Source organism: Geomicrobium halophilum (genome assembly GCF_014207655.1).
In the GTDB taxonomy this organism is placed as follows: domain Bacteria; phylum Bacillota; class Bacilli; order Bacillales; family Marinococcaceae; genus Geomicrobium; species Geomicrobium halophilum.
This window is the reverse complement of the sequence record NZ_JACHHJ010000002.1, coordinates 1-115,343: the sequence shown is the minus strand read 5'-3', so window position 1 is coordinate 115,343 and position 115,343 is coordinate 1. Positions and strand designations below refer to the sequence as shown.

Sequence of the window (115,343 nt, the reverse complement as noted above, 5' to 3'; positions counted from 1 at the left end):
TCAATATTGAATGAGCCATTATAATCCGTTTTGCGAAATCTCGTTATCACTTCACCCCTTTTTACTTTCTCCAATAAAAAAGGCACTGAAAAATACGTTTTCGTATCATCCAGTGCCAAATCTAAGCGTGTAAAAGATCCGTTATGGTTCATGCAGTCTTGAAAAAAATCTTGCCATGTTTTCTTTCTTGTTTTTAAAAACGTTTCAAATTGCCGACATCCTTGGCCAGCCATTTCAACAAGAATGCCACGATCATCGTCCGGTCTCGAATAAAAAACCTTGATATGATCTATCTGAAATGTTCCTACATAGCCGTAAAAGCCGGAATCTTTCTCCTGCATATAATCTTTTTTCAGATGCACAACGTTTTCGAGGATCTTATCAACATCATGTGTTTTAAAACTTACTCGGATATAATCAATCATCGCCGTCAAATCGGTTTCTACAGCATCCGTGTTTTTTTTATTATCGATTACTACCCCCCTGTTAGCTAGGGGGGGTTCGTAACTGGTCATCATCCGCTACGCTCCTTCCTCCCGTGCATCGTCGTCCGTTGCGCTCGCTACGCTGCCGCTAGCGCCTGCCGGCGCTGACGCTCGCTCCACTTCCTCCGATGCACGACCGATTTCCTTCAAAAAATCATATCCCTTTGGCACAATGGGCGTGTAAAATTCAGTAATGACCGATGTTCCCGTATCCGCATAACCACGTCCTTTAATGCCTCGATAACTAAAGGTTTTGTCCACATCGCCAAACATCATACCGTAACCTGATTCACTCATTTTTCCTAAAGCGACACGTAAACTGAATTGGTCACGTATGCCATCGGCAAGATATTTGGCATCGGGTCGTTGTGCCGCAAGGATAAGGAAATAGCCCATTTGTCGTCCAAGCATGACCAACTGTTTCATATACTCCAATGCTTTCATTTTGTCTTGCGGTTCTAACATTTCCATGAACGCCACAAACTCATCAAACACGATAAAAACAGGTTGCAATCCAACATCAGCGTAATTGCTTCCCGTTTGATAGTTCGGCATTTGTTTCATATCTTCCGACCGTTGGTGCATATCTTCGACCGATTTTCGCAACGTCATCATAATGCCATTGCTTTTTGAAAAGACCGTTTTGTCGGGCATAACGGTTTCTAAATCCGCTAAATCAGCTTTTTTCGGGTCTAATATACGTACATCCGCACCATATTCCAATAACGATTGAATCATGGTTAGAATAAAGTACGTTTTACCGCCACCTGTTCCTCCTGCAATTAACATGTGTGGCAGTTTGTCAAACTCCCATTCCACATTATGCATCAGTTTCATAGAGCCGTTTTTAACGTCAACATCGTTAATGGACATACGGTTGGCCTGCATGTCATACAGCAATTTGTATTTCACAAAGTTTTCCTCCACTTCCTGCTCTACAAGATTACAGAACAACCCATTTTCCAATTCTTCACCAAGCTTTAAAAACCGATCTTGATAACGGCTCATATCCAACGCTAGGCGTACATACACATAGCCTTTCTTGCACTTATAATACACACGAGGAAAATAAGTGATCTTCTCTTTATTCACTTTCTTTTCCGTCAACGCCCAGGCAGAATCCACTGTTTTGTTTTCTTTTTCCAAAAAGTTATTCGACACAAGCATTCGGGCTATTTTCTGTATATGCAACTTTTTCTTAAAACGCTCATAAAACAAAAAATAAGCCATAGCAACAGCTATCGCTCCAACAAGCATGCTTATAATCAAACCTAAGACTAGATACGTCCAATTCCATGCCGGAAACTGTATAAACGTATCTACGTTCAACCAAGAACGCCAATTCATCAACCCTTGCCAAAAATAGATCAGCAACGTTAAAAGGAAAAATGGGACAAATATACTTAATCCTGCACGTAAAACGGCATGTTCATCGCTCGGGCGTATTCGATGACCACGATATTTCCATAACCGTTGTTTTACATTAATCGCCAACACCTCACGATCTATCGGTTTGGTAAACAGCCACCATCAGCAAAGTAGCGCCAAGAGGTGCCATTACTAAAATAAACGTTCAATGATTCATTTCTTATACACGGTTCAACTTTCTCAATTTTTGATAACATATACTCACCCCGTCCATTTAAATCCATATGACGACTATGGTGAGCATAAGCATTTAAAAAAAATCGATACTCATAGTCCGTTAAATGTTCAGCAACATGAATTTTTTCGGTTTCCAACGCAAACACTCCCTCTTCAAACTGATTCCCAATTTTTGATAAGAAATTTTTCTAACTGGTCATAGAAGTATTTCTGAACAGCAAAAGGATAAAATCTAGCAATATTTAATTGAACTTCACTATCAATAATATTTTTCCTTTTATTTCCATCAAAATATACCATCAACTGAAGTGGGTCTAACTTTCCATTATAAAAAATATCTACTTGTAAATTTAATGCTGTCTCTATTGCTTCACCTTGTAAGCTTGAATTTTCTTCTTTTCTTTCCATGACCTCAAATGATACATCAAAATCATAATACGTAAAAATATCACCAGGTTGACATCGTAATAAATGACACAACTGTTTTAAGGTTTCATAATGTATTCCCCCTCCGTAATTGTTAACGAGATAGGAAATCGTCGTCCGTGAAAGCGTCGTGTTTTCTTTGATTCTTTGAATATTCAAGCCTCTCTCTGCCATTAATACGTTCAAGTTACAATTAATAAAGCCCATACGCTTCCCTTCCATTTCCATAAACAAAAAGCGTGCCAGCACATAACCAGCACGCCTTTATTATTTCTTTTCTGCACCTGCACCAACAGGCTCATTCATCGGTTCTTTAGATGTTTTCTTGCCCACTTCAACAATATCTTCGGCTTCAACCGTCCAAATAACATTGGCAAATCCATTTCCCGATGCTTGGGCTCTGGCTCGAATAGTCGGATTCTTCAATTCCACCGGAGCATTAAAATCAATCTCCTTTTCATCAACATATTCAGGTACAGTGACCTCAATCTGTTCCCCTTGTGTAGACGACGCTAAATTATAGACTCTCGCTTGTAATGGTCTTTCTTGAAACGATTTGTCAGGGTCATACTCTCGTCTTTCTCTAGCCATACCCATAAAAATCATATCTCCAAAAGTTACTTTCACATCAGGTTTGATTCCACTTCTAAAATTCATTATTCATTCGCTCCTTTATTATTCATAAGTTTTCATGACATATAAAAAATGAATCGGCGTAAACTCACCCGATTCCCACAAATCATCATATTCTTCATCTTCAACAACCTGCAACTTACAATGTATCCTTAAATCATAACTAGAACTTGTTACCTCCAAGCCAATGACATTTACAACTTCTCCTTTTTGCAAATCCAATCCACTTAATTCCTCATTTGCCTTTTCTGCATACTTTAATCCAAATTCAGGCATACCCTCTTGTTCAAAAACATCTTCCATATAATGACGATTCAAAACAACAGCTTTTTTCATACATAAACCCCATTCTTTGAGATTTAAACGTTATTTTTGTACCGCTCATATCATGGCGCTTATCAACTCGCTACATTCCGATCACGGCGAATTTATAGTAGGTAATGTTTATCACCATTAGGATGGGCTACTGCATATTCACCCCCTTCAGCATAGAGAAAAGTGCTTAGCTGTGTCACACTCATACTCACGCCTAGTGACAAATCCACTCAAATACGCTACAATAAAATTGTCTGGTTTTTATGTTTGCGTATCTGATCATTTATCAGGTGCGCTTTCTTGTTCTATATGTACTTTTCAAGGGTCATCTTCCTTTCATCAACGCATTTTTTTCAACATGTAATTATCAAAATAATCTACAAAGTATACCATATCATCCCCTTTCAATATTTAAGATATCGATTGTTTGCTTTTGCAACCGACTCAATAAAAAAAATATCTCCAAAATCAACATCTAAAACATCAGTAATATTTTTGGCTACCTTAGGTCCAGGATTTCGGATACCATTAGCAATTTGAGCTACATATGATTCCGAAATACCAAGCACACGACCAAAACTTCTTTGTGAATAACCTTTTTTAACAATTAATTCTCTAAAACCTTCTACATCCTTCACTTTTATTTTCAAATGTCATCACCTCCTTTGTTTGATTATGTAACCATATTACACTATATTGTTGTCTTTTGCAACCGTTTATTAAAAAATTTTTTTTACTTTTTCAAACGCCTTCACTATAATAATATTAGGTGATCACAAATGAAAGCAGAAGAATTTGGAAAATACCTTCGGGAACTTCGTAAAAAAAATAATATGACACTTCGCCAGCTTTCTTTATACTCAAATGTATCACATCCTTACCTCTCACAATTGGAGAACGGTAAAAAAGCAATCCCGTCAGCTAACGTATTAAAAAAAATCAGCAAAGGTTTAAAGGTATCACATGAATTATTAATGCAAAAAGCAGGATATATTGATACGGATACGGAAACGGAAAAACGTTTTAATGAATTAATAAACGACCCACAAACAGACTTAATGTTTAAAGACTGGGATAAAATGAACGAAGAGCAACGGGAAGAAGCCCTTCAAATGTTAAAATTTATTTTATACAAAGGGGAAAACGATTCATAATCAACTTTCAGGAATGGGAACATTCCTATTTTTTCTACCCCAATACAGAACATATATTCCTAATAGGTGGTGATGGCTTATCTTCTTCAACTATACTGAAGATTATATTTTTCAGTTATTTCATAATATGAACATTACTAGTCCAGGCCAACTAAAAATAAAGCCAATCGCTGACCGACTCGGTATTCGCCTTTATTTTGGAAAAACAAATATGCGGTTTTATAATTATATTGTCATCCAAAAATCCAACGCACAAAAAGAATGGCAAGATTTTGGACATGAAGTCACTCATCACTTAATACATGCTGGCAATCAAATATACATGCACCCTCTTTTTAAACAACTGCAAGAGTATCAAGCCAATTATTTTGCTTATCATTTTTGTGCACCAACTTTCATGATCAATGACTTATCAGAAGTAAGCCCACACATTCTTGCCACTCATTTTTGTTTGGAACATGAATTTGCATGGCAAAGATTTAGAATGTATCAAAATAAACTTTACGACGAAAGGAAGCGATACTATGTTCTGTGAACAAATTAAACTTAAATCAGGTGAAATATATCATTACAACAATGGTTGCAAAATGATTCTTTTTCAATTACTTTATTCAACAAACGCGCTTCGTTTGCTTAAGAATGTTAATGCAAAAAAATTCTACATCCTCCAAATCCTATCAGATGAAAATATATAGTGTTAAGGAATAGCCAAATTAGAATTGGAAGTCACCATCTTTCATTAGCAGGACTTCAGTTCCACCTTCTTTAATACCCACTACTTTCATATCTTCGGTACCAAAGGCCACATTGACTAACAGGAGGGAAGTATTAAGGCCTGCTTCCTTCAACTCTTTCACCGATAGGTTGCTGCCATTTTGAAGGTTGGAAGGGGAGGCGTTCCCGATTCCAATATGGCAGGCCGTATTTTCATCAAACAAGGTGTTGTAAAAGAGAGTATCCGCCTGAGAAAGAGGAGAATTGTTAGAGACCAAGGCAATTTCACCTAGATAATATGAACCTTCGTCTGTTTCGATGAGACTTTGTAACGCTTCTTGCCCAGCGGCGGCATAATGCGCAGTAATCCGTCCATCTTTAAAGGTTAGGTAAAAATCATCGATGACACTTCCCCCATAGATAAGCGGTTTAGTGGCTACTAGTGTGCCATTCACTTCATTTTTATGGGGAGCGGAAAATATTTCTTCCGTGGGAATGTTCGGAAAGAACGGTATTCCCTTTTTATCTATAACACCCCCGCCGATAAAGAAGTGATTTTTAGGCATGCCGACTAATAAATCAGTGCCTCGGCTATTTGTAAAATGCAGGGCTTCAAACTGGCTGTCGTTTAGATACTTTTTCCGGGACTCGAAGGCTCTGTCATGATTTTCCCAGTCTTTTATAGGATTTTTTCCATCTGCCCGAGATCCAAGTAAGATTAATTGCCATAACGATTGCAGGGCTTCTTCTTTACTTAAGTGAGGAAATACCTTAGTTGCCCATGCGAAGTTCGGGACAGCTAGAAGACACCAGCGTATCTCGTGGGATCTAATCTTTGCGTTATGAGCCTTCAACTTGGTGCGAGAGGCCTTTTGAAACCGGCTCATCCGTTCTGTGGAAACACCCTTAAAGGCATCTAAGTTTTCAGAAATAATATGGATGTAAGCAGCACCCGCATCGTCCCACTCCTTAAAGCGAGCGTACTGCCAGTTGGGAAAGTGATCGATGGCATCATCTGCTGCATTTAAATAAAATTCTTTGGTAGACTGTTCATCTGTCCAATCCATAACCACATTTGAAGCTCCCGCCTCATAGGCTGCCGTTTGGATTAGACGTGCAAACGTTACATCTTTTATGTCACTATGAATAATCACTAATTGATTCTTTTGCACATTTACACCAGCTCGTACAGCAAGCTCTGCATACTTTTTCAACTGTTCTTCGCTAACAAGCTCATATATTCCTTTAGTCATCACACACTCAGCTCCTAACTCTCCACCATCGCAAATATACAAGCGCCATACTTATTCCGCAAAAGCGCCTCGATTGTTTTATGCCGAGTGCACTGCCTTTACCATTTTATCCCAAAATTTAAATTAAATTGAGAATATCAAGTATGGTAACTATAGCTGCAATGAAGGCAACAAATTGAATAATGACGATAGGCAATTTCACTAAAATATTCCTTTTAGACAAAAACAAAATCCTCAAAATCTTAATAATCCCTGCTGTTATCGCATAGACACTCAGAAAAAGCAAAAAAATAGTGATTAAATTAATCCACCATACGGGTAAATAATAATAAATAATTGCCCATATTATTCCTATACCTAATCCTATCCCCAATTCATCAAAACCAAGTTTATCTGTTTGTCCTCCTAGTTTATTTAACTCAAGTCCTAAGCCAGTTATCCCAATAAGCAAAAAGAATACAGCTAATGAGTACGAAATAATCATAGAACCAGTATAGGAGGGGGTAAAATATAAGAATCCTCCAATAATCAAAAACGTAATTGAAAGTGCAATTCCTCGTTGCATACGATCAACATTAGATACATCCCTATTTGTTTTTGAAATAAAATAGCCCCCCAATCAGCCCGATTCTGGTACAATTTGTATTCCACAAACGCGCCTCGTTTGCGGAATAACTTTTCTCCCTATTCAATTTTTGCGGGATCTTGCTGTTTTACCATACTTAAAAAGTTTTTATACGCACGATCAACAAACGTATCCTCACGTCTTATAAACACCGTGCTTACATTTGAATACTTCGGCGGTAGAGAATGAAGGTTAAGGTCCCTCTCCACTTGATATTGCTTAACCAGCGATTGTGTTGTTATAGATACACCCAAACCAGCTTTGACACATCCAATGATCGATTCCAGCGTTCCAAACTCCATGATTTTTCTAGGAAATATGCCCTCTTCCTGCAACCACTGTTCGAGTCTTTTCCGGTAAATACAGGAGGGCCGTGTAAGAAGCGTTCGATACTTAAGATCAGTCCAAGATAATAGCGAATGCCGTTGATCAGTAATTAGAACAAGTTCTTCTTCCATCACAGGGGTTTGAATAAGGTCATCATCCTGAACAGGGCCAACAACGAATGCGCCATCCAATTTATAGTTCAGGACATCGTTTATTAGGGGATGCGTTTCCCCAATCTTTAGGGAAAGATCCACTTCAGGATAACGCTGGTTATAGGATGCCAAAAGGGCAGGTAATCGGGCAGATGCTGTTGTTTCATTGGCTCCTAAATAAAGAGGTCCTCGAATAATTTCGGAATCTTGAACAGCTTTTTTGGTTGTATCTATTAAATGTAAAATTTGATCAGTGTAGGATAAGAGTAATGTTCCTTTTGAGGTTAATGATACGCCACGGGCATGTCTATAAAAAAGCTGTGTTTGTAATTCTGATTCTAGCTTTTTAATCCTGCCTGTAATATTGGACTGAACATAATTTAATTTCTCAGCTGTTTTTGTCGTGTTCCCATTCTCCGCTAACTCTTTGAAGATCCACAAATCTCGAATTTCCATCATAACCCCTCCCTCTCCATCTTATCATTTTGAATGATCATTACGCTGTTTTTTAATGATTTTTAATTATGATATGAACGGATTACGATGAGTATAGGGAAATGAATTTTCCGCTACCTGGAGGTATGAGTTATGAATATCAGTGAGCGATTAAAAGAGAAATTATTGGCAGAAGAAAGTGGATCAGTTACATGGAGATATTCAGATGTATGGGATTTGATGATAGAAAACCTCGATAAGTATCAATCCGGAGAGAAAATGGACGCCTTTAGGCAATCACCTTGTGAATCATTACTCTCCTCGTCTATTCTCGATCATTGGGTTCATGTAAAAGAACAAATGGAGAACGCAGAACATGAGTCTTTAAAAATCGATTTCATGTATGAATTTTGGAAGCACATTTCTTATAAATTCAAAAACGCTGGTATCAACGAGAATGAGATTATTTCTTGGATGAACAGAGAGAAAAAACGAAACCGAGTATTAAATCACGCTACTCACGCATTTCTATGGGAAGAAATAGAAACAAGATGCAGAAGCCTTATAAAGCTTCTTTAAGTTGTTTGTCGCAGATGATATTGATATAAGCGTTTATGGTAAAGTAATAATACAGAACCTTACATGAAGTCCAGCGCAAACAGGATCGTTATTCCTGCGCCTCGTTTAATGAGGATCGTGAAAGGTGACCAGTAGTATTAAATTATCAAATACAGCTGATATCCTAGGTAAATTGCTACACCCCAGATAATCACCGCAGAAATTTTATTAATAAGAACAGTGATCTTCCCTTCCTGATCGATCGTACGAATGGTTTTTCCGATCATTACTAACCCAAGAAAAGAGATCCAAGATACAGCAATACAGGCAACCGTAAACCCGATTAACTCAGGTGCTGTCGAATATCTTAAAGAATTGGCTCCAATAACCCCTACCGTATCAAGCACAGCATGAGGGTTCAAAAGTGAAACAGATATAGCGAACATGACTTGCTTTTTTGCACTCATAGCTCCGTGTTTGTTATTCACTTCCACTGGATCACTAGCCCATATTGTCCATCCAATGTAAATAAGGAAAAGGAATCCAGCAGCAAAAAAGATCACTTGAAAAACCGGTACAGTCATGACGATGAGTGACACACCTAAAACCGCAAGAACAATTAAGATAGTGTCGCAAACTGAAGCAGTTACGACCGATGGCATAGTATGCCGTAACCTTTTGTGAGCAGCTCCTTGATTAAAAAGGAATATATTTTGCGCTCCAAAAGCTAAAATTAATCCAAAGGATAATACGAATCCGTGTAAGATAGCACTAATCATGTCTATTCCTCTCATCATTTGTTTCTACAGGTTATTCAATTTTTGCGCTCTTTAATGGAATAGTGACTATTTCTCAATCAAAATCGGCGTCCTCATTAGCATCACGCCATTTTTTGAACGACATTTTAATTTGTGGTTCTGTGTTTCGAGAAATCGAAAGAGGAGGTAAACGGTGCTCATCAAAAAATTCGACCGCACTTGTTTCCATCCCTTTTGTGGGTTCACCACCAACAATCTCACACTGAATAAATATTTTATAAATATGGTGCAATGAAGGAGGATGCGAATGACATTTCATATCTAGGACTGCTAATAACTTTTTAGGAACCACATCAAATCCTGCTTCCTCTTTTACTTCTTGCACAGCCACTTCACTTGCGGTTAATCCGATATCTGCCCACCCTCCTGGCAAAGACCAATAACCATTTTTCTTTTCTTTCACCATTAAAATTTGATTATCATTAAACACAACAGATCGTACATCTACTTTTGGGGTGGCATACCCCGTCTCACTAGCGAATATTTCACTGACTTTCTCTTCACTTATGTCAGATTTCTCGGCAATCATTTCAACGCTTATGTTTCTAATCAACTTAAATCTTTCAATGTCAAACTCATCAGTTGAATAAGCTAAACCAGATTGTGCAATGGATTGAAGTTGCTTCGCCCATTCAAGCCATTTATGCTCCAATATTAAATCACCTCCGAAGGTATCTATTCCCGTACTGCCAAAACAATTTATGCCGTTAAATGGCCCGTTTGTTGAATACTCATTCTTTGTATTTCCATATTAACATCAAAAACCTTTACACAGCTAATTATTTTAATTGTATGTAACTGTTCTCCATTTCAGTGACGAAACAATGACGACTTCATTACTTTATATGCTCTTTATGATCAATACCTTTTCCAAAAGTGTTGATTTTCCTCGGTTTTATTCATAAATATTGCTTATATTTCTCTTATTTTCCCATGGTAAGGATGAGGTCGCCGGTTCGAGTCCGGCAGGAAGCTCCAGTTAAAATACTTACATGATGCGGGTTTTGGCGATTGCCGGAACTCGCATTTCAACTACGGATGGGGTCTTTTGGCACAAATTTGGCACCTTTACTTAACTAAAGTGCTTTTTAAGCATTTTAATCTCCCATAAACTTAAACATGACAGTGGCCTCAATCTTTATTGTTTGTGAATGTTCGAGCGAAATAGATGACCAGAAATCATATTGTTTAATCGCTTCCACATTTTATTTGCCAACGGCCTCCCAATAGAACAACTCCTACCAAGGGATTTGTTCACCTAATGATTAGATGAAGTAGCCACCCATTCGGATTGGACACCAGGGGTGGTTACTTCTTTTTTTGATCGTCATGTTTCATCATCAAGACCACCAACGTGGCTACGGCCACACATAACATGGCCGTTTCATAAGTGATCACCATGACTGTTCACCTCCCTTCCCCCTCAAGAAAAAGGGCGCCAATTGGCACGAAGGTTGACAAGGTGAACGTCCACCCCTGGACAGTTGTTTATTGTTTCTCTAGTATACCATACTTTGAAGGACTCGCCTCCCCCATAGGAGAGAAATCAGGAAGCATTTAATGGTTCCGTATGCCGACAATTCGGAAATGAAGAACATCCAAAAAATCGTCTCGTATTCTCCTGATGACTTCGCACCACTAAAGGTGAGCCACACAAGGGACAATTGCGTCGCGCTGGCTCTACATTTTCATACACCTTTTGAGCCGTCATTTCCGGGTTCACATTCACGATAAATTGCTGCAGGCGCCATCGATCTAACAGATGAACACCACAAGCCTGGGCGAGTTTACAGGCCGAAGCCGTATAAAAGCTGTTTGTGACCACCCAGGCTTCCTGGGCTTGGTAAAAAGGAATTGCCGCAAATACTTGCTGAATAGCCTGGATTCCCACCCTTTGCTTATACCCGTATCGCTTCGCCTGCACAACGATCTTTTTTTCCTTTTCCATCACCAAATCAGCCCCGAAATCATTGGAACGTTTCGTTTCTTTCACGGATCGATATCCCAATTCTTTAAACAGTTGGACTAGAAAAAATTCAAATTGATGGCCATCCATTTGATCGATCGAACGAATGCCACTTTGAATGACTCGTTGGAACGCTTGTTTCTCTCGATGACGCTTCATCCATTTTCTCATCAACCAAACAAAACCAACAATAACCAATGGGAAGGTGAAAAGAAAAAACACTATAAGAAAAATGCTGACGATCGTATCCTCGTCTATCATTCTTCACACTCCTCGTCCAACAAAAATACATGGGCCGAAACCCGTGCGTAAAGGTTTCCATTATCGTTCCGGTTCCGCATCCTTAGCTGGAGAGGGTTGGGATTCTTTCGCTCGCGGCTGTTCGACGGCCACATTCTTTTTTAATTGTTCATTCCAATCCTTTTCCTTTGGCAAATCAACGTTCCCAACCCGTTCCCCGTCTTGATTTACATAGTTTTGCAACACATCTTTTAGGCCATAGGCGAAATCACGACCAGACGGATCATTATCCACGGCAATGACCACTTGTTTTGGCGAGTATCCTTCCCTATTCATCCGGTTCATTTCTGCGCTAACTGTGTGTCGTTTCAAACCAGACATTGAAAGCATACGTGCATTTTGTATATCCCCCTTCTTTTCACTCCAATAAGACAACGCATCGACGGCGCTTTCAAACACATAGAGCGTTTCCGGTTTTCCAATATCAAAAGAGAAACCAGCGTTCCCTGGGCTGTTTTTGTCAATGCCTTTAAACCAATCACCCGTTTTCGCCATCGGTTGTGTCCCCTGCCGATTCGCCCCCACGACCTCGCCCTGCTGTTTCCATTTATAAACGACATTGCCCCGTTTGTCTTGCGCCACATAATCCCTGTGCTCCAACCAATTCACGACTTTAGGGTGAATTTTACGATCCTGGGTTAAATACTGATGCATGCGCGTCGTATCGCTCACCTCATAGTGGCTAGGATATCGGTAGGGTTCGGACGGTATTTTGGCTGATGGCGGCCGTTCCTTTTCCTTAAAGGAGCCATTTGCAATATCTTCCACAGCTTCCGGAAAAGACATCCCATAGTACATTTGCGCAAAGTGAAAAAATGGGACTCGTTGACACTCGAACAATTATTTATGTTTGTCTTCCGCCAAATATCCTAGCGGGGCTTATCAAAAATCAAAAGGAGGTTATTCGATTGTCGCACTATATGTTTCGGGCACAAGTCATTAATAAAAAATCACAATCAGCCGTGGCAAGTGCGGCTTATCGAAGTGGACAACATCTTTATTCTGAACGTGATGGGCTAACAAAAAATTATGCAAGAGATGGAGAAGTGGAATCATTTATCCTCTCACCTGAACATGCACCTGTATGGGCGGAAGACCGAAAGAAACTATGGAATGAAGTTGAAAAGGTAGAAAAACAAGCGAATGCACAGTTGGCAAGAGAAATTGTTTTCGCACTTCCAAAAGAAATATCTAATCAAGAGCAACGTCAATTAACCGAAAATTTCTGTAAAGAAAACTTTTCTAATGAAGGAATGGTTGCTGATATTAATATCCATCGTGATAAAGAACATAATCCTCATGCGCATGTCATGCTTACCGTTCGACCATTCAATGAAGATGGAACATGGGGAGCTAAAAGAATCCGTAATGATAAACAAAAAGAAAGCGAACATACAACGGATTGGCATAAAAAAGAAACCTTAAATAAATGGCGAGAAAATTTAGCCGAACGCATTAATGAAAAGTACCATGATCTTGGCATTAATGAAAAAGTATCTCATGAAAGTTATCGGAAACAAGGGTTAGATAAAGAACCTAACATACGTTTATCACGTTCCGATTATCAATGGGAAAAGAGGACAAAAGAAATTGCCAAACAACATGGAAAAGAGTATGAACCTGTCACATATTATGGGAAATTAAATCAAGAATTACAGTCCATTAATAAAGAATTAGAAAGTCTTCAAGAACAGGAAAACGCCATTTCATTGGAAGAGAAGTCAAAGGAAAAAGGGCAACAAACGTCTTCACTGACAGATACCGAAAAAGCAGCGATGAAAACCATCGCAAAAAGAGCAAAAAGTTATGTTGATTATTCCATAGCTCTCAACATTATGTCCGATTTAGAGAAGGGTAGTTGGAAGAAAAAAATCGATCAAACGAAGGTGCAGATCGAATCCCAAAAAAATGTTATCAGCAAAGCTAAGAAAGTTTATGACAAGCAACCATCAAAGGTTCATTACTACGGGTTTAATAAAGAACGATTTCCTCAAGAAATGCGTCAACGTATCCAAGAGATCAAAGATCTACAATCTCGTCATCAAAAAGATCAATATGCCTATCGCAACATGTATGAAACATCCAAGGTTGCTCTTGATGCACAAGAGCGATTAACAGAACAAGAATTTCAATCATTATACGATACGAATCAAATATTTACCACCATCGAAAAATACCAAGCATTACAGTATTACAAAGAACATGGTGAGTTACTCGCTGAAAAAGATATCAAAACACACGCATCAAACAATCACATGCTAAAACGAGAAAAACCCATTCATGAACAGGTTAATCAAATATCCCAAAGTATTTTGATTCTTGATCGTGGCATAAAAAAAGAAGAGCGGAAAAAAGCTCAGTATGTTTATAATCGTGATCATGAAGGAACGTTTCAGGCAAGCAAAAAAATTGAACAGTATCGCTTACAGAAGCAACAATTTGAAAATGAAATCAATGAACCTAAACGTGCCCTTCAACTTGAGCTTACCAAGCGATATGGGGATCAAGTACAAACCATTGATCGACCTGATGTTTTGGTTCGTTTACACCATCAATCCGACCGGCAAACGTCTTCATTAGAAAACGATCTCCAATCATTAGAGCAAGAATGGAGCGAAAAGGAAAAATCAAGTGGATCGACTAACGCAAAAGCGTATAGCCAAAATCTCCTCGAAGGAATTCAGCAATCGCTTATGGAAATCGAACATGATAATCAACGTATGCCACAAAGAGATTCAACCAAAAAACGTGAAAAGAAAAGGTATCGAGGGCAAGTGTTAGAACATGAACAATGATAAAGCAGGAGGATAATACATGATCAGCAAAATATCATGGAAACCTGTAGGATTCGGAATCTTTCTAGGGATCCTTATCACCTATTTGTTAATGGTAGCGCTCTTCGCCTTTATAGGACCTGCTGAAAGTTTCAATGCTGCGCTCATTGATCCATCGGCAACTTTTACCTATATTTACGGGGATGAAAATTTAAGCACCGCCTTTATAATTTTGCCGTTCATCATTATCGCAGCAACCTTACATGTGTTGCGTTATAGCATTCTGAAACATTCCTATGAGGATGCATCAGATTTAGGTATACATGGAACAGCTAAATGGGGAACACCGGTAGAGTTTACAGATGGAAAGATGTTATCAAAAAATAACAAATATGGAAATATCCCTGAAGATACACTACAAGTGGAACAAGGGATCATTTTAGGAAAGATCCCAAAGAAAAAGAAATTGCTAATCATGGGAGAAAATACAGACATTGATAACCGTAATGTGCTTGTAATTGGTTCCTCTGGTAGTGGTAAAGGGCAAGGATTTGTGATCCCGAATTTGATCAACATGCGAGAACAAACGATTATCGTTACGGATCCCAAAGGCGAGCTTTATGATCAAACAGCAACCATAAAACGAGATCAGGGCTATGATGTATTCCATATCGATTTTGTTACTTTATTAAGTGCCAAATATAATCCATTAGATTATGTAAGAAATGATTTTGATGCCATTAAATTAGCAGGTACGATATCCAGAAACAGTTCAAAAGATACAAAAGAAGATTTTTTCTTCAACACAGCCAAAGATTTACTGACAGGAATTATTATTTATGTGAAAGGTAAAAAATCAAATGCCACGTTTACAGATGTAAAGAATACATTTAATCAGATTAATGAGGATGAAGAATATTTAAAGGAATTATGTGAAGAAATTGGTCACGAACATCCTGCTTATCAGTATTTAAAAGATGCAAGCACTCAATCAGGAAACACACGAGCGAGTATATTATCATCGTTTGCGCAACAAACCGCCATCTTTTCACTACAAGATGTTGCTAATATGACAGCTCAAAGTGATTTTAATATCTATGACTTTCAAAAGAGAAAAAGCATTTTGTATATTCGAATCCCAATGAAAACAAATCCTGTTCAACCCTTAACCGCCACCTTTTTTGATCAGTTAATCGATACTTTTTATGAGATTGCTGGAAATGAAAAGAACCGTATGTTGCCGATCCATACGACATTTCTTTTAGACGAATTTGCAAATATCGGTCGGTTAAACGGCTATGATGAAACATTATCTACTTGTCGAGGTCAAGGAATGTCCATGCAAACCATTATTCAGGATTTTGCTCAGATTGAGAAAAAGGATATGTATGGTCATGAGCAAGCTCGAACAATCATTAATAATCACGATTCAACCTTGTTTTTGCGAACGAAAGATACCAAAACGGCGGAGTATTTTTCTAAACTGGCAGGGGATACAACTGTAAAACACACAACAGGTTCTAAGCAGCACGGAACACTCACCAAAGATGGTTCTTATAGTAGCTCTGAGCAAGTGGTTAAACGACCGTTAATTACACCTGGTGAGCTTTCTAATAATAAAGGCACAGCCGCCTATTTGTTTATTGCCGGTTATGATCCATTAAAAGTGGAAAAAGCTTTTCAGTCAAATATTTACGGCGATTATGTGAATGATTATGACAAGTATCGAAACGAGGATATGAAAGAAAAAGATCGCCAAGAAGAAGCATCCGAAGCCTTTCAGCAAGAAGAAATGGTACAAGAAACACAAGAAGAATCGGGTGTTTCTCAAAGCAACCAATCAGACGGCGATATTGAGTTATCGGATTCGGAACTTACGAAGTTGCTTCAAAACGATACGGGTATTGTCGATGAAGAAGACAATCTCGAAGCTATCCAAGAACAAACAAAAGAAATCGAAACATCCCTAGACCAAGATAAAGAAATCACCAAAGATGATGAAAAGGCGATTAAAGATCTTGTTGTTGAATTGTCAGCGCATGATGAAGAAAAAGACGAGGAAACAATGACTGATGAAGATCATGCTACCAATGAAGATCAAAACGATAACAGGAAAAAGGCTGTCACGTTGTCTACTAATAATACCGAAGATAAAAAGGATTCCAACATCACACCTGATGAAGACATCAATGCGATTGAAGATGAAATGAAAAACATCGAGAATCATTTAATCGAAGATGAACCTTTTCGAAAACGTAAAAAAGGTGATGAAGAAGAGCTTCCAATGTAATAAAGGGGAGGAAATCAAACAAACTAATATTTATTTAATAAATATTAGTTTGTTTGATAAACACTAGTTTCTTTTATAAAGAAAGGAGAATCATCTGATGAGCACCGTGATTTTGGCAGAAAAACCAAGCCAAGCTCAAGCCTATGCAAGTGCTTTTTCGACCAAAAAGAAGGATGGATATATTGAAATCCTCAACGATTCGATATTTCCAAATGGAACAAAAATCACATGGGGTGTTGGGCACTTAGTTGAACTAAAAGAACCTTCTCAATACAAATCAGAATGGAAACAATGGTCGCTGGATCATCTGCCCATTGTGCCTGAATCATTTGAGTTTCAACCAACAACAAAAACCAAAGATCAATACAACATTGTTAAACGTCTATTAGACGAAGCGACTAAGATCATTATTGCGACCGATTGTGACCGAGAAGGGGAAAACATTGCCCGTAGTATCATCGAAGTATCGGGAAACGATCATAAGCCCATGAAACGCCTATGGATTAACAGTTTGGAAAAACATGAAGTCATCAATGGTTTTAAGAACCTTCAAGATGCAGGTTCATATCAACCTTTGTATCAGGAAGCTCAAGCTCGTCAAATCGGTGATTGGATGGTTGGAATGACAGGGACTCGCTTGTACAGCGTTTTATTGCAACAACAGGGGTTAAAGAAAAAAGGGGCATGGAGCGTTGGTCGAGTCCAAACGCCAACCCTTAAACTCATTTATGATCGTCAGAAATCCATCGAAAACTTCAAATCAGAACCATTTTTTGAAATCGAGGGAGCTTTTGATACAGACAAAGGACGATATCAAGGAAAAGTCAAAGGAAGATACAAAAGTAATGTCGATGCTCAATTGCATTTACAGGAAGCCAATGTCAGCGAAAAACAGCAAACAAAAGGTTATATTTCTTCTATTGAAAAGAACGAAAAACGAAATAAGCCGCCAAAGTTACATTCATTGTCGAGTTTACAGACGTTAGCTAATCAAAAATTTAAATATAGCCCAAGCGAAACTCTAAAAATCGTGCAAAGCCTTTACGATAACCCCCTAAAACTCGTCTCTTATCCAAGAACGGATACGCAGCATATCACAGACAATGAATTTACTTACCTAAAGGAAAAGATGAAGAGGTACCAATCCATCGTTGATTTCTCTTTTGAACCTGAAACCACTGATCCGCAAAAGCGTTATGTTGATGCAAGTAAAGTACAAGAACATTATGCTATTATTCCAACAAAGAAAATCCCTGATTACCACACTCTACAAAAACTAGATGAGAAGCAAATAAATATTTATATGGAAATCATCAAAAAAATGCTCGGTATGTTTTGCAGTGATTATATATATGACGAAACATTGATGACCACAAATGTAAACGGCATTGATTTTATCAGTAAAGGAAAAACGGAAGTACACAAAGGTTGGAAACAGATCCATCAAGATAACGGTCAAGAGGACAATGAAAACAATGAACATCAATCCTTGCCGATATTGGAAAAAGGTACAGAAGTTAAGGCTGATGTTACCATCAAGGAAGGGAAAACAAAGCCACCAAAACCGTACACCCAAGGTCAATTGATTACGTTAATGAAAACATGTGGAAAGAACATCGATGATGAGGAAGCACAAGAAACATTGAAAGAAGTCGAAGGATTAGGTACTGAAGCAACCCGTAGCTCCATCATTGAAGCGTTAATGAAGCAAGGATATATCGAAGTGAAGAAGAACAAAGTATCTGTCACGGAGGAAGGAAATGTTTTATGTCAATCCGTCGAAGGAACACTGCTTTCCAAACCTGAAATGACGGCGAAATGGGAGCAATTTTTAAAACGAATTGGTCAAGAAGAAGCAGAGAAGCATGATTTTATCGAAAACACAAAGAAATTCGTCAACAAACTTGTCCATCAAGCACAAGAAGATCTTCAAAACGTCAATACTGAATACGCTAAAAAGGCTATCGAAGACCAAGGAAGTATGGCTGTATGTCCGTCTTGTCAAATAGGGAATATCATGGATCGAAAAAAATTCTATGGTTGTTCCGAATATCGAAATGGATGTAAGCAAACGTTTCCCAAAAAATTTGTAGGAAAAACGATCACAAAAACACAAGTGAAAGCCCTTTGTGAAAAAGGAATAACAAGTGTTATCAAAGGATTTGAAAGCAAAAAGGGAAATACATTTGATGCTCATTTGATACTCACTGATGAAGGACTACAAATGGAATTTCCGAAAAAGAAAATGAAAACCTAATACTGTTTTTGATTGGGGATATGGTAACCAATTCAAGGCTTGAGGTATCACTCACATTGATAAATAATAGTTAATTAAATAAATAATTGTTTTTAAAATAAATGCAAGTTAATTATTATGATGAAAAATTGATTTGTAACGGGGCGGCTCGATAAAGAAATGCTCAGGGCGTCCTGAAGGATCTGCTCAGCGTCCATAAGCAAGAAAAATACGCTTGCTAACGGTTAGCTGACATCTCGCTTCGGTCTAAAAAGTCAAAATCGCCATGAAAGGTAAAAGCAGCCGAGGGCTGCTTTTTTATTGAACAATTTTTTCCTTTGCACTCCGTAAGCATATCGTTCGGGCGACACTAAGGACTAGATTGGTCGGATCCCGGACGCCAACCAACCAAGTCCTAAGTGTCGCAGAGGGAGTGTCAAAGGATTTAAAACTTTTTTGGAAAAAGCGCGGCGCAAATCAAAAAACTTTTAAATACGAGAACCTTTGACACCCCCTCTATCCTCACGATCTGCTACTGCGTGCCAAAGGGAAAAAATTCTCCCCTTTGGGGACCCATTTGCTTACTACGGCAAATGATAAAATAGAAATTTTCAAAACATAAGGAGGAAATGATGACCATGAAATTTTTTCACAGTGTCACATCCGAAGAAGAACTTAAAAAAGAGTACAGGAGATTATGCAAAAAACATCATCCCGATCAAGGCGGTCAAGAAGTTAACTTTATTCAACTCAAAGAAGAATATGAACAGATTGCCAAGAAATTCAATAAGGATCACAACGAGACAGATCAATATATGAAAATCGTAGATGCACTTATCAAATATCATAGCATTGACATTGAAATCATCGGTACTTGGATTTGGGTAACGGGCGAAACATACCCGATTAAAGAAGACTTAAAAGGTTTAGATTTTAAATTTGCTAAACGTAAAAAAGCGTGGTACTGGCATCAAGGCGACTACAAAAAGCACCATCGAAAAAATTATTCGCTCGATGAAATTAGGAACATGCACGAGAGAAAAACGATTAAAAAGAAAAACTATTACGTGGAAGCTAAATGATAGAGGGGATGACTCCCCTCTACTAATACCAAAAAAGGGAGAGGTTATCAATGCAAAAAATGGATGTATGCTTATTGATGTTATAAATCAACGGCTGGATAATGTTAAAGCGTATGGAAGTGTGGATAAAAGTCGTCATCTGGATAAAGAAATCATTCGTGTTGCAGTTATGTTAAACGATCATAACCATCCTTTAGACCGTAAAATCAAAATTTTACTGATTAAATACGTAAGTATTCGTGACTTAATTCCAAATAATCATTATGCTGGCATACCCGTATTCAAGGAAATCCGTAAATGCTTGACTGACTAATATTGTTAAGGCAATCGAGAGCGTTTCTCCCCCCCTTTTTAGAAAGGATTGATCGAAATGAACAAACACGAAAGCAAGACGGTTATGAAATAAAGGACGCAGGCGACGGGGTTATCAATATTAACGGATCGGATCATGTAATCACTTTACACATTTATGTAGGTAGTGAAGACGATGAACCGACCCAAGCGAATGAGAAAACGGTTAAAACATACAAAGGGATAATAGGTTATATTGACCGTTTTTGCAGCTAGGAGGATCCAACCTCCTAGCAGGTAAAAAATGATAAAGATAAACGCAAATGAGGTGCTACAATGATAAGAGCAGATTCGCTTAAAGTACAAGAACGTGTATAATCTCCAACGACTACAAGAATATAACGATGCTTGCAACAGGGAAATTAAGCGAATGAAAGAGGAAACTGAATACAAGCATTTCAGCATAATCCATATTAACAAGCTCAAATTGTTACAAGCACCGATTTTTATATCGTTGTCGTATTTATTCGGAGCAGGATCCTTGCCGATCATAAAATATACTTTTTTGTGCGATTAGAAGAACGTCCGAACATTCATGCTTAAACCATTGATGGTGAATTTTTGCTTGGGGAGACACATGAATCGGCTAATTTCAAAGGAAAAGAACGTGAGGAAGCATTCAAGTATGCGGCTAATTTTGCTCTAAAATATAATTGTCAAATAGAAAAGCATGGATTTAACGCTTGGGTGTGAAGATTACTTTTACACCTATCATTAAACCATGGAGGTGAAATAATGGCTTCAAAACAACGTAAATTTTGGATCAATGATCATGATTGGCAGACGTTTTGCCAATACACAGACCGACCGGCACAAACCGTTCGTCGTCTGGTTTTGAATTATATTCGTGAAAAAGAGAGAAAGACATTGAGACAGCATAATATGAAAGGGGGATCTTAATTGAATAAGTTCCTTTCCTATTTCACCGGTTGTGTTATATTATCTATAATTGGAGTCGTAGGAACGGGCATTTTAATGACGTTATATGCTGCTGTTTCTATGATGATTATGGGGCGTTAAGAAGGTGAAATTTCATGAATGAGATGTGAATATTGATCATAAGTGTAATTATTCGTTCTGCGCTGATTATCGGTGGATTTTCCTGACCTTTTCCCGATGTTAGCCAGCATTTTTGTCATGAAACGTAATCTGCCTAAGATCTGGAAGTTTATTCAGCTAACATGCTCCACATTAGGCGGGAGGCGGCAACGTTTCACGAAATATATACACATTTTGGATGTTTTTTCTAATTCATCTAAAAGGTATATTTCAGAATATTCTATCTCCAATACTTTATCACCAATAAAATGGGCTACTCATCAGCTTAGAGAGTGGCTCATTTCTTTTAAAGCTATTTTCAGTTTTGATGTCGCACCGACATAGGCTGTTTCATTATCCTGGTGGTGAATAATCGTGTACGGAACGCCTGAGGATTGATAACGTCAAAATTCTTGCAAATAGGTTCATGTTCAGCAATATTCTTTTCTTTATAAGGGATGTTATTGTGCTTAAGGCAAATTTTAAAGAGCTTGCAAGGCCCACATCTTGTTGCACATAAACGGTTATAGTTAATCCTCTCCTTGCAAATGATCGGTTCCCTATATAAAGAACAAGTAAAGATAAAAAAACAACCAAAAGTTTGGCCATTTTACAAAGGTGCCCCTCATAAAATATATAGAAAGTTGAAATAAGTCAACCAATTATGTTAGTATTTTACAATATATACAAATGAAAGGAGGGCATATATATTAATTACAAAAATATTAAAACAATTAAAAAGATTAGAAGATTGAGATGATGGTAATCATAGGTTTGTAAAGTAATATAAAAGTAGAGGTTTTAAACTTTAATAAGGAGGTGAAAACCTATGACACAAGTTGAGGAACTAGTGCATTTTGCAAAAGACAACACGCCTGATACTGAAACAGAAGAAATTGTGAGAGCACAATCTTCTTATCCTGATATCAGTATCAGACAACCAATTGAAATTGATGAAGAGGGATTCTAATCCGTTACTTTACCTTGGCAAAAGAGAGAAAGGGGAATATATCCCCTTTTTATTTTAATATTAATTCAAAAAAATGTCAGCATCTCTTGAACCTTCAATAGCGTCGAGATAATTTTTCTACGAAGAGGTTTAGACAGTGAAAGAAATATATCAGGTTCTTAAGCGCGAGAAATCATATAGAAAACTGGTAACTGCTAATTTTATAAGTGGTGTTGGTGATTGGTTTAGCAGTGTAGCTATACTTAGTTTGTTGCTTCAAATTACTGGATCAGGCGTTGCGGTCGGTATCACTTTAGCCGCCCGAACGCTTCCGTTTTTAATTATGGGGCCCATTGCGGGGTATTTATCAGACCGAATAAACAAAAAGATTATTCTAGTCGTATCGGATTTCTCACGAATTTTCCTAGCATTATCCTTGTTATTTATTATTTCTGAGGAAACAGTTTGGATTGCGTACATTGTCACCGTAGCATTGGTTTTTTTCTCAGCATTATCAATGCCTGCAAGACAATCACTCATTCCCCAAATTGTTAATGATAAAAACATACCTGTAGCAAATTCAATCGATCAGTCACTAGGCGGAATTAATATGACGCTTGGCGCTTCGATTGGCGGTGTGGTTAGTGCGCTAATCGGTACGCAATTGGCGTTTATTATAAATGCTTTGACATTCCTTATCTCAGGCCTTTTGGTTTTAAGAATTAAGTTCTCATCAAGTGAAGAGGACGAAGGAGACCAAAAAGAGAAAGCGGTGCAAACAACCTTTTGGAAAGAATTTAAAGATTCATTGCTTATCAAAATTGTTGCTATTCAGGCTTTTCTATGGCCAATCGGCGGTGGTGCCATCAATGTTTTAATAGCTGTCTATGGTTACCAAACATTCGGCGCCGGAGATCAAGGTGTCGGTATCCTGTATGCATCACTAGGCATCGGCTTTCTCATTAGTGGATTGGTGGCGCATTTATTTAAGAAGTTTCTAGTTTTTGCGGTCATTTTCGCCTCAGTCATCGAAGGTGGATCACACATGGCTGTTAGTCAATCATCAAACTTGTGGATGGCAGCGTTTTTTATCTTACTTGCTACGATCGGGGCAGGGATCGGAAATGCTTCATTCACCTCATTAACGATGCTCGTTGTACCTAAATATGTCCACGGTCGAGCATTTGCTTTAAGCGATACGATGTCAAACGTCATAATGGCTGTATCCATGATGACAACAGGATTTCTGCTTGAATTTTTCCCGGCGACGACCATCGGATTTTTCGCGGGTCTAATGATCGTTATTACTTCATCAACTGCTTTACCGCTCCTTACTTTGAGAAATTCAACAAACACAAAGATTGAGGTGGAATCTTAAACTTTAACAAGGAGGTGAATACCCATGACAAAGGTTGAGGAACTAGTGGCGTTTGCAAAAGACAATACGATTGATAATGAAACAGAAGTGGTGAGAGGGCAAGCATCTTATCCTGATATCAGCATTAGACAACCAGGTGAAATTGAAGAAGAGGAATTTTAAATCAGGTTACATTTTAAAGAGAAGGGGTATCCCCCTTCTCTACCCGTTGTAATACATATACTGAAAAATGGAGGGATAACTCTATTGAACACTTTAACAAAAGTTATAGATGAAGTGAGCGAATATAAAAAGTTTTTCCCTTTTCAGCGCGCGATTAAAGAAATGGGAGAACATTTGATTATAAGGGATAGCCTTTATTCCGGTGTATTCCGTGATTATATTGAAGACTTAAACGAAGGAGTAACGTGGGATTTGGAACTTATCGAGCATGGTCTTGAAGTGTTCGATGTTCAGAAAGGCGTAAACTACATCGCTGATCTATGTTGCGGAGATGGAAGAGTGACAAACCATTTAGATAACAAAGGTTATAAGGTTTATGGCGTCGATTACTCTACCGATCAGATCGAGGAAGCTAAGAAGCGCTATTCTAATATTGCCTGGGTTCAAGCTGATATTTTAGATGCTGTAGAGTTTGAAAAAAATATCCCACAAGAAAAAACCCAAGTTGCAGTTATGTCTTCCGCCTCGATTAACTGTTTTGTTAGCGATCAAAAAATTGAGATATTCTTTAATAATTTACGTTCGACGCTTAAAAATCGAGGTTGCCAATACTTATTTTTACCTGTGTTTAACGACAAAGCAACCGATGATTTTAAAGAGAAGTTTACAGGGCCTATATTATGTCATCCCTTTAAGAGTTCGGGAGAGGATATTATGGCTTGGCTTAGTTTGTATTATGACGCTAGTAAAAAACAGTTAATTCAGCCTGTAATCGCAACAAAGACAAATGAATCGGGAGAGCTACAGCATGAATTCTGTCTTTCGATAGATCGTATATGGACAGAGTCGGAAGTCATTTCCGTTGCTGAAAGATCCGGTTATGAAAAACTTTTAGAAGTACCTAGCAATGTCATTGGCGGTGGCGCGGATCAGATGCCTTTCACACTTTTAGTATTTGAAATGTAATTTGTATAGAGGAGGCGGGAGGCGGGAAAATGGAGAAAGCAGTTCAAAATGCCATTAATGCCTTATATGAAATAAGAAATAATGAATTATGGACGGAACAAGGACAAATTCTTACAAGTCCGAAAGATGGCTGGACAAGGGAAATTTTCGGTATGGAGGCAATTAAGCATATGCTCGTTGAACCTCGTATACCGGAAGAGTGTTTTCGTGTGATTAAAGACGGTGTGCCTCAACCGCATAGGTTCTATTCGCGTCCATTGGTGGTCGGTTCGAAAGCGATCGGTCGTGTTATGGATGGAGCTAAAGCATCGGTTGCACTTAGTGAAGGTTCTTCGCTTTTATTGACTGCGGTAGAAGAATTTTATCCGTCAATGGGAAGATTTTGCGCAAAATTAGGTGATTCTATAGGAACAAAGTGTTCAGCATTTGCGGTCGTTACACCACCAAACCAAGGTGGTTTTGTGCCGCATATCGATCGAACAGAGCAATTAGTCATTCAATGTGAAGGATCAAAAAGATGGAAGGTTTATGATATTTACGATCAACAAAACTCAGGCGGTGAGGTTGATGTTGATAAAATCGGTATTCCATCTATTTATGAAGATGTTAATGTAGGTGATATGATCTACTTACCGCAAGGAGCACCGCACTCTGCAGAAGCTACAGATACATTAAGTTGTCATATAACAATTACATTTGAGCCAGTAACAATTGGAAACTGGGTTCAAAAGGCAATGCTTAAATCTATCCAGGATGATGCAGAGTTATCAAAGTCACTACCCCCATTCTATTACACAGATGATGAATGCGAAGAGCATTTGCAGAAGGTAAAAGATAAGGTGCGGGAAATATACAGCAATGTGGAAGAAAAATCAGAAAAATACGCGAAAGAGACAATCAATAAACAAAAAGCAAAGGGTAACCAATAAACATGGAAATTAGGTAATTGAATAGCCATAACACCTCTCACTAACAAGAGATGATAAGGGGTTTAAAGGGTAGGCGATGCCTATCTTTTTATGTTGCCAAGCAATTTCTGAATATTCATTTTGAATGTTCAGGATTGGGTAAAGAGAAGAAGTGTATGGATTATCCGATCATGGATATAAAAATTTTAAATGTAAGATAAATCACTGAATTAATGTAATGTGAATTAATGAATCACTTTCAGCTATTGAAAAACCTTGCTGAAATATGTTCCATGATAGGAAATTTTATTTGTTACTTTAAGCAACATAAGTATTTAATAACGGGAGATATATTTCATAGGGTATATATCACCTTCTAAAAAAAGCTCACCCTCTTTCACTGTCTAATTTCCTCTTGGGGTGAGCTTTTTTATATTAGATGTAGATGTTACACGTATCTCGGAGTCCCCCCCCTATACCCACCATGGTCGCTAATCGTGCGCTCGATTCGGCAAGTAAGCTGGCGATGGAAGACTGGGTCCAGAGGGATGTCGCGTTCATTGTTAAAGTATTTTGGAATATACCTTTTCGGGAATTTAGGAGCCACCCTCAATATTAGCGGTTGGCTCACTCTTAATTTTAGGTGGATTCACGTATGATTAATTTACCTTCGAAAGTTTTGACTTCTCTTTGTAAAGGTTTATTTTCAGACAAGGTTTTTATTAATGTTTTAGCAGTATAAACACCCAACTGATCTATAGGGATATGAATTGTTGATATGGTGGGATGGGTTGCTAAACAGATTTGGTGGTCATCATATCCTATAACACCAAATTCTCTGGGAACGTCTAATCCCCTTTGTTTCAGCTCTTTTATAACCCCTGCGGCAACATAATCGTTTCCCGTAAATAACGCAGTTGGGCGATCATTTTGTGGGTGTTTGACAAGATTTTTCACGACATTCATACCATCTTTGATCGTGAAGCATTCAGGATAAAACCATTTTTTTGTTTCTTGGAAATCGTGATCTCGAAATTGTTCATAACTTTCTTGTCTCATTTTCTGTAACGGACTATCTGAAACATCATAACAGAAACCTATTCTTGTATGCCCCTGATTTAGCAAGTGATTGAGGGCTTCTGCAGTTGCTCCTCGTTCATCGTAACAAATAACAGGAATCGTTGCTTCTTCGTGAAATTCATTACACAGTACAATCGGTCCATAATTGAGATACTCTTCTATAAACTCCCAATCATTTTCTATAGAGCACAGAATAATGCCTTCAATTTCTTTAAATTTAAGCATTTCCAGAATAACTTTCTCATTTTCCGCATTGTAGAAACTTTCGCTAATCACCGTTTTATACCCCTGTGCCCTTAATTCTTTAGAGATACCAGAAGCCAGTAAACTAAAAAATGAATGATAAAGGTTGGGAATAATGACTGCAATAGTCTTGTTTCTCATGAACCTAAAACTTCTGGCAAGGGCATTAGGTGTATAATTTAATTCTTCAATCACTTGCCATACTTTTTGTTTGTTTTTCTCACTGACATAAGGATGGTGATTAAGTACTCGTGAAACAGTAGACTTTGAAACATTTGCTTTGGAGGCAATGTCGTATATGGTCGTCATTTTATCACCTCAAAAAATGTTGACCTGGGATTGTTCCCAGATTATAACATGTAATTAAATAAATGTAGTTTTAACTGGGGGGAACAAATCATTGGTTATTGAAGAGAAATTAACGGAACATAGTTCTTACATTAATGAAGTTACTGACCTACTTATTGAGGGGAGACATGTTTCACTAAAGCTTCAGGAATCTTTGGCGAATGGAAAAATGATACAAAAACTAGAGAACCTTCCTGATTTAGTGTCTAAAGCACATCTTTTTGAAAGTTTATCCATGTCAGAAACTGATGTAGATTCAGATGAAGTGGAGTTTCTTCCTGTTAATCGCTTAATCGGAAAAGAAGAAATCGGTGATGTCCTTAAAATCGTCGAAGAAGTACTGCCTACAGGCCAATATACTAGCGGAGAATATGTGAATAGATTCGAAGAAGCCTTAAAAGAATATACGAGATTTTCTCATTGTGTTACTACTTCTAGCGGAACTACGGGGCTCAGTATTGCTTTATTAGCAGCAGGTGTTTCAGCAGGAGATGAGGTTATTATGCCTTCGAATAGCTTTGCTGCAACTGAAAATGCAGTCATGTCCATGGGGGCTCATCCTGTTTGGGTCGATATAGATCAGGATACGTATTGCTTAGATGCATCTAAAATTCCTGCTCTCATTACAAGAAAAACCAAAGCGATTTTACCAGTAGACCTTTATGGACGGCAACCTGATCAACAGGCAATAAGAAAAGTTGCTGATACCTACAATTTAACAGTCATTGAAGATGGTTGTCAGGCCATTGGCAGTGAAAGCTTAGGTGAATACAGTGATCTCCTGGTTCTAAGTTTCAATCCCTACAAGAATTTAGGCGTATGCGGAAAATCTGGAGCCATATTGACAAACGATAAGGAACTATCATTACAATGTAAGCGATTATCCTATCATGGTTTTTCTGTTGGGGAGAAAAATGTAAAAGAAACCAAATATGGATTTAATGCGAGAATGGACAATTTCCAAGCTGCTATTGGTCTTGAGAGATTTAAATATTTAACTCTTAATAACTTTAAGCGTTCGTTATTAGCAAAACGATATATTGAAAAATTAAATATCTTAGAAAAAGAGGGAAAGATTTCTTTACCAGAGAACACCTATGATCATGTATGGCACCTATTTTCAATAAGAGTTCATCACAATCAAAGAAATTCTATCAAACAAAGAATACAAGATAATTATAAGGTACAAACAGATGTGTATTACCCATATTTGTCCCATCAACAAAATATTTCTTACTTGCAAAACAAACGACAAAGTTTAAGTAATACCGAATTAGTTCATTCAGAGCTACTACACTTACCTTTATTCCCCCAATTCACACTAAAAGAACAAGATCAAGTAGTGGAGGCTTTACGAAATGAATTGGCATAATCCCAAAAAGACTACACTTCGACAGTATGATGATGTTAATAGTATCAAATATATCGTTTACTCTGATTTAGATGAAACGCTTTATTCTCACAAAATAACCGATGAAGAAAAAACCTCAATACAGGCGTTCGAAAATTACATGGAGCACATTGTTAAAAATCATCAAGTTCTTTTCGGGGTGATTACTGGTAGTAGTCTTGATTCAGTTATTCAAAAGTTGGAAACCGGCATTCATCAAATCATGCCCCATTTTGTGGCCTGTGATTTGGGGACAATGCTTTATTGGGTCAAGAATGACGGAAATTTTTATCCGGATCAAGAATGGGTGTATCGACTAAAGAACATGAACTTTAACCAAGAGAATGTTAACGCTATAGTCAAAGACTTGGAAGCTTTACACAAGATTGAGATTACACCTCAGACCCAATTAGGTTCTTCATCATTTAAAAAGAACTATTATTACTACATGATAGACGATCTTACAGATAAACATAATATAGAAATGATCAGAGATTTCGCCTATAAGCAGGAAATGGATTGTAATATTAACATTTGTAATCCGTTAGCTGGTGACCCCGAAAGAGCATATGATATCGATTTTATCCCCAAAAATACAGGGAAAGCAGCAATAGTAGAATTTATCAACCAAAAATTTAAGGTAGGTATGGAATATACATTTGCATTTGGAGATAGTGGTAATGATTTGGAAATGCTATCAAAAGTGGGGCACGGATATTTACTCGATAATGCTACCACTGATGCCAAAAAACAATATGAAAAAGTAACCTCCAATCCATACACGAAAGGAATATTGAACATCTTAAAAGAGAATTTCGGTCATTAATTTCAGATTTTCCCGTTTGAGTGCTAAGCTGTTGTATTTAGTTAGCAGAAGGAGGAAACCTTTTGGGGAATCAGCCAAATCTAAAAAACAAAACAATTTCCAAAGAACCACTCATTGTAGGGATTGATCATTTTAAAGAGACGAATTTTGCCCGTTCTTTTGATTGTTACGATGGGCATTTAAGCAAACGATTAGCCTTTAACAATGATATCGATGGTTTTCATCGACTGGTTGATTGGATCACAGCAACAAATGTTGATAGGAGCCGTCAGGTGATTTTGGGCATGGCAGAAACTAATAACCATTGGATGAACATAGCATATTATGCTAAATCCAAAGGCTTTTTACCCGTTATTGTCAATCCGGCGCACATCAAAGAATCCAAGGAATTTAGTGACCCTTCCCTATTTAATAATGAATTTACGTATGTTATTACGCAGCTTATTAAAAACAGCCATTATACGATACCGAATCTCCCGGAAGGCATTTATGCTGAATTACAGCAAGGAATCAGAGTTCGCAACGATCTTTTATCGAAGTTACAAGATACTCGTAAACAAATTGACGAATGGATTGATTACTATTTCCCGGAATTAACGACATTGTTTAACAATTGGGAATGTAATGATGTGATTCATGCATTAACTTATTTGCCACTTCCGGAAGATATCATGGGGATGAATACAGAAAATATTGCGCTTATATGGAAACTAAGTCTAAAAAAGGCTGACTTATTGAAGCAAACGGCCCAACGTTCGGTTGGAGTAACTCAGGGGACCAAAATGGTTCAAGTTGAAATCAATATGCTCATGAGTCAGTATCGTATTCTTAAGAATCAATGGACTCAGGTGGATCACTACGTTAAGGAGTATATATGTTATTCCTGATGATTCTGAAATAACGGAGAAACGAGGGATTTGTTCCAGTTAAACTTTATGAATATAAATACTGTAGAAGGTAGAATGCTTCAAGCAAAGAGATAACCTCGTTTGTAAAAGACGAAAAATATTAGATGAAAGGTTTTTTCAAAATGAGAATTGGGATAATCGGAGCAGGTAATATAGCAAAGATTCATGCAAAAACTCTCAGTACAATAAAAGAAGTGGAACTTCAAGGAGTATATGACATTAACAAGGATAAAGGCAAATTATTGGTTGAAAAATTTGGAGGGGATTTTTACGAGCAATTAGAAAACCTACTTTTGGATATAGAGGGTGTTATTATTGCTTCACCTAATTATTGCCATAAAGATCATATCCTAGAGGCTGTTCATTCCAATTTACATATTTTATGCGAAAAGCCAATGTCTACCTCAGTAGAAGAAGCTAAAGAAATAATGGATGTAATTAACAAAAGTAATAAACGTATAATAATGGGATTCAATTACCGTTATCTTTACTATGTTTCCAAATTAAAGGATTTAATTGATAAAAAGGAACTTGGTGACATTATTCGTATTACTCTTCATTTCAAAAAAGATAGTGCCTTAAGGAAAAATTCCTTCACTTGGAAGGATGATGTTAACAGTAGACTAACTAGTGGAGCTTTTGGTGATTTAGGAGTTCATTTAGTTGACCTCATTTGGTACCTAACAAATAATGAAATTGACCATGAAAGTATTCGAGTAAAAATGGAAACGAATGTAACAGAAAAGGAGAAACGAAGAGTTTTTGTAGATGATCACACAGAGGTGTATTTTTCCTTAGAAAATGGTGCTTTTGCGAACATCGTAACATCAAAAGTAACATCTAAAGAAAGATGTGGCTTCTTTATCAATATTCTGGGAAGTGAAAAAGAGGTTAGATATCATTCTAATGAAGATAATAATACTCTAATAATTAAAAATGGTATGGAAGAGGAAAGAATCGATTTATCTCCGCCACTTTTAACAGATCCAATAAATGAATTTCATGGTTGGTCAGACTCCTTTAGGAATGAGTTAAGGGATTGGTTATTCCCTTCCTCTTACCCGTATATGGATACCCCTACCTTTGAAGATGGTTTAAGAACACAGATTACACTTGCTAATGTTTTTCAGAAAGCTCAAGCTTCTAAAAGATCTCTAGAAACAATTACTTCACGTTAATAAAATGGTGGGGTTAGAACCTGGTATTTTTATACCTCTTTTTTGGAGGTGATAAGGTGAAAAAATTAATGAGCTATGGATTGATTTGTTATTTTATGGTAGGTTCTATGCACGTTTTATTTGGAAGTTTGTTACCTTTGCTCATTGAAGAAGGAGGAATATCCCCCTCAATGGGAGGGGTTCTTATATTTTTCCAGTTTGCAGGCTTTTTAATCGGGATCGTCATTTCCCCTTTTATCATTCAAAAAAGTAACAGATTGCTGACAATATTTACGTTTCAAGGACTATTGTTTATGTCTATATTCGGAATCACGCTTTCTCTAGATTTATGGTCAATTTTGTGTATGGGTTTTTTAGTTGGAGTTTCATCAGGATCATTAGAGTCGACGACTGGTTCATTAACTTTAGATCAAGATAATGGAGATCGTGCTATTTCCATATTAGAAGTAGCTTTTGGAATAGGGGCCTTAAGTTTTCCATTATTAATTAACTACTCTAATTATTTATCTTTGGACTGGAGATATATTTTGTATGGGCTTTGTGTTCTTGTCCTCTTTAATATGGTATTTTACTTAAAATACCATTCTCAACTTAAATTATTCGATAAAAATGTAGAACGGTATAGCGAGAAGACGAATAAGAAAACTTTAAATTGGCAAGGAAATATTGGTGTAATTGCATTGTTCTCAGTTTTTGCTTTTTTTTACGCAGGGTTGGAAACGAATTTTGCCAACTATCTACCTTTACTCATTCAGGAATTACTACCTGAAACAAGTGTATATCTTTACAGTATATCGGCGTTCTGGTTAGGTATGATTATTGGTAGATTGATTATTGGGTCATTAGTAAATAAAATTCCTAACTATGTATTTATTGTGTTTGCCACGTTTATTTCATTGATTACTTTAGGGACAATAACAGTTATTCAAAATGGGGGATTTCTACTCATAAATGTTTTTCTTATCGGTTTCATACTAGCTGGAATTTTTCCTATTTCATTGTTTAACTTTACCGAACAATTAAAAGGGGAAGGAGCATCATTAACAGCTTCTACTCTTTTTATAGGATCTGCAAGCTTAGGAGGATCTATATTCTCGTTAGTTATTGGACCTACAATCGAATTTGGAGGAGGAACAATAACAATGTATTTATTCATGGGGGTTTGTATTGTTTTAATCATTCTTTCCATATTCATTCTTAAAAGATGGAGAATGAGGTATACCACATCTAATCATTCAAGTATCTCATGATCGATATCTATTGAATATGTTTTCGAGTATTTCTTGGTTAGACGATGGTATAGTTTATAATTATGAAGGCAATTATGATTGGGCCAAAAGAAAACATCTTGTAGACTAATACGATCCTCACCAACATCATTTATCTTCATAGTACAGCTGTATTACTATCCATATAGTATGAGTCAAAGGCTCATACTTTTTTGCACTAATTAATCTGATTATTAAATATTTAAGAAAAACGGGCACGACTCCAAATCCCTAGTGATCCAACTGAAGTAATAAAACATAAGATCAATTATGTTTCGAAATTACTTTTTCCATGCTACAATCAAGGAAGATAATGAAACATAATTAAAAGTGAAAGGATTATTATTGAATGAAACATAATTTATTGAAAGATCCAATACTAGATGAATTTAAAAACCATTTAGAAGCAAAAGGAAAGTCAGTTAATACAATATCTTCTTACATAACGTCTGTCCGAAAATATCTTGAATGGTTTATCGCCCGTTATGGAACCATACCTGGTCAACTTTTTTCGGAGAACATCACTGATTATAAACTATACATGACGCATCAGAATGTGGGTGCGTCCACTTTCAATGCACGGCTGGCTGGCCTTCGTGCTTGGAATCACTATCTTATTGCCCAAGGTGTCCAAACCGAATATGTCATTGCTAAGAATGATAATAAAATTGTGCAAAAGCCTTATGCTTCCCCCGCAACGCATACGGAACAAGATATTCAGCGTTTTCTCCAAACCGTTTTAGAAGGAGGAAGCAAACGAGACTATGCATTGGTGACCCTATTGGCGTATGCAGGCCTACGTATCAGTGAAGCGCTCTATCTAAAGATCAATGATATTCATTTTGAAGCCAGAGAATTAGAAGTCAAAGATAGTAAAGGAAACAAGACACGTACCGTTTTTCTTTCTGATCGAGTGGTTCGAAGCATCAAAAAATATTTGAAAGACGAAAGAGAGCAATATCGGCTCTCAGAGGTGAGTCCTTATCTGTTCTTAAGCAATCGTAGCCAGCAACTTTCCAGGGTCACCGTTTACAAATCCTTTGAAAAATATACGAGTGTCATGGCCATAAACCCTCCCATCACACCCCATGACTTGAGGCATTTCTTTTGTTCCAATGCCCTGGAGAAAGGGTTTGATGTTCATGAAGTGGCTTCTATGGCTGGGCACAGCAATATTCATACGACATTGTTGTACACGAACCCCAGCCGAAAAAAGATCTTAGAGAAAATCAACTCGTTGTAACATTTGAAAGGGATCCCTTATACAGGCTCTGAGCATGATGTTCATGATTTGGAAGCTCAAGTCAGGGCGAATAAGAAACGTCTATGCTATACCTTAACCCGACGTTTCAAAATCCAACATCTAAAACCATGTCATGGACCAATAAGCAAGATGTATTAGCGTTTATAATTAACTCCACCGATAATAATGCTATCGATGGAGTTTTAGACCTCCAATCACAAATGTTTTAAGACCCCTCAGATTTACTTGGTAAAGTGCTGTCATCTATCCATTTATAATTATTAATATTAAAAAGTACTGCTAGCACTGAGGAAAGTAACAAAACTGCGCCACTCAAAAGGAAGACATACTCTGTACCTACATTTTCTGCTAATAATGCAGCAATCAATATGCTTAATGGTGCGAGTATGCTGGATATTAATTGTGAAGCTGCAAATGCCCTGCCCAAAAACTTACTTTCAACGTTATATTGGATGTATAATGAAATGAGCCTTGATACAATAGCTATACTAAACATAATACCTAAATAAATTACACCTATAGAATACCAGGCAGTAGCAAAGGGCAAAAGTATAAACATAATCCCTGCAAAAACAGTGCCCAAAATAATTAGAATACCATTTTTACCCTTAAACACCTTTTGGACTTTCGCAAATACCAAACCTGATAATATGCCGCCAATTGCACCAAATGTCATCACTACGCCAATTCCATCTGAACCAAAACCAATATCAGATTCCAAGTAAAAAATTAACATGAGTATACTTCCGTGTATCCCAAATATAAAAAAAGCTTGCCAAAAAACTAGAACTAATAGTAACCTTTTCTTAAATGTAAGCTTAATCCCTTGAAGGCTCTTCATCAATATTGTTTTGGGGTTGACATTTCCATCTTCTTCCTTATCTGTTTGCTTCATATCTCTTAAATACCTAAATGTGAATAGTAAGACCATGAATAACAATGCATTAATCCATATGCTCCCGAACAAACCTAAAGCAGCAATAATTATCCCCGATACAGCAGGTCCTAAAGCAGAACTAGTAGATACTACAGATTGCATAATCCCGTTCGCTTTTGGTAATTCATCCCTCTCTACAATTTGCGGAATAATAGAAATGTCAGCTATCCCATACAAACAAACACATAGATCAATTACAAAAGCGACTATAAACAGTAAAGTGATACTCAATATACCTATGTGTTCGAATATGGGAATTAGTGATATGAAAATAATTTGTAATATAGCTATTGTAATTAGTAACTTTTTCCTGTTAAATGAATCTGCTATTGCACCTCCAAAAAGAAATACCAAATATTCAGCGACTTCGCCAAGAATATACATAACACCCATTAGAACTGGGGATCCGGTTATATACAGAACTAATAATGGCATAACTAGATCATACAATGATTCAGCAATTTTATGAATGAATTGGCTTGATATAATAAATAAGTATGGCTTATTCTTTGATAGCTTAACTTGCACGATGTGTCCTCCTACAAACATAAAGCCCAAGAGACATTGAACCCCTTGGGCTTTATGCTAACTACTTTGCGTTATTCGATCTCTACATGATATTCATCAGAAAGCTCATCTAGTGCGCCTTCTATGGTAATATCATTAGGTAAGCTGTGCATGTGTGCCTTAATCTTACCTAGGAATGTACCCGTACTTTCAGCAGCGAGCTTAGGGGTCATATTAGTGATAAATGCTTTAAGCCCCTCTTTCTCCATCGGGTCATCCATCTTGTCCACCATAGCCTCCAGGTCATCAATGGAAATATCAATATCTTTTACTTGAGCTGACATACTAATCACCTCCTTATTTTAGTATAAAGGTTTAGGCTGCAAGCTGATTTTGTAGAACTTGTTATTAAGATACAAATTAGATGTACTCTTCACGTTTTTCCCTGATTTAATTACTTCTTGTTCCCTTTTGAGCATGAATTGCAAAGCTTCATTGGGCAAAGGTAATTCACTTGGTGAGATAATTGGAAATTCATTATCTAGTTTATCTAGCGGAATGGCAATAGAGTCGTCTCCCAAATCATGCCCATTTGGTTTATTGGTTGAGAACAGGATTGGCTCTGATCTGACAGAAATATTATCCAAACCTTCGAAATATTCCGCAATTCCTCTCTCGACTACTAAACACTGTGTTGGATCAGGTTTAAAATTAAATTCAATTTTCTTATGAAGATTCTCAGATGAAGAGCGACAATCTACTAATTTAGCTGAAATTACTTGATCCGACTTTCCGAAGAATGTATATCTATTGATTTGTCCAACCGATAACGCGTAAGATTTATAAGAGTTTTCTTTGTAATGAAATAAATCAGTGACTAGAGGGCCTTTATTTGCTACTAAAGTATAGCTATTTTCCCCTGTCTCTGCAAAAAAATTTTTTTCCCAATACACACCCGGAATACCTAAATGACTATTCTTATTCAATTTTCTTTATCCCCCTTTTTAGGTGTAATTGTTACGTAACGTTTTTCGCCATCAATGTTTACTAACACTCTATTAGGATATTCTTGTAATTCTGTCATATTTTTATGCTGTATACCAAGTACAAATTCATATGCTTCTCTTGGGATTGGATATTTATTTATTGTTACTTCGGGAAATTCATTCAACTCCAATTCTCTTGGAACGTTAATCACATCACTCTCCATATTATAATCGGAATTACCAACAGACATGTACCAAATTGGTTCATCACGAGTGAGTACATTTTCTAATCCATCAAATGTATGAGCTATCCCTCGATCTATATTAAGTTTTTTAGTTGGGTCTGGGTAATAATCAATAGATACATATTTATGAAGGGTTGGGGACCCCTCCCTACAATCTACAAAGTGTCCCGTAATAATTTGATTGGGATCACCGAAAAAAGTTAACCGATCAACTTGAGCAATATGTATTCCATATTGAGTGTAGTGAAACGCATCACTATGAGTGACAAAGTCACTAATTCCAGGACCAGAACTTGCAATAACATGCGTGTAAAATTTATTCCCAATACTTAAATTTTTCTCAAAATGAAGACCAATAATATCTGTTTTTTCTATGATTTGATCAAACAATTCAATAACCTCCTGTATTTTTTCTAATTTTCTCACATATAATATATTGTAACAATACTTAATTAAAAAAACTATAGAAAATTTTAGGAGGGACAAAATCGGGTAAGTTTTTTTGTGTTAGTACTTGCTAAGCGTCATCATATTGGTGAACTCCAAAGAAGAGTAGTGCTTGGATGAAATTTCTTTGGAAGTACATGTCTTTGACTATGTTATAAACGTTAATATCATCATACCAAGCATCAAAAGACCCAAGCTAAAAGACATAATTATAGCACTTTTATATTCTCTATCGACTCGAAATAATATTATACCATGTACTATATGACCTACCCCAATAATCAAAAAAACATAATTTGTTTCGAGATATTGAGGACCAATACCTAAGAAGTATAGTATACTATCTGAAATTACTACACCAAAAAATATAAAAAAAACCACCACAAACCATTTCATAAAACCTCTCCCTTTTTTCTGCTTTTAAATGTATAATCTCATAATTAATGGGGTAGCCCATTAGTGGGTCATTTTTTTATGGTGATAAAGCATTGAAAGCATAACATTCTGAAATATACCTTTTCGAGGGGTTGGACAGAAACATCCATTAACGCGTCTCGATAACGTAATAACACTTCTATTGGTAATTGGAATTATATCGCCATTTAAATAACTTTATCCGTCTACTAGAAACGCAATCAGAAGGATTAAGAGAACGATTAACAAGGTTCTCGCACCCAAATCCTCAAACTTTGGTCGAAGCTTGCCTACTTTTTTATATTCTCCTTGCGCTTCTTTTATTTCTTTATCGTTTGGTTCTTTCATTCTCCTACACCTACAATTGCATAAGATTTTATACAAAGGTTATTCTTATGAGCCAACAAGCCAATAACGAAAGGAGCACTTATTCCGTAAATGCGCTTCGATTCAGGAAGATTAATCTACCTCATGATCACACTTTTGCCTTTTTCCAGATCGTACAACCAACCAAATGATGAAACTAACTAAGGATATGAAAGCAGCAAGAGCAATATTTGCAGTACCGATGATGCCCACTTTATCCCTCCCATTTATTTGTTCCAGATTTGCCATACTGAAAAAGAGTGTACAGGATGATAACTACGTTTGACATCTGGGTATGTGCGGAACGACTCTGGAATAGTCCCCATTGCTACGGTTGGTGTTACACTGGGATCAAATGGCGGCAATTCATTCATCACTTCAGTGACCCATTCTTCTGGAATTGCTGGATTACCCCACTCTCTTGGATCCGATACATCAGCACTATGAGCTGGCATGATAATCGTACCTTTTGAAGTGATCACATCTTGTAAAGCTTGAATTATAGCTACTGATCCACCGCAAACCCAACCTAATGATTTCATCGAAGAATGCACAATTACAACCATACCCTCACTCAAACCCAGGTTTCTTAAGTCATTTGCAAGCGAACTACGTGTTTGTGGTGCCTTTGATTGTTGAATCAATTCAGTTTGACTCATGATGAAAAACTCCTCTATATGCATAAAAAATAACGATAATAGATTAGCAGTATTTTTAAATGGTTACAAACTCTCTGATATTAATCATTTGGATACATAAACGTTCCTCCACAATATGGTCCAATTCTTGAATTGAGATCATTGTATAAAAGAAAGGTGATTTTTTATTCGGAAAATTCAGCATTTAGTGATGTTATCCCGAATTTCCTTCATGTCGAAAAATAAAATGGACAGATAAGTCGTTGCATACCCCAATCCCTCGGAACCATCGTTTCTAGTCTTGATAAATGCCTCTCGGGGTCCAGATAAAACATTACCACTACACCACCGTTTTCAAAAGGAGGGAAATTCCGTTCACTGTATTAGCAGGTTTTCCTTCTGCTTTTAAATGATGTTGAATGCATCGATGTTTAGGGGTTGAGCCCTTCTAATAAATTCTTATTTTATCAAGCGTTTTTTCGACTGGTTGTTATTTCATCTCTTAGTTTTCTTTATATAAAGAATGAGCATTTGAAAGGGGATGGTTTCATGACGGTAATCGTCTATACACAAACGGGATGTGACCCTTGTAAACTCTTTAAAATTTGGCTTAAGCACAATAACATTCCTTACCAAGAAAAGAATATTGCTGAACATCAAACGTATTTACAAGAATTTAGAGACGCTAAAGCCTCCGGGGTTCCGTACACGATTATTCAACAAGAGGACGGAACATCCACCTATGTAGGGGCAACATTGAAACTGAAAAAAGCATTAAAACAAATGAGCCAATCTCCTAGCTAAGGAGTGGCTCATTTGTTTATGCAATGATGTCAACATATTCGGGATTTCCAGTGATATATAAACCACTTCGGAGCTCGTACATCAAAGATCCGTTCACGGTTAATGCTTCTTCGATGGTAAAGATTTCGCCTTCATTCACGGTCGTATATCGAGCGTCCCAGTCGGGTTGATCATAAACCCAAAGGGTATCAACGATGACTTGGAGCTGCTCTCCTCCGGGGGCGGGATCACCTCCATCGACCGCAATGTCCTCCTTAAAATTCTCCCAATCATTCAATAAATTCGCGGGGCAATTGGCGCCCGTCCAATACTAATGGGTAACCACATTTTCTAAGGAAACATTCAGGTCACTCATCAGCATTTGAATGAGTTCAACCGCTTGCGCACGCGTTTGTGCAAAGTTTCCGTTTTGATTGACACAAAGCTCAATACCTACAGATTGATCGTTGCCTTCACTTCCCGCATGCCAACCGATTTCATCGTTCGGCAGATGTTGAATGATCGTCTCATCATCAACGGTATAATGCCAGGAGACTTGACGATCTTGAGCATCTTGGCCTTTTACGTAATCAGCGTGCATGGCTGCATCGGCACCCACGTCGGTATTCGCCGTTTCATGAACCGTCACATGTGTGGGGGCGAGCACAGTGCCTGGACGATTGGTATTGGATATGGGGATGAAATCTTCAGTGATAGCGACCATGATATTCTCTCCTTTCAGTCTTCTTGATTTTTGGATTCTTTGAGATCTTGAATGGCCTGGGTTAAGTCATCGATTCGTTTCTCAAATCGCATGAGTAAATAGACAGCAATGAGCGTGGGAAAGCCAAAATTTCCTACAAAAATCATCCAATCGGGTAGTTGCTGCATCGCCACTCCTCCTCTCTTTCTTGATAAAGAAAAAATGGCCGTGATTTAACAACCAATAACCATTGAAACTAGAAAAGAAAGCAAACATATGCTAGAATTTAGAACAAACGTTCCTATGTGGTTGTTTTTATCTTCCTCTTTTTTCTTTATAGGAGAGAACGATCAATCATAAGGGGTGGTCACCATGAAAAAGAGAGAAAGGTGTTTGGAGACTTTCATCCACGAACATGCCCGTTTGTTTCAAGAACCGATCATTCAAGGATTTTTGGCCGAAGATAACCATTGGGATTTGCTGAAGGCAACCATTGAAGAGAATGATCGAGGGGCCTCGGAGCAGTTAGACAAACGGTTTGAGGTTTATTATCTAAGGGTTCGAATGATGCAATATATCAACAAGCTGACCCGTTTTTACGTCAACACTTATGATCAATCGAAGCGACAACAGCAGTCGATGCTCATCGTTGATCAGCCGATAGATACGTTCGGAGAAGAGCGAGCAACACGGGGCGATTTCCTCCTTGCTCGAGAGCCATCAATGGATGACGCCATGGCTCAGGAAATCCGAGAGCTGCTACCAACGGAAGAGATGGGCCAAACCTTCCAATCGTTTCATCCGACGCGGAAAACGGTGTTGCATTACTACACCTTCGATCATTTAAATGATCATGAAATTTCGGAAAAATTAAACTGTACCCCTCAAAATGTATCAAAAACGAGAAGAAAGGCTTTGGCTCAACTTCGAGGAGGCTAACCGTATGGATAAAAACGCTCTCATCATAGAGGTATTGGAGGATATGGAACCTCGCATTCAGCGTGGGTTAAATGCGACGAATCCCCAAGAACGCGAAGATCTAAGGCAAGATATGAATACCCGTTTGATCAAGGCCACCTATGAGATGGAGGTCATATCTTTTTGGACATTTAAGGGATGGCTAGAAGAAAAGCAAAAATATATGTAACTTTTTTTCTGACGTTGGTTGTCAAAATAGCTTTTCATTTTCTTTTAGAGGTAACCCCACAAAAAGGAGAGGATAAACATGAGTATTGACGACAGAACAGTGACAGCAGAATCAAGGAGTCGATTCATTGAGACGGTACAGAAGCAGCTCATTCGTGAGAACCCCAGTGCACTTCCGGAACATGGCATCGATGGCATTTATGGCGAAGAAACAGACCTTGCGGTACAAGATTTTCAAAATCAAGAAGGGCTGACAGTGGATGGCATTGCCGGACCGGAAACCAACAATGCACTGAGAGAAGCCATTTTGTTTGGTGAAGGCTCTGAAGGCGAAGGGGTGGAGATTCTCCAAGAGGACTTAACCTGGTTTTATTTTGAACCCGATGGAGGCATTGATGGCATCTTTGGATCAGGAACGGAGCAAGCCGTTCGCGATTTTCAATCGGATAATGATCTCTCTGTCGATGGATTAGCTGGCCCCAATACCCTTAGAACCATGGATGAGTTAATCGAAACCATTCTTGTCGAGGAAGGCGATGCCAATAGTTTGGTACGCCGTATTCAAGAACAACTGAATGAACAAGATGAAGTGGATCTTTCCATTGATATTGACGGGATCTTCGGACCAGAAACCGAGGGTGCGGTTGAAGATTTTCAAGAGACAATGGAACAAGTCGTTGATGGTATTGCTGGACCGGTTACGATGAATTTACTCGATTTAGAGGCCTATCACCCTTTAAATCACGAAGAAATTGTAAGTATCATGAGTGAAGCTGATGTAGATTATTCTAGCGAAGAAGTGACAGATGATTCTGAGCTATCGGATTTACAGGAGGAACTTGAAAACAATTCCGTTTACCAAGATGTTGCACCTGGGTCCGCAAATATTAATAACCTAGAAGTAGCTCATGTTTCTTATTCAGGAGCATATAACGACAGTTATTATTTAGCTAAGCTGGACGTAGAAGAGGAAACTACTACTACTGTGTTTACGATGTTTTCTGAGGATAAAGATGTTGAATCCCTTGGAGTTATTGAATTTGAGGGAGATCTTTACGAGGATGATGCTACAGTTACACTCTACGACCTTGAAGGTGAAATAATTGAAGAACAAACTGATAGCAACCTTGAACTTTCGAATGCAGATCTAGATGTGCAAAAGGAAATTGCTCAAATTGCTAGTGAAATGGAGGATTTTCAAGCACAATCTGACTTAGATCCTTACCTGTGTTCCTTCCGTCAGTATGCTCTTGGTACTATGCTCTGTAATGGTGTTCCTTGGGCCCTTGGCGTTACGGGAGTAGGTTTTCCACTAGCACTTGGGTGGAACGTTGTCTGTAATACAGTTGTTGGTCCTCACATTGAAGAAGAAGTTTTGGCAGACGATTGCGATTAATTTTTTAAAAGGGGCTTTCATTGGTATAGCCCCTTTTTCTAATCATTTAGTCCAACGACCATTTTTTAACTGATACCCTTTCCTTTTCATACTCAAGATATAAATTATTAGTATGATGATCCCCCAAAACAACACAAGCATCATAGATCGCATCATAGATGAAGCAACATCAGCATTTTCCCGGATCACAAAGAGAACAAAAGCAAAAAGAAAAAAAGTTATACCTATTTTAAAAGGACTAGTCTTTAGATTGAATTCTTGATCCCTTTTGGCCAAATATTTTTCTGTAGACGGTTTAAAATTCAATTTATTAACAGCTGGTTTTAGTACAATTATTGATACAATTACTGCACCAAAAACTCCAAATAAAAGCGCTACACTTGGATTTTCAATCAAAGTAAGCGACAGTATAAAAGGTAGGGTAAATATAACAACGCCGATTATAAGAAACAAAATGGTCATATTTAAAGAAGGACCTCTATTATTTTCCATAACAATAAACCCTTTCTGATTTTTAAGTAATCATTTAATCCCTGCACCATAAGGTAGAGCCAAAAACACTAATACAATTATTTCCTATATTATCATAATTCAACTCATTGGTAATACTCCGAGATACATTAACATCTACATCGAATATGGTGAATAATACCATCTTCGATGATGTCTGGAGGAGAAACTGATTTTGAAGCTCAACAATATGACTTTTGCGAAGGTGCCGTTATGATTGGTACTGGAGTTGTTTTGCGGATCGTGTAGAGATCAAGTAATCCTGTCTCTCACGACTGGAAAATGGGGAAGTGACCATTGACCATTGGAAAATTAGAAAGCCTTGTTTAGAAACTCGGGGGGCACGTGACCATTGGTATTGATGAAGAACAAGAGCTTCAGTCTTTTGGTTTTGGGGTATTTTTGCACAACCCCTCGAAAATGGCTGATTCAGAATTATCCAAATACGACTCCTGTGTTTAATCACCCAATGCAGCAGTAAGGGCGCTTGTTATTAAACAATCGCGCCCTATAATGGAATGTTACATTAGTTTTTATTAGCTGGTTTCGTTTAACAAGAACCATGCATAATTCTGTTTAAGGCTTGTCTATATTTATAAAAAAGACTGCTCCAATTTAGTAGCAGTCTTTTAATTTATTCATTCTGATTTTGTCGCTTGACATGGAGCCTCTGCGGACAGATTTTTTTGAAAAGACCAGAGCAACAAGCTTTTCTGGGCAATTAGCCTAACCCATCCGCCACTCCATGTAAAGCGCAGCGTATTCAAAAAATATACCGCCACGAACAGCATTTTTTAAGTGCCACAAACAGAACAGTGCATCCTTTATACAGTATAGGTTTTCAACACGTTGATCCTCCGTTTGAGTCATGATTTTCCTCATCCTTTCAAGATAAGCTTCAGCATATGTGCCTGATAAAAAGCTTAATGCAGCACTTTTCTAAAGGTGTGCGACGGGTTTCAATAAGGTTTCCAAGTATGTTTTTCACTTATGTGTTAAGTTCGGTGAATAAAAGTGAATGCCCTTTTACTAAATTTGTCTTTTCTTTTTTGGTGTATTTTCTCTTCGCATATCTTGTAGATAAGTACACTTTTACGCAAGATTTGTTATGAGAACCAAACACCTTACTGAAAGATTAATAAAGCTTAGATTTAAGAGAGGTTTTAAAATGATTGAAACGAACAAAAACGGAACTGCCCGGGCAGTTCCGTTTTGATTCCATCAAAAAGTTACTTTTTCACCTTTAAATGCAGCAATATAAAGTTTTTTCATTTCTTCTACAGATACTTCCCGGGGATTGGATGGTGTACACGGATCTTCAATCGCTCCCGCTGCCATTCGATCCAGCTGTTTTTCAAATTCACTCTCATTTACACCGAATTCCTGCAGCGATAACGGAAGGTTTAGCGATTTATTTAAACGGCGAAGCAAATCCGTTAAGGAATCGATTAACTCGTCTTCTGTGTTTCCAGAAAGGTCAAGCATCTTAGCGATATCAGCAAACCGGGAACCGTCCGCCTTTTTATTAAAATCAATCACGTATGGCAAATAAAGAGCATTCGCAAGGCCGTGCGGAATGTTAAAAATCGCGCCACTCTTATGTGATAGGCTGTGTACAATGCCTAAAAACCCGTTCGAGAAAGCCATTCCCGCAATAGCCTGGGCATAATGCATCTCTGCTCTCGCTGCTTTATCTCCAACTACTGATTTTTCAATATTATCCACTGCCATTTTAACCGATTGTATCGCCAACGGATCACTAAATGCGTTATGCATCGTTGATACGTAGGCCTCGATTCCGTGCGTTAATGCGTCCATTCCCGTATAGGCGACAATGTCAGCCGGCATCGAATATGTCAGCTCCGGATCGATAATGGCAATATCCGGCGTGATCTCATAACCAAATACCGGATATTTCGTTCCTGTTTCATGATCCGTGATAACAGAAAAAGGTGATACGTCAGTACCTGTGCCACTCGTTGTAGAAATCGCCGCAAAGCGTGCTTTTTTCCGTAAAGCCGGTAGTGGGTTTGGTGCTTTAACTCTATCAAATGCGAGCTCCGGATTCTCATAAAAAATCCACATTAATTTAGCTGCGTCGATCGGTGAACCGCCGCCTGCGGAAATGATCCAATCCGGCTGGAATTCCTCCATCTTTTTTGCACCCTCTAAAGCGGTTTTTGCAGATGGGTCATTTTCAACACCATCAATGAGCTGTGTTTTAAATCCATATTCACGTAAATAAGCATCTATTTTATCAAGATAGCCTGATTTTTTAATGGACTGGCCTCCGATAACAATAGTTGCCTTTTTCCCTTCAAGGGTTTTCAAAACTTCTAAAGATCCTTCTCCATAATAAACATCCCTCGGAATAGTAAAACGGTTCATGTGTGTAAATTCTCCTTTTCTGCATTAAAGTAGGCAAGCGTTCAAAAAACATTCAGTGTAAATTTCCCTTATCAATTTTTTTAAAACATTAGTGGAACCATGTAACGTTATCAATAGTATTTTATTAAAAAGGTAGTTATTATTAAGAAACCTCAGTTATCCCTCTCTACAACGGCACTTAATATCTCTTCTGTTTTAATCTTAAGTAATTTTTCCAAGAACCTTGTCGTTCCTAAAACTATTTGAATGTCTTCCTCTGTTTGAACGTTTTCCATTTTCTTTTTTTGAATCAGTTCATTTATAACTTCTTTGAAAGCATTTGTTTTTATAAGCCATTCTCCAACTAGTTCCATAGTTGCGTCTCTCTCGTATTCGTTTTTGACAGCAAATAAGCTTTTCGTTTTTGTTTCTCTCAGTGTTATTGAACTAAATTCAGAATTCATACGAATGCGAAAATAATTCTTTTGACTGTCATAGTATTTTTCTTCCCTTAGCAAAAAATACTCTATCCCTAAAATTATTTCGTAATAAGGGTCTATCTCTATTGTTATGATATCGGATACCTTTACCGAATTCACACAAATTAGCCTAGTTGCTTTTTTACACTGCATGTCCACCAAACTCGTTCCGAAGGATAGCTATGACTTTACCGGTAAAGGTATCCCTATCTAAAGACCGGTACCGCATAAAAAGAGACATGGCGATGACTTGAGTAGTACTTTGTTCTTTTTTCAGAACTTGCATGAGTAATGATTTGTGCTACTCTCAGTTTACTGGTGATACGTTAGTATAATTAATTTCTTCAATGGGTATTATAAGAGTTATATGAATTTATAATAGGAGGTTTTACTTGTGAAAGCAGTTACTTTTCAAGGTTCCAAGGATATGCAGGTGAAAGAAGTTCCAGATGCGAAGCTTCAACAAAAAGACGATATTGTTGTGCGCATTACATCAACAGCGATATGTGGGTCTGATTTACATATTTATCAAGGTCTTGCCAGCTGAAAAAGATTATGTAGTTGGCCACGAGCCCATGGGTATTGTAGAAGAGGTCGGACCAGAGGTAACAAAAGTGAAAAAAGGGGATAGAGTGGTCATCCCATTTAACATTTCATGTGGAAGCTGTTACTATTGCCAGCATGATTTGGAGAGCCAATGTGATAATTCTAACCCAAATCCAGAAGTTGATACAGGCGGATATTTTGGATTTACGGAGCGTTACGGGAATCATCCGGGTGGACAGGCTGAATATTTGCGTGTTCCCTATGGAAATTTTATGCCTTTCGTGATTCCTGAATCTGTTGAACTTGAAGATGAAGCATTACTGTTTATGTCTGATGTACTGCCAACTGCTTATTGGAGCATTGAAAGTGCAGGAGTGAAAAAAGGGGATACAGTTGCCGTGCTCGGCTGTGGACCCATTGGTTTGATGGCGCAAAAGTTTGCCTGGATGAAAGGCGCAAAAAGAGTCATTGCCGTCGATAATCTTCCCTATAGGCTTGAACGTGCCAAAAAAATGAACAATGTTGAGATTTTTAATTTTGATGAATTTGATGATATGATTTCTATGGGTTCCCATATTAAAGAAATTACAAGTGGCGGTGTAGATGCCGTCATTGATTGCGTAGGGATGGATGGGAAAAAAACACCAATCGAAGCTGTCGAACAAAAGATGAAGCTTATTGGCGGAACCATCAGCCCGATCGAAATCGGTATGAGTGCTGTGAGAAAATTTGGAACGCTGCAGCTGACGGGGGTCTACGGCTCTAAATATAACCAGTTCCCTTTAGGAAACATATTTGAAAGAAATGTAAAAATAAAAATGGGTCAGGCACCAGTCATCCATTACATGCCAATGCTCTTTAAAATGATTACGGAAGGAGAACTGGATCCAACAGAAATCGTCTCTCATAAAATGCGTCTAGACCAGGCGAGTGAAGCCTATCAAATCTTTAATGATCACGAAGATGGGTGTGTCAAAGTTGTTCTCAAACCCTGACCTTCCCAAAAAGTTATAACCATGTTTTTAACAATGAAGAACATTAAAAGCCCCGTTGGTAAAAGTGTAATTTTACGAACGGGGCTTTTTTATGCAAAAACAGCTATTTTAACTTTCGTTTAAGTCTAAAATCATTTTAGGGTATTTTTGCATATCCCCCCGAAAAGGTTTATTAAGAAAAAAGCAACCCTTATTTTTAATTAAAGTTGCTTCAAGTATTTACGCAGTATAAGTCAAAGATTCGATTCGTATTCTTTTACTCTTCGATAAAATGTATTCCGTTTCATTCCAACACGATTCATAGCTTCTACAGCTGTTATCTTCTGTTGTTTCCATTCTTGATAGACTGATGGAAATGTGTCAGTCATCTCAATTTTCCTTCTACCAAATTTTACTCCTTTGCGAATTGCAACTTCTACCCCTTCTTTTTGCCGTGCCCTTATTCTATTTCGTTCATCTTTTGCCATGTAACTCAATAATTGCAGGATTAAGTCCGAAATTAATGTTTCAATGCCGTTCAAATCTTTATATCTTGTTGTATCAAGAAGGGGCATATCCAACACAATAATTTCAATTTCCTTTATTTGTATCAGCTCTTGCCATTCCTCCAGGATCATTTGTTTATTTCGTCCCAGCCTATCCAAAGATTGAATATATAAAATATCTCCACTCCTGAGCATACGTTTCATTAGTTGATATTCTGGCCGTTTGAAGTCTTTTCCACTTGCCTTTTCTATGAAGACATACTCTTCGGGAATTCCCATTTCTTTTGCAACTGCAACCTGTCTTTCCACAGATTGATCTTTACTGCTAACCCTTACATTAAAAAATTTCCTCATGTATTCTGTCTCCTATTCATTTTCGAACTTACATTAAAATGAATTACATTATTTTACAAATCCACTTTTATAGAATAAATTTATTATATTTTAATTTCAAAATATCTACAATATAATTGGAATATTTCAAAACCAATTATGTTATAATTATGAAATATGAAAATAGTGGGAATCACCCCCTTTCAAAAAGTACACTTTTTGAAAGGGTTCAGGACAAATATAATCGCGCACAGAAAAGAGTACAATATGTCTGCAGAAACGGAAACCCAACAAAGAAGATTGAACATTCTGGGTGATGATGAATTCAAAGCGATTTTTGGTAGACCGAATTTTACATATGAAGATCGTTGTCATTTCTTTTCACTCTCCCAGCCCGAAAAAGAGTTGCTGAAAGGGACCGTGCACTTACGCGCGCGATCCCTCCACTTTTAATATTTAGGCTACATCATATCCCTGATCTTCAATCTCTTCTGTAATTTTTTCCAGATCTACTTTGTTCGGATCAAAGGTGACATCTACTTTTCCTTCACTTAAATGAACCTTCACATTATCTACGCCATTTAGGTTGCCGACATTACCTTCAATGGAGTTTACACAATGACCACAAGACATCCCTTGTACGTTTAATGTCATATCCTTCATGATTTTTTGCTCCTTTCGTATCTCTTGTATAGCTAAATAACTTTCGGCACGTGTTTGCAATGCATGACATCATTTTATTCTAACGTCATTGCCTACACATATATCCCCTCCTTTAATTGGTTTCGAACAGATCGTGGGAGAAAGCGGCGGATCTCCTCCTCATGATAGCCGGCGAGCAACTGCCTATCATCCATAATAATCGGTCGTTTTAAAAGCGATGGATATTTACATATGATGTGGAAGAGTGTATGCAAAGATAAAGCTTCCACGTCGAGCGCCAATTCTGCAAAAGCCTTCGATTGTCTGGAAATGACATCATCGATGCCGTTCTCTGTCAATGAAAAAATGTGTTTGACCTCATCGATGGTCAGTTTCGTTTTCGTTATATCTATTTCACGAAAGGGAAGCCGATGTTCTCGTAACCAATCCTTTGTCTTCCGGCATGACAAACAACTTGACGATGTATACACGGTAATCATGTGCTGATCCACTCCTAGTTTACAGTAAAATCACATCTTTTGAAGCAACGATTTTATCTCAGATGCATTGCGCTCAAATCCAGTAAAGACTAGTGGTCTTTTCATTTTTCCCAGCAGTGACTTTTTGGTGAAAACAAAACCCGGTACAACTTTCGATCCGGTTTGTTTTTTTAAGTCATCTTCTTTCTCGGCTGCTTTGCTTACGTCATACTCCGTGTAAAGCACATTTTGTTCGTCCAAGTACGCTTTACTTTCTTTGCAGTCGGAACAAAGTGGATGCGTATATAGCTCGAGTTCATACATACTGATCCTCCTCTCATTCCTCCACTTGAATGATAAATGAAAACGTGATAACACCGGCATCCTCATATTTGAACTCTGCCCATACCTTATACAGCCCCGGGTGATTAATATGGGTTTCAAAAGTGGTCCCATTTTCTGAAGTCGGGTGAACATGAATAAATGTCTCCGCAGCTTCATCAAGAATGACCACATGTCCTAGGCCCCCCAAATAGGGTTCCGGATCTTCACCATGCAAATAAAAGTCTAGCGTCGTAGGACCGTTGGTGCTCAAACCTTCTGCTTCCAAGGTGACCGTCTTCCCATCGATATCTTGAGTCCGATCTTCACTCGCCGAGAGGGAAGCTGAGGGACTGGGCTGATCCTCTTCGCCTACCTGAAGGTCATTCGGTTGGACAACATAGTTTCGATCCTTCGGAGCAATATCGACAAAGGCTTGGTAACGACCGTCTTCAAGTTCTATAGACGCGGCATAACCCCCATCCTCCACGCGTTCAGGATGAAGGTGGATAAAGTCTTCCAGGTCATTGGAGACGATGATTAAATGCATCGCTTCTTCATGGGTTTCTTCTAGTTCAGGCACCGTTCCGTGTACATCCTCCAGCTGAACACGGGCTTCGCCATTGTGATAGGAAACATCGGTATGAACTTCGGATTCTCCAGCAGTTTGGTGGTTTTGGTGATCATCCATTTCTTCGTCCTCCTCAAGTATACGCTGATGATGCTTCATGGCTCTCATGCACTTCTTCGCTATTTCCGTGATCTTCATGCATGTCATTGCTCTCTAACGGGTTCTCACCCGTGATGGCCGTGTAGCTGCCAATAACAATCGCCACATACAAGACCCCCACGAGTGCCCAATATTTGACTTTCACGTTCTTTCCTCCTTTATCTACTTAACTTCAACCATTGCAAACGTAAAGCATTTAAGACGACGGACACCGAACTGAAGGCCATCGCTGCCCCGGCTACCCATGGGGCAAGTAGACCGGCTGCGGCAATCGGGATCGATGCCGTGTTGTAAAAGAAGGCAAAGAATAGGTTCTGCTTAATGTTACGGATCGTTTTTGTACTGAGCTGAACGCTATCCGCCACGCTGTGCAAGTCGCCGCGCATAAGTGTGATATCGGCAGCTTCAATCGCCACATCCGTTCCTGTTCCCATCGCCATCCCAATATTGGCAACCGCGAGTGCCGGTGCATCGTTAATGCCATCGCCAACCATCGCGACTTTTTTGCCTTGGTCTTGGATTTTTTTTATTTCTTCGGCTTTTTGTTCCGGGACGACTTCCGCAATCACTCGGTCAATCCTGACTTGCTGGCCGATCGCTTCTGCCGTTTGCTGGTTGTCTCCGGTTAGCATCGCCACTTCTAAGCCGAGGTCATGCATCCGTTTGATTGCGTCTTTGGACGTTTCTTTCACCGTATCGGAAACAGCGATCATCCCGGCATACTTACCGCCAATGGAAATGAGCATCGCTGTCTTTCCTTCTTTCTCAAAGGCGGCCATCTCATCGCCGGCAGATCCAACCGTGACCGATGATTGCTGCATCAGTTTACGAGTCCCGATGAGGACTTCGTCTCCACCGACAGCGGCACGAACGCCAAATCCTGGCAACGCCTCGAAATCTTCGGCTTCTCTAAGAGGTCCCTTTTTCCTCAATGCCCTTCACTATCGCTTCTGCGAGGGGGTGTTCTGAGTTTTTCTCCACGGCACCGGCAATCGCGAGCACCGTTTCTTCATTGAAATCAGGCGCAACGACAACATTTGTCAAGGCTGGTTCCCCTTTGGTCACCGTCCCCGTCTTGTCAAGCACGATCGTGTTGATCCCGCGTGTGTTTTCCAGGTGCTCGCCGCCTTTAAAGAGCACACCATTCTCAGCCGAACGACCGGTCCCTGCCATAATGGAGGTTGATGTAGCAAGGCCTAAGGCACAAGGGCAAGCGATAACGAGCACTGTAATGAGAGGGACAAGTGCTGAACGCAAGTCTCCTGGTTCAATCACAAAGTACCAGATGAGAAAAGAAGCGATCGCGATTAATACGACGATCGGGACAAAAATCCCCGAAACTTTATCGGCCATCCGTTGGACGTCCGGCTTGGTTCCTTGTGCTTCTTCCACCACTTTCACAATTTGGGAAAGGGCCGTGTCTTTCCCGACTTTCGTTGCTTCGATTTGAAGAAGGCCATTTTTATTGATCGTTGATCCGATGATTTCGTCTCCTTGTTTTTTATCGATCGGAATGCTTTCACCTGTGATCATCGATTCGTCCACAGCCGATTGGCCGTCATGAATTTTTCCATCGACAGGTACTTTCTCTCCGGGGCGAACCATGACTACGTCACCCACAAGCACTTCTTCAATGGCGACTTCCATTTCTTCTCCGTCGCGAATAATACGCGCCGTTTTCGCTTGCAATCCGAGCAGCTTTTCAATGGCTTGGCTCGTGCGTCCTTTGGCACGTACTTCAAACAGTTTCCCGAGGACCACGAGTGTAATGATCACTGCCGCTGCCTCAAAGTAAAGGTCTGGCATCCCTTGTTGACCGGTAGCGAACCATTCCCAGCCTAAAAAGATACTGTACAAAAAGGCTACTGTGGTACCAAGGGCAATCAGTACATCCATGTTGGTGTAGTTTTAAAATAAAGTTTAAACAAAAAGACCTCACAAACCCTTATATTACCGTAAACAGGAAGAAGCCATTCGGAAAAAAAATTGATTAAAATGGATTCTTTCTTTGCGCTTCGGTGTTCAATTTTTATAAAAAAGTTTGATCATTTTCTGAACAGAAAATTCCTTTCCCACTTGAATACCCTTACGGGCAATGGTATACTGATCATAAATCGAGGTGGTCATATGAATTTATGGGATGAGCGTTTTCAACATAAACGTTATGCATTCGGTAAAGAGCCAAACGTTTTTTTAACAGAAGCCCAAAACAACCATCACATAATCGAACAAAATGACAATGCACTTGCAATTGCCGAAGGGGAAGGACGCAATGCTGTGTATTTAGCAGAGTTAGGAGCTAATGTTGCTGCTTGGGATTTCTCGATTGAAGGGTTAAGAAAAGCTGAGCGTTTAGCTTTTAAATACGATTTACACGTAGAAACAGAACATGTAGATTTAAATGATGCGCAATGGACCTTTGATCATTGGGATCAAATTGTATGCATTTACGGTCATTTTTCTCCACATTTAAAAGCAAGAACAATCGATGGTGTGAAGAAGGCTTTAAAGCCAGGCGGACATTTTATTTCTGAAGCGTATTCCATTTATCAACTACCATATAATAGTGGAGGACCTAAATCCGAGGACATGCTTTATGACCCAATACAATTACTGGAAGCCTTTCAAGATTGGAAAATCAAGCACTTTTATACCGGAGAAACCATTCGTAACGAGGGGGATCATCATCATGGGTTAGCGCATGTCATTCAAATAATTGTATAAAAGCCATTTTAAAAATGAACCTATTGACATTATACCCCAGAGGGTATAAAATGTAATTAAATGAAAGAAGCTGGTGATACTCAGTGGAATACAATGAACAGATGAAGAATCGAGTGAAAAGGATTGAAGGTCAACTTAAAGGCATATTGAAAATGATGGAAGAAAATAAAGACTGCAGAGATGTGGTAACACAATTATCGGCATCTCGGACAGCCATAGACAGAACAATGGGTTTAGTTGTGAGTGCAAATTTGATCGAGTGCGTCGAAAAAGCAAACGAAGAAGGAGAAGACACGCAAGAATTTGTGGATGAAGCCGTAAATTTACTAGTAAAAAGTCGATAATGATAGGTAATAAATTACCTATCAAATATTTTTCCAATTAGCATACCCCTACCGGTAAAGGTATATGAGGAGGATGGAATGACTCAAAAAAGGACCACGATTGTATTATTCAGTGGTGATTACGATAAAGCTATGGCCGCTTATATTATTGCTAACGGTGCAGCAGCATATGACCATGAAGTCACGATTTTCCATACGTTCTGGGGGCTAAATGCACTACGAAAAAACGAAAACATTGAAACCGACAAAGGCTTTTTAGAAAAAATGTTTGCGAAGATGATGCCACGGGGTGCCGAGAACATGGGATTATCAAAAATGCATTTTGCCGGTGTGGGACCAAAGCTGATCAAAAAGGTAATGAAAAAGCATCAAGCCTTGCCTCTTTCAGAACTAGTTGATATGGCGCATGACCAAGACGTGAAATTGGTTGCGTGTACGATGACGATGGATTTGCTCGGTTTACAGGAAAAAGAGTTGCGCGAAGAGATTGATTATGCCGGTGTGGCAGCGTACCTTGCCGTTGCCGAAGACGGCAATGTCAATTTATTCATTTAAAGGAGGCGATTCAATTGTCCGCCGTATTTGCCATTCTGTTTGTGGTTATTATGATTTTTTTCATTATGCAAATGAGCCCGATAGGCGTAAAGCAAATGGACACGGACGAACTGCGAACGAAGCTACAAAATAAGGAAGTACAGTTACTCGATGTACGTACAGAAAACGAATTTGCCAGTCGTAGCATTCGAGGGGCGAAAAACATTCCCTTGCATACGCTCAAAAAACGGATCACTGAATTAAATCCAAGCATCGAAACCGCGGTCATCTGTCAAAGTGGCATGAGAAGTTTAAAAGCATCAAAGCTGTTGCAAAAACACAATTTCATAAATGTGAAGAACGTTAGAGGGGGGATGAACAATTGGAAGTAGATTATTAGGGGAGCCGCAGTGACCTCGCAGCCCAAAAATTATCGGATAAAGGTTTTTACAATGGAAAAAATGTAGTGACGAGCATAGCAGAATGGGATGGCCAGACCGAAGAAACAATTAATCATTTATTCATTTGGAGGAATAAAAAATGGAAAATAACACACGTGTAGCAATAATCGCAGCCAATGGTGGCATGTTTGATGCATACAAAGTGTTCAATATTGCCACGGCAGCGGCAGCATCTGATAAAGAGGTAGGCATCTTCTTTACATTTGAAGGACTTAACCTGATTCATAAGGAAGCGCACAAGAGCCTGTCGCTTCCGGAAGGAAAGGAACATTTTCAGGAAGGTTTTGAAAAGGCTAATGTACCGGCCATTGGCGATTTGTTGGAAATGGCACAGGAGATGGGCGTGAAAATGATTGGCTGTCAGATGACAATGGATGTGATGAATTTGGATAAAGATCATTTTGTTGATGGTGTTGAAGTCGGTGGAGCAGCAACATTTATTGAATTTGCTAAAGACGCTGATGTGTCACTTACATTTTAATCCAAGGAGGTAATGGCGTATGTCCCAAAGCATAGCAACAAAAGAACTTGCACTTCGCATTGTAAATCAGGAAGAAACTTTCATTCTTGACGTTCGGAATACGGATGATTTTGATGATTGGAAGATAGAAGGGGAAAGCGTTGAAATCATCAATGAACCTTACTTCAACTTGATTGATGAGGTCGATGCCCTCGCTGGAAGAATAAACAAAAATCAGGAAGTCATTGTCGTTTGCGCAAGAGGTAATTCTTCCAAAATGGCTGCTGAAACGATGGAAGAAGCAGGCTTTACAAATGTTTATGATCTGGAAGGCGGAATGCAAGCTTGGAGTCAACATTTGGAGCCGGTCAAAATAGCGGACTTGAGTGAAGGTGGCAGCCTTTATCAATTTGTGCGCCTCGGCAAGGGTTGTCTGTCATATATGGCAGTTTCTGAACAAGAAGCAGCGGTGATCGATGCCAACCGGATGACGGATGTTTATGAACGTTTTGCTCAAGAGAAAGGTGTCACCATTAAGCATACGATCGACACGCATCTTCATGCTGACCATATTTCAGGCAGTCGTCAACTGGCCGAAAATACTGGCGGATCGTATCATTTACCGCCGAAAGATGCCGGTGAAGTCACGTTTGACTATAAACCATTGGAAGAAGATCACGATATCACCGTTGGCAATACCACCATTAAGGTACACCCGCTTTACTCCCCTGGGCACACCATTGGAAGCACATCGTTGATCATCGATCAACAATACTTGCTGACAGGAGATATTCTGTTCCTGAAATCCATCGGACGTCCGGACTTGGCCGGAAAGGCTGATGATTGGGTCGGTGACTTGCGTGAGACACTGTACAGTCGTTATAAGAAGCTATCTGATGAGCTGATCGTATTGCCTGCCCATTATTCATCTGTAGAAGAGCTGGGTGAAGACGGCAGTGTCCAGGCAAAGCTTGGTGACTTGTATCAGCGTAACGCAGGATTGCAAGCGGAAGATGAACAATCATTCCGGGATATGGTGACCGAGAATCTGCCACCGCAGCCAAATGAGCACGAGACGATCCGCCAAACCAATATGGGAAAAATAAACCCGGAAGTCGAAGAACAACGTGAAATGGAAACGGGACCAAACCGTTGTGCCGTAAATGCTTAAAATACTGGTGTAAGGCTCATGTCAATTGTAGGAATATAAAAATTGCTATCAAAATGAGGAGGAACTTATGATGGAAGCAGCAAAAGTATTAGATGCAAAAGGATTGGCATGCCCAATGCCGGTTGTGAAAACGAAGAAAACAATCGAAGAGATTGACTCAGGTGACATTCTGGAAGTTCATGCAACGGACAAAGGAGCTAAAAGCGACCTGGCAGCCTGGACAAAATCCGGAGGCCATGAATTGGTTGATGAAGCAGAAGAAGAGGGCGTATTGAAATTTTGGATTAAAAAAGCTTAGACAAAAGGAACCGGGGCAAGGCGAAAGTGTTTAACCCTAAAAACGAACCATGAACGGTGGTAACGGAGGAAAGTGAAGAATATTTCCGTGCGGGTCTACACCCATCATGTTTGGATTTTTATTTGATCAAACACTTTTGTCCCTGCCTCTTTCCTTTAGTTCAATTTCTTTTAAAAAATTAAATAATGATTGATTTTATCTAAATTCAAATGCGAACTCAATACACTATGCCTTAAAGGGAGGGATCCATCATGTTTCATTATACTGTTGAAACGAATAAATCTGTGAACGAAGCAGTGAGCGCGTTGGAAACCGCATTGCAAGAAGAAAAGTTTGGGGTGCTGTGGGATTTCGATATTAAGGAGACGTTGGAGAGTAAAGGATTTGATTATGACCGGGATTACAGAGTACTTGAAGTTTGCAATCCAAAAGCAGCAAAAGACGCTTTAACACAAAATCACATGATCGGGTATTTTCTGCCGTGTAAAATCGTTGTCTACACCGATCAAGGGAAAACAAAAATCGGAATGCCGAAGCTAACAACACTCATTGCTCTGATAGAGGATGATTCCCTCGACACTTTTGCAAAGGATATTGAAGCCAGACTGATATCCTGCATAGACCAATCCGTAAATGAATAAAGACTGTCACACAATATGTGATGTTAAACGATCAGGGATGGAACTTACAGGACCGAGACAGTTCTATCCCTTAAAGTTATTCGCACATAGATTTCATCCTCGGCCTCCCCTCCCAGCTTTCAGCATTGACAGAAATCGATCTACTTTCTAATATACTGATTTCGGTATATTGTGATGAAACCCAAATTCGAATGATATAGAAGGTAAACTAACTGTTGAGAAGGGGAGAAAGTATGTGTTAAAAAAAATGATCCCTGCCCTGGAGTGGATGCACCATTATAAAAAGTCCGATTTAAGCGGGGACTTGTCAGCGGGGTTAATCGTAGCCGTAATGCTTATCCCCCAGGGGATGGCATATGCAATGCTTGCCGGTCTGCCTCCGGTTGTTGGTCTATATGCGTCCACGATCCCATTAATTATCTATGCATTGTTTGGTACGTCCCGACAACTCGCTGTCGGGCCGGTTGCAATGGTCTCTTTACTAGTGCTGACCGGGGTATCGACGGTTGCCGAACCGGGTACAAATGAATATATTTCATTAACGCTATTACTCATGTTAATGGTCGGTGTGATTCAATTTCTGATGGGGATATTGCGACTTGGATTTTTGGTCAATTTTTTATCCCATGCTGTTATTAGCGGTTTTATGACCGCAGCAGCCATTATTATCGGGATCAGTCAGCTAAACGATTTCATCGGCGTTGATTTGGAAGCTGATCATGCACTGATGCAGGTTTGGGAAGCCATGATGCGAATCACGGAAATCAATCCTGTCACGCTTGGTATAGGGATCGGGAGTATTGGTCTTCTTATTCTTTTTAAAAAATATGTTCGTAAAATACCGGGCCCGATCGTGGTAGTCGCCGTAAGTATTTTAATCGTTTCGCAATTAAACCTGGAAAGATTGGGTTTGTCCATCCTCGGAGATATCCCTCAAGGTTTGCCGGAATTTTCAATCCCGGCTTTCAGTATCGATGCAGTCATCGCATTGCTACCGATGGCTTTAACGATATCATTCGTCGGTTTTATGGAATCAATTGCAATGGGAAAATCACTTGCCGCTAAAGAAAAATACAAGATTGATCCAAACAAGGAATTGGTTGGATTAGGACTTGCTAACGTAGGGGGTTCTTTCTTTTCAGCTTATCCGGTGACCGGAGGGTTTTCCCGTTCAGCTGTCAACTTTGAATCCGGGGCAAGAACGCCATTGGCTTCCATCATTACGGCGGTCTTGATTCTCCTAACCCTATTGTTCTTTACCGGTTTTTTCTACTACCTGCCTCATGCGGTATTGGCAGCGATTATTATGGTGGCGGTCTATGGATTAATCGATATAAAAGAAGCTAAGCACTTATTTAAAATACGCAGTGTCGATGGTTGGACATGGGTCGTTACCTTTGCCGCAACCCTTGTCATTGGCATTGAGCAAAGTATTTTAATCGGGGTGGCATTTTCATTAATCATTTTTATTGCAAGAAGTGCGTATCCGCATATAGCTGAATTGGGGTATTTGCCGCAAAAAAATGTTTTTCGTAACATAAAACGTTATCCGGAAGCAGAAGTGGATCCGCAAATAATGATTTTTAGAGTCGATGCTTCTCTCTATTTTGCAAACATGACCTTTTTAGAGAATAAATTACAGGAGCGTATAGCTGAAAAACCTGATATAAAATGGATTATTCTAGACTTCTCCGGGGTGAATGCCATAGACGCGGGAGCGATTCATTCGCTTGAAGAAATCATGGAATCATGGAGGCAAGGAGATATTAAGTTCTTGCTTGCCGGAGTAAAAGGCCCGGTTATGGACCTTTTGAAGAAAGCAGAATGGGATGATAAATATGGAGAGCAATTCCAATATGTATCCGTGGAGGATGCACTGAGAGGAATCGGAAAATAGAGGAATGTAGGGGCAAGTGTCCCCACAGATGTTTTAGTAAATAGGTCAAAAAGGATAGGAAAATATTGAGTAAGACATAAGATAATACCACCTTTGCCATATTTCTGATCCACCTATGACACAAAATTGAGCCATGTCTGCCATAACTGAGCCAGTTTTTTAGTGATTAAATATCGTGAAATCCTTTGGCTTCATGCCCAAGGAGTCAGTCAAAGAGGGATTGCTTGCAGCTGTTCGAGTTCGAGGAATACCATAAGTGATGTTTTAAAAAGAGCGCAGAACCATGGGGTTTCCTGGCCATTTGAAAAGGATTGATCAGACGCAGAGCTTCAGAAATTTTTATATCCAGAGAAAGATGGAGGTTCCAGTTTTCGGAGAAAGCAGGATTGCGAATATATCCATAAGGAATTGGCTAAAAGTGGTGTAACACTTTCTCTTCTATGGGAGGAATACTGCCTAAGCTGCAGATCACCCCGCCGTCACGATAGTCCAGTGTAACACCTTCAGCCATACTCGTTACCCGCTGATCCATCGCTGCACGAATGCCATTTACTTCTTCACAAGTATGTTCTTGCTCAGGGATTGAAGACAAAGAACAGCCTCATGAAGTCCCACATAATCCAACCATCAAAAATAATGTAAACATGAGCAAAAGCCGTTATGGCCACCCAAATCCCTAGCTGTTTCCTCCAGTGCAGCAATAATTTCGTGCTGTTGCTAAACTTTGAAGATGATCCAAGAAGGAGAATCGCTACGATGTAAAGAACAGATATGTCGGCAAAAGCACGGTTCCAGGCATGCATCGGATCCCATTCTCCTCTTAAAAAGAGAAAGAAAGCCATAAGTGCCACGGTTACAAAGAACAAGGAAATATGTTTTTTGATCGCTCGGCTCATTCCTTTTCTTTCATTCCTTTCCTTACGCTTTTTTATCAGTATATAAAAAATGTATGAAAAAACTATGGAGATCTGGAACACCGGGCAGCTTTTTCTTCAAAACGATCCTGGGGCATCTTTCATAAGAATACTTCATTATTTCTTCACTTTTTTCACCTACACTAGAACTATGGGGAAAGATGAGAAATGATAAAAGGAGATAAACACAATGATTCCTCAGTAAGGGCATACATTGAATGTTCAAGGGTCAATAACTTCATCATCTGGATACTTATACAGGGGGGAAGCAATTGCGGGGTAAATATATCATGCCCATTGTTTTGACGGTAATAACTTTAGTGTTTTTTCTAACGTTTAACCCATTTACGGTTGAACCTGAAGCCGAGGAAGCAGGGGAGTGGGTAGAGATTAACCAAAACAAGGTGAGTGCAGAGATTGGTGAGGCAAACGTTGAATTGGTTGACTTGCGTGAAAAAGAGCTTTACGACGAAGGACATATCCCCGGTGCGATTCATATTCCTTACGATGAATTTCAACAACGTTATAACGAATTAAGCGATGACAACCGGATCATCTTAATTTGCCACACAGGGAGCATGGGGATTGATAGTGCGGACTTTCTTGTTAATAACGGATTTGATGATGTCGTCAATTTTGGTGGAGGAATGGCCGTTTGGGAAGGGCCACTGGAAACAAATTAAAGACTAGCATTGCCCATCCTGATTTATTTTGCTAACGTGTAAAATCCCATGGCCACCGTTTGATGACCATTAATATGATGGTATGATTTTGTGATCTTATATTGCGTGTAATATAGGGTCACATTTTTGTGACAAAGGGAGTTCTTCATTATTTCTCCACATTTTTGTCTTAACGTAAGTCGTAGTTTTTTAAAGGGAATTTGTAAATACCTTAATGCTATTACTACGCAGGTAAAACCATCTATTTGGGAAAGAAAATTCTCATAGAACTTATTGTCAAGGTCAGGGAATTTTTGATCAAATGCCAGAAATGAGTGAAAAAATGCTGCTTTCTAATGCACAACCATTAAACCCCGTTGCCTTTGAAATCTTCGGCTAGCCGATATATTGGTATGGCGTTATTATCATTCTGGTGCCTTACTAGGGTACGTATTAGCCAACCGTGAAGCCATACGTCGTGGACTTCCAAAAGACTTTTTCGCGGACTTACTCATCTGGGCAGTTCCAGTTGCACTGGTTTTTGCAAGGATGTATTATGTCATCTTCAACTTGGATTATTATTTGGAAAACCCAGGACAAATAATTGCAATCTGGGAAGGTGGCCTTGCGATCCACGGTGGGCTAGTTGGTGGCGTTCTTACTGGGTATGTATTTGCAAAAATTCGAGGCTTTTCTTTTTGGAAAGTTGCAGATATTGCAGCCCCAAGTATTTTACTTGGGCAAGCCATTGGACGCTGGGGCAATTTTATAAACCAAGAGGCTCATGGCGGAGAGATATCGAGAGAATTTCTTGAAAATCTTATGCTTTCCGATTGGATTATCAATCAAATGTTCATTGATGGCAGCTACTATCATCCAACTTTTCTATATGAATCCATTTGGAGTTTCATCGGGGTTGGAAATTCTTCTTTATTTACGAAGAGTCAACATGAGGCGTGGTGACCTTTTTCTCACGTACGTTATTTGGTACTCATTTGGACGTTTCTTCATTGAAGGATTACGTACGGACAGTTTAATGATCTTTGACTTCCTGCGTACTGCACAAGTCATTTCCATTGTTTTAATTGTCGGTGCTGTCATCACTATCATTTATCGAAGAAAAACAGGCTTATCTAGGATCAGGTATTTATCCGATGATTCACCGAAGAAAAATAACAAGAATAAGAATAAGAATAAGAATAAGAAAAGGGAAAAGAAATAAGAAGAGGTACGAATGAAGACAAATAGCCAAGGATGATGCTCCAAGCGATTTGAAGCAGAAATATTCCTAAGTTTTGCATTTGAAATGAACAAAAACAGCCAAGAAACCGTATCAATGCTGGTTTTTTGGCTGTTTCCTTTTGTCAAAGAGTTGTAGGAGAAATCAGCCCATTTACTTCCCCTGAAATTTTTTCATCTATCCTAATGGCAGGCATTTTTGCTGTAATCAATCTCAGTTCACTTTCTTTAAGCCCACATTTAACGGACACTTCTTATTTTTATTTTCACAAACGAGGACCCGGCGCTCCTTGAATAGACGCCTTCTTCTCAGATGCGCTGGAAAAGGCCAGGAACTTTCCAAATGAAGCATCCTCCAAGCGCTCCCCTACTCATTCAACGCTGTCTCCAACGTCTCAATATTTTTCCCCATTATGCTGAAATAGTCTTCATTATTCTCCATGTCTTCTTCGGAAATGGATTCCAAGTTTCGAAGCACCAGGCTTTCTGCGCCGATTTCCTCCTGAATCACTTCGGTGACGGAACTGCTCACGTTATTTTCAAAAACGACGTAGCCGATATCCTCTTCTTCAGCGATTTCGACGATTTCGGCAAGCTCTGGGGGAGGAAGTTTAAATGAAAATGAGAAAACTATTTTTATCTTCATCACTCGTGACAGTTGTTATGTTTGCTCCAATGTGGAGTGAAAGTGCTTCCGCATATGCTGAGCCAGACGAGGATGATCATAGCGTCCAAGATGATTATACAGAGGATAACATGGGCACTTCCCAAACCTATCTCATAACAGATGACCAGGGTAGTGAAGTGGAGCAATTACAGTCTGAGTTAAGGAATCAAGGGTACACTGTTCAAGTCGATGGGGTGTTTGGTCCTGAAACAGAAGATGCTGTTAAAGAATATCAAAGCGATCAAGGCCTTGTTATAGATGGAATAGCCGGCCCAAATACATATCAGGCATTAGAACCAGACACTTCAAGTAATGGTGATCCGTCAAATGAAGATTCAGAAAACCAAGATCCAGCCTCTTCAGATTCAGATATTGTTGCAACAGCTCAAAGTGTACTGGGAACGCCTTATCATTGGGGCGGCACAACGCCTGATAGATTTGATAGTAGTGGCTTTATCAACTACGTGTTTGATCAAAATGGCATCGATGTCTCTCGAACACATGCAGAGATGTGGGAGAACGATGGGGAACACGTAACGTCTATGAGCATTGGGGATCTTGTGTTTTTCGAAGGAACGTATGATACGACAGGAGCTTCACACAGTGGCATATATATCGGGGATAACCAAATGATTCACGCAGGGAATAAAGGCGTTGTTCAAGCAGACATCACCAGTGATTATTGGCAAGACCACATCATTGGAACCAAAACCATGCAGTAACTTATCATAAAAAAAAGCTGTTGCTATGATTCGCTCATAGCAACAGCTTTTTTAGATCAACGAATTCCGGATATCGTTCAATGAGACGCTAAAAATCCATTCATACTTTATGGATAGTCATAAGAAAGGTTGGAGTCTCTCCTTAAGCATTTCTTCGGTCACTTCTCCCATGATGATATCAACGATAATGCCTTCTTCATTAATCAAATACGTGGTTGGAAGACCAGCGACTTGATACTCATCAGCCATTTCCCCATCCGTGTCGAAGAGGACAGGCATGGTAACTGGTTGTTCATCTAAAAATTCCATTGCTTCATCCATCGTACGCTCAAACGATGACATATTGACTGCTAGCACATTAACCTCTTTGTCACTAAATTCCTGATGGACTTGATCAAGCAGGGGGAATTCTCGAATACAGGGTTCACACCAAGAAGCCCAAAAATTCATAATGACAAACGTGCCACGTACATCGTTTAAACTCATACTCTCTCCTTCGGCTTGCGGCAACTCCATATCCGGGGCTTCTTCTCCCTGATTGACACCCACCGGTGGAGAAGAAACAGAATTATAGATGATTGCTCCCATCACCAACGTTGCAATCAGAAGAGCCCCTATGCTGCTTATTTTTCGAACCATTCGTATTCCCCCACTGACCCGTTTTCTAAGGAGAATAGCACTATTCCACCTTCCGGGTTATCTAACATATCTCTTGAAATCTTAAATGCTCACCATTGTTCATCTAAATCATTTGACTTAATCGTAGTGTGCAATCTGTATCGTCAATGCCCATTGAAATAACAAAAAAGATCTTCGGCTTTTATTTTGTTCGTTATTTGCCTACGCTGTCACGATTAAATTTTTAATCGACTACGACCGTGTTAAGAAGCTGCAGGGTCGACCATTTGCATAAAATCTTGGACGTGTTCTTCGCTCATGCCTCCGACGCGAATGTGAACAACCTCCCCGTTTTCATCAATCATATAGGTTGCCGGGAGTTGCCCAACGCCATAATGATCCATCACATCGCCATTTTCATCCATCAGGATAGGGAAGGTTAACTGAAGACGTTCAGCAAATCGATCAATGGTCAACTCGGATTCCCCCACATTTACGGCAAGAATTTCAACATCATCATCCAAATACGCCTGATGTTGATCTTCCATATAAGGCATTTCTTCCTCACAAGGTGGGCAATAGGTGCCCCAAAAATTAAGAAATACACCTTGCCCTTCATAATCAGCAAGTTCTACCCTTTCACCATCCATATTGATCAAAGTGAAATTGGGGGCTTGGTCTCCTTCAGAAACCACTTCCTCCGTGTGAACAAAATTGGTATAAAACACATAAGAAACAACGACAGCAAGCGTTATTAATACAGCCGTACGCATCCATAGGCGTCGTCGTTTACGTTTAGCCCTCTCCTCTTTATCCATAGTCCACCTCACTATTGATAGATTGCCATTGATGGCGCTTTTAGGCGTTTCCTAAACGTGTTCTCTCTGCATGGATACCTTATCAAAGATGCTTTTGATTCTAAGCATAAGAGTGAAGACCTGCAATAACAAGGTTGACGAATATTAAATTAATCATGATAATCGCGAAACCAACCACAGCCAGCCAAGCAGAAGGCTCCCCTTGCCAACTGCGATTCAACCGTAAGTGCAGGTAAGCTGCATAGAAGAGAAAGGTAATGAGTGCCCACACTTCTTTCGGGTCCCATCCCCAAAACCTTGTCCAAGCAATTTGAGCCCAGATCATGGCAAAAACAAGCCCTCCTAATGCAAAAAGTGGGAACCCAATTGCTATGGCACGATAGCTTATTTCATCCATTAAGTCCGGATTGACCCTTTTCACGAATGGTTGTAAAAGAGTCCCTATACGTCTCCTCGTTATTAAACGAATCGCCCCAAATAAAACGAGACCAGAACCAAAAGCCCATGCTGTTGTGTTCAAAGAATCACTATCAATCCAATCGGGCATTTCGAACCAAGGTTCCATTCGATCTGAAGAGAGCAACTCTCCCTCGTTCGGACCAAATATCGGGGGAAGATCATAAATGATTTCGGCTGGTTCTTCAAATTCATTGACATAAGCAAATTGAGCTTCATAACCGAATGCGTTAAACGCGTTGGTCAAAACGATGAAGGCAAAAAGCGTCATAAAAGTGTACATAATAAACTCGACGCCAAACGTCCTTTTGGTTATTTTTTTCCCTTTTAAATCAATTGTCCGTAAAAGGTAAATGACCCCGGCCCCAAAACTAACGGCAAGAATCCCTTGCGCCAACCCTGTTGTTAACACGTGAACCTCAAGCCAATAGGTCTGTAAAGCTGGTTGTCGTGGTTGATATTCAGTTACAAACACTGTGGCATATCCGATCATGAGCATCACAACAGGCAATGTAACGACGCCTAGGACGTTACTTCTATATATGCCATAGATGATCACAAAAGCGAGACTTAACGTAATACCAAAAAATGTGAGATACTCGAACATATTACTAACCGGGGCAAACCCGACCGTGATCCATCTGGTCACGAAATACCCTAAGGCAAAAACGAGGCCACCAATGGCTGTTATATATCCGAAAAGACCCCAGTTATTTCCCGTTATCCGGCCTTCTTTATTCCTCCATTTTCGCCCTGTCACAGAAACCGCGTATAACACCGTCGCAACCAAATAGAAGAAAAATGCGATCGTGAGTAGGGTCATGCTTAAACTCATCTTTATTTACCTCCTATACTTCCATTAAGAGTGAACCTTAGCTATTGTCCTTGTCCTCTCCCTTCTCGTATTCATCATCGATTTGATCCCGAGGCGCCGTAATGCCTGTCTCTTTCGTGATCGCATCGATGTCTTTTTTCAGGGAGACCCAGTGTTTATTCGTATGAGCAGCAAGCCAGACCTCTCCGTCGTTTCGTTGCAACCAAATGCGACGATGCGGCCAATAGGATCCTTGTATAAGACCGATAAGGAAGACAGCTCCTCCGGCAATAAGATAGGGGAGGGTGTTATCTTTTCGAACGGTAAGACCTGTTACATCATTAGTATCAAGACCATCCAACGCAAACTCGTACCGATTCTCTTCTTGATCAGGGCTCACATTGTAATTCGCTTGAATACCGAGAAAAGTGTGTTCCAATGCTTCTGTATCCGGGTTCACCATTTCAAAAATGAATGCCGGATTGTCCGGGACATCATTTTCCGTTGTTGGCACGCCCTCATCATTCATATAGAAATTCGAGAAGTAGCTATGAATGCGAACATCCTCCCCATTATCAAGGGCATACGTATCATCAGGTTCATTTAAGTCTACGGTAAAGGAACCCACCACCTCATCGGTTTCCGTGTCCTCAACTTCAAAACTCAGTTCTTTTAACTCATCCAATTTATAGTCCACTTGATAAAGGGCATAATCGTCGAAGTGGAAGGCATCATTGACTTCTATCGGGTGCCGATCGACTTCTTCCAACTCTTGATCGACGCCCAGAGGGCCTTCTGGTGTATATAATACTGCGTCTGTCCGAAATGTTTCTTCGAATTGAAGGGCGGCACTTGCTTCCATGCCATCCGCAAAAATTTCGTCATCTTCATCAAACTCTTCGTATGTGAATCCCTGATTCTCAACGTAATAATCACCGGATGTACCAGGAACCACTTCGGTCTCGCCTTCACGAACCCACATATTTTCATCTACATACATGCCCGGGAAAAACCGAAGCGATGCCCCGATTAAAAATATAATCAGCCCGATGTGATTCACATAAGGCCCCCACCGTGCCCAACGGTTTTTCTCCGCCAGTATATGGCCGTTTTCTTCCCGAATGTTGTAACGCTTCTTTTTCAATAGATCTTGGGCTGCTTCAAACGTGTGGTCGACATCCTCCACCCGACTTGTCCCAAAAATACGCTGACGTTTCATAAAACTTTTGTGTCTGGTTACACGCTGCGATTTCAAAGCTTTATATAACGGAAAAAAACGATCGATACTAGCAATGATGATCGATACACCCAGCGCAGCGATCAACAACATATACCACCAAGATCCATACATATTATGCAACCCAAAGGCATAATAAACTTGGCCTAATGCTCCGTACTCCTCTGCATAATGCACTTCCGGCGTTTCGCCGGGCGGGATAAACATCTCTTGCGGGAAAATGGTTCCGAGGGAAGAGGCAATTAGTGTCACAATTATAATGCCTATCCCTACTTTGACAGATGAAAAGAAATTCCAGATTTTATCGATGATGGATGTGCTATATGTTTGGGAACGACGGGCGGCACCCTCGTAACGCATGTTGAGCAATCGGTTCGAATCAGGATCTGCCAGTGGTTTGCCACATGATCCACATACTTCTGTGCCGTAAGGGTTGACTCGTCCACACTCGCATTTTTTATTCATCATGAGCCCCCCATAAATCTAGTTTCATAGATGATCAGTTTTTTGATTTTCTTTGACTCAAATCGCTTTTCGAAAGAAGTTCTCAAAACCACAACCATTTATATCATCCAGGACGGGACATACTGCCCTAAATACATTGCGATCGTCTCGAAATAACCTGTGAAAAGAAGAATGCCCAGGATAATCATAATGACGCCACTCCCTTTTTGAATGGCCGGTAAAAAACGATTGATGGAGTTAAGCTTCTGGAAAGATTTCGCATAAAGGAGCGAAACCCCTATGAATGGTACCCCTAGACCCATGGAATAAACAAAAAGCATGGTTGACCCTGTAAGCATGCTTCCAGATGCTCCCGCAAGCGTGAGAATGGAACCGAGTGTGATGCCAATACAAGGCGTCCATCCAGCTGCAAATACCAAACCAAACAGCACCGAACCGGAAAAGCTCGAAGCCTTTTTTGGGGTTTTGGCTACTTTTTTCTCGGTCAGTAAGGCACGAATGGAAATGATTCCAGTCATTTGTAGCCCAAATAAAATAACGATGATGCCGCCTATTTGCATAATGGCTGTACTGTACTGATTAAACCATGACCCAATAAGGGTTGAGGATAATCCAAGCAGCAAGAAAATAATCGTAAAGCCAAGAATAAATCCGATGCTTCGGGTGAAAATCAGCCGCCGATCCGCATTGATGGCTCCCGATGAGACATCGGTGCCGGTCAGTTGAGCCAAATAAGCTGGAAGCAATGGAAAAATACAAGGGGAAAAGAAAGATATGAGGCCTGCCGCAAAAGCTAGGCCGAGCGACACATCATCCATATAACGAGACCCTCCTCCAACATTGATGTATGATAAACGACTTACGTTTTATATGATTAAGATTCATCTAAGCTAAAGCCCTGTTCCGCTTGTTGTTCCCATGTTTCTCCACCATTTTCGGTATAAAAAATATCACGTTCGATGGTCGTCACCATGAGAGTATTTTCAGACTGTGGGTTCTGGGCAAGATAACTGATGGCGTCTTCTTCGATCAATGGGGCAGGGATCTCTCTAACTACTTCGCCGGAGGCGTCTATGGCTTTTAGGGTTGTTTCTTCTTCTACCCCCTCGGCAACAAGCAATTCACCGGTGTGCGCATAGGTTAAAGCTGGCGCTGGTACACCACTTAGCACCTGTTCAAAGGTATCTCCGGCATCATCAGATTGAAAGACCCCTTCTTCTGTGCTAAGAGCCACCCTATCTTCCTCATCAGGATGGGCTGCAATCGCAATCACGCTTCCATTTACCCCGTCCACATCACGTGGTTCCCATTCCTGCCCCTCGTCGAGGGTTCGATGCAGACCCAGCTCATCCATTTCTGAATTAGGCTCCGGATTCATAACATAGATAGCGTCTGTGTTGTAACTGGCCGACATGACATGAAAATCAACCTCCCCTTCGAGTGCGAGCAAATCAAGCGTTTCGCCCCCATCCGTGCTTTTTACAAGGCCAAACGGATTTTCATAATCCGACTGCATGTTTGGATGTCCACTGCTATAAAATCCTTCGGACGTCATGGTGAAGCCCATAAAGTCATGAAGCTCCCCCTCGTCACTCTCCACATTCTTCCATATCCCATCCTCATAGACACGCAACCCATCATGTGCCGGAATATATGCCTGCTCCCCATCCTCTGTGAAGCCAAGCCCATGGATATGCGTAAATTCAACCTCTTCTTGAGCTTCGGTTTGACACCCACTCATGAGTACTCCGACTGCTGCTAAACTTGCAAGATACAACACTAACGATCTCATGTTTTTCTTCCTTTCCGTTTGCTTATGAATGAAATGATAATGTAAATCATCGCACCTACTAATAATGGGATCCCCATCCAGAGACAGATTTGGAAAAGGAGCCGGAGATAAGAAGGAACATCGGCTGAAGCCGATATAATGCCGGACATCACCAAACAGTGCAAGCCGATGGCGATTAACAACGAAGCAATCCACCAATCCCTTCTAGTCATTCATCGCCCTCCTTTGCTTCTGGAAAACGTAGCGTAAATGTCGTCCCTTTTCCGGGAACACTTTCCACCTGAATGCTTCCATATTGGAGTTCCGTCAATTGTTTCACGATGGCAAGCCCTAAACCGGTCCCCCCAAAATCACGTGATCTGGACTTTTCAGCCCGATAGAAACGCTCAAAAATGTAGGGAAGATCTTCAGTAGCGATACCCCTTCCCGTATCCGAAATTTTTACTTCGATGTTCCCGTCGTTCAAGGATCCCTCGATCCAAACATGCCCGTTTTCCGTATAACTCACCGCATTTTGAAGTAAATTTGTGAAGATCTGTTCCAGCCGGAAGCTATCAGCTACAATCGTTGGAAATTTTCCTTCCATATCAACCTTTATGGTATTGTTCTTTTTCTTAGCTTCGGTGGCCATTTTTGCTGTTGCTCGTTTGATAACGTCTCCGATATGAATGAGCTCAAGGTTCAAGGGAAAACGCTCTTCTTCCATTCGGGATAATTCAAATAAATCATGGATCAGTCGATTCATGCGGTGGGCTTCTTCATGAATAATATCGACAAACTGTTGCCTTTCGGTTTCATCCTGATAAAGCTCCTTTTTTAGTGCGTCACAATACCCCTGGACATAAGACAGTGGCGTCCGTAATTCATGAGACACGTCCGAAAAAAAAGCTTGCCTGTTGCTCCGGTACCTTTTTAGTTCGCGTGCCAACTCATTCATGGAATGGGAGAGCGAACCCAACTCATCTTTCGTTTTCACAGGCACTTCCACATCTAGATCCCCCCTCGCCATTTGGTTTGCGGCTCTTTCCATCTCCTGCAGGGGCGTTGACAATTCTCTGGAAGCAATAAACGTAAAACCAAAGGCAAGAAGAAAGGCTCCAACCCCTGATAGAAGCAGCGCCTGCTGTACTTGAATGGCTGATTGATCCATGAGATCTGAAGGTGAAAAAATAAAGACCTCTCCAATATCGTCATTCTGCACTCGTTCCCCAGCATAAATATATTCTTGACGATCATTTGGGTCGATAAATCTTCCTGCCTCTCCCTGCGATGTTGAATGATCAGAGGGATGAAAACCACGGATCCCGGAATCTTCTACAACGTCTCCATTTGGATCAATAATGACCATCTTTCGTGCTGTCTCCTGATCCATCGATTGGACAAGAAGTTCTATGTCAGGATCATCTACTACAGCAAGGAGGTTGGCATATTGGGAAGCCATTTCATCCGTTTCTTCGTATAAATGTACTTCATTATAATTGGTGAAAATTTGGACCATGACATACCCTAACGGAAGCAGTACGATGAGAAACAAAATCATAATCAATCCACCGAGCTTATAAAAAATCCTGTTCATCGGCTATTTTCCTTCCGTTGTATTAAATTTGTATCCCACTCCCCACACGGTCTTCATTGGATTAAATGGCAGACCAGCCTTTTTCAATTTGGTTCGGATATTTTTGATATGGGTGTCAATCGTTCGAGGATCGTGCCATTCACGATCCATTGACCAAATCTGCTCGATGACATTTTCTCTTGTATACACGCGTTCCGGACGGGAGGCCATTAAATACAAAATCGCAAATTCTTTTGCGGTTAAATCGACGGATTTTCCCGCCACCTTAACCTCGTGTCGATCCGGTTGAATAAATAATGGGCCAGCTGTTATCTCTACTAAATCCTCGTTTAAGGGGTTGGATTTACGCCGGAGCAATGCTTTTACACGTGCGACGAGTTCCTCTGGAGCGAACGGTTTTACGAGATAATCATCCGCCCCCAGGTCAAGTCCTTTGACCCGATCTCCCACTTCTGTTCTCGCTGTTAACATCAAAATACCTATATTGGATCCTTCAGCACGAAGGTGCTCACATACGACCCAACCATCGGTCCGTGGCATCATAACATCTAAAATAATGGCGTCATAAGGTTGATCGTTTGTCTTATGTATCGCTTCCGTCCCAGAACTTGCTTCATCAAGTTCATAGCCTGCATTTGTCAAATAAAGACCAATCAACTGTCGCATTTTTCGCTCGTCATCCACAATAAGTATACGTTCGGCCACTTTTGCTCCTCCCATGAAGTGCTATATGTTAAGTTTAACTAGTAAATATGTAGTTGATGTGAAGAATAGGTATGTAAAATATGATCATTTTTTGACGAAAACACTGATGTGGAGTGTCATATCTCATCATAAAAAGAAACCCTGAAGGCGTCATATCTCATCATAAAAAGAAACCCTGAAGGCGGATAGGAACCGCCTCAGGGTCGAGGAATTATGCAGCCGCCATTTCACGGCATATTTTTGCGCACCGGTGACAAGCTTCCGCACAATCTTGGCAATGCTGGTGGTGGTCGTGCTTTGCACACTCATCGCCACAAGCTTGACAGATGTCCGCGCATAATTCACAGATCTGCTTGGCAAAACGGCTGTTTGTTTGCATAGCTTGTACCGCAAACGCACAGATATCTGCACATTCTCGATCCAGTCTGATACATTCCGCCAGCATTTGTACGTTGTCTTCCTTCAGACACTCATCAAAACATCGATTGCACTGTTCCATGCATTCTAAACATGCTTGAATACACTCTTGATAATTCATTAATCTTGGTACCCCTTTCTTATGACACATAATTTGCATTCACTAGCTAGTGTGCGGTGTCCTTAATGGTTTATCCATTAAATATGTAGTTTTTATGAAGTTGGGAATACATTTTTGTTCTCTCTCATTGAAACGATAGTTACAAAAATGCCCTTATCGGATCATTCAACCTTAATAAAATGATCGGATAAGGGTTAATCAATTTTGTTTTCTATTTTTCGTCCAGCATAAGGGCCTTATCGTCTTTTTTATTCAACCTCTGAGAGCTCATCCTCTGTAACCCATTTATGATTTTCCACTTCTTCACCACCATCTGTAGGTGTGTAATCAATCATATAAACCGTTGTTTCTTCAGCCTCATCAATTGCAGCTGTGGCTCCTTCCATGCCATCCATATGATCGGCTTCTAATGTGACTTCTGTCCCCGGTTCAAATGTTTCTTCCCCGGCTTCTTCAATTTCTTCATGAACCACCCATTCATGATTTTCTACTCTTTCCCCGCCATTGGTTGGGTCGTAAGAAACAATGTAGGCAGTCGTATCATAAGCCCCTACGATGGTGGCTTTGGCACCTTCCATTTCCTCCATATGGCCGCCTTCCACCATTGCTTGGCTTCCCACTTCAAAAGTTGGATTCTCTTCTTCCCCTAAATCATCAGGAACTTCACCGGAACTGGAATGATCCATATCTTCGTGCATGTCATCGTCCATATCCATGCCATCCATATCGTCATGATCGGGCATCTCATCACCCATATCTTCCATATTACTATCCGAACCGGAATCCATATCCATCCCTTCATCTGGCATTTCCTCATCACCATTGCCACATGCAGCTAATGCAAAAGCTGTTACTAGCGAAACGGATCCTATCATGATTTTCTTCTTCATTCTATAATTCCTCCTTTTCATGAATAACGTACTAAAAAAATGTGTAGAAAATATGGAGCGATCGTTCATAGAGCAAAAAAGCACGGATTTTCATTAGATTTAAGTAAAAATCATTATTTATTCATAGATTCTACATTTTTTCCGTTTACAGTGTGACATAACCAATCAAAAGGGGGAAGAAGATTGAAAAAAGTATATATAGGAGTGAGTACCATTTTTTTTGTGCTAGCTGGCTGTTCGGGTGAGGGGTTAGATGAGGGATCTACGGGATCTACCGAGAGTCAACAAGAGGGTAAAGGGAATGAAATGATGACTGAAGATGGTAAAGAAGTGTTTAATCTAGATGTTACCGAGACGCATTGGATGTTTGATGACGAAACCATGACAGATGCCTGGACTTATAATGGATCCGTACCTGGCGAGGAGATTCGTGTCCAAGAAGGGGATGAGGTTATATTAAATGTCCAAAACAATTTGGAAGAACCCACTGCCCTTCATCTACATGGCTTCCCCGTCCCTAACGCGATGGATGGCGTCCCTGGCGTTACTCAAAATGCGATCATGCCTGGGGAAGAGTTTACGTACGAGTACCAAGCAGATGTCCCTGGAACGTACTGGTATCACTCCCATCAAGACGGGTCAACCCAAGTCGATCAAGGTCTCTATGGGGTTTTCATTGTTGAACCTGAGGACCAGGAGTCTTATGATGTAGATGAAGTCATAGCGATTGATGAATTTGCTCCAATGGACATGGATATGGAAGACGACATGCACGAAGACATGGATCATAGTGACATGGAAAACGGAGATATGGAGGAGATGGATCATGCGGATATGATGAATGAGATGTATGATACAATGGTTATTAACGGTCAATCATCTTCGCAATTTGAATCCGTTGATGTTGAAGAGGGGGATAAAGTAAAGCTACGATTTGTGAATGCAGGATTGTTTACACAAATTGTCTCAATTCCCGAACACGCATTTAAAGTGACCCATTATGATGGCCAGCCTGTCAATGAAGCTGAAATGATAAGTGATACGTCCTTCCAAATCGCCCCGGCTGAACGATATGATGTTGAAATTGAAATGGACAATCCAGGGGCGTGGGGTATACAAGTTTTTGCGGAAGAGAATCAGGGAAGATTAAATGCGTCCCTTCCTCTTATATATGACGGTTATGAAGATGAGGACCTACAAACAGGTGATACTCCTTCCTCTTCCTTGGATTTAACCACCTACGGAGAGGCGCAGAACATGAATGAATATGATATTAATAAGGAATACGACATGAACCTTGGAACCGATGATGGGGGGGATACGTTCACAATTAATGGAAAACAATTCCCTGATCATGAGATCTACGAGGTAGAAGAAGGAGATGTCGTAAAGGTAACCATTGAAAATGATACGGAGGACGACCATCCAATGCACTTACATGGGGAGTTCTTTGACGTTATTTCGAAGGATGGAGAACCACTTCAAGGATCTTCGGTCACCAAAGATACGTTAAACGTACGCCCAGGTGAGACTCATGAAATTGTATTTGAAGCTCAAAACCCTGGAAATTGGATGTTCCATTGCCACGAGTTTCACCATGCAAGTGACGGAATGGTCGCTGAAGTGCAGTATGAAGGATTTGAGCCAGCCTTTACGCCTGATCCAAATGTTCCGAATCAACCTGAATAATATTAAAATAGGGGCTTCTTCGAGAAGTCTCTTTTCTTTTGTCATTTGACTAAAGGAATATGGATGTACAAAGATGCCCCGTTTTTGAAGTTTATCTACTTCACTCTTTCTCCATATTTTTTTCTTAAAATCCAACTAGATCTTTCGAAAACGTAGATACTTGGAAAGAAGGTTCTCATTTGGGATCGGTGAAGAATGAAGGTCAGGGTAATAGAATTGAGATTTTAGATCAACTGCGTGGATTAGCTTTATTAGCTATTTTTTTAGTGAATATTTCTGGATTGGCTTCCATAGAGACGGAAAACCAATCTTCTATCAATGAATCACTCGATGCTTTGATGTCAATTTTACTGGAAGATAGCGCCAGGCCATTATTTGCATTTATGTTCGGAATCAGTCTTATTCTTATTTATGAAAGACTAAGCAAAAAAAATTTGAATCCATTCCCAACGTTATTCCGCAGATTGCTACTACTATTTATAATCGGGGCTCTCCATGGGTATTACATTTGGGCGGGCGACATCTTGCTTATGTATGCCATGGCTGGTTATGTACTTCTTTTTTTTATTAAGTTTCCAGCGAAGTGGTTGCTTACAATGGCTTTGTTTTCTTGGGTGGGATATACGATTGGAATGGATTTGCTAAATTATTATTTCCCCCATTCATTTTCTCTAGACGAGTGGCTCAAGGACTTGCTGCTTGGACCGGGAGAATCTCCCACGGGGTCCGAATATCTCATTAATGAATTTTCTTCTATGGTAGAGCATTTGAGCTTTTTCTTATTTGGGATGTACACTTATCGTAAGGATTTACTTTCACAAGCAGTAGCACGGAGAAAGCGAATGTGGCTCCTATCTTTGGTTTTCCTTACTGTTGGTGTTTCCGGCAAGACGGCCCTTTATTATGAGGTTGATGCCCTTGTCATCACGCCTCTGGAAAGTTTTTATCCGTTTGTCGTAACCGTTGGAATCTTAATGGGCATTATTCTTTTAGGAACGAGCAGAACGACGACCCTATCAAATGCCTTGTTGCCATTTTCTATTGTTGGAAAAATGGCTTTCACCAATTACCTTTTGCAGTCGCTGGTATTCGTAAGTCTTTTTATGCACAGCGGGAGAACAATTTTTGAAAGGGTCGGAATTTGGATGGAACCAAGCTATATATTCGCCCTTTTTATAGGTATCATTTTATTTGTCGTACAAATGATTTTCAGCCACCTTTGGCTAAAAACGTTTTACTATGGCCCTTTTGAATGGTTTTGGAGAATGGGGACATATGGAAAGAAGGTTCCCTTAAGGAGGAAAACATAAATTTATATTCAAAACATGGCCTCCTGTCTAGAATCAACCAAAATGGATTACGTTCATTTCAAGTTAATAATTTCTGCTTTCACATGGAAGCATGGTTCTTCAACAATTCTTTCATCTACTGGTGTGGCCAGACGATCAAAATGAAGTAATACTCTTGGGCATCTGCTTTACCTAGTATGATATAGCCCCAAGCATTTAGAAAGCCTCTTGCTATAACAGCGAGAGGGCTTCTAACTGTGGAAGTAGCAGCAAAACGCGGGAATTGTAGGCTGGGGCTAATGAAGAGGAGGAGAGGAACAGCCCCAAGTCTAACGTTCAAGTTCCTCGTAGATATATTCTTGTATAACTTCAGCAACTGCGTCGGCACTGCGATAGACTTCTTCAAACGTGTTGTCCACCCCTCCAAATTCAATGGTCATCGAATTCGGTGATAAATCCTGATTATAAACTCCATCCACGCCGGCTCCTCCGGAGGTCATGACTCCTCTGCTTAATCCCGGCCACCTATCCTCCAGGCGGTGATGGATTTCTGTCGCCATTTTCAAATTATGTTCATAATCCGGATGGTCTTCCCCGATAACAAAAAATGTTCGCGCATAAACTTCACCATTAATTGTAGCTGTAGTATGTTCTCGTTCTACAGAGTCACGGTGAAGATCAAAGAAAAATTTGAGTTCGTCATGTTCTTCCATGTCTTCCACAAGAATCTCGCGAGATATCTCATAAGATTGGTTGTAATCCCATCCTCGCTCATTTAATTTCTGTTGAATGTCATTACCAGACACTTCTACAGGAAGCCCATATTCGCGAAAATTATCGGCTAGATAGTTGCCAACCTGAACAATATTAATTTCCTGATGGTTTGGATCGTCTCCTTCGATTTCAGGCAAAAAAGACTCACGGCTATGTGAATGTAAGAGATGAATGATCGGTTCTTCATCGGAAATCTCAGGGGGATCATCGTCTACTGTCTCTCCCCTTTCACCTCCATCAGTACTGGGTTGTTCATATTGATGTTCCTCGGAAGGGGGAGGAGATTCCATGGGCATATTTGTAAAGTCAGTTCCTTGCCCAGCGATTACAAGCGTATTGTCAAAACCTGAAAAACCGGGAATCTCTCTTCCCAGAAATGTGCGTGGATCATTCAAATTCATATTCGTGGCAAGCTCTATAGCTGTTGTGGTCAAACTGGGGGTAGAAGGATTTTGCGTTGCATCTAGATAAGACCGATTTTCAGCCCCTAATAAATGGATAAACCAATCACTTTGTGCCTCTTTCGTCCAATCATGAAGGACTGATGAAGAAAAGCGATGATGATTACCCGCAGTCGTTAGCATAGCAATAATAAGAAAGGTCCCAACGATCGAAGTGACGGCTACCATAAAGATCGACTGAACATTCGATTTCGATACTGAGAAGGCATGTGAGTAGTGATATGGTCTGCGCAAGGGCCTGTCCCTCCTTTACGCTACCATTCTATTGAGAACATGCTTTTACTAGAACGTGTCTAATGGTTCATTTTGGGGCGGACATCGCCGAAATTATAGAAGTTTTCAGATATTTAATCATTCGTTGACAATATGCCTGCAATTGTTTGGGAAAGATATGGGTGAATAAACCTTGAGGATTTCTCAAGAACGAGTACATTTCAAGTATTCCCCATACCTTTAGCTTCGTTTCTCCAAGGGGTCCAGGGGAATAGCCAGCGTATCCCCCGCGCAAAATGATAGAGGTATTAAGCTATTTGTGCCGATCATTATGATCGGCACAGGAATGGCTATATTCATAGATTATAATACATTTGTTGAAATGATTTTAGCGCATGTATCTGCTCTTGAATCGAGGCATTTGGAGCATAATCCCACCCTTTTGATTCAATAAAATCACTATATCTGCTTTGTAACCCAAATTGTTGTAGAGCCATTTGTAAATGAATATTCCTTACATTCTGTGCGTTCATACTTAAGGAAGAGTTAAAATTATCTTGAGCCATTGTCATTGCTGTATTACGTGCCTCAAAGGCAATATTTTGTTCATTCATATAAGAAAAGCTTTGTTTACATGGAATGTCGGTAGGTTGCAGTTGATGTAACGCTGATACATCGACTTCCTCATTTCGTTCAGGATCCATCAACATTAGCATCACATCTGCGTGGTTACGCATAATTAAAACCTGCTCATAAATAATTTGCTGTAATTGTGGATTTTTCGCTAGGCAATAATAGGACTTTAATTTTCTAATAACATCCTGGTGTATATTCAAATGTTCAGATATTAAACCTAAATCAATCGATGTTAAAATCATTACTTGGGCCTCCTATCAATAAGTGATGACACTATGTCATTTATTTATGCTTGTTAATTAGGGAAAGTGACCATTTCAGAAAAATAGACATCAATTACTATATTCCGTCAAGAAGTAAAAATAATAGGGCATGGATCAGATTAGGGTGGGGTTCAAACATTTAGTTACCTATCACTCGGGTCGCCATATCGTGTTTCAAACATGAAAGGGCTGCCTCATAAGGTCATTCACCATTGGGACAGCCCTTTCGGTATCAGATTTAAAAAGGTTACAATCGAACGGTAGGGGTGTTGTCATGGACGCCTGGTTCTTGCAGAAATACCGTATGACATTCTTCTCAAGAACAAGCATATTTCAAGCATTTTTCGATAAAGTGATAATCATTGATGAAGAACTTGAGAGCGCCCACTATGTCTTCATTCCCTGAATGTTAATACGAATATGATTCAATGTTTTCCACCTTTCTCAAAAATGTTTTCGTGCAGCTCGTACCACCTTATTTTGCTCTCCACTCCATATTCTACTTTTTTAAACGCTTGTCGGATTCATTGTAAATCAGTTAAAAAATGCTTGCCATGGAAATACAGTTTTATCGGATGCTCCAGAGACTTTTCGATCTCCATTATTCCACTATAACCCTTTTCCAATAGTTGGGCTCAATTATTCCATTTGCACCCATTCGTATTATGGAAGGCCATCTTAAGTTTAGTATAGGGGCTAGCCATTTTCCAATATAGGCATAACTCCATATTACTGTTCAGGATTTTCATTCTTAAAAAGGCGCAATCCTTAATTAAAGGAAAGCGCCTGTGAAGTACGGTGCTGCAGATTAAAAACCGTAAATAGTAAATATGCACGCATTGTTCCCCTGTTCTGGTGAATTATTTACCCAGTATTTCAGCTTCTAACGTATCGAAATTAACCCCATTATTGCTGCAGCAATCCGCTAATTTCCCGTCAATTGCGACTGCTGGGACCGATTGAACCCCATACTCCTTAGCCTTATCTTCACATTCGTTGGTGTCACATTTCTTATTCAAATCATATACCACCACTTCATGCTCAGCACTATATTGCGTAAGGTCTTTGACTTGTTTTACAGTCCTTTCACAGATAGGACAACCTGACGTAAATACTTCAACTAATTTTTCAGCCATCTTCGATCTCTCCTTCAGATAGGTTTGTAATGATTGGACATTGGTCTTTAGGAACACCTGAACCTGGACATTGTGCTGCTAATTCCTCTAATAATGATTTCATATGGTTAAAATCGTGGATTTTTTTCTCATTTTCTTGGATTTTATTCATCGCAAATTCGTATACTTCTTCTGAATGAAAGTCTTCATTATTAGAAGCTAATAACAGCTTTTTTATTTCTTCAAGCGTAAACCCAACATCTTGTGCACGTTTAATAAATTGGATGTCTTTAATAACGCCTTGCGGAAACTTCCGGTATCCAGATTCCGTTCGAGGAGGTTCAGAAATAAGTCCACGTTTTTCATAATATCTCACTGTCTCAATATTAACGTTAGAGCGTTTTGCTATTTGACTTATCGTTAGACCATTCATGTCCTTTCCCTCCTCAGTTATCATTATAGAGTCTGTACCCACCTACAGGGTCAAGAGCTTTTTAAAAAAAGAATGATTCAACTCATACGCATGATCCAGATAGTATGTAGTGTTCATATAAATTTCATGAACTTATCATGTCGTTTTCGCAAATTGTTGTATACGGTGGCCGATTTCATCCCGTACTCGTTGAAATACACGCCACTTCTCTTCATCTGATCCTTCAGCTTTCGCCGGATCATCAAACCCCCAATGTTCACGGCGTATATGCGGCGGTGTCATCGGACAACGATCCGCCGCATCGCCGCAAAGGGTTACAATCATATCAACGTCATTCCATAAGTCCGTATCAATAACGTCTGATGTTTGATTAGAAATATCAATATTGACCTCGCTCATGGCTTTTACTGCATTTGCATTTAAACCATGAGCTTCAACACCTGCACTGTATACATTCCATTCCTTACCTAAATATTGTTTGGCCCATCCTTCGGCCATTTGGCTGCGGCATGAGTTCCCTGTACAAATAAAATAGATCGTTTTTTTCGACATGATGGGTTCTCTCCTTTTCTTTAACTAATGATCATTAACCAGAGATAGAGGCCGAGCAACGTAATAAATAAGACGGGTAATGTAATAACAATGCCTGTCTTAAAATACGTCCACCAAGATATTTTCACGCCTTTTTGCGTAAGAACGTGTAGCCATAATAGTGTTGCTAACGAACCAATCGGGGTAATTTTTGGCCCCAAGTCAGAACCGACCACATTTGCATAAACCATTGCTTCTTTCATGAGTCCTGCTGCAGCTGTCGTATCAATCGCTATGGCATTGATCATGACCGTAGGCATATTATTCATTATGGAAGACAGAATGGCTGCTAAAAAGCCCATACCCATGGTTGCCGCAAAAACACCTTGTTGGGCAACATATTCAAGTCCTGAAGCTAGAACATCCGTTAAGCCAACATTTTGCAGACCAAACACAACGACATACATCCCAACCGAGAAAAAGACAATGTTCCATGGTGCACCCTTGAGGACGGAGCGTGTAGCGACAGCAGGGCTCTTGCTAGCAATCCCCAAAAAGATAAGGGCAATCATTCCCGCAACAATGGATACAGGAATATGTAGGAACTCACTAACGAGATATCCAATTAATAATACTGCTAAAACAAACCACGAGACCCGGAACATTTTTTCATCTTTAATGGCTGTTACAGGCTTTTGCAGTTTTTCATAATCGTATCGTTTCGGAATGCTCTTTCTAAAGTATAGATACAAAACAAGAATACTGGCCACTAATGAAAAGAAATTAGGAACAATCATCCGTGTTGCATATTCAATAAATCCAATCCCAAAGAAGTCCGCCGAAACAATGTTGACTAAGTTACTTACAATCAACGGTAGCGAGGTGGCATCGGCAATAAATCCACTCGCAATAATAAATGGAAACACCATCGTTTCGTTAAAATTCAAAGAGCGAACCATGGCTAAAACGATGGGCGTTAGAATTAAAGCCGCACCGTCATTGGCGAAAAATGCAGCGACGATGGAACCTAAGATACAGACATATACAAACATGAGCACGGCATTTCCTTTGGCCGCACGCGTCATATGGAGGGCCGACCATTCGAAAAAGCCTATCTCATCTAAAATCAAAGAAATAATGATAACAGCGACAAACGTTAAGGTGGCATTCCAAACAATGCTTGTTACTTCAAGGACATCGCCAAAAGAAACAACACCGAGAAGTAGTGCAACAATGGCACCACCACAGGCAGACCAACCAATATTAAGGTTTTTAGGCTGCCAGATGACCAAAACGAGCGTAATGATAAATATAGCAGATGCTAAAATGATTGAAATCAACGTATGCGTTCTCCCTTACGATATCAAGTGTTTCTTTCTCTAAGAGTATGGTATATACCCTATTAAAGGCAGCCAGTGGCCGCCTTCATGATTACATAAAAGTTGCATGGGAAATTAACCTGCGCAACATGTATCTTCAGTTTCTACTACGTCATCCTTTGTATAAAAATATTCCCACTCGTTCCCATCAGGATCCGTAACCCAAAACTTATCTTGGAGAGCCTAGCAACATGTTGTATCCATTTCTTCTCGAGCAAAGAACCCAACTTTTTCAAGCCTTTCTTTATGTTTGGTCACTTCATCCTTGCTCCCCAATTGTACGCCTAAATGGTTAATATGATTTCCTTCCACTTGTTCTGCTGGTGTTAAAGTTAAGTTCAAATTTGGATCAGCCGTTAGGAACTTAATATAATCGTGTTTTTCCTTTGCAGGCGTAACGCCAAGCATATTTTCATAAAAGGCTTTACTCTTCTCTAAATCTCTCACGTTTAACCCAATGTGCACGTTGGTCATACATACCTCTCCTATATAATCAATTTTATTTGATTTATTTTGTTCAAAAAGTTACTAACACTTATTGAATCCAGGTTTAAACACACAACATAATTCATCTGAGAGTACCCGATCCATTTCACCTTCATTAATCTCATAATAACTCCATGTCCCTTTGGTTTCCCTAACCAAAAGGTTAGCATCCATCAGTATTTTTAGATGGTAAGATAGCTTCGATTGACTCATATCTAACTCTTCTGTCAGGTCACAGACACAAGTTTTTCCTCTTCTACTCAACAGATGAATTAATGCAATCGTTTTTTATCAGCTAACGCCTTAAACGTGTGTTCATATTTCTCTAAAGTATTAATGGAGAGTTCATCAACAGGTGATACTACCTTCAAAGTCATTCACTCCTTTCATCAAATCTTGTTGATTAATGGAATAGTACCATAAGTGCTAACAATAAATCTTCAACAATCGTGTAGCGAGATATTTCTATTTAGCAAATGCCCGATTGCGATAAGGTGTAAGCAAAGCTTCGCGACTCTATTTTAAACATCGCATCTTTTACCCAGTGAAGAACTAAATTAACAATAAACATTAGCGGCACAAATTTGGCACCAAAACATTCGAAACTGGATCATTTTTTGGCACAATACGTTTTTCATTCATTATAAGAGGTCCAAAATTATTCCTTTATATCAAGGATTAAGGCTTCTTTTATTGTGATACGGTAAAATGAGCAAAAACGCTTTTAAACCCTTTCCCATCAATGGTAAGGATGAGGTCACCGGTTCGAGCCCGGTAGGAAGCTCCAGCTTAAACGCTGCTCTCGCAAGGGATCGGGCGTTTTTTATTTTTTAGAACGTTTATAAATAAAGCTGTTTTGTTGGCCATTTTAAAAACGGAATATAATCTTCCCATAATCCATAATGTATAAACCCAACACTGTATTAATACATGACTGTTATTCCAATATGGCTACTGCCTGACATTCGCAAGAAAAATGCCCCCAGTTTTAGAGAACACCTTGACTGTAGCTTTTATCGTGAAAAATGAGACTATTTCAAAAAACATTCCACCACAATGAGATATTTTCCTCCATCTTGGTTCAGGTATTGTGTTGTGATTATCACCTTTAATGATTATCACCCTTTTCCTTAAGTTATCGGACACTGTTCCTTGTTCCGCAAAAGCGCTCCGATTGTTTAAAGACTTGGCATATTGAACAGGTGACACCATCCCTCGTGGGAGCACCTATCAAATAATATACTACTTACACAAAAAAGAGCACACTATGCGCCCTTCAGCTTTAAGTATCATTCTAATTATCCTCTTGCCATACTTTAAAAATATCTCCACCCTCTTGTTTTTCTTTATTGAGCTTTTGTAGCTTTGGTATGTGTTTTGAACAATGAATATAGGCTTCTTCCACTTCGATAGCAACCCATCGTTCAGCTTTTTTTCCTTCTTTCTCTTTAATGGTCGTTATTGTCTCATCTGGAATATCTAATAAAGTTAACTGGTGGTTTTCCAAAATGGAAGCTTTACCATTAACATGTAACCCAATTTGATTTTCAATAAAATCTATAAACATTAGCCCCATATGCGGGTTTTCAATGATATTTCCCAAACTTGCCATCACACCATTTCCTTGGTATTCGGGATAAATCAGTGTTTTCTCATTAATTACCCTAACAAACCCAAGTGTCCCCGCCCGGAAAGAAGAATCACAGTTCCCACGACTATCAGCGGTTGATATAAACATCATATCCTGCTGGGATATAAACCATTTCATTACATTGTTAAGGTGATCAAGCATTTGGTTGTCATAAAAAGCAGCAGCTTTCTTCATTGTTCCATGTTGTTCTTGTAGTAAATGCTCTCCGTGTTTCTCCACTAATTAAGTTCAATCCTTTCATGCAGCATTGATCATCACTATTTTACCAGAGTAATATCTCCTGACAGATGGACGCCTTCTATTCGATTAGCGCGCTCGATTGTCTAAGAATCGGATAAAGCGACTTTGTTGAAGAGCGTAACTCATTTTAGGTATAAAAAGACAGCATTGATAGAAAAATAACGAGAGCTAAAAATGTTATAAAATATTCCAATACTATACTCATTGTACTCTTTGTACTTTTTTTCTCCTGTTGTTTTCGTTCCTTTTCAACGATCTTTTTTTCTGACCTGAAAAACCAAGAACCCGCCCCACCTATATAAACTCCAATTACATAAGGTGATAGTTCAACAAGCGTAGGCATCTGGTTATTAAGTATCGTGTGTGCCATTATAATTCCAACGAACATAGCTATAGGCAGATTCACAAAATGACGAATGACGGCTTTCCTTTTTAACTCTTCGTATGTGAGATCCATCATGCGGACAACACCTACCATAAAAATAATCGACATTAGCTACTATAGATAGACTAACATCTTAAAATCAAGTCTATCCATTTTTTCATATAAAAAATTTACTGCTGCTAACACCTGGAACCGTTTAAACCCCTTCCTTTTGCGCAAGCTTTATTTCGGATAAGCGCCTCTTTAATTTAAGATCAGTACTCCAGTTAGAGTTAGCTAATGAGGCCGGTCGAACAGACCATACCCATATAAACAAAGGGTAGAATTTGTTATAAGAATTGGAGGCTGGATGATGAGCAAAGATGGAGAAAAAAGTCTAGAGTGTTTGATGGATTGGGTGAAGATCACATTCAAGACCAATGATGTCGATAAAATTTTACGAAATCTCCTTGGTATGCACGATACTTTGCAGGTGATGGATGAAGAAGTAGAAGAAAGGGAGAGGGAGAGGGATGTTAGGATATGAGCACAAAATGACGTTCTTTGGTATACAAATCGTTTATATGGTAACAAAACCCGAGAAATTAAATCAAGGAAGCATGCTTACCATGTCAGGCCAAGCAGTCGTGCATTTGCTTCTATATTGTATGCGCAAAAGAAGACATGGTTTAGTTTTTTTCAAAATTGCATACAGAACGGCGGAAATTTCACAAGGTTAGATTTAGCCCGAAATAGAGGAAAAAGCGCACCAACAAGAGCATGATACCCCTTTAAAGCAATGGCAGACGATTGGGATGTTAAACACGTATGATGATCATGAAGAACATGGAAAGACAGTCGTGTAAGGTGGACGTACATCCGATGTCCGAAAAAAATTCCATGAAAAAAATTATGAACAGGCGAGTCATTGGGGATAAGTCACACAATACTATTCCGAATAACATAATGACGAGACTTTTTAATTCCATTCGTCAGCTTCACCCATTTTTCTTAGATATACGAACATCAGAATCAATCCAACTAAAAGCACTACCAGGTGATGCTTCTGCCCAGGCTTTTAAAGGATCAAAGATTGTATTTGATATTTCAGTGGGAGTTCCCATTTGAATCACTTCCTTTTACATAACATTAACATCTACGTTAAAGAAATCAGCTATTCGAAAGTAAGCCCCAACAGGGGAAACGGATTCAATTATGGAAACTTCATAGGTTTGCCGTTCGTCGAATGCTTCAGGAGTTCCTCATTCCATTGATTTAATCAATCTTGTCTTCATCAATGTAAATGAGAAAGTTGGCGAGATTTTCTCTTTCTTCACTGCTTCCTTCAGAATCCAGTAGTTCGGAGATATTTGTACCTATCATGTTTAACTCCGTGTCATTAAGTAAATACAATCATCAGTACGGCAAATACGAAGGAGCGTAACTGGTGCAACCGATGCTACGTATATTCATTGTGAACATGATTTTCTTTATTTTGATGTTATTCGTGAATTATTCCTCAGCTACGAATGTCGGTGATGTCGCGAATGAGCAACCGGCTTTGATTCAACCGGCAAGTTATGCGTTTTCGATTTGGGGTCTGATTTATGTCCTCCTTTTTCTCTGGATCTTAAAAGGACTTTTTGCACGTGGTGAACAGAAGCAGATATTTAAGAACACGCAGGTGTTGATTCCTGTCAACTTTCTTCTAAACAGTGCCTGGATTATCACATTCACCCAAGAATATATCTTCATGTCAACCGTTGTTATCTTTCTTTTGTTGCTCTCCCTCATTATTCTTTATCGTACCGTTTCGCGAAATGAAAGTAGCGGCATGGTTGAACGTATTCCGTTTTCGATTTATATAGGATGGGTCTCTGTCGCCAGTGTTGTAAACGTATTTACGGGCTTTGCTCGAAGCGATGCGACACAATTTTTAGGTGTCGGAGAGTTAGGATGGACCATTGCTATGCTCATCCTCCTGCTTGTTGTGGCAGTGATGTTCACACGGATGAACCGGGACGTTTGGTATCCCCTCGTCTTTATCTGGGCATATCTCGCAACCTATATCAGAAGTGAGGAAGAGACTCTAAGATGGGTTATTCTCATTAGCATCATTATTCTTGCGATCAATGTTTTAGTGCAGTTAATACAGAATATGAAAAATCCCAAATAAAAGAGGTAACGTTATCGCCGCTACAAGTGTAGAAACGAATACAGCAACGGATGCAAAAGCTGTATCCCCTCCGTAATTCTCGGCATATAAACTAACGGTCGGAGCACTCGGTGTTGCGGAAATTAAAGCAGCGATGGCAATCCACTCAAATGGAATAGATGTGAAAACAAACGGTAAAAAAAGCAGGAAAGGAAGAACAAAAAGGCGTGCACTCACCGTCCACCATAACAATGGAGTGCAGAGATACCCTTTTAAATCCTGCAAACGAACAGAAGCCATCAAGCAGCCAATTAAAAGCATGGAAAGCGGAATCGTCATTTCGCCAACGCTTTCGAAGGCGCCATATAACATTTGCGGCAATGAAATCGGAAGAAAAAAGAAGAACAGACCGATGGTTGTAGCGATAAATCCGGGATTCACCCAAAGAGAAGCTCTTTCTGTACGCGGCGTCCCCCGTTGCATTACAGCAATGCCGTATGTCCATATCATGATGAAATAAATCATATTAAATACCATGGCAAAAAATAAGCCATTCTCACCAAAGAGCTGCAAAACGATGGCAATTCCGATATATCCTTGGTTCCCAAATAATATCAAATTTTCATAAACGGCGGATCGTTTTTGCGGGAGTTTCATCCACCGAGCTGTCCATTTTCCGATAAGGGCTGTACTTATGAGAAAATAAGCGGAAAACATCAGCAATGTTAAGACCCCTAAACTGCGATCCGTTTCAAACGGGACGTGCAAGGATGTCACAATCAGACACGGCAAAGTCACATACAGCAGCAACTTGGTGAAGACCCCCCGGCTTGTTTCAGGAAGAAGCCCGGTTTTCATCGCGACCCAACCGACGATAAAAATGATATAGAGCATACCCATTTCACGAAATAATTCCAGGAAGGTATCCATGTCTGCCCCCTGCATTACGATGATTTTTCATCATATGAAAGCAATGGAATGTCTCGTGAAATGGAAATAACTTCGAGGTGTCGCACAGATGAAAATATACACATTAACCAGCACGCAGCAATTGCCCATCTCGCGCAAGGAAGCATGGACGTTTTTCTCTGACCCACGGCAACTAGCCAGCATTACACCTGATGATATGTCATTTGAGATGATGGATGATATGACTGAGCCTATGCACGCGGGGATGATTCTTAGTTATCGTATTCGTCCTTTCCCCTTGATCCAAGTACAGTGGGTGACCGAAATTACGCACGTGATCGAAGGGGAACGGTTCGTAGATGAACAGCGTTTGGGTCCCTTCCGTTTTTGGCACCATCAACACCGATTCACCGAGATCAATGGGGGTGTTGAAATGCAGGATACCGTCCATTATGCCATGCCGTTTTCCATTTTCGGGCGGCTCGTGCACAAACTTTTGGTTCGAAAACGTCTTGAAGAGATTTTTTCTTTTCGGAAAAAACAATTGCAGGCTTATTTTGGACACAGACAGGATGACAACACTCAGTAGGCAATGCCTACCCTTGAATAAATATACTCTTCTTGACCTAAGAGCGAATACACAAATTCCGCTGTGTCTCCAACGGATATTCGTTTTCCATTTTCCGGTAAATAATCCCTTTCTACACGATAATGGCCTTCTGCTCTCCCATCGATTAAGGCCGTTGGGCAGACGACGCTCCACTTAAGATCGGATTGCTTCAAAGACCGATAGGCAGCGAGATGATCTTCAGCAGCAGTGGTCGATCGACGTTTCGATTCACTGGACTGAAACCGATAGCGTTCGCTTTCTGTACGACTGTTTAAAATACCGGCTGTGCCAACCATAATGAGTCTATCGAGGTCCTGATCACTCATTTCTTGGATAATGAGGGGCATGCTTCGTGATAATGTATCATTTTTGTCGGTGTTGAGCGCACTAATAACAATATCTACACCGTTCATCGCTTCCGAGAGATCCTTTTGATGTAAGACATTCCCTTGAACAACCGTTAATGCATCAGGGGGTACAGCTAATTTTCCGGGGCTGCGAACCAAGACCTTGACATCGTGTTGATCTGCAATAGCCATACGTGTTATTTCTGTCCCGACCCTACCTGTCGCCCCTAATATAAGTAGTTTCATGATATCTCTCCCTTGTATTTATAAAAATGATGGAAGGAGTCCTCCAATGAACCCCATCCCATTGTCCCGTTCAAAGAAAACGATCCAAAAAGCATCCGAATCCGTATGGGCAGCCAATAAATACTTTGTATTGGCTTGTTCGCAAAAGCAATACCAGAGTATAAGGGAAGATTTCCGCCCGGATCAACGTCACTTGCTTTCCGCCTACCAACAAATTCAAGAAACGGAAAACACGTATCAAACGGTGACAAGTGGCGATCTCCCCGAGCTTTCCAATGCCTTATACCATTTGCTCGGTTATTTTAAGCAAGAACTTTCCCAAGAGCATCGGCAAATGTTAAATGAGGAGATTAAGAAAGAACCCCAAAAAGTCCTTCGAGAGTTAGAGACATTAACCTTTGAGTACCGAAAGTCGTATCTCATGCCATGTCGCTTATGGCAACGTGACAAAGCTTTTAATGAAGTGCCGGTCGCAATGAAGATCGAGGGCCAACATTTTGAGCCTTATACATTGCATTGGTGTGGTGATTATATCATTCAAAAGGGATGATTAATTGTAACCCCTTTTTCAGCAAGATTCTCCAGGCACACCTTTAAATAGGCGCGATCATGTTCGCGGTAACACACGTCCTTGAAGTCCTCCATGTTTTGATAAAGGCTGGTTTTATCATGGGCCTCGCATTTTTTTCCGCGATAAAAAGGGTCCATCCATAATGGATCGATGTTGTAGTTACGTTTTTTCATTTCCTCCATAACTTTCCGATGATAGCAATAAAGATGGTAAGGGCTGTACTGAAACACATAATTAACGGTAGAATGATTTTTGCCCCAGCCCTTGCCTCTTAAGGCACAGCATTCCCGATGCTGGCCGAGAAGTTGTTGCTGGGGTAAATGGGGAATAAGCGCTTCGTGCCATAATCGCATGTCTGAAACCTCCTATGTATCATTCTGGCATGATTATAGTGTTTGTTCAAAAAGGAGAACAAAAAGAGCCGAGAAGTTTTAGAAAATCTAAACTTACCGCCAAAGATTTTCTTATGCTCTGGAGTGCCAGGAAGCCCTTCTCGAGCATCCTACTTGCACCACGAAAGCATTCCCTTTCCGAGAGCAGAGCGCCAGCTGGCTGCTTCGTAAGCGTTCCCACGATGAACAAGCGGTTTTCTTTTTCGAGGATACGTTTTTTGGTACATGCGACGCTAGCCTCCTTCACCCCGCAAGCTGACGCAGAAATTTGGCGGCTCTCGAACCCTTCTCGCTCGTCGGCAAGAAGTAGATGCTGTTGATGTCAGTACATAACCACTGAAACCCTCTCCTTGTTCAATGAATTTCTCAAATTGCTTCAAATGCCCCCAGCCATTGGGAATCCTCGTAAATACCCATGCGGTGATAATGATGCAGTAAATTTCCAATAATTTTTCTTTACAGGATACGTTTGGGCCCCTCATATGTATTGGAGAGACTGTTTATGTTAGTAAACATTATACGGTTGATCAATTTCATAAACTTTTCACAAACTTAACGATTTAAACATTGATGTTTGCAAATAAACTTGTTAAAGTTCAAACAGTTAAAGTTTGTTTGATTGCTTATATGTTAAGTATCTAAACATTAAATAAAATTAAGATTGGAGGGAAATTCGTATGCATGAGCATCAAGAGATTTTTCAGGAAATCGTAGATATGATGAAGCAAATAGAACGAAAACTGATCCAGCAACAGCAACTTCCGATCATCAATAGCATCAGTTTGACGAAAAGGCAAGAATCGATGTTAATGTATATTTTCTCTACTGAAAATGTGACTGTATCTGACATCGCGTCCTATTTTGATATCTCGCGAAGCGCCGTCAGCCAAACTTTAAATAAACTGGAAGAGCAAGATATTATCGTGCGTTCGATCAATCAAGAAAATCGCAGGGAACTAGACCTTTCCCTCGGAGAAAACGGTGAAAAGCTTCATCAAGAATATAAAAAAGTTGAAGACATGATTGTTCAGAATTACTTTTCTAAAATAAAGACTGAAGACTTGCGACAAGTTCGTGACATTATTCGTAAACTTCAAGGCATGATTGTTGAAGAGAAATATGAAAGTCCATAAAACATTGCCCAAACATAATAGGGTGAAGAGGTTAGAAACGGAGGCATAAAACGTGAAAGTATCCAATTTTTCGATTAAGAAACCTAAATTTACGATTGTCATTATGCTCTTATTATTAATTATAGGCGCTGTTTCCCTGACACGATTACCTCTTCAGCTATTTCCGGATATAGAACCTCCAGTAGCTGCCGTGGCTACCAGCTATCAAGGAGCTGGACCGGAAGAAGTCCTTAATGATGTAACCGAAGAACTGGAAGGAGAATTAGCCGCAACTTCCGGATTGCAGGATATGACCTCACAATCGTCTGAAGGATCTTCCATTATCATTCTGGAATTCAGCCAGGATACGTCCATTGATGATGTTGAAACTGATATTGTATCGACCATTACACAGGCAGATCTTCCGGATGATGCCGGCCAACCGTCTTTCATGCAATTTGACCCTTCTATGTTCCCAAGCATGCAGCTCGCTGTCTCAGCAAACGGCCAGGACGTCAGTGATTTTCAAGATGATGCCCTCGACCTGCAACAGGAGTTGTCCCGAATCGATGGTGTTGCGGATATCGATGAAGCCGGATCCCTCACTGAATTATATGAAGTGGAACTCATTCAGGACGAATTGAATGATGCCAATATGACGCAAAGTGATGTTGTTGATATGATTCAGGGGCATGATATTGCCGTTCCCGGTGGAATTGTTGAGGATGACGAACGTAGTATTACCACACGTGTATTAAGTGAACTGACGAACCAGGAAGACCTGGAAGAACTCGTTATTTCCCAGAACCCGGAAACCGGTGAAGAAATAACGCTTAATGACGTTGCCAATATTTCTTTCACTACAGAAGATGGGGATACCATTACCCGTGCCAACCAGAATGCCGCCATGCAATTCAGTGTCATGGAAGAGTCCGATGCCAATACGACACAAGTGGAGCAGGCGTTCAATGATGAACTGACAGAGTTACTGCAAGAGGATGCTTATGATGATTTATCCGTCGTGACGCTTTACAGTGAAGGGGAATTTATTCAAGATGCTGTTGACAATGTCGCCGTCATGTTAGTTGCCGGCGGGGCCCTTGCAATGCTGGTCCTTTTTGCCTTCCTACGTAATTTAAAAACACCATTCATTATAGGGTTATCCATGCCATTTTCGATCATTGTCACCTTTTCCCTCTTTTACTTTGCCGGTATGAGTTTAAATATGTTGACGCTCGGGGGGCTTGCGCTCGGTATCGGGATGTTGTTAGATAACTCCATCGTCGTGATCGAAAATATCTATCGCCATCTATCGATGCGAAAATCTCCGAAACAAGCAGCCTATGAAGGAACAAAAGAAGTCGGAGCAGCCATAACGGCATCAACGTTGACGACGGTTGCTGTCTTCCTCCCCGTTGTGTTTATTACGGGACTGGTCGGAGACTTATTTACACCTTTGGCTTTAGCTGTGTCCTTTAGTATACTCGCTTCCTTGGCTGTTGCACTTACCGTCGTACCGATGATTGCCAGTCGCGTGTTAAGCATGCCCTCGGAAGACACAGAAGAAGAGCGCCAAAGATCTTCCCGTCTCCTCAATTTTGTGGAGAAGGGAGCAAAATGGGCGCTTAGACGCCGAATCGTTGTTGTCATCATTACATTGCTTCTGTTTGCCATTGGATCATACGGACTGACAACCGCTGGCCTGGAATTTATGCCAGATGCTGATGAAGGATCATTTATGGTTGAAGTCGAACATGATTTTGGCACACAACTGAACCAAACAGAAGAAACCGTTGCTGAAATCGAAGAAGAAATTGACAATCACCCCGAAATCGAGAATTACATGAGCACGATCGGATCCAGTGCCATGGAAGGTGGAGGCAACTTCACTTCAGAAAGCAATATTGCCGAGGTTATGATTAATTTAGTTCCAGTTAACGATCGAGATATGAATACAATAGAATTCTCGGAGATGGTTGAAAGCGATCTTGAGAATATCGATACGGATGCTGAAATCGACGTCAATGTTATGTCTCAGGCAGCGATGGGAGATCCGAACACCTTTGTCTTCTCGATCAACGATCCTGATCGTGAACGCCTGGAGGAAACAGCAGACGATCTAGTGGAGGAACTGGAAGAGGAATCCGAAATTAACCAGGTAGATACCAGCCTGGAAGAGACAGCACCAGAACTGCAAGTGCTCATTGACGAAGATGATGCCAGAGCGGAAGGCCTTGTTCCGGCTCAAATTGCCGAGAGCGTTAATGAGCAAACAATGGGCGTAACGGCGACCACCATTCAATCAAATGAAAGTAGCCTGTACGAAGTGAATGTTCGTGGCGAAGACGAACTCACGGAAAGCGTGGAGAACTTTGAATCGCTTACGATCCAGAACGAAGATGGCGAAAACATCCCCCTCTCAGATGTGGCTGATATCGAAGAAGGAGAAGAACCCGCTACGATCGAACGTGCCGATATGATTCCTTCGGTTGAATTTGATGTCGTATATGGCAGTGCCTATAATTTGGGGGACATATCCACGCTTGTCGATGACGTTGTTTCTGATTATGGGCTTGATGACGAGGCCGAGTACGCCGTCGGCGGAGATCAGGAAATGTTGGATGATGCTTTGGGAAGTATGGCACTTGCCTTTGTGCTCGGGGTGATCTTTATATACCTCGTCATGGTCGCACAATTTGAGTCCTTCAAGTATCCGTTCGTCATTATGTTTACGGTTCCTTTCTTTGTCATTGGTGTTACGTTGGCACTGACGGTTACGCAAACCCCCGTAAGCGTCGTTGCCTTGATAGGGATTCTTGTCCTTACCGGGATCGTCATTAACAATGCCATCGTTCTTGTCGACTATGTCAATCAGAAAAAAGAGCAAGGAATGAGAACCTATGATGCCTTGATTACAGCGGTTAAAGACCGGGTCCGTCCGATCTTAATTATGGCCATCAGTACGATTTTAGCGGTTACTCCGCTTTCCCTGGGTATCGGTGAAGGGGCAGAAATTCAACAACCGATGGCGATTGTTGTGATCGGTGGTTTAATCAGCAGCACTTTCTTAACACTCTTTGTCATCCCGGTGATCTACAGCTTTTTGGATCCTGAGACTCGCAATATGAATAAGAAGTATTTAACGCCGGAAGGAAACATTATCTACGCCAGAGACTTGTCTCCAAAGATGAATAAAGAGAATGTGGAAGATCCACCTAGTGAAGATTTGCATGAATATGAACAAAAAGAAGCAGGAGTAGAAGAAACAGCAGAAGAAGAAACAAAAGACCATACCTCTGCTCCCGAATCATCCGAAGAACATTCACCGAAGGATCAAAATGAAAAAGATGATCACTTATCGGAAGATGAAATCGTGGATGTATTAGAGGAAATCATTCGCCGTAGAAAACGAGACAAATAATACAACAGCAGTAGTCCCCATAAGTAGCCAAGGGGGCTACTGCATCTTTATTATGGGATTTGCTCTCATGCTTTTTTTGTAAAAATTAAAATATACGTTGGCAAATAAGCAGTCCCGTACCACTTCTGCTGTAAACAGGGATATTGGGCTAGCAAAATATTTTTCAAAAAAAGTGATCCTTTGCTAATTCTTTTTGTACCCTTCCATACAATTCTAAATTACCTGGCCCCGGTCATATCGATCATCTTAGCGCTTATGGGAATTGCGATTGTCAGGCGAAAAGCCGAATCTATTCATTATGAGAAACACACTTCTTAAAAAAGATCTAGCGCAACGGAATGGAACGCTACAACGGTTATTACCCTTGGGGGGATTCTTTTTCTACTTTCGTTTTTGTTTATTCCATCCTTACTTCGTCCATCATAAGAAATAAAGTGAGTAAGGAGCCAAATATTTCATGGAATACCTCTCAACTACCGTTGAACTTGTCATAGGTTTTATCGCATTACTGATTATGACGAAATTACTTGGGAAATCTACGCTATCCCAGATCACACCATTTGATTTTATCTCAGCGCTTATTCTAGGAGAACTTGTTGGAAATGCCATTTATGATCAGCAAGCGAAACTTGGCATTATTCTTTTTTCAGTGGCGTTATGGGGGCTTTTGATCTATATTATTGAATGGTTAACGCAAAGATTTCGCGGAACAAGGAAAATACTTGAAGGGAAACCATCCGTTCTTATTCGTAACGGGCATCTCGATCGACAAGAAATGAAAAAGAATAAACTGGACATCAATCAGCTGCAACATTTACTTCGAGAGCAAAAAGTGTTTTCAATTAGAGAGGTCGCATATGCTATTTTTGAAACGAATGGAACGGTTAGCGTATTAAGCAAATCGAACTACGAAAATCCGACGAAGGCCGATTTACAAGTACCACCCACAGCTGCTTATCTTCCCGTTACCTTTATCAATGATGGACATGTCGATTGGGAAAACCTAGAAAAATTCGGATACAATGGAGAGTGGTTGATGAATAAGCTCCGCAAGTACGGGATTGAGGAGTACAAAGATGTATTTTATTTTGAGTGGAAGGAAGATGAAGGCGAGTTTATTGAACGTATGTAAATAAAATCTTATGATAAATATGAAGGATCCATCATAACTATATGAATTGACTTCACTTTTATCGGCTGGAAGGAGGGTTTGGCTTGGCCACCCGTGAACAGCGGAACTTCGCAATGTTTAGTCACTTGATTGCATTATCCGGTTTGATCGTACCCTTGGGCTCCATTATCGGGCCCCTCGTTTTATGGCTGTTTAAAAAAGGAGAATCAGAGTTCATCGATTTTCACGGCAAGCAATCATTAAATTTTCAAATCTCCATAGGCATTTACATGCTTATTTCTGCGATCCTCTCCTTTGTTCTGATCGGGTTCTTTTTAATCGTTGCCGTTGCTATTGTATGGCTGATATTCACGATCATCGCAACCGTCCAGGCCTCCAATGGGGAACGATACCGGTATCCGCTCAGCATCCCTTTTATAAAATAGAAGTTGAATAGGCATGCCACCCATCGCTTCATTTGGGTGGCTTTGCACTTATATATTTTAAGGAAAGACAGAAACCATAATAAAAGGAATGAAGCTTGAAAAAACAGCCGCAAATAAAGGTTCCGCTGCCCCAATCAAAACTTCACTATAAATACGGCCGGACGATGTCCTGGTGCGTCTGTACATCAATCCCTGCGCCGGTCACTACGACGACTGCTGGTCCTTGCGGGCGGATCGATCCATTTAATAGCGCACCGACCCCAACGGCGGCGGCTCCTTCCACGACGAGGTGATGATGCTTGTATAGAAAGGCCATACCTCTCGCGATATCCCCTTCCTCCAAACGCAATCGCCGATCCACATACTGCTGAATCGCTTTAAACGTATAGTGGTTATCAAGTCCTATGCCTCCAAGCAAACTGTCCGCATAGGTAGGGTGCTCCGGGATTTCTACCGGTTTCCCAGCAGCAATGCTTTCGTCCATCGTCGCGCCCTTTTTCACGCTGATCCCTGTAACTGTTATCGCGTAATCAGTATGCTTCATGGCTAATCCAATACCGCTGAGCAACCCTCCGCCGGATAAACCCGCGGCGACGGTATCGACCTCGGGTAAGTCTTCCAGTATTTCCAGCGCAATCGTTCCCTGTCCAGCAATAATTTCCGGATGGTCAAAGGGGGGGACGACCGACAAACCTTCATCTTGACTTCGCTTCAGGCAAGCGGCTCCCGCTTCGTCCTGGCTTTTTCCTGTGACAACCAATTCTGCTCCACTTGACCGCAATGCCTCTTTTTTTGCTTCCGGAACTGATTCTGATACGAAAATAACCGCTCGTATCCCCATCTGTTTTGCCGCATAAGCTACCGCCAACCCGTGATTTCCAGTTGAAAACGTGCTGACGCCACGTTCTTTTTCTTTCGTGTGTAAGGATGATAAAAAATTAAACGCTCCCCGCAGTTTAAACGAGTGACTCGGCTGCATCGTTTCCAGCTTCAGAAATATCGGTACTCCGCTATGCTCTGAGAGAGCAGGGCTCGGGATGAGCGGTGTTTTTTTTAGATAATCACTTAAACGTTTGCGCGCTTTCCAAACCGTACGCATGATGTATCACCTCACCCCATATTTTAGACATTAAAATGGGAATCTCCTGCAAAAAGAAGATTAATTTTCTCTGAAAGCAGGAATATATACTAAAAGAGGATGTTCAAAAAGTCCGGGAAAAATAGCGGTCGTAATTCTTCGTCGACTTGCTTCCGCGTCTCACGTATGAAATCCATATCTTCGGAAAAGAAACCCCCTTTTCCTTCGTGAGAAGGGAATGCTTGCGTGGTGCAAGCAGGATGCCCGCAGCTGCGTCTTCTCGAACGACTCGGCTCTTTTTGTCCTGCCTTTTGAACACGCACAAAAAAAGGAGTGTGTTTGCCCATGGATATTTTTAAAGAAGAAGAGATTCGCCAGAATGTCAACATTTCATCTGAAGCGTTTACCCATATCGAAGATGCTTTTCGTAAATTATACAGCGGTGGCGTTTCGCAGCCGCCAGTGATTCACGTAAACGTACCTGAACACAATGGGGAAGCGGATATCAAAACGGCTTACATCCCCGGGTTCGAAACGTTTGCCATCAAGGTATCCGCCGGTTTTTTTGATAATCCCAAAAAAGGATTGCCGAGTCTTGGCGGCCTTATGCTCGCGATGGATTCAGAAACCGGTGTACCACGCGCGCTGCTCCAGGATAACGGTTACTTGACCGATGTACGAACCGCCCTTGCCGGTGCGGTAGCCGCTGATCAACTCGCCCTAAAAGAGATTTCAAGTGTCGGTGTGATCGGAACAGGCATGCAAGCACGCCTGCAAGTGGAAGCACTCAAGCTCGTACGTTCTTTTCATGAGGTGCATGTATGGGGGCGCACGGCAGAAAATGTGAAAAAATACCAAAAGGAAATGGAAGAAAACCATGACCTTTCCGTCCGTCTCGCGGAAAGTGCCGAAGAAGTTGTACGCGGCAATGATCTAGTCGTTACGACGACGCCATCAACAGAACCACTGATTCAATCAGACTGGCTCCACGCAGGACTTCATATCACCGCGATGGGATCCGATGCCGAGAAAAAACAAGAGTTGTCTCCAGATGTTTTTCCGAAAGCGGACCTCGTCGTTGGCGACTTGGCCTCGCAAGTATTTTCCATCGGAGAACTTCAACATGCGAAAAATACCGTAAAAGAAGATGACATTACGGAACTTGGAAAAATTTTAAGCGGGGATGCGCCAGGACGTACTCATGATGAGCAAATAACAATCGCTGATTTGACCGGTACGGGCATCCAGGATACAGCGATCGCGAATTATGCACTTGAACGAATGAAAAGGTAACGGTTTTTAGTCCGTTACCTTTTGCTTGAGCACCACGATCAAAAATAAAATGTAACTTGCAATTAAGATCGTTCCACCGCCGATATAAATCGCAAGCGTGACGCCGAAAGGCAATGCCTCTAAGGCACCTGCAAGATGCACCCACATGCCTAACACAAGGAATATCGTTCCGATCATTCCTGTCCATGTTTGCCAGTTTGCCAACCTTTTGGAAACATTAAAAAGTTGATAGTATACACCCCAGGCAAACAGCGATAACCATCCAACAACAAGGGCGTGGGCATGGACAGGACGTAATGCTGGTGAGCCTGCACCGGCCATATGGCCTCCCATGACCACCCCTAAAATACCGAAAATGGCCGCGAGAACCATTAAACGCTTCGTATATCGATTCATTGACTGGTGGTCCCCTTTTTTACTTTAGTTTATCTCCTTTAAGAGAGTATCATAGAAGTGTAGATCTATACAGGGCAATTGAGCGTATGGATTCGACAGTCTAGCAACAATTGCCGTCAAAACATAGGAGGGAACAATGAACGCAGAAGTGATTACATTCGGAGAAACGATGGTTGTATTTGAAACAACAGACACAGGGCCTTTGAAATACTCAAATTATTTTCAAAAGCGTCACGGCGGTGCAGAATCCAACGTAGCGGTGGGACTTCGTAAGCTGGGACATGCTTCCACGTGGATGAGTAAAGTAGGGGAGGATGAGCTCGGCGAATACCTTTTACATGCAATCCGGGGTGAAGGCGTAAACACCGATGATGTTATAATGGATGAAACAGCACCTACAGGGTTATATATCAAAGAAAAAAAGCGCCCAAATGAAAATAACGTCTATTACTACCGTGCTGGCTCTGCCGCTAGCAAGCTATCTCCGGAAGATCTCCATGCCGATTTATTTTCCAACCATAAAATTCTGCATGTCACCGGGATTACACCGCTTTTGAGTCAAAGCTGTGATAGCACGGTGGATCGTGCGATCGATTACGCGAAGCAGCATGGACTCACGATCTCCTTTGATCCGAATCTACGTTTTAAATTAATGAATTCATATGGCGAAGAACAGGCAAAGAATCGTATGCGAGCACTCGCTGCTGCATCTGACCTTTTCCTGCCGGGAGTGGATGAAGCTGAATGGATGTACGATACGTCCGATGAACAAACGATCGTGGCAAAGGCACGTGAGGAAGGGGCAAAAGAAATCGTCATCAAGAGCGGCAGCAGTCATTCTTATTATGCCGATCAATACGGAAATGAGGGACAAGTCCCTAGCTTTCCTGTCGAGCGAGTCATTGATCCGATCGGCGCGGGGGATGGATTTGCGGCAGGTGTGCTGTCGGGTCTCCTCGAAGGCGTTTCACTCGAGGAATCCGTTCGTTTAGGATCCGCTGTTGGCGCCCTCGTTGTTTCCTCTCCCGGGGACATTGAAGGCTTACCGACACGTGCAGAGGTTGAAAGATTTGTAGGAAAAACAAGTACAGATGTTAGCCGATAGAAAAGGAGAACAGATAAAATGAAACCAGGATTATCACAATTACTAGAATCAGGTGTCGTCGCTGTGATGAGACGTTTGCCAAAAGAACATATCCATGAAATTGCCGACGCACTTGTGGCCGGCGGTGTCACCGGACTTGAAGTCACCGTTGATTCAGATGATGCGTTCACTTCCATCCGTGAACTTCGTTCTCGTCTTGATGGTCACGCCATTGTCGGGGCTGGAACTGTGTTAGATGGAGAAACAGCGGTACAGGCGATTCAGGCAGGCGCACAGTTCATTTTCGCGCCAACGCTTGATCAGGGAACAATTGAAGCGGCTAATCGGTATAACGCGATTGTCATTCCCGGGGTTTTCACCCCTACAGAAGCATTGCAAGCGAAAAAATGGGGCGCTGATCTCGTAAAAATTTTCCCTGCTGATGCCGTAGGTCCAGCCTTTATAAAAGCCTTGCAAGGACCACTTGGGCAAATTCAAATGATGCCTACTGGCGGCATTGATCTCGATAATATTGTTGACTACATGAAAGCAGGTGCTGCCGCCGTCGGCGCCGGTGGTTCACTATTGGATAAAACGTTGATTGGAAATCAAGATTGGGATGGCTTACGCGCGCACGCGGAAAAATTCGTTGCTACAGCGAGGTCGGTATGAGTCAAGAAGAAGAGCTGTTATTCATGACAGCTCTTTTTAATCTTCTTTGCATAAATTAGGTGTCATACAGAGTGACAGTGAGTGCCCACATGTGCGCAGGTTCCCGTACAATGTGATGGCTTGACCGCCCATAAGAAAGATTTGTTCGTGCGGCAACAAATATTAATTAAACGTTTGTTTATCAAGCCAGCATCTCGTTCACTAGCTCGTACTGCGCTGAATTCTTACCCTGCCGCGCCGAAAAAAGTCCACGAATTCCGAATCCCTTTCCGCTTCCGCCGAAAACGAAGGCTTTCGTCGCTTGGACGAAAGCCTTCTTCCTATGTTTCTTCCGCTTTTTTGCGGATGAAACCTAGAATCATCCCCGTAACAATCGCTCCTGTAATAATAGCGATTGCATATAAACCAATGTGCATCGGGGAGAAATCATTGACCAGCCACATCGTGAAAATGCCGCCGTGCGGAGCGGGCATCGTCACCTGAAACAGGCCGGTTAATCCACCCGCAACCATTGCGCCTGCGACACTCGCGGGGATGACTCTGAACGGATCTGCGGCAGCAAATGGAATGGCACCTTCGGTGATGAACGAAGCACCTAATGCATAGTTCGTTTTTCCAGACTCCCGTTCTTGCTTGTTAAATTTATGCTTAAAGAACGTTGTCGCAATGGCAATCCCGAGGGGTGGAACCATACCTGCAGCCATAACCGCGGCTTGCGGGCCCAAATTGCCCGCATCAATCATCGCGATTCCGAATGTATAGGCCGCTTTGTTAATCGGGCCGCCCATATCTATCGCCATCATTCCCCCTAATAAAATTCCCAAAAGAGCCATATTCCCAGTGCCTAAATCGCCCATGGTATCCATTAACCAAGAATCAAAGGCAGCCAGCGGAATAATTAAGAAATACATGATCGTACCGGTGATAAGAATATTGAGTACGGGCGTAAACAGGATCGTTTTAATCCCTTCCAATGTCTCAGGAAAATTGGCAAGCAGTCTTTTTACACCAAGTGCCACATAACCGGCCAGAAAACCTGCAATTAAACCGCCGATAAAACCAGCGTCTGCTTGAAAGGCCATATAACCGCCAATTAAACCAGGGGCAAACCCAGGACGATCCGCCATGCTCATGGCGATAAACCCGGCAAGTACCGGAATAAACAGGGCAAAGGCATTGTCTCCACCAATAAAACCTAGCATTTCCGTTACAGGATTATCTTCACCCAAAATGGGTTCGAACAGGAAGCTAAGGGCAAGCAGGATCCCCCCGCCAATCACGAATGGAAGCATATTAGAGACGCCATTCATGAGGTGCTTATAAATTCCAGGTCCTTTCGGTGAGCTTTCTTCTTTTCCTGAGGCAGTGTCCCCATTTCCTTTGTATACAGGTTCTTTCCCTGAAAGGGAACGTTCAATCAGTTCTTTCGGTTTGCGCATGCCATCGCCCACTGGAGCATTGACCACACGTTTACCGTCAAACCGCCCCATGTCTACGGTTGTATCTGCAGCGACAATAATGCCATCTGCTTTTTCAATTTCATCCGCCGTTAATCGATTTTGGACGCCGCTGGAACCATTGGTTTCAACTTTTATACGATAGCCCATCTTTTCTGCTTCTTCCTTTAGAGCATCAGCGGCCATAAACGTATGTGCAATTCCTGTTGGACAAGCGGTAACCCCTAGTATGAAAGCGTCTTTCTCATCATCCCGGTCTGCGTCCTCTTGTTCTGCTCGTTCTTCCTGCGCCTTTTCTTCTTCTTTTTCATCCACTTTTGCGAGTATCTCACGAATAGAATTTGCATGAAGAAGGTCGTTTCGAAAATTTTCGTCCATGAGGAAAGTGGAAAGCCTCGATAATGTTTGCAAGTGCTCGTCATTTGCTCCGTCCGGCGCGGCAATCATGAAAAACAAATGACTGGGCTGACCGTCCATCGCCTCGTATTCCACTCCTTGTTGTGAACGACCAAAGGCGAGAGCCGGTACTTTTACCGCGTCTGTTTTCGCGTGAGGAATAGCAATTCCTTCACCCATTCCCGTTGTACTTTCATTTTCCCGAGCCATAATCGCTTCTTTAAAATCTTCACGATCATACAGACAACCGGCTTGATCCAATTTACCAATTAACTCATCGATGACAGGCTCTTTACCCGTAGACGTTAAGTCAAGAATCATGGTATCCGGCGTGAGTAAATCGTTAATCTTCATGCCCATTTCCCCCTTCTACCGTCTCCGCCCCCAGCGTGCTGAAATAATGATCGACCTCTACTTTTGTGCAAAAATCTGAGGAAAAAGCACTTGCACTTCCTGCCGCAACCGCGTACATCGCGGCTTGAAGCGGATCATTCGTCTCTTCAAATTTTGTGAGAAAACCTGCAACCGTGGAGTCCCCTGCCCCAACAGAATGGATAAGTTTTCCCTGAGGGGGTTGAATATGCACAACCTGACCCTTTCCAATATAGAGTCCTCCTTGGCTGCCCATTGAAATCAGAATGTGTGGAACCCCGTATTCATGTTTTAGGCGCTTTCCATAAAAGGCGGCTTGTTTTATAGAAACAATAGATTCTTGATAGAGTTCGGCTAGCTCATGATGATTCGGTTTGATAAAAAAAGGTTGGGCACATAACGTTTCATGCAAGGCCCTGCCATTTGTATCCACATAACAGCGTACCCCTTTTGACGTCGCAGACTGGACGATTTCTTTATAGGTGTCAGAGGCCAATGTACTCGGCAAACTACCTGCTAACACAAGCGTATCGCTCTCTTCCAGAAGCTCTAGCTTTTGCACGAATGTTCGTTTATTTTCTTCGGTAATATGTGGTGACTTTCCATTAATCTCTGTTTCTTCAAACGTTTTCAGTTTAATATTAACGCGTGTATCGTCGGCGATTGGAATAAAATCCGTACGTATGTTTTCTTGTTCGAGGGCTTCTTTTATATATCGGCCGGTAAAGCCCCCGATAAAGCCGAGTGCTGTATTATCCTCGCCGAGCCGATGCAACACCCGGGAGACGTTAATGCCTTTCCCGCCAGGATATTTCTCATCTTCTTCTGACCGGTTGAGCCGGCCAAGTTCAAAATCTGATACCCGTACGATATAGTCAACCGCCGGGTTCAGGGTCACCGTATAAATCACAACACAACCGTCCTTACTTCCGTATGATCTTGATAACGTTCACGTTCTGTCTTTGCCACCGCGTCTGAAAGAATTAAATCAGCTGCATCAAGCGCAGAAACGGTCGCAAAAGATACTTCTTCCAGCTTCGTATGATCCGCAAGTACATATGATTGCGCTCCGAGTGTAAGGACCGTTTCTTTTACAATTGCTTCTTCCGGATCAGGCGTTGTGTAACCGTGCCGGTCATGAACCCCATTCATCCCGAGAAAGCAGCGATCAAAGCGATATTCCGAAAGTGCTCTCATCGCTTTCGAGCCAATAAGAGCAGCCGTTTCTGTTTTCACTCGCCCGCTGGGTACATACGTTTCAATGCTATAATCAATCAGCCTTTGTACATGCTGAGTACCGGTCGTTACAACGATGACACCCTTATCTGCTAGAAAAGGAATCATCTCAAACGTTGTCGTCCCGGCATCCAAAAAAATACATTCTTTATTCTCGACAAGCTCAGCCGCGTACCTCGCAATGCTTTGTTTCTCTTCCCGGTTTTGGGTTGTTTTCTCCGCGACTGTCGGTTCCTCTTTCCTCTTTTTTTCCAGGGAAGCACCCCCGTGGACTCGCTTGATCTGCTGCTCCTTCTCCAGCTCAATCAAATCTCTGCGAATGGTAGACTCCGATGCATGGGTTTCATCGATCAATTGCTGGATCGTTACAGTTTCTCTATTTAAAAGCAAGCGAAGGATAGCTGCCCGCCGTTCCACGTGCAACATAGTGACACCTCGAATCATTCGTAAACGTTTTCATACATTCATTTTAAATTCATAATTGTTCATTGTCAATCATAATCATTCATTTTCATTCATTAACAATCAACACTTCCCATTGGTGCATCGTCGCATCACTTGGTGATTTTCTTTTTCGATGGCTATTTTTCCCGGACTTTTTGAACATCCTCTATAAAAAAGCCAGGTGACGAAAATGGAGCATAACCCTTTTAAAAGGGTGAAAGAGGCAACATCATTTAACAGTAGAGAAAAGCCTGGAGTTACCGGGCGATTTTGCGTTATTTTTATATCCAGCATGAGCAAATGATGGAATTTTTTCACCTGAAGAAATTATCGTCCATTTTCGCGAAAACCGTATGTTTTCGAAATAGACAATGGAGGCCCTTCATCAAGATTTAGATGCACTGGTGAAATGATCGCTAACGTTACAGATAACATTTAAGGCAAAAAGCCCTCACGGCTCACATACATTTGTTCTTCCGACCATACACGTTTAAACCGTTTGATTAACTTTTGGTAAGTCATAGGCTCATACCATTTTTCTAAGCCCAGCTCCTTGTATTTTGCGTAGATGCCTAAATTCTTCGTGCGCCGTCCGCCGCTGCCGTCTCCCATAAAGTAATCATCGATGCAAATACGGTCAGCTTTTCCCTTCAATAGATCCGGGAATTTCTGGCTGCTCGGCAAAAGCGGTGCGATGGTGGCTTGCGTGGGGACACCCGCTTCTTTTAACAATTCTAACGTTTTTAATCGACCGCGAATCGCTGGCGCGTCGGGTGTGAAGTGCTTTCGGATCTCTTCACGATCCGTTTCGATGGTCATGCTGACGCGAATGTTATGTTTTAAATGTAAAAATAAGTCAATGTCTCTTCTTGCCATAGGACTTCTTGTTTGCACAAAAAGAAAATCCGGCGGGTTTTCAACCATGACTTCGAGCAATGATCGGGTAATCCGTTCCTCGTGCTCCACCGGTTGGTAAGGATCCGTGCTGGATGACATGAAAATCGTTACCGCTTCCTTACGCTTGGCACGTGTCAACTCCTTTTGCAGCAGTTCCGCCGCCCCTTTTTTGACATCAACCCACGTCCCCCACTCCCCTTCACGGAATGTGGCAACCGGCATCTGGCGTACATAACAAAACGAACATCCGTAAGCACAGCCGGTATAAGGATTTAAGGAATGACTGTACCCGGATAAAAAGCCTGAACCTTTATTAAGAATGTTTTTTGGAACCTTATAGAAAAGTTCTTGTTGCAATAGCATCACCCACTATCGTTTATTTCTGATCTATTCACGCCTTCTTTTTCAATTTCCAGCAAATGCCGCTTCATCTCAAGACCTCCGCGATAGCCAGAAAGGGAACCGTTTTTCCTAACCACTCGATGGCATGGTGTTGCTATTAATACCGGATTTGCTCCAATTGCAGAGGCAACAGCTCTGAGTGCCGTTGGTTTTCCCAGCTGTTCAGCAACCCCCGAATACGTATACGTTTCACCATAAATTATTTGACCTAAGATTTCCCAGACTTCACGTTGAAAAGCAGTTCCGTGCAGATCAAGGGGCTGGGTAAACGACTCCCGCAGACCCCCGAAATATTCCTCAAGCTCTTTTTTGTAGGGCTGTAACCTTATATCATCTTCTACGATTTTATATTCTTTAAATGTCCTTTCTGCCCATTCTTCTACATGCGTAAATGATCCATTCGGCGAGCCTACATAACAGAGCCCTTTTTCCGTCGCGGCAAGAGCGAAGACCCAGCATCCATATTCCAGAATGCTCCAATACATTCGATCACCCATACGCTCACTCCTTATCTTTTCCGAAAATTCGCTGGAGTTCGTTTCATTCTTTGCTTAAACCATGTGATAAAATAGGCGGTATTCGAAAAGCCCACCGACGATCCAATTTCTGTGACCGACATATCCGTATTTTTCAGATATTCAACCGCTTTCGCCAATCGGACACCCTGAATATATTCGTTTGGGGTCATTCCTTTCATCTTTTTAAACGTGCGTTGCAAATGATATGGACTCCCATGGCTCATTTCTGCAAGGATCTCAAGCGTCAGCGGTTCCTGAAAATGAGTATCTATCCACTCTACAATGTGGGATATCCATTCTTCATCCGGAAGTTGCAGGCCATCCGGCTTGCAGCGTTTACAAGGCCGAAATGCCTCTGCTATCGCCAGCTCTGCATTCTTGAAAATACGCACATTTTCTTTATTTGGCACTCTCGACTTACAGGAAGGACGACAAAAGATACCTGTTGAAGTTACCCCATAAAAAAACAGATCATCATAGGATGCATCATTCATTACAATAGCTATCCAATACTCGTTTTTGATGGTCATATCAGCCATCACCTCTAGGGTCATTATAAACGATCACGCCTGTGAAATATCCATTTGATGAATGGATAAGCAAGATATCAAAATAAAGAAAAGGAGAAAATGTAATGGAGACGATACCGCAAGATGTTTGGGAAGATGAACACAATCGGCTGCGAATTTTTACGCCAGAAGAATTTAGTTTCAAAGAAAACTTGAACTATTTATCAAGATCAGCGGATGAATGCATGTTTGATATTCTAGATGAAAAAATTTACAGAGCTTTACCATTGAAAAATGAAACCGCACTTATAGAAATGAGTGCGGAGACGGATCGGATCATCCATGTTCGTTTCTTTTCCAACACGACACCCGAATATATCTCAGACCGAGCTGAAGTCGCCACCTATATCTGGAACTGGTTTGACCTAGAAACCAACCTGCAACCTTTTTATCAATTAGCCAAAAACGACCCATTGCTACACGAACCTACAGCTCGATTTTTTGGCTTACGAAATGTTGGGCTCCCTAATTTATTCGAAGCCTTAGCCTGGGGGATTATCGGCCAGCAAATCAACCTTTCTTATGCCTATACGTTAAAAAGGAGTTTTGTAGAAAAATTCGGCGACCAAGTGGAAAATTATTGGCTCTTTCCCCGTCCGGAGAAAATCGCGAGGCTCCACGTGGAAGATTTGTTCGATTTAAAAATGACGGCGAGAAAACGTGAATATTTAATAGGCGTTGCCAAACTGATCACCAACGGCGAGTTATCCAAAGCAAAGTTACTCGCTGCGGAAGATTTTAAAACTGCTGAAACGATGCTTACGCGTATTCGTGGCATAGGCCCATGGACTTCCAATTATGTATTAATGCGTTGCTTACGTTACCCTTCGGCATTTCCCATCGACGATGTTGGTTTGCAGAACGCCTTTAAGCTCATGCTCGGATACAAAGAGAAGCCAACCAAAGAAGAAATTCGTCATTACGCTAAAAATTGGCAGGGGTGGGAAACCTATGCGACCTTCTATTTATGGAGGATGCTGTACTAAAACTTGAATCGTGGCGTGGTACGTCAATTTCTGTGGGGATTCTGCCAATGACGTAGCCTACCCGCCGAAACCCCTTCTACGTAAAAAAGCTGCCCGCACACGGGCAACTCTTCTGTTTAACGATTGGCCAACATTTCGATCTGTTGAATGAGCGGATGAGACTCCTCAAGATTTGCCACTGCAGCAAGCGCTGGCCCGTACCCATTCGTTTGTATCATTTCTTGCAGTCTTTCACTTTCTTCATCACCTTGCACGTGAAAGTGGAGCGCATGAAAAATGGTTTGAGGAAGGGCTTGCGGATGCTTGCCGATATCATAGAGCATGCATGCAGGTTTCACGAGCCGTTCATGAGCACCCAGTTTACGGATAGGGCCGCGGCCCACACGTTCAACCAAATCTTCTATATTAGGATTTTGAAAACGGGTGATGATTTTATCAATATACGTTTCCTGTTCTTCCATGTTAAACCCATATTTCTCGATAAGTACCTCTTTTGTTTCATTTAAAGCGGCGCGCACAAGTGGTTTGATTTCATCATCGACAAGTGCTTCCCTGATTGTTTTATATCCTTCCCGGAAGCCGGCATAAGCTGCTGCCGCATGACCGGTGTTAACGGTGAAAAGTTTACGCTCAATGTATGGATCGAGATCATCCACCACTAACGCTTCATCCACTCCCAGCGAATTTTTCAACGAAGATCCTTCAACGACCCATTCATAAAACGGCTCAACCGTTACCGCTAGTACATCACTTGATTGAACATTGGGCACGATTCGATCCACTGCCGCATCGGCAAAACCGGCGATCCCTTCCACTTCCTCCCCTTCTTCAGGAGTAAGGGAAGCAAAAATCTCTTTCTTTAACTCAGACGTAGCACGAACTGCATTTTCACAGGCAATAACGTTAACCTTCTGCTGCGAATCACGCCTGGAAAGTCCTTTAGCAATGGCAGGGGCGATGTGCTGCAAAACGTTTGGACCTACTGCTGTTGTGACGAGATCTGCTTGTTTTACAGCAGTCATAACAGCTGATTCGCCCTCTACACTATGAATGCCTTCAACGTTCTTAACCTCAAATGTCTCTTTCTTTTCACCAGCAACTGTAACTGTATACTGTCCACGCTTATTAAGAGCATCAATCACATGCTCATTCACATCAACAAACGTCACCGAATATCCCGCATAAGAAAGAAGGGCACCGATAAACCCCCGGCCAATATTTCCTGCCCCAAAATGAACAGCTTTCATTATTCATTTACCTCAGAAAAGAAATCAAGAACTTCATCTTCTGTTCTAGCTTGTAAAAGCTTCTCTACATTTTCTTCTTCTGAGCAAGCAATGGCTATTTTAGAAAGAATGCTTAGATGTTCATCTCCTTTTCCAGCAATTCCGATCACAAGCCGAACGTCCTGCCCATCCCAATCGATAACATCATTCGTGATAAGAATAGATAAGCCGGTTTCCTGTACTTCATCACGTGCATCCTCTGTTCCATGAGGAATCGCAAGCAAGTTGCCCATATACGTCGTCGATACTTCTTCCCGTTCATGCATTTTACTAATGTAGCTTTCTCTAATATACCCTTGATCAGCCAGGACTTGCCCTGCTTCATTGATTGCTTCTTCCTTTGTGGTTGCCTTTGCAGACAGACGGATATTTGCTGTGTTTAAAATTGAACTCATTCGTATTCCACTCCTTCTTGTATCAATGCAAGTAAATAGTCACGGCATTTTTGTTCTAAAAAATAATAGATTTCTTCCTTAGTGCCTGTTTCAAATCGTGCGACCTGTTCTTTTGGACCCACAAATAACATACTCATATAGCTCATGAATGCAAGTTCGTGTTCCTGAAAATCTTCCGGGGCAAGCATAATCATGATTCGTTTTACATGCTGCATTTCAGAACCCATTGATGCGATTGGCTTCGAGTTATCTAGCTCAACGATATGAAAAACAGGGGCTCTCACATCCTTTGTCCTTGTATGAAAAAGAGCAAGGGACGTTTCGGGAATAGCTACCCCGCCCCGAGATTCTCTGGCCAAAAGCGCTTGATAGACGGAACTTGAATCGTAAATTTGGGCGTGTTCTTCCAGCGTTCTACAACTGGTCCACAAACCTTCTTCCACACTTTTTGAGCCATCCATTTGATAGGACTGTAAAAAATGATGGATAGCCTCACTAACATCAGCTGTCTTTTGAAACGTAGCCAAATCTGTTTTTTGAACATTCGCAGGATCCTTTCGATTACCCGAAGGCTGTACTTTTCGTTCATCAACATAGGCTCGAATACGATTGACTTCTTCAGTCGTTAACACCGGGCTCACACGCAATGATGATTTTGATTGATCCAGATGAACAGTGGAAATGAAGAGGTCAAAATCATCGGGGTCATATTTTTTTAAATCAAACAAAGAAGCATTCGTAATCGATGTAATCTCGGGAAACTCCTGTTCCAAGCGGCTGGCAAGCATTTTCGCAGAACCAATTCCGCTTGCACAAACAACAAGGGCAGAAAGAGGAGTGAACCGCTTCCGTCTTTCTAGGACCGCACCAAAATGTAATACCAGATAGCCGATTTCTTCATCTGGCACCTCAAGCGGCGCAAACGTTTTTTTAACCTGTCGGCGAACCACCGCAAATAACGAAGGATATTCGCTCTTAATTCGAACAAGTAATGGATTGGTGATTTTCATTTTTTGGCGAATGCGGTATAGGGTTGGCTTTAAGTGTGTGAGTAACCCCTGTAAAAGCGAAGGCGTTGAAAGGGAGACCCCCCATTCATCTTCCACGCCAGCAATTAAGGCTTTGATCCTTTCGATCAACTCTATATTCGATTCTTCAATATAAAAACTTTCGATATCAACGCTTGCACTTTGAGCACCGCGCAAATGCATCACGATATAGCCAATTTCAGCTCGAGGAACACTAATTCCAAATGCTTGTCCCAGCTTTTCTCCCAGTTCAAGGGCTGTCTCGTGACTTTCACCTGTCTCTAAAGCTTCAAGCTGATCCTGGTCCATTGTAATTTCTTCACCTTGGCGGATACGTTCAATCGCAAGTGTTACATGTACGATTAGCCTAATGTATGCCTGGTCCGACATTTGACCAGGCAGTGACGTTTTCACCCTCTCAACCGTATCCACCACAAGACGAATGGTGCTTACATCTACAAAATTGAGCATCCGGTGGGTGACTTCACGTTCCATTTGGTTATCTTTTACAGCGTATATGGCTCGGTAGAACGCCCCCAAGTTCAGGTTCTCTGCAATAATACTGCTCATCGCTCGGCGAACATTGGTTTCTGTTCCTTCTATATCAATGCCATACCCTCGTTTACGTACGAGCTGCAAGCCGAACTGCTCCAGCCACTCAGTCGCTTTGGTAAGATCGTTGCTTACCGTAGCTTCGGTTATATTTAAATCATTTGCAAGTGTAAAAAGCTTCATTGGCTCATGGCTATCAAGAAGTTTAACAAGAAGCAAGCTTTGTCGTTCTTCTGGTGTGAAATCAACCGCTTGAAACGAATGCAAAAACTGCTCAAGCTGGGAAAAATCCGAATGGGATCCTTCTAATTGTAGAACCCCATGCGAACCTCTTTTTATTTTTAAACCAAAATAATCAACAACTTGTTTCAACCCTTTTATATCACGTTGGACAGTGCGAGGACTTACAGCGGCAGTCTTTGCCAGTTCAGAAAGCGAAACTCCTTGACCTGCTTCAAGCAGCGTAAGTAAAATTAATCGCTCTCTAGCTGAAACGTACACCACCGACACCTCCTACTTTAAACGATCAATCAGCTCATTGTATTTTGGGCTATTCATAAAGTTATCCACGGATATATGCTCAGCTCCTGGCTGCTTTTGCTTCGCTCGATCAGTCAAATCCTTGTGCGTAATCACAATATCCGCATCATCAGGCAATTTATTGATAGCGGTATTGGAAACGTGAATGTCGGTAATTCCAGCTTTTTTCAACTTATCATTAAGCAAAGAGGCACCCATAGCACTAGAACCCATACCTGCATCACAGGCAAAAATGATTTTATCGACATGCTCGGCCTTAGCCGTGTCTTGGGTATGATTCGCTTCCCCACTATCATGCCCCTCTAATCCTTGAATAATTTCATTATAGCGCGGACTGTTCATGAAATTATCAACCGAGACATGAATGGCATCTGGCTTCTGCTGCCTTGCCCGATCGGTTAAGTCTTTATGGGTGATAATCAGATCCGCATCATCTGGAATATTCTTGATGGAGGTATTCTCTACACTTACATCTGCAACTTCCGACTTCTTCACACGATCCTTCATAATCGATGCCCCCATCGCACTTGAGCCCATTCCAGCATCACAAGCAAAAATGATTTTCGAGACATCTGCATAGCTTGAAGGTGTTTCATTCGTTTGGTTTTCAGTGGTGTTAGCAAAATTGGCAGCAACACCGCTTTCCTTGCCCTTCATCGACTGCATTTTTTCACTCGCTTGTTCGATGTCGCTCTCTTCCCCTTTGCGATCAAACTTTAAGATGAGGGAAGCCACGACAAACGATACAGCTGTTGCAGCAAGTACACCTAAAATCACTCCGAAATAATCACCAGGTGCTGTCAAACCTAGTATAGGTAAAATGCTTCCCGGGGAAGCCACACTTATCAAACCAACGTCAAACCAACTAAAGATAAACACACCGCTCATTCCACCCAGAATAACGGCGATTAGCATTAACGGCTTCATCAGTACATACGGAAAATAGATTTCGTGAATTCCGCCAAAAAAGTGGATAACCCCTGCACCGTACGCAGAAGCTTTCGCCGTTCCCCGACCAAAAATCATGAAGGCGAGCAGAACCCCCAAGCCAGGGCCAGGGTTTGCTTCCAACAAAAAGAAGATGGACTTTCCGAATTCTTCTACTTGACCCATGGCTAACGGAACAAAAACCCCATGATTAATGGCATTGTTTAAAAATAAAATTTTAGCAGGCTCAACGACAATGCTTACAAGCGGCAAAAGGTTGGCATTGATAATGGCCGCTGCTCCATTTTCAAATGCAGCCGTTAACCATGAAACGACGGGTGCGACAATGCTTGCTCCCAGAATTGCCAATAAAAAAGCTAAAATTCCAGCAGAGAAGTTATTCACCAGCATTTCAAAGCCTTGCTTAATCTTCCCTTCCATCCGCTCATCAAATTTTTTGATTACATAGCCCCCAAGAGGACCCATCACCATAGCTCCAATGAACATAGGAATATCAGCAGCAGCGATCACACCCATCGCCGCGGTAGCACCTACAACTCCACCTCTGAAATCATGAACCATGTTCCCACCGCTGAAAGCAATGAGAAGTGGAAGTAAATAGGTGACCATAGGATCAACCATATTACCAAACAATTCGATTCCAGTGAATTCGTATATGGCAGTAATGATTCCCCAAGCGATGAAAGCCCCGATATTGGGCATAATCATACTACTTAAAAAACTACCGAAACGTTGCACGCGAGAGCGTATCCCCTTTTTTCCTTCGGTCATCCGTACAACAACACCTTTATTAAAAATTCTATATGTCAATGTTACGACGTTAATAGTGTCTACGACAATCAAAGGAAAATGCAATTTCGTCATCATCTTCGTGACAATATTTAAGATGCTATGCCAAGGCCTTCCGCTCAATAATGATCTCGTTCGCTGAATTCCTGTCACAAAAAAGAGCCGCTCACGAATGAACGACTCTCTTCTAACATTTTGCTTAAGAAAATTCTTTCATAAGCACGGGAGCAATTTGTTTTTTACGGGAGACAACGCCTTTTAGTACTGCAGTATCCTCTTCAAGCGTTACATCAAATGCGTTCTCTACTTTACTGCTGTCATTGCCGGCTGCAATAACAGTGGAATCATTATTGAGGATATCAGTGATGACAAACAGGAAAACGGATAATTGTTTGTCTTTGACGGTTCCATCCATTTTCGCCATAATTTCACCTTTATGTTCAAGAACATCCGCAACATCAACGGTATTCACTTGGGCGATTTCTAATTGATGGCTGCCGACTTCAAACATTTTTGCGTCTTGTGTTAATAATTCATCTGTCGTTTTATCACTCAAGTCCGCACCCGCTTTAAGCATTTCAAGTCCATATGTTTCAGGGTCCACATCAGCCACTGATGCTAGTTCCTGTGCAGCCTTAATGTCTTCATCCGTACAGGTTGGTGATTTAAACAACAATGAATCTGAAATAATCGCTGACAACATAAGTCCTGCCAAATCTTTAGGAACCTCAACATCGTTCTCTTTATATAATTTTAGCAGAATCGTAGCTGTACAACCCACCGGTTCAGCACGATAATAGAGTGGTCCCATCGTCTCGAAATTGGCAATGCGATGATGGTCGACAACTTCAATCACTTTGAAGGAGTCGAGGTCTTCAATGCTTTGCTGGCGTTCATTATGGTCGACGAGGATTAACTCCTCAACACCTTGTTTCACTTCATTATCAGCTAACACAGGTGCTTCCATATTGAAATAATTAAGTACGTACTCCGTTTCTTTATTTACTTCACCGAGCCGCACAGGTTGTGCATGGATACCTTGTTGATTTTTCAAATGAGCATACACAATTGCTGATGTTATCGAATCTGTGTCTGGGTTTTGATGACCTGTTACGAGCACTTTAGACAATGATATAACCTCCTGTTATTCTTCTACCCTCCATAGAAGAATAACATCTCTTCCCCTCCTCAACAATAATAAGCCTTTTTTCCGGTGCTCAAATAAAACGAAAAAAGTTCTTATTCGAAAATAAACGTTTCATTACGCCGGCATACGTTACACCACTTTTAGCTTTAAGATTGCAATTAGAACACGTACCATTTGTTCCATGTGAAACAAATGACTTATAGAGATTGTTCGAAAGGTCCGGGAAACATCGCTTTCGTACCTCTTCCTCGTCTTGCATCTGCGCTCCTCAAGCGCCTGCCTGTAATTGATCACACAGAGCACTTAACTCGTATTCTATGTGCCGCTCCAATGCTAAGCATCAAAAACGCCCAAATTGTGCATGGCAACACAAAAAAAACCAACGCAAGATGAGTATCCTGCGTTGGTTTAGGGAAAAGCCAGGCGACGTCCTACGCTCACGGGGCGTTTCCGCCCGATTACCATCGGCGCTGAAGAGCTTAACGTCCGTGTTCGGCATGGGAACGGGTGG

122 protein-coding genes, 1 rRNA gene and 6 pseudogenes (1 of these 129 running past the window's edge) are annotated in these 115,343 nt (G+C 40.7%); 52 read left to right on the top strand and 77 right to left on the bottom strand.

Annotation, left to right across the window (positions count from 1 at the left end; genetic code table 11):
- The 7 genes from HNR44_RS08455 to HNR44_RS08425 form a co-directional block, all read right to left on the bottom strand.
- A protein-coding gene (locus HNR44_RS08455; RefSeq protein WP_246407208.1) for a replication initiation factor domain-containing protein crosses the window boundary here: on the bottom strand, positions 1–518 show its 5' portion. 541 nt of this gene lie to the left of the window's left edge; the window shows 518 of its 1,059 coding nt (coding positions 1–518); the start codon lies at positions 516–518; its stop codon lies beyond the left edge, outside the window.
- Positions 519–521: 3 nt separating this feature from the next.
- A complete protein-coding gene (locus HNR44_RS08450) occupies positions 522–1,979 on the bottom strand; it encodes an FtsK/SpoIIIE domain-containing protein (RefSeq protein WP_184403719.1) in 1,458 nt (485 codons plus the stop codon).
- An 11-nt stretch (positions 1,980–1,990) separates the two neighbouring features.
- Entirely contained in the window at positions 1,991–2,227 is a 237-nt protein-coding gene (locus HNR44_RS08445) for a hypothetical protein (protein WP_184403718.1), read from the bottom strand.
- A gap of 16 nt (positions 2,228–2,243) precedes the next feature.
- Positions 2,244–2,765, bottom strand: coding sequence for a helix-turn-helix domain-containing protein (locus HNR44_RS08440; protein ID WP_184403717.1), 522 nt, complete (start codon positions 2,763–2,765; stop codon positions 2,244–2,246).
- A gap of 18 nt (positions 2,766–2,783) precedes the next feature.
- Positions 2,784–3,173 carry a DUF961 family protein gene (locus tag HNR44_RS08435; protein ID WP_184403716.1) on the bottom strand — a complete coding sequence of 130 codons (390 nt, stop codon included), beginning with the start codon at positions 3,171–3,173 and terminating at the stop codon, positions 2,784–2,786.
- An 18-nt stretch (positions 3,174–3,191) separates the two neighbouring features.
- Positions 3,192–3,485: a hypothetical protein gene (locus tag HNR44_RS08430; RefSeq protein ID WP_184403715.1), complete on the bottom strand. Its 294-nt coding sequence runs from the start codon at positions 3,483–3,485 to the stop codon at positions 3,192–3,194.
- Positions 3,486–3,868: 383 nt separating this feature from the next.
- Entirely contained in the window at positions 3,869–4,114 is a 246-nt protein-coding gene (locus HNR44_RS08425; protein WP_184403714.1) for a helix-turn-helix transcriptional regulator, read from the bottom strand.
- Positions 4,115–4,243: 129 nt separating this feature from the next.
- Here HNR44_RS08425 and HNR44_RS08420 point away from each other — a divergent pair, with 129 nt between their 5' ends.
- A complete protein-coding gene (locus tag HNR44_RS08420; protein WP_184403713.1) occupies positions 4,244–4,618 on the top strand; it encodes a helix-turn-helix domain-containing protein in 375 nt (124 codons plus the stop codon).
- A gap of 127 nt (positions 4,619–4,745) precedes the next feature.
- Positions 4,746–5,153 carry an ImmA/IrrE family metallo-endopeptidase gene (locus HNR44_RS08415; RefSeq protein WP_184403712.1) on the top strand — a complete coding sequence of 136 codons (408 nt, stop codon included), beginning with the start codon at positions 4,746–4,748 and terminating at the stop codon, positions 5,151–5,153.
- 178 nt (positions 5,154–5,331) lie between these two features.
- Here the strand turns inward: HNR44_RS08415 and HNR44_RS08410 are convergent, their stop codons facing one another.
- The 3 genes from HNR44_RS08410 to HNR44_RS08400 form a co-directional block, all read right to left on the bottom strand.
- Complete coding sequence (locus tag HNR44_RS08410) at positions 5,332–6,585, bottom strand: aminopeptidase (protein ID WP_184404123.1); 1,254 nt, start codon at positions 6,583–6,585, stop codon at positions 5,332–5,334.
- 118 nt (positions 6,586–6,703) lie between these two features.
- Positions 6,704–7,204: a hypothetical protein gene (locus tag HNR44_RS08405; RefSeq protein ID WP_184403711.1), complete on the bottom strand. Its 501-nt coding sequence runs from the start codon at positions 7,202–7,204 to the stop codon at positions 6,704–6,706.
- Between the two features lie 65 nt (positions 7,205–7,269).
- On the bottom strand, positions 7,270–8,148 hold the full coding sequence (locus HNR44_RS08400; RefSeq protein ID WP_246407206.1) for a LysR substrate-binding domain-containing protein: 879 nt from the start codon (positions 8,146–8,148) through the stop codon (positions 7,270–7,272).
- 129 nt (positions 8,149–8,277) lie between these two features.
- Here HNR44_RS08400 and HNR44_RS08395 point away from each other — a divergent pair, with 129 nt between their 5' ends.
- Positions 8,278–8,703 (top strand): hypothetical protein, encoded by a 426-nt coding sequence (locus tag HNR44_RS08395; RefSeq protein WP_184403710.1) that lies wholly within the window; start codon positions 8,278–8,280, stop codon positions 8,701–8,703.
- A gap of 137 nt (positions 8,704–8,840) precedes the next feature.
- Here the strand turns inward: HNR44_RS08395 and HNR44_RS08390 are convergent, their stop codons facing one another.
- The 4 genes from HNR44_RS08390 to HNR44_RS08375 all read right to left on the bottom strand — a co-directional run bounded on the left by HNR44_RS08390 (position 8,841) and on the right by HNR44_RS08375 (position 12,552).
- On the bottom strand, positions 8,841–9,461 hold the full coding sequence (locus HNR44_RS08390; protein WP_184403709.1) for a LysE/ArgO family amino acid transporter: 621 nt from the start codon (positions 9,459–9,461) through the stop codon (positions 8,841–8,843).
- A 73-nt stretch (positions 9,462–9,534) separates the two neighbouring features.
- Positions 9,535–10,152: an NUDIX hydrolase gene (locus HNR44_RS08385; RefSeq protein WP_184403708.1), complete on the bottom strand. Its 618-nt coding sequence runs from the start codon at positions 10,150–10,152 to the stop codon at positions 9,535–9,537.
- 894 nt (positions 10,153–11,046) lie between these two features.
- Positions 11,047–11,727: a restriction endonuclease gene (locus tag HNR44_RS08380; protein WP_184403707.1), complete on the bottom strand. Its 681-nt coding sequence runs from the start codon at positions 11,725–11,727 to the stop codon at positions 11,047–11,049.
- A gap of 60 nt (positions 11,728–11,787) precedes the next feature.
- Positions 11,788–12,552 carry a toprim domain-containing protein gene (locus tag HNR44_RS08375; RefSeq protein WP_184403706.1) on the bottom strand — a complete coding sequence of 255 codons (765 nt, stop codon included), beginning with the start codon at positions 12,550–12,552 and terminating at the stop codon, positions 11,788–11,790.
- A gap of 122 nt (positions 12,553–12,674) precedes the next feature.
- Here HNR44_RS08375 and mobQ point away from each other — a divergent pair, with 122 nt between their 5' ends.
- The 11 genes from mobQ (at position 12,675) to HNR44_RS08320 (ending at position 25,921) form a co-directional block, all read left to right on the top strand.
- Positions 12,675–14,561, top strand: a complete 1,887-nt coding sequence (gene mobQ / locus HNR44_RS08370) for a MobQ family relaxase (protein WP_184403705.1) — start codon at positions 12,675–12,677, stop codon at positions 14,559–14,561.
- Between the two features lie 19 nt (positions 14,562–14,580).
- The gene (locus HNR44_RS08365; RefSeq protein WP_184403704.1) at positions 14,581–16,830 is read left to right on the top strand and encodes a VirD4-like conjugal transfer protein, CD1115 family; all 2,250 of its coding nucleotides are present in this window, start codon (positions 14,581–14,583) and stop codon (positions 16,828–16,830) included.
- A 97-nt stretch (positions 16,831–16,927) separates the two neighbouring features.
- On the top strand, positions 16,928–19,087 hold the full coding sequence (locus tag HNR44_RS08360) for a type IA DNA topoisomerase (protein WP_184403703.1): 2,160 nt from the start codon (positions 16,928–16,930) through the stop codon (positions 19,085–19,087).
- Between the two features lie 617 nt (positions 19,088–19,704).
- Positions 19,705–20,148, top strand: a complete 444-nt coding sequence (locus tag HNR44_RS08355) for a molecular chaperone DnaJ (protein ID WP_184403702.1) — start codon at positions 19,705–19,707, stop codon at positions 20,146–20,148.
- A gap of 67 nt (positions 20,149–20,215) precedes the next feature.
- Positions 20,216–20,461, top strand: coding sequence for a hypothetical protein (locus HNR44_RS08350; RefSeq protein WP_184403701.1), 246 nt, complete (start codon positions 20,216–20,218; stop codon positions 20,459–20,461).
- A gap of 773 nt (positions 20,462–21,234) precedes the next feature.
- The gene (locus HNR44_RS08345) at positions 21,235–21,399 is read left to right on the top strand and encodes a hypothetical protein (RefSeq protein WP_184403700.1); all 165 of its coding nucleotides are present in this window, start codon (positions 21,235–21,237) and stop codon (positions 21,397–21,399) included.
- Between the two features lie 967 nt (positions 21,400–22,366).
- Positions 22,367–22,507: a hypothetical protein gene (locus HNR44_RS08340; protein WP_184403699.1), complete on the top strand. Its 141-nt coding sequence runs from the start codon at positions 22,367–22,369 to the stop codon at positions 22,505–22,507.
- A gap of 136 nt (positions 22,508–22,643) precedes the next feature.
- Positions 22,644–23,864, top strand: coding sequence for an MFS transporter (locus HNR44_RS08335; RefSeq protein ID WP_184403698.1), 1,221 nt, complete (start codon positions 22,644–22,646; stop codon positions 23,862–23,864).
- A gap of 24 nt (positions 23,865–23,888) precedes the next feature.
- A complete protein-coding gene (locus HNR44_RS08330; RefSeq protein ID WP_184403697.1) occupies positions 23,889–24,026 on the top strand; it encodes a hypothetical protein in 138 nt (45 codons plus the stop codon).
- Between the two features lie 84 nt (positions 24,027–24,110).
- Positions 24,111–24,992, top strand: coding sequence for a class I SAM-dependent methyltransferase (locus HNR44_RS08325; protein ID WP_184403696.1), 882 nt, complete (start codon positions 24,111–24,113; stop codon positions 24,990–24,992).
- Positions 24,993–25,021: 29 nt separating this feature from the next.
- Entirely contained in the window at positions 25,022–25,921 is a 900-nt protein-coding gene (locus tag HNR44_RS08320) for a JmjC domain-containing protein (protein WP_184403695.1), read from the top strand.
- 618 nt (positions 25,922–26,539) lie between these two features.
- On the opposite strand, the gene HNR44_RS08315 is transcribed toward HNR44_RS08320, so the two are convergent.
- Positions 26,540–27,532 (bottom strand): LacI family DNA-binding transcriptional regulator, encoded by a 993-nt coding sequence (locus HNR44_RS08315; RefSeq protein ID WP_184403694.1) that lies wholly within the window; start codon positions 27,530–27,532, stop codon positions 26,540–26,542.
- 91 nt (positions 27,533–27,623) lie between these two features.
- Here HNR44_RS08315 and HNR44_RS08310 point away from each other — a divergent pair, with 91 nt between their 5' ends.
- From HNR44_RS08310 to HNR44_RS08285, 6 genes are all read left to right on the top strand, one after another.
- Positions 27,624–28,943, top strand: coding sequence for a DegT/DnrJ/EryC1/StrS family aminotransferase (locus HNR44_RS08310; protein WP_246407204.1), 1,320 nt, complete (start codon positions 27,624–27,626; stop codon positions 28,941–28,943).
- The gene (locus HNR44_RS08305) at positions 28,930–29,787 is read left to right on the top strand and encodes an HAD-IIB family hydrolase (RefSeq protein ID WP_184403693.1); all 858 of its coding nucleotides are present in this window, start codon (positions 28,930–28,932) and stop codon (positions 29,785–29,787) included. The genes HNR44_RS08310 and HNR44_RS08305 overlap by 14 nt, the downstream gene beginning before the upstream one ends.
- Positions 29,788–29,849: 62 nt before the next feature.
- Positions 29,850–30,674 (top strand): IS110 family transposase, encoded by an 825-nt coding sequence (locus HNR44_RS08300; protein WP_184403692.1) that lies wholly within the window; start codon positions 29,850–29,852, stop codon positions 30,672–30,674.
- Between the two features lie 143 nt (positions 30,675–30,817).
- A complete protein-coding gene (locus tag HNR44_RS08295) occupies positions 30,818–31,873 on the top strand; it encodes a Gfo/Idh/MocA family protein (protein ID WP_184403691.1) in 1,056 nt (351 codons plus the stop codon).
- Positions 31,874–31,929: 56 nt separating this feature from the next.
- On the top strand, positions 31,930–33,123 hold the full coding sequence (locus HNR44_RS08290) for an MFS transporter (protein ID WP_184403690.1): 1,194 nt from the start codon (positions 31,930–31,932) through the stop codon (positions 33,121–33,123).
- 367 nt (positions 33,124–33,490) lie between these two features.
- Positions 33,491–34,384: a tyrosine-type recombinase/integrase gene (locus HNR44_RS08285; RefSeq protein WP_184403689.1), complete on the top strand. Its 894-nt coding sequence runs from the start codon at positions 33,491–33,493 to the stop codon at positions 34,382–34,384.
- Between the two features lie 226 nt (positions 34,385–34,610).
- On the opposite strand, the gene HNR44_RS08280 is transcribed toward HNR44_RS08285, so the two are convergent.
- The 7 genes from HNR44_RS08280 to HNR44_RS08250 form a co-directional block, all read right to left on the bottom strand.
- On the bottom strand, positions 34,611–35,870 hold the full coding sequence (locus HNR44_RS08280) for an MFS transporter (RefSeq protein ID WP_184403688.1): 1,260 nt from the start codon (positions 35,868–35,870) through the stop codon (positions 34,611–34,613).
- 71 nt (positions 35,871–35,941) lie between these two features.
- Complete coding sequence (locus HNR44_RS08275; protein ID WP_184403687.1) at positions 35,942–36,193, bottom strand: histidine kinase; 252 nt, start codon at positions 36,191–36,193, stop codon at positions 35,942–35,944.
- A gap of 18 nt (positions 36,194–36,211) precedes the next feature.
- Positions 36,212–36,835 carry a dTDP-4-dehydrorhamnose 3,5-epimerase gene (locus tag HNR44_RS08270; RefSeq protein WP_184403686.1) on the bottom strand — a complete coding sequence of 208 codons (624 nt, stop codon included), beginning with the start codon at positions 36,833–36,835 and terminating at the stop codon, positions 36,212–36,214.
- Complete coding sequence (locus HNR44_RS08265; protein WP_221434255.1) at positions 36,832–37,470, bottom strand: dTDP-4-dehydrorhamnose 3,5-epimerase; 639 nt, start codon at positions 37,468–37,470, stop codon at positions 36,832–36,834. Before HNR44_RS08265 ends, HNR44_RS08270 begins: the two co-directional genes overlap by 4 nt.
- Positions 37,471–37,674: 204 nt before the next feature.
- Complete coding sequence (locus HNR44_RS08260; RefSeq protein WP_184403685.1) at positions 37,675–37,923, bottom strand: hypothetical protein; 249 nt, start codon at positions 37,921–37,923, stop codon at positions 37,675–37,677.
- Positions 37,924–38,139: 216 nt separating this feature from the next.
- Positions 38,140–38,289: a hypothetical protein gene (locus HNR44_RS08255; protein WP_184403684.1), complete on the bottom strand. Its 150-nt coding sequence runs from the start codon at positions 38,287–38,289 to the stop codon at positions 38,140–38,142.
- A 245-nt stretch (positions 38,290–38,534) separates the two neighbouring features.
- Complete coding sequence (locus tag HNR44_RS08250; protein ID WP_184403683.1) at positions 38,535–38,966, bottom strand: AAC(3) family N-acetyltransferase; 432 nt, start codon at positions 38,964–38,966, stop codon at positions 38,535–38,537.
- Positions 38,967–39,494: 528 nt separating this feature from the next.
- Between HNR44_RS08250 and HNR44_RS08245 the strand changes: the two genes are divergently transcribed.
- Positions 39,495–39,749, top strand: a complete 255-nt coding sequence (locus tag HNR44_RS08245; protein WP_184403682.1) for a glutaredoxin family protein — start codon at positions 39,495–39,497, stop codon at positions 39,747–39,749.
- Between the two features lie 16 nt (positions 39,750–39,765).
- Here HNR44_RS08245 and HNR44_RS17635 read toward each other — a convergent pair whose 3' ends face one another.
- From HNR44_RS17635 to HNR44_RS08235, 3 genes are read right to left on the bottom strand one after another with little or no spacing between them, the layout of a single operon-like run.
- Positions 39,766–40,026 carry a DUF5776 domain-containing protein gene (locus HNR44_RS17635; protein WP_246407202.1) on the bottom strand — a complete coding sequence of 87 codons (261 nt, stop codon included), beginning with the start codon at positions 40,024–40,026 and terminating at the stop codon, positions 39,766–39,768.
- A gap of 33 nt (positions 40,027–40,059) precedes the next feature.
- The gene (locus HNR44_RS17630) at positions 40,060–40,452 is read right to left on the bottom strand and encodes a peptidoglycan recognition protein family protein (protein WP_246407200.1); all 393 of its coding nucleotides are present in this window, start codon (positions 40,450–40,452) and stop codon (positions 40,060–40,062) included.
- Between the two features lie 14 nt (positions 40,453–40,466).
- Positions 40,467–40,619, bottom strand: coding sequence for a YvrJ family protein (locus HNR44_RS08235; RefSeq protein WP_184403681.1), 153 nt, complete (start codon positions 40,617–40,619; stop codon positions 40,467–40,469).
- A 184-nt stretch (positions 40,620–40,803) separates the two neighbouring features.
- On the opposite strand from HNR44_RS08235, the gene HNR44_RS08230 reads away from it, so the two are divergent.
- The 3 genes from HNR44_RS08230 (at position 40,804) to HNR44_RS08220 (ending at position 42,973) form a co-directional block, all read left to right on the top strand.
- Positions 40,804–41,370 carry an RNA polymerase sigma factor gene (locus HNR44_RS08230; protein ID WP_184403680.1) on the top strand — a complete coding sequence of 189 codons (567 nt, stop codon included), beginning with the start codon at positions 40,804–40,806 and terminating at the stop codon, positions 41,368–41,370.
- A gap of 4 nt (positions 41,371–41,374) precedes the next feature.
- Entirely contained in the window at positions 41,375–41,578 is a 204-nt protein-coding gene (locus HNR44_RS08225; RefSeq protein ID WP_184403679.1) for a hypothetical protein, read from the top strand.
- A gap of 78 nt (positions 41,579–41,656) precedes the next feature.
- Positions 41,657–42,973, top strand: coding sequence for a peptidoglycan-binding domain-containing protein (locus HNR44_RS08220; RefSeq protein WP_184403678.1), 1,317 nt, complete (start codon positions 41,657–41,659; stop codon positions 42,971–42,973).
- A 42-nt stretch (positions 42,974–43,015) separates the two neighbouring features.
- Here the strand turns inward: HNR44_RS08220 and HNR44_RS08215 are convergent, their stop codons facing one another.
- The 5 genes and pseudogenes from HNR44_RS08215 to HNR44_RS08195 form a co-directional block, all read right to left on the bottom strand.
- Positions 43,016–43,465 carry a hypothetical protein gene (locus HNR44_RS08215; protein ID WP_184403677.1) on the bottom strand — a complete coding sequence of 150 codons (450 nt, stop codon included), beginning with the start codon at positions 43,463–43,465 and terminating at the stop codon, positions 43,016–43,018.
- A gap of 744 nt (positions 43,466–44,209) precedes the next feature.
- Positions 44,210–44,353, bottom strand: coding sequence for a hypothetical protein (locus tag HNR44_RS08210; RefSeq protein WP_169967343.1), 144 nt, complete (start codon positions 44,351–44,353; stop codon positions 44,210–44,212).
- Positions 44,354–44,704: 351 nt separating this feature from the next.
- Positions 44,705–45,871, bottom strand: a complete 1,167-nt coding sequence (locus HNR44_RS08205) for an iron-containing alcohol dehydrogenase (protein ID WP_184403676.1) — start codon at positions 45,869–45,871, stop codon at positions 44,705–44,707.
- Positions 45,872–46,023: 152 nt separating this feature from the next.
- Positions 46,024–46,482: a hypothetical protein gene (locus HNR44_RS08200; RefSeq protein ID WP_054637724.1), complete on the bottom strand. Its 459-nt coding sequence runs from the start codon at positions 46,480–46,482 to the stop codon at positions 46,024–46,026.
- Positions 46,472–46,594: pseudogene (locus HNR44_RS08195) on the bottom strand (phosphogluconate dehydrogenase (NAD(+)-dependent, decarboxylating)); the annotation flags it as partial. The gene HNR44_RS08200 and the pseudogene HNR44_RS08195, both read right to left, overlap by 11 nt.
- A 129-nt stretch (positions 46,595–46,723) precedes the next feature.
- Between HNR44_RS08195 and HNR44_RS08190 the strand changes: the two are divergent.
- A pseudogene (locus HNR44_RS08190) lies at positions 46,724–47,870 on the top strand (zinc-dependent alcohol dehydrogenase).
- A gap of 233 nt (positions 47,871–48,103) precedes the next feature.
- On the opposite strand, the gene HNR44_RS08185 reads toward HNR44_RS08190, so the two are convergent.
- The 7 genes and pseudogenes from HNR44_RS08185 to HNR44_RS08155 form a co-directional block, all read right to left on the bottom strand.
- On the bottom strand, positions 48,104–48,709 hold the full coding sequence (locus HNR44_RS08185) for a recombinase family protein (RefSeq protein WP_184403675.1): 606 nt from the start codon (positions 48,707–48,709) through the stop codon (positions 48,104–48,106).
- A gap of 435 nt (positions 48,710–49,144) precedes the next feature.
- Positions 49,145–49,351 (bottom strand): copper chaperone CopZ, encoded by a 207-nt coding sequence (gene copZ, locus HNR44_RS08180; protein ID WP_114374098.1) that lies wholly within the window; start codon positions 49,349–49,351, stop codon positions 49,145–49,147.
- 92 nt (positions 49,352–49,443) lie between these two features.
- Positions 49,444–49,830 (bottom strand): transcriptional regulator Spx, encoded by a 387-nt coding sequence (gene spx, locus HNR44_RS08175; protein WP_184403674.1) that lies wholly within the window; start codon positions 49,828–49,830, stop codon positions 49,444–49,446.
- 30 nt (positions 49,831–49,860) lie between these two features.
- Positions 49,861–50,133 (bottom strand): glutaredoxin family protein, encoded by a 273-nt coding sequence (locus tag HNR44_RS08170; protein WP_184403673.1) that lies wholly within the window; start codon positions 50,131–50,133, stop codon positions 49,861–49,863.
- 13 nt (positions 50,134–50,146) lie between these two features.
- Complete coding sequence (locus tag HNR44_RS08165; RefSeq protein ID WP_184403672.1) at positions 50,147–50,821, bottom strand: hypothetical protein; 675 nt, start codon at positions 50,819–50,821, stop codon at positions 50,147–50,149.
- Positions 50,822–50,834: 13 nt separating this feature from the next.
- Positions 50,835–51,005, bottom strand: coding sequence for a hypothetical protein (locus HNR44_RS08160; RefSeq protein WP_184403671.1), 171 nt, complete (start codon positions 51,003–51,005; stop codon positions 50,835–50,837).
- A 13-nt stretch (positions 51,006–51,018) separates the two neighbouring features.
- A pseudogene (locus HNR44_RS08155) lies at positions 51,019–52,759 on the bottom strand (copper-translocating P-type ATPase); the annotation flags it as partial.
- Between the two features lie 228 nt (positions 52,760–52,987).
- Between HNR44_RS08155 and HNR44_RS08150 the strand changes: the two are divergent.
- From HNR44_RS08150 to HNR44_RS08110, 9 genes are all read left to right on the top strand, one after another.
- A complete protein-coding gene (locus HNR44_RS08150; protein ID WP_184403670.1) occupies positions 52,988–53,584 on the top strand; it encodes an SAM-dependent methyltransferase in 597 nt (198 codons plus the stop codon).
- 83 nt (positions 53,585–53,667) lie between these two features.
- On the top strand, positions 53,668–53,928 hold the full coding sequence (locus HNR44_RS08145; protein WP_184403669.1) for a metal-sensing transcriptional repressor: 261 nt from the start codon (positions 53,668–53,670) through the stop codon (positions 53,926–53,928).
- Positions 53,929–54,006: 78 nt separating this feature from the next.
- Positions 54,007–54,483 carry a DsrE/DsrF/DrsH-like family protein gene (locus HNR44_RS08140; protein ID WP_184403668.1) on the top strand — a complete coding sequence of 159 codons (477 nt, stop codon included), beginning with the start codon at positions 54,007–54,009 and terminating at the stop codon, positions 54,481–54,483.
- Between the two features lie 14 nt (positions 54,484–54,497).
- Entirely contained in the window at positions 54,498–54,854 is a 357-nt protein-coding gene (locus HNR44_RS08135) for a rhodanese-like domain-containing protein (RefSeq protein ID WP_246407198.1), read from the top strand.
- Positions 54,855–55,002: 148 nt separating this feature from the next.
- Positions 55,003–55,404 carry a DsrE/DsrF/DrsH-like family protein gene (locus HNR44_RS08130; RefSeq protein ID WP_184403667.1) on the top strand — a complete coding sequence of 134 codons (402 nt, stop codon included), beginning with the start codon at positions 55,003–55,005 and terminating at the stop codon, positions 55,402–55,404.
- Positions 55,405–55,423: 19 nt separating this feature from the next.
- On the top strand, positions 55,424–56,554 hold the full coding sequence (locus tag HNR44_RS08125; RefSeq protein ID WP_184403666.1) for an MBL fold metallo-hydrolase: 1,131 nt from the start codon (positions 55,424–55,426) through the stop codon (positions 56,552–56,554).
- A 70-nt stretch (positions 56,555–56,624) separates the two neighbouring features.
- Positions 56,625–56,852: a sulfurtransferase TusA family protein gene (locus HNR44_RS08120; protein WP_184404116.1), complete on the top strand. Its 228-nt coding sequence runs from the start codon at positions 56,625–56,627 to the stop codon at positions 56,850–56,852.
- Between the two features lie 251 nt (positions 56,853–57,103).
- Positions 57,104–57,493: a DUF302 domain-containing protein gene (locus HNR44_RS08115; protein ID WP_184403665.1), complete on the top strand. Its 390-nt coding sequence runs from the start codon at positions 57,104–57,106 to the stop codon at positions 57,491–57,493.
- Positions 57,494–57,728: 235 nt separating this feature from the next.
- Positions 57,729–59,390, top strand: a complete 1,662-nt coding sequence (locus HNR44_RS08110; RefSeq protein ID WP_184403664.1) for a sulfate permease — start codon at positions 57,729–57,731, stop codon at positions 59,388–59,390.
- A gap of 412 nt (positions 59,391–59,802) precedes the next feature.
- Here HNR44_RS08110 and HNR44_RS08105 read toward each other — a convergent pair whose 3' ends face one another.
- The gene (locus HNR44_RS08105; protein WP_184403663.1) at positions 59,803–59,982 is read right to left on the bottom strand and encodes a hypothetical protein; all 180 of its coding nucleotides are present in this window, start codon (positions 59,980–59,982) and stop codon (positions 59,803–59,805) included.
- 594 nt (positions 59,983–60,576) lie between these two features.
- Here HNR44_RS08105 and HNR44_RS08100 point away from each other — a divergent pair.
- Both HNR44_RS08100 and lgt read left to right on the top strand, forming a co-directional pair.
- Entirely contained in the window at positions 60,577–60,987 is a 411-nt protein-coding gene (locus HNR44_RS08100) for a rhodanese-like domain-containing protein (RefSeq protein ID WP_246407196.1), read from the top strand.
- Positions 60,988–61,369: 382 nt separating this feature from the next.
- Positions 61,370–62,188, top strand: a pseudogene (lgt, locus tag HNR44_RS08095) (prolipoprotein diacylglyceryl transferase).
- A gap of 384 nt (positions 62,189–62,572) precedes the next feature.
- On the opposite strand, the gene HNR44_RS08090 reads toward lgt, so the two are convergent.
- The gene (locus HNR44_RS08090; protein WP_184403662.1) at positions 62,573–62,851 is read right to left on the bottom strand and encodes a metal ABC transporter solute-binding protein, Zn/Mn family; all 279 of its coding nucleotides are present in this window, start codon (positions 62,849–62,851) and stop codon (positions 62,573–62,575) included.
- Here HNR44_RS08090 and HNR44_RS08085 point away from each other — a divergent pair.
- On the top strand, positions 62,821–63,594 hold the full coding sequence (locus tag HNR44_RS08085) for a C40 family peptidase (protein WP_184403661.1): 774 nt from the start codon (positions 62,821–62,823) through the stop codon (positions 63,592–63,594). The genes HNR44_RS08090 and HNR44_RS08085 overlap by 31 nt on opposite strands.
- 117 nt (positions 63,595–63,711) lie before the next feature.
- On the opposite strand, the gene HNR44_RS08080 is transcribed toward HNR44_RS08085, so the two are convergent.
- The 11 genes from HNR44_RS08080 to HNR44_RS08030 all read right to left on the bottom strand — a co-directional run bounded on the left by HNR44_RS08080 (position 63,712) and on the right by HNR44_RS08030 (position 73,503).
- Entirely contained in the window at positions 63,712–64,233 is a 522-nt protein-coding gene (locus HNR44_RS08080) for a TlpA family protein disulfide reductase (RefSeq protein WP_184403660.1), read from the bottom strand.
- Positions 64,234–64,475: 242 nt separating this feature from the next.
- A complete protein-coding gene (gene resA, locus HNR44_RS08075) occupies positions 64,476–65,030 on the bottom strand; it encodes a thiol-disulfide oxidoreductase ResA (RefSeq protein WP_184403659.1) in 555 nt (184 codons plus the stop codon).
- 100 nt (positions 65,031–65,130) lie between these two features.
- Complete coding sequence (gene ccsB, locus HNR44_RS08070; protein ID WP_184403658.1) at positions 65,131–66,321, bottom strand: c-type cytochrome biogenesis protein CcsB; 1,191 nt, start codon at positions 66,319–66,321, stop codon at positions 65,131–65,133.
- Between the two features lie 37 nt (positions 66,322–66,358).
- Positions 66,359–68,005 (bottom strand): cytochrome c biogenesis protein ResB, encoded by a 1,647-nt coding sequence (gene resB, locus HNR44_RS08065; RefSeq protein ID WP_184403657.1) that lies wholly within the window; start codon positions 68,003–68,005, stop codon positions 66,359–66,361.
- Positions 68,006–68,100: 95 nt separating this feature from the next.
- Positions 68,101–68,820 carry a cytochrome c biogenesis CcdA family protein gene (locus HNR44_RS08060; RefSeq protein ID WP_184403656.1) on the bottom strand — a complete coding sequence of 240 codons (720 nt, stop codon included), beginning with the start codon at positions 68,818–68,820 and terminating at the stop codon, positions 68,101–68,103.
- A gap of 56 nt (positions 68,821–68,876) precedes the next feature.
- Positions 68,877–69,794: a F510_1955 family glycosylhydrolase gene (locus HNR44_RS08055; protein WP_184403655.1), complete on the bottom strand. Its 918-nt coding sequence runs from the start codon at positions 69,792–69,794 to the stop codon at positions 68,877–68,879.
- Positions 69,791–70,006: a hypothetical protein gene (locus HNR44_RS08050; protein ID WP_184403654.1), complete on the bottom strand. Its 216-nt coding sequence runs from the start codon at positions 70,004–70,006 to the stop codon at positions 69,791–69,793. The genes HNR44_RS08055 and HNR44_RS08050 overlap by 4 nt, the downstream gene beginning before the upstream one ends.
- Positions 70,003–71,370, bottom strand: a complete 1,368-nt coding sequence (locus HNR44_RS08045; protein ID WP_184403653.1) for a sensor histidine kinase — start codon at positions 71,368–71,370, stop codon at positions 70,003–70,005. Before HNR44_RS08045 ends, HNR44_RS08050 begins: the two co-directional genes overlap by 4 nt.
- A gap of 3 nt (positions 71,371–71,373) precedes the next feature.
- The gene (locus tag HNR44_RS08040) at positions 71,374–72,075 is read right to left on the bottom strand and encodes a response regulator (RefSeq protein WP_184403652.1); all 702 of its coding nucleotides are present in this window, start codon (positions 72,073–72,075) and stop codon (positions 71,374–71,376) included.
- A gap of 211 nt (positions 72,076–72,286) precedes the next feature.
- Entirely contained in the window at positions 72,287–72,613 is a 327-nt protein-coding gene (locus HNR44_RS08035; protein ID WP_184403651.1) for a four-helix bundle copper-binding protein, read from the bottom strand.
- 248 nt (positions 72,614–72,861) lie between these two features.
- Positions 72,862–73,503 (bottom strand): YdhK family protein, encoded by a 642-nt coding sequence (locus HNR44_RS08030; protein ID WP_114374061.1) that lies wholly within the window; start codon positions 73,501–73,503, stop codon positions 72,862–72,864.
- Positions 73,504–73,686: 183 nt separating this feature from the next.
- On the opposite strand from HNR44_RS08030, the gene HNR44_RS08025 reads away from it, so the two are divergent.
- Together HNR44_RS08025 and HNR44_RS08020 are read left to right on the top strand one after the other, a co-directional pair.
- Positions 73,687–75,192 (top strand): multicopper oxidase family protein, encoded by a 1,506-nt coding sequence (locus tag HNR44_RS08025; RefSeq protein ID WP_184403650.1) that lies wholly within the window; start codon positions 73,687–73,689, stop codon positions 75,190–75,192.
- Between the two features lie 188 nt (positions 75,193–75,380).
- The gene (locus HNR44_RS08020) at positions 75,381–76,502 is read left to right on the top strand and encodes a DUF418 domain-containing protein (protein ID WP_343069461.1); all 1,122 of its coding nucleotides are present in this window, start codon (positions 75,381–75,383) and stop codon (positions 76,500–76,502) included.
- 308 nt (positions 76,503–76,810) lie between these two features.
- Here the strand turns inward: HNR44_RS08020 and spoIIP are convergent, their stop codons facing one another.
- From spoIIP to HNR44_RS07970, 10 genes and pseudogenes are all read right to left on the bottom strand, one after another.
- Positions 76,811–77,950, bottom strand: a complete 1,140-nt coding sequence (gene spoIIP / locus HNR44_RS08015; protein WP_184403648.1) for a stage II sporulation protein P — start codon at positions 77,948–77,950, stop codon at positions 76,811–76,813.
- A 335-nt stretch (positions 77,951–78,285) separates the two neighbouring features.
- The gene (locus HNR44_RS08010) at positions 78,286–78,807 is read right to left on the bottom strand and encodes a spore coat protein (RefSeq protein WP_184403647.1); all 522 of its coding nucleotides are present in this window, start codon (positions 78,805–78,807) and stop codon (positions 78,286–78,288) included.
- Between the two features lie 881 nt (positions 78,808–79,688).
- Entirely contained in the window at positions 79,689–79,964 is a 276-nt protein-coding gene (locus tag HNR44_RS08005) for a thioredoxin family protein (protein WP_184403646.1), read from the bottom strand.
- On the bottom strand, positions 79,957–80,376 hold the full coding sequence (locus HNR44_RS08000) for a MerR family transcriptional regulator (RefSeq protein WP_184403645.1): 420 nt from the start codon (positions 80,374–80,376) through the stop codon (positions 79,957–79,959). The genes HNR44_RS08005 and HNR44_RS08000 overlap by 8 nt, the downstream gene beginning before the upstream one ends.
- A gap of 135 nt (positions 80,377–80,511) precedes the next feature.
- Positions 80,512–80,928 carry an arsenate reductase (thioredoxin) gene (gene arsC / locus HNR44_RS07995; RefSeq protein ID WP_184403644.1) on the bottom strand — a complete coding sequence of 139 codons (417 nt, stop codon included), beginning with the start codon at positions 80,926–80,928 and terminating at the stop codon, positions 80,512–80,514.
- A gap of 20 nt (positions 80,929–80,948) precedes the next feature.
- The gene (locus HNR44_RS07990) at positions 80,949–82,247 is read right to left on the bottom strand and encodes an arsenic transporter (RefSeq protein ID WP_221434253.1); all 1,299 of its coding nucleotides are present in this window, start codon (positions 82,245–82,247) and stop codon (positions 80,949–80,951) included.
- A 114-nt stretch (positions 82,248–82,361) separates the two neighbouring features.
- Positions 82,362–82,760, bottom strand: a pseudogene (locus HNR44_RS07985) (ArsI/CadI family heavy metal resistance metalloenzyme).
- A gap of 54 nt (positions 82,761–82,814) precedes the next feature.
- Positions 82,815–83,149, bottom strand: a pseudogene (locus tag HNR44_RS07980) (ArsR/SmtB family transcription factor).
- 917 nt (positions 83,150–84,066) lie between these two features.
- Positions 84,067–84,597: a pyridoxamine 5'-phosphate oxidase family protein gene (locus tag HNR44_RS07975; RefSeq protein WP_184403643.1), complete on the bottom strand. Its 531-nt coding sequence runs from the start codon at positions 84,595–84,597 to the stop codon at positions 84,067–84,069.
- Positions 84,598–84,790: 193 nt separating this feature from the next.
- The gene (locus HNR44_RS07970; RefSeq protein WP_184403642.1) at positions 84,791–85,123 is read right to left on the bottom strand and encodes a hypothetical protein; all 333 of its coding nucleotides are present in this window, start codon (positions 85,121–85,123) and stop codon (positions 84,791–84,793) included.
- A 274-nt stretch (positions 85,124–85,397) separates the two neighbouring features.
- Here HNR44_RS07970 and HNR44_RS07965 point away from each other — a divergent pair, with 274 nt between their 5' ends.
- From HNR44_RS07965 to HNR44_RS07955, 3 genes are all read left to right on the top strand, one after another.
- Entirely contained in the window at positions 85,398–85,574 is a 177-nt protein-coding gene (locus HNR44_RS07965) for a hypothetical protein (RefSeq protein ID WP_184403641.1), read from the top strand.
- A gap of 335 nt (positions 85,575–85,909) precedes the next feature.
- Positions 85,910–86,155, top strand: coding sequence for a hypothetical protein (locus HNR44_RS07960; protein ID WP_184403640.1), 246 nt, complete (start codon positions 85,910–85,912; stop codon positions 86,153–86,155).
- Positions 86,156–86,474: 319 nt separating this feature from the next.
- On the top strand, positions 86,475–87,203 hold the full coding sequence (locus tag HNR44_RS07955) for a tryptophan-rich sensory protein (RefSeq protein WP_184403639.1): 729 nt from the start codon (positions 86,475–86,477) through the stop codon (positions 87,201–87,203).
- Here HNR44_RS07955 and HNR44_RS07950 read toward each other — a convergent pair.
- Positions 87,174–88,112, bottom strand: a complete 939-nt coding sequence (locus HNR44_RS07950; RefSeq protein WP_184403638.1) for an AEC family transporter — start codon at positions 88,110–88,112, stop codon at positions 87,174–87,176. The two genes, HNR44_RS07955 and HNR44_RS07950, sit on opposite strands and share 30 nt — an antisense overlap.
- Positions 88,113–88,200: 88 nt before the next feature.
- Here HNR44_RS07950 and HNR44_RS07945 point away from each other — a divergent pair, with 88 nt between their 5' ends.
- Positions 88,201–88,680: an SRPBCC family protein gene (locus HNR44_RS07945; protein WP_184403637.1), complete on the top strand. Its 480-nt coding sequence runs from the start codon at positions 88,201–88,203 to the stop codon at positions 88,678–88,680.
- On the opposite strand, the gene HNR44_RS07940 is transcribed toward HNR44_RS07945, so the two are convergent.
- Entirely contained in the window at positions 88,674–89,294 is a 621-nt protein-coding gene (locus tag HNR44_RS07940) for an NAD(P)-dependent oxidoreductase (RefSeq protein WP_184403636.1), read from the bottom strand. The two genes, HNR44_RS07945 and HNR44_RS07940, sit on opposite strands and share 7 nt — an antisense overlap.
- 46 nt (positions 89,295–89,340) lie before the next feature.
- Between HNR44_RS07940 and HNR44_RS07935 the strand changes: the two genes are divergently transcribed.
- Complete coding sequence (locus HNR44_RS07935) at positions 89,341–89,844, top strand: DUF1722 domain-containing protein (protein ID WP_184403635.1); 504 nt, start codon at positions 89,341–89,343, stop codon at positions 89,842–89,844.
- Here the strand turns inward: HNR44_RS07935 and HNR44_RS07930 are convergent.
- Entirely contained in the window at positions 89,832–90,218 is a 387-nt protein-coding gene (locus HNR44_RS07930) for a TIGR02328 family protein (protein WP_184403634.1), read from the bottom strand. The genes HNR44_RS07935 and HNR44_RS07930 overlap by 13 nt on opposite strands.
- Positions 90,219–90,934: 716 nt before the next feature.
- On the opposite strand from HNR44_RS07930, the gene HNR44_RS07925 reads away from it, so the two are divergent.
- The 4 genes from HNR44_RS07925 to HNR44_RS07910 all read left to right on the top strand — a co-directional run bounded on the left by HNR44_RS07925 (position 90,935) and on the right by HNR44_RS07910 (position 96,347).
- A complete protein-coding gene (locus HNR44_RS07925; protein WP_184403633.1) occupies positions 90,935–91,390 on the top strand; it encodes a MarR family winged helix-turn-helix transcriptional regulator in 456 nt (151 codons plus the stop codon).
- A 52-nt stretch (positions 91,391–91,442) separates the two neighbouring features.
- Positions 91,443–94,790, top strand: a complete 3,348-nt coding sequence (locus HNR44_RS07920) for an efflux RND transporter permease subunit (RefSeq protein ID WP_184403632.1) — start codon at positions 91,443–91,445, stop codon at positions 94,788–94,790.
- Between the two features lie 457 nt (positions 94,791–95,247).
- Positions 95,248–95,922 (top strand): YetF domain-containing protein, encoded by a 675-nt coding sequence (locus tag HNR44_RS07915; RefSeq protein ID WP_184403631.1) that lies wholly within the window; start codon positions 95,248–95,250, stop codon positions 95,920–95,922.
- Positions 95,923–96,005: 83 nt separating this feature from the next.
- Positions 96,006–96,347, top strand: coding sequence for a DUF4870 domain-containing protein (locus HNR44_RS07910; RefSeq protein WP_246407194.1), 342 nt, complete (start codon positions 96,006–96,008; stop codon positions 96,345–96,347).
- 145 nt (positions 96,348–96,492) lie between these two features.
- Here the strand turns inward: HNR44_RS07910 and eutB are convergent, their stop codons facing one another.
- A complete protein-coding gene (gene eutB, locus HNR44_RS07905) occupies positions 96,493–97,446 on the bottom strand; it encodes a hydroxyectoine utilization dehydratase EutB (RefSeq protein WP_184403630.1) in 954 nt (317 codons plus the stop codon).
- A 324-nt stretch (positions 97,447–97,770) separates the two neighbouring features.
- Here eutB and HNR44_RS07900 point away from each other — a divergent pair, with 324 nt between their 5' ends.
- Positions 97,771–98,718 (top strand): cyclodeaminase, encoded by a 948-nt coding sequence (locus tag HNR44_RS07900; protein WP_184403629.1) that lies wholly within the window; start codon positions 97,771–97,773, stop codon positions 98,716–98,718.
- Between the two features lie 6 nt (positions 98,719–98,724).
- Here the strand turns inward: HNR44_RS07900 and HNR44_RS07895 are convergent, their stop codons facing one another.
- Complete coding sequence (locus tag HNR44_RS07895; RefSeq protein ID WP_184403628.1) at positions 98,725–99,114, bottom strand: hypothetical protein; 390 nt, start codon at positions 99,112–99,114, stop codon at positions 98,725–98,727.
- Between the two features lie 136 nt (positions 99,115–99,250).
- Here HNR44_RS07895 and HNR44_RS07890 point away from each other — a divergent pair, with 136 nt between their 5' ends.
- Both HNR44_RS07890 and HNR44_RS07885 read left to right on the top strand, forming a co-directional pair.
- Complete coding sequence (locus tag HNR44_RS07890; protein WP_184403627.1) at positions 99,251–100,219, top strand: sugar kinase; 969 nt, start codon at positions 99,251–99,253, stop codon at positions 100,217–100,219.
- 18 nt (positions 100,220–100,237) lie between these two features.
- Complete coding sequence (locus HNR44_RS07885; RefSeq protein ID WP_184403626.1) at positions 100,238–100,870, top strand: bifunctional 4-hydroxy-2-oxoglutarate aldolase/2-dehydro-3-deoxy-phosphogluconate aldolase; 633 nt, start codon at positions 100,238–100,240, stop codon at positions 100,868–100,870.
- Between the two features lie 320 nt (positions 100,871–101,190).
- Here HNR44_RS07885 and HNR44_RS07880 read toward each other — a convergent pair whose 3' ends face one another.
- The 6 genes from HNR44_RS07880 to HNR44_RS07855 all read right to left on the bottom strand — a co-directional run bounded on the left by HNR44_RS07880 (position 101,191) and on the right by HNR44_RS07855 (position 107,131).
- Positions 101,191–103,077, bottom strand: a complete 1,887-nt coding sequence (locus HNR44_RS07880; RefSeq protein ID WP_184403625.1) for a PTS fructose transporter subunit IIABC — start codon at positions 103,075–103,077, stop codon at positions 101,191–101,193.
- Positions 103,067–104,005 (bottom strand): 1-phosphofructokinase, encoded by a 939-nt coding sequence (gene pfkB / locus HNR44_RS07875; protein WP_184403624.1) that lies wholly within the window; start codon positions 104,003–104,005, stop codon positions 103,067–103,069. The genes HNR44_RS07880 and pfkB overlap by 11 nt, the downstream gene beginning before the upstream one ends.
- Complete coding sequence (locus HNR44_RS07870) at positions 104,002–104,757, bottom strand: DeoR/GlpR family DNA-binding transcription regulator (protein WP_184403623.1); 756 nt, start codon at positions 104,755–104,757, stop codon at positions 104,002–104,004. Before HNR44_RS07870 ends, pfkB begins: the two co-directional genes overlap by 4 nt.
- 453 nt (positions 104,758–105,210) lie before the next feature.
- On the bottom strand, positions 105,211–106,029 hold the full coding sequence (locus HNR44_RS07865) for an SPL family radical SAM protein (protein ID WP_184403622.1): 819 nt from the start codon (positions 106,027–106,029) through the stop codon (positions 105,211–105,213).
- A gap of 5 nt (positions 106,030–106,034) precedes the next feature.
- On the bottom strand, positions 106,035–106,571 hold the full coding sequence (locus HNR44_RS07860; protein ID WP_184403621.1) for a methylated-DNA--[protein]-cysteine S-methyltransferase: 537 nt from the start codon (positions 106,569–106,571) through the stop codon (positions 106,035–106,037).
- Positions 106,572–106,582: 11 nt separating this feature from the next.
- Positions 106,583–107,131, bottom strand: a complete 549-nt coding sequence (locus HNR44_RS07855; protein WP_184404111.1) for a bifunctional transcriptional activator/DNA repair enzyme AdaA — start codon at positions 107,129–107,131, stop codon at positions 106,583–106,585.
- A 95-nt stretch (positions 107,132–107,226) separates the two neighbouring features.
- Between HNR44_RS07855 and HNR44_RS07850 the strand changes: the two genes are divergently transcribed.
- Complete coding sequence (locus tag HNR44_RS07850) at positions 107,227–108,147, top strand: DNA-3-methyladenine glycosylase family protein (RefSeq protein ID WP_184403620.1); 921 nt, start codon at positions 107,227–107,229, stop codon at positions 108,145–108,147.
- 116 nt (positions 108,148–108,263) lie between these two features.
- Here HNR44_RS07850 and HNR44_RS07845 read toward each other — a convergent pair whose 3' ends face one another.
- The 6 genes from HNR44_RS07845 to rrf form a co-directional block, all read right to left on the bottom strand.
- Positions 108,264–109,394 carry a mannitol-1-phosphate 5-dehydrogenase gene (locus tag HNR44_RS07845; protein ID WP_184403619.1) on the bottom strand — a complete coding sequence of 377 codons (1,131 nt, stop codon included), beginning with the start codon at positions 109,392–109,394 and terminating at the stop codon, positions 108,264–108,266.
- Positions 109,394–109,828: a PTS mannitol transporter subunit IIA gene (locus HNR44_RS07840; RefSeq protein ID WP_184403618.1), complete on the bottom strand. Its 435-nt coding sequence runs from the start codon at positions 109,826–109,828 to the stop codon at positions 109,394–109,396. Before HNR44_RS07840 ends, HNR44_RS07845 begins: the two co-directional genes overlap by 1 nt.
- A complete protein-coding gene (locus tag HNR44_RS17940) occupies positions 109,825–111,909 on the bottom strand; it encodes a PRD domain-containing protein (protein WP_184403617.1) in 2,085 nt (694 codons plus the stop codon). Before HNR44_RS17940 ends, HNR44_RS07840 begins: the two co-directional genes overlap by 4 nt.
- Positions 111,910–111,921: 12 nt before the next feature.
- Entirely contained in the window at positions 111,922–113,667 is a 1,746-nt protein-coding gene (locus HNR44_RS07830) for a PTS mannitol transporter subunit IIBC (protein WP_184404109.1), read from the bottom strand.
- A 217-nt stretch (positions 113,668–113,884) separates the two neighbouring features.
- A complete protein-coding gene (locus HNR44_RS07825) occupies positions 113,885–114,814 on the bottom strand; it encodes a manganese-dependent inorganic pyrophosphatase (RefSeq protein WP_184403616.1) in 930 nt (309 codons plus the stop codon).
- Positions 114,815–115,250: 436 nt separating this feature from the next.
- Positions 115,251–115,343: ribosomal RNA gene (gene rrf, locus HNR44_RS07820) — 5S ribosomal RNA — on the bottom strand; the annotation flags it as partial.

What these genes read in the sequence shown, in the direction of transcription:
- HNR44_RS08170 (WP_184403673.1), bottom strand. Translation starts at nt 50,133, where the DNA reads ATGTATGAACTCGAGCTATATACGCATCCACTTTGTTCCGACTGCAAA.
- HNR44_RS08165 (WP_184403672.1), bottom strand. Translation starts at nt 50,821, where the DNA reads ATGGATGATCACCAAAACCACCAAACTGCTGGAGAATCCGAAGTTCAT.
- HNR44_RS08000 (WP_184403645.1), bottom strand. Translation starts at nt 80,376, where the DNA reads ATGAATGGTCTAACGATAAGTCAAATAGCAAAACGCTCTAACGTTAAT.
- HNR44_RS08185 (WP_184403675.1), bottom strand. Translation starts at nt 48,709, where the DNA reads ATGAGGAAATTTTTTAATGTAAGGGTTAGCAGTAAAGATCAATCTGTG.
- HNR44_RS07970 (WP_184403642.1), bottom strand. Translation starts at nt 85,123, where the DNA reads ATGATGGATCTCACATACGAAGAGTTAAAAAGGAAAGCCGTCATTCGT.
- HNR44_RS08080 (WP_184403660.1), bottom strand. Translation starts at nt 64,233, where the DNA reads ATGGTTCGAAAAATAAGCAGCATAGGGGCTCTTCTGATTGCAACGTTG.
- HNR44_RS07880 (WP_184403625.1), bottom strand. Translation starts at nt 103,077, where the DNA reads ATGAAGATTAACGATTTACTCACGCCGGATACCATGATTCTTGACTTA.
- HNR44_RS08125 (WP_184403666.1), top strand. Translation starts at nt 55,424, where the DNA reads ATGTCCCAAAGCATAGCAACAAAAGAACTTGCACTTCGCATTGTAAAT.
- HNR44_RS08250 (WP_184403683.1), bottom strand. Translation starts at nt 38,966, where the DNA reads ATGAGTCAAACTGAATTGATTCAACAATCAAAGGCACCACAAACACGT.
- HNR44_RS08435 (WP_184403716.1), bottom strand. Translation starts at nt 3,173, where the DNA reads ATGAATTTTAGAAGTGGAATCAAACCTGATGTGAAAGTAACTTTTGGA.
- HNR44_RS08215 (WP_184403677.1), bottom strand. Translation starts at nt 43,465, where the DNA reads ATGGAAAATAATAGAGGTCCTTCTTTAAATATGACCATTTTGTTTCTT.
- HNR44_RS07885 (WP_184403626.1), top strand. Translation starts at nt 100,238, where the DNA reads ATGAAACCAGGATTATCACAATTACTAGAATCAGGTGTCGTCGCTGTG.
- HNR44_RS08380 (WP_184403707.1), bottom strand. Translation starts at nt 11,727, where the DNA reads ATGATAGACGAGGATACGATCGTCAGCATTTTTCTTATAGTGTTTTTT.
- spx (WP_184403674.1), bottom strand. Translation starts at nt 49,830, where the DNA reads ATGATTACCGTGTATACATCGTCAAGTTGTTTGTCATGCCGGAAGACA.
- ccsB (WP_184403658.1), bottom strand. Translation starts at nt 66,321, where the DNA reads ATGAGTTTAAGCATGACCCTACTCACGATCGCATTTTTCTTCTATTTG.
- HNR44_RS08430 (WP_184403715.1), bottom strand. Translation starts at nt 3,485, where the DNA reads ATGAAAAAAGCTGTTGTTTTGAATCGTCATTATATGGAAGATGTTTTT.
- HNR44_RS08295 (WP_184403691.1), top strand. Translation starts at nt 30,818, where the DNA reads ATGAGAATTGGGATAATCGGAGCAGGTAATATAGCAAAGATTCATGCA.
- HNR44_RS08315 (WP_184403694.1), bottom strand. Translation starts at nt 27,532, where the DNA reads ATGACGACCATATACGACATTGCCTCCAAAGCAAATGTTTCAAAGTCT.
- HNR44_RS07945 (WP_184403637.1), top strand. Translation starts at nt 88,201, where the DNA reads ATGAAAATATACACATTAACCAGCACGCAGCAATTGCCCATCTCGCGC.
- HNR44_RS08410 (WP_184404123.1), bottom strand. Translation starts at nt 6,585, where the DNA reads ATGACTAAAGGAATATATGAGCTTGTTAGCGAAGAACAGTTGAAAAAG.
- HNR44_RS07870 (WP_184403623.1), bottom strand. Translation starts at nt 104,757, where the DNA reads ATGTTGCACGTGGAACGGCGGGCAGCTATCCTTCGCTTGCTTTTAAAT.
- HNR44_RS07895 (WP_184403628.1), bottom strand. Translation starts at nt 99,114, where the DNA reads ATGAATCGATATACGAAGCGTTTAATGGTTCTCGCGGCCATTTTCGGT.
- HNR44_RS08130 (WP_184403667.1), top strand. Translation starts at nt 55,003, where the DNA reads ATGGAAAATAACACACGTGTAGCAATAATCGCAGCCAATGGTGGCATG.
- eutB (WP_184403630.1), bottom strand. Translation starts at nt 97,446, where the DNA reads ATGCGTACGGTTTGGAAAGCGCGCAAACGTTTAAGTGATTATCTAAAA.
- HNR44_RS08420 (WP_184403713.1), top strand. Translation starts at nt 4,244, where the DNA reads ATGAAAGCAGAAGAATTTGGAAAATACCTTCGGGAACTTCGTAAAAAA.
- HNR44_RS08220 (WP_184403678.1), top strand. Translation starts at nt 41,657, where the DNA reads ATGAGTATTGACGACAGAACAGTGACAGCAGAATCAAGGAGTCGATTC.
- HNR44_RS08200 (WP_054637724.1), bottom strand. Translation starts at nt 46,482, where the DNA reads ATGCAGTGTAAAAAAGCAACTAGGCTAATTTGTGTGAATTCGGTAAAG.
- HNR44_RS07850 (WP_184403620.1), top strand. Translation starts at nt 107,227, where the DNA reads ATGGAGACGATACCGCAAGATGTTTGGGAAGATGAACACAATCGGCTG.
- HNR44_RS07900 (WP_184403629.1), top strand. Translation starts at nt 97,771, where the DNA reads ATGGATATTTTTAAAGAAGAAGAGATTCGCCAGAATGTCAACATTTCA.
- HNR44_RS07930 (WP_184403634.1), bottom strand. Translation starts at nt 90,218, where the DNA reads ATGCGATTATGGCACGAAGCGCTTATTCCCCATTTACCCCAGCAACAA.
- HNR44_RS08400 (WP_246407206.1), bottom strand. Translation starts at nt 8,148, where the DNA reads ATGATGGAAATTCGAGATTTGTGGATCTTCAAAGAGTTAGCGGAGAAT.
- HNR44_RS08115 (WP_184403665.1), top strand. Translation starts at nt 57,104, where the DNA reads ATGTTTCATTATACTGTTGAAACGAATAAATCTGTGAACGAAGCAGTG.
- HNR44_RS08395 (WP_184403710.1), top strand. Translation starts at nt 8,278, where the DNA reads ATGAATATCAGTGAGCGATTAAAAGAGAAATTATTGGCAGAAGAAAGT.
- HNR44_RS07935 (WP_184403635.1), top strand. Translation starts at nt 89,341, where the DNA reads ATGAACCCCATCCCATTGTCCCGTTCAAAGAAAACGATCCAAAAAGCA.
- HNR44_RS07925 (WP_184403633.1), top strand. Translation starts at nt 90,935, where the DNA reads ATGCATGAGCATCAAGAGATTTTTCAGGAAATCGTAGATATGATGAAG.
- HNR44_RS08230 (WP_184403680.1), top strand. Translation starts at nt 40,804, where the DNA reads ATGAAAAAGAGAGAAAGGTGTTTGGAGACTTTCATCCACGAACATGCC.
- HNR44_RS08245 (WP_184403682.1), top strand. Translation starts at nt 39,495, where the DNA reads ATGACGGTAATCGTCTATACACAAACGGGATGTGACCCTTGTAAACTC.
- HNR44_RS08355 (WP_184403702.1), top strand. Translation starts at nt 19,705, where the DNA reads ATGAAATTTTTTCACAGTGTCACATCCGAAGAAGAACTTAAAAAAGAG.
- HNR44_RS07840 (WP_184403618.1), bottom strand. Translation starts at nt 109,828, where the DNA reads ATGAGTTCAATTTTAAACACAGCAAATATCCGTCTGTCTGCAAAGGCA.
- HNR44_RS08365 (WP_184403704.1), top strand. Translation starts at nt 14,581, where the DNA reads ATGATCAGCAAAATATCATGGAAACCTGTAGGATTCGGAATCTTTCTA.
- HNR44_RS08010 (WP_184403647.1), bottom strand. Translation starts at nt 78,807, where the DNA reads ATGATTTTAACATCGATTGATTTAGGTTTAATATCTGAACATTTGAAT.
- HNR44_RS08305 (WP_184403693.1), top strand. Translation starts at nt 28,930, where the DNA reads ATGAATTGGCATAATCCCAAAAAGACTACACTTCGACAGTATGATGAT.
- HNR44_RS08120 (WP_184404116.1), top strand. Translation starts at nt 56,625, where the DNA reads ATGGAAGCAGCAAAAGTATTAGATGCAAAAGGATTGGCATGCCCAATG.
- HNR44_RS07855 (WP_184404111.1), bottom strand. Translation starts at nt 107,131, where the DNA reads ATGGCTGATATGACCATCAAAAACGAGTATTGGATAGCTATTGTAATG.
- copZ (WP_114374098.1), bottom strand. Translation starts at nt 49,351, where the DNA reads ATGAAGGATATGACATTAAACGTACAAGGGATGTCTTGTGGTCATTGT.
- HNR44_RS08030 (WP_114374061.1), bottom strand. Translation starts at nt 73,503, where the DNA reads ATGAAGAAGAAAATCATGATAGGATCCGTTTCGCTAGTAACAGCTTTT.
- HNR44_RS08205 (WP_184403676.1), bottom strand. Translation starts at nt 45,871, where the DNA reads ATGAACCGTTTTACTATTCCGAGGGATGTTTATTATGGAGAAGGATCT.
- HNR44_RS08050 (WP_184403654.1), bottom strand. Translation starts at nt 70,006, where the DNA reads ATGACTAGAAGGGATTGGTGGATTGCTTCGTTGTTAATCGCCATCGGC.
- HNR44_RS07830 (WP_184404109.1), bottom strand. Translation starts at nt 113,667, where the DNA reads ATGACCGAAGGAAAAAAGGGGATACGCTCTCGCGTGCAACGTTTCGGT.
- HNR44_RS08225 (WP_184403679.1), top strand. Translation starts at nt 41,375, where the DNA reads ATGGATAAAAACGCTCTCATCATAGAGGTATTGGAGGATATGGAACCT.
- HNR44_RS07940 (WP_184403636.1), bottom strand. Translation starts at nt 89,294, where the DNA reads ATGAAACTACTTATATTAGGGGCGACAGGTAGGGTCGGGACAGAAATA.
- HNR44_RS08255 (WP_184403684.1), bottom strand. Translation starts at nt 38,289, where the DNA reads ATGAAAGAACCAAACGATAAAGAAATAAAAGAAGCGCAAGGAGAATAT.
- HNR44_RS07890 (WP_184403627.1), top strand. Translation starts at nt 99,251, where the DNA reads ATGAACGCAGAAGTGATTACATTCGGAGAAACGATGGTTGTATTTGAA.
- HNR44_RS08005 (WP_184403646.1), bottom strand. Translation starts at nt 79,964, where the DNA reads ATGGCTGAAAAATTAGTTGAAGTATTTACGTCAGGTTGTCCTATCTGT.
- HNR44_RS08375 (WP_184403706.1), bottom strand. Translation starts at nt 12,552, where the DNA reads ATGTCTTTTCCGGAAGCTGTGGAAGATATTGCAAATGGCTCCTTTAAG.
- HNR44_RS07960 (WP_184403640.1), top strand. Translation starts at nt 85,910, where the DNA reads ATGTCCGAAAAAAATTCCATGAAAAAAATTATGAACAGGCGAGTCATT.
- HNR44_RS07860 (WP_184403621.1), bottom strand. Translation starts at nt 106,571, where the DNA reads ATGGGTGATCGAATGTATTGGAGCATTCTGGAATATGGATGCTGGGTC.
- HNR44_RS08330 (WP_184403697.1), top strand. Translation starts at nt 23,889, where the DNA reads ATGACAAAGGTTGAGGAACTAGTGGCGTTTGCAAAAGACAATACGATT.
- HNR44_RS08360 (WP_184403703.1), top strand. Translation starts at nt 16,928, where the DNA reads ATGAGCACCGTGATTTTGGCAGAAAAACCAAGCCAAGCTCAAGCCTAT.
- HNR44_RS08060 (WP_184403656.1), bottom strand. Translation starts at nt 68,820, where the DNA reads ATGGATGATGTGTCGCTCGGCCTAGCTTTTGCGGCAGGCCTCATATCT.
- HNR44_RS08340 (WP_184403699.1), top strand. Translation starts at nt 22,367, where the DNA reads ATGACACAAGTTGAGGAACTAGTGCATTTTGCAAAAGACAACACGCCT.
- HNR44_RS08235 (WP_184403681.1), bottom strand. Translation starts at nt 40,619, where the DNA reads ATGCAGCAACTACCCGATTGGATGATTTTTGTAGGAAATTTTGGCTTT.
- HNR44_RS08320 (WP_184403695.1), top strand. Translation starts at nt 25,022, where the DNA reads ATGGAGAAAGCAGTTCAAAATGCCATTAATGCCTTATATGAAATAAGA.
- HNR44_RS08210 (WP_169967343.1), bottom strand. Translation starts at nt 44,353, where the DNA reads ATGACTCAAACGGAGGATCAACGTGTTGAAAACCTATACTGTATAAAG.
- HNR44_RS08345 (WP_184403700.1), top strand. Translation starts at nt 21,235, where the DNA reads ATGGCTTCAAAACAACGTAAATTTTGGATCAATGATCATGATTGGCAG.
- HNR44_RS08275 (WP_184403687.1), bottom strand. Translation starts at nt 36,193, where the DNA reads ATGTCAGCTCAAGTAAAAGATATTGATATTTCCATTGATGACCTGGAG.
- HNR44_RS07915 (WP_184403631.1), top strand. Translation starts at nt 95,248, where the DNA reads ATGGAATACCTCTCAACTACCGTTGAACTTGTCATAGGTTTTATCGCA.
- HNR44_RS07845 (WP_184403619.1), bottom strand. Translation starts at nt 109,394, where the DNA reads ATGAAAGCTGTTCATTTTGGGGCAGGAAATATTGGCCGGGGGTTTATC.
- HNR44_RS08390 (WP_184403709.1), bottom strand. Translation starts at nt 9,461, where the DNA reads ATGATTAGTGCTATCTTACACGGATTCGTATTATCCTTTGGATTAATT.
- HNR44_RS07965 (WP_184403641.1), top strand. Translation starts at nt 85,398, where the DNA reads ATGATGAGCAAAGATGGAGAAAAAAGTCTAGAGTGTTTGATGGATTGG.
- HNR44_RS08150 (WP_184403670.1), top strand. Translation starts at nt 52,988, where the DNA reads ATGAATTTATGGGATGAGCGTTTTCAACATAAACGTTATGCATTCGGT.
- HNR44_RS08055 (WP_184403655.1), bottom strand. Translation starts at nt 69,794, where the DNA reads ATGAGATCGTTAGTGTTGTATCTTGCAAGTTTAGCAGCAGTCGGAGTA.
- HNR44_RS07975 (WP_184403643.1), bottom strand. Translation starts at nt 84,597, where the DNA reads ATGAAGAAAGCTGCTGCTTTTTATGACAACCAAATGCTTGATCACCTT.
- HNR44_RS08285 (WP_184403689.1), top strand. Translation starts at nt 33,491, where the DNA reads ATGAAACATAATTTATTGAAAGATCCAATACTAGATGAATTTAAAAAC.
- resB (WP_184403657.1), bottom strand. Translation starts at nt 68,005, where the DNA reads ATGATGAATAAAAAATGCGAGTGTGGACGAGTCAACCCTTACGGCACA.
- HNR44_RS08085 (WP_184403661.1), top strand. Translation starts at nt 62,821, where the DNA reads ATGAAAATGAGAAAACTATTTTTATCTTCATCACTCGTGACAGTTGTT.
- HNR44_RS17630 (WP_246407200.1), bottom strand. Translation starts at nt 40,452, where the DNA reads ATGGTCGCTATCACTGAAGATTTCATCCCCATATCCAATACCAATCGT.
- HNR44_RS08415 (WP_184403712.1), top strand. Translation starts at nt 4,746, where the DNA reads ATGAACATTACTAGTCCAGGCCAACTAAAAATAAAGCCAATCGCTGAC.
- HNR44_RS08045 (WP_184403653.1), bottom strand. Translation starts at nt 71,370, where the DNA reads ATGAACAGGATTTTTTATAAGCTCGGTGGATTGATTATGATTTTGTTT.
- HNR44_RS08140 (WP_184403668.1), top strand. Translation starts at nt 54,007, where the DNA reads ATGACTCAAAAAAGGACCACGATTGTATTATTCAGTGGTGATTACGAT.
- HNR44_RS08350 (WP_184403701.1), top strand. Translation starts at nt 20,216, where the DNA reads ATGCTTATTGATGTTATAAATCAACGGCTGGATAATGTTAAAGCGTAT.
- HNR44_RS08035 (WP_184403651.1), bottom strand. Translation starts at nt 72,613, where the DNA reads ATGAATTATCAAGAGTGTATTCAAGCATGTTTAGAATGCATGGAACAG.
- HNR44_RS08090 (WP_184403662.1), bottom strand. Translation starts at nt 62,851, where the DNA reads ATGAAGATAAAAATAGTTTTCTCATTTTCATTTAAACTTCCTCCCCCA.
- arsC (WP_184403644.1), bottom strand. Translation starts at nt 80,928, where the DNA reads ATGTCGAAAAAAACGATCTATTTTATTTGTACAGGGAACTCATGCCGC.
- resA (WP_184403659.1), bottom strand. Translation starts at nt 65,030, where the DNA reads ATGGATAAAGAGGAGAGGGCTAAACGTAAACGACGACGCCTATGGATG.
- HNR44_RS07950 (WP_184403638.1), bottom strand. Translation starts at nt 88,112, where the DNA reads ATGGATACCTTCCTGGAATTATTTCGTGAAATGGGTATGCTCTATATC.
- HNR44_RS08260 (WP_184403685.1), bottom strand. Translation starts at nt 37,923, where the DNA reads ATGAAATGGTTTGTGGTGGTTTTTTTTATATTTTTTGGTGTAGTAATT.